77 protein-coding genes and 9 pseudogenes are annotated in these 89,926 nt (G+C 69.9%); 33 read left to right on the forward strand and 53 right to left on the reverse strand.

The genetic code is table 11. From position 1 onward, the window contains the following. Positions 1-604: 604 nt before the first annotated feature. The 3 genes and pseudogenes from LE548_RS42260 to LE548_RS42270 all read left to right on the forward strand — a co-directional run. On the forward strand, positions 605-1,555 hold the full coding sequence (locus LE548_RS42260; protein WP_225102367.1) for an SRPBCC family protein: 951 nt from the start codon (positions 605-607) through the stop codon (positions 1,553-1,555). Positions 1,556-1,751: 196 nt separating this feature from the next. Further along, positions 1,752-3,128 (forward strand): condensation domain-containing protein, encoded by a 1,377-nt coding sequence (locus LE548_RS42265; protein WP_225102368.1) that lies wholly within the window; start codon positions 1,752-1,754, stop codon positions 3,126-3,128. A gap of 43 nt (positions 3,129-3,171) precedes the next feature. Beyond that, positions 3,172-3,936, forward strand: a pseudogene (locus LE548_RS42270) (transposase); the annotation flags it as partial. A gap of 73 nt (positions 3,937-4,009) precedes the next feature. On the opposite strand, the gene LE548_RS42275 reads toward LE548_RS42270, so the two are convergent. From LE548_RS42275 to LE548_RS42285, 3 genes are all read right to left on the reverse strand, one after another. Continuing rightward, complete coding sequence (locus LE548_RS42275) at positions 4,010-4,933, reverse strand: RNA polymerase sigma-70 factor (protein ID WP_225102369.1); 924 nt, start codon at positions 4,931-4,933, stop codon at positions 4,010-4,012. A 157-nt stretch (positions 4,934-5,090) separates the two neighbouring features. Beyond that, on the reverse strand, positions 5,091-5,564 hold the full coding sequence (locus tag LE548_RS42280) for a carboxymuconolactone decarboxylase family protein (RefSeq protein WP_225102370.1): 474 nt from the start codon (positions 5,562-5,564) through the stop codon (positions 5,091-5,093). 250 nt (positions 5,565-5,814) lie between these two features. Then, on the reverse strand, positions 5,815-6,015 hold the full coding sequence (locus LE548_RS42285; protein WP_225102371.1) for a hypothetical protein: 201 nt from the start codon (positions 6,013-6,015) through the stop codon (positions 5,815-5,817). 125 nt (positions 6,016-6,140) lie between these two features. Here LE548_RS42285 and LE548_RS42290 point away from each other — a divergent pair, with 125 nt between their 5' ends. Then, positions 6,141-6,962: an AfsR/SARP family transcriptional regulator gene (locus LE548_RS42290; protein ID WP_225102372.1), complete on the forward strand. Its 822-nt coding sequence runs from the start codon at positions 6,141-6,143 to the stop codon at positions 6,960-6,962. Between the two features lie 213 nt (positions 6,963-7,175). On the opposite strand, the gene LE548_RS42295 is transcribed toward LE548_RS42290, so the two are convergent. The 7 genes from LE548_RS42295 to LE548_RS42325 form a co-directional block, all read right to left on the reverse strand. Continuing rightward, positions 7,176-8,021, reverse strand: coding sequence for an AfsR/SARP family transcriptional regulator (locus tag LE548_RS42295; RefSeq protein ID WP_225102434.1), 846 nt, complete (start codon positions 8,019-8,021; stop codon positions 7,176-7,178). A gap of 423 nt (positions 8,022-8,444) precedes the next feature. After that, positions 8,445-9,197, reverse strand: a complete 753-nt coding sequence (locus LE548_RS42300; protein WP_225102373.1) for a thioesterase II family protein — start codon at positions 9,195-9,197, stop codon at positions 8,445-8,447. Positions 9,198-9,397: 200 nt separating this feature from the next. After that, positions 9,398-10,219, reverse strand: coding sequence for an AfsR/SARP family transcriptional regulator (locus LE548_RS42305; protein WP_225102374.1), 822 nt, complete (start codon positions 10,217-10,219; stop codon positions 9,398-9,400). A gap of 288 nt (positions 10,220-10,507) precedes the next feature. Further along, complete coding sequence (locus LE548_RS42310; protein ID WP_225102375.1) at positions 10,508-11,176, reverse strand: ScbR family autoregulator-binding transcription factor; 669 nt, start codon at positions 11,174-11,176, stop codon at positions 10,508-10,510. A gap of 432 nt (positions 11,177-11,608) precedes the next feature. Then, a complete protein-coding gene (locus LE548_RS42315) occupies positions 11,609-12,472 on the reverse strand; it encodes an AfsR/SARP family transcriptional regulator (protein ID WP_225102376.1) in 864 nt (287 codons plus the stop codon). 324 nt (positions 12,473-12,796) lie between these two features. Next, the gene (locus LE548_RS42320) at positions 12,797-14,389 is read right to left on the reverse strand and encodes an acyl-CoA carboxylase subunit beta (protein ID WP_374116256.1); all 1,593 of its coding nucleotides are present in this window, start codon (positions 14,387-14,389) and stop codon (positions 12,797-12,799) included. Positions 14,390-14,506: 117 nt separating this feature from the next. Next, positions 14,507-14,698, reverse strand: a complete 192-nt coding sequence (locus tag LE548_RS42325) for an acyl-CoA carboxylase subunit epsilon (protein WP_225102378.1) — start codon at positions 14,696-14,698, stop codon at positions 14,507-14,509. 363 nt (positions 14,699-15,061) lie between these two features. Between LE548_RS42325 and LE548_RS42330 the strand changes: the two genes are divergently transcribed. Further along, a complete protein-coding gene (locus tag LE548_RS42330; protein WP_225102379.1) occupies positions 15,062-16,057 on the forward strand; it encodes a ScbA/BarX family gamma-butyrolactone biosynthesis protein in 996 nt (331 codons plus the stop codon). Between the two features lie 48 nt (positions 16,058-16,105). Here LE548_RS42330 and LE548_RS42335 read toward each other — a convergent pair whose 3' ends face one another. Continuing rightward, the gene (locus LE548_RS42335) at positions 16,106-16,960 is read right to left on the reverse strand and encodes an SDR family oxidoreductase (RefSeq protein ID WP_225102435.1); all 855 of its coding nucleotides are present in this window, start codon (positions 16,958-16,960) and stop codon (positions 16,106-16,108) included. A gap of 133 nt (positions 16,961-17,093) precedes the next feature. Here LE548_RS42335 and LE548_RS42340 point away from each other — a divergent pair, with 133 nt between their 5' ends. Beyond that, positions 17,094-17,762: a ScbR family autoregulator-binding transcription factor gene (locus LE548_RS42340; RefSeq protein ID WP_225102380.1), complete on the forward strand. Its 669-nt coding sequence runs from the start codon at positions 17,094-17,096 to the stop codon at positions 17,760-17,762. Here the strand turns inward: LE548_RS42340 and LE548_RS42345 are convergent. The 8 genes and pseudogenes from LE548_RS42345 to LE548_RS42380 all read right to left on the reverse strand — a co-directional run bounded on the left by LE548_RS42345 (position 17,755) and on the right by LE548_RS42380 (position 27,267). Further along, positions 17,755-19,332, reverse strand: a complete 1,578-nt coding sequence (locus tag LE548_RS42345) for an FAD-dependent monooxygenase (protein ID WP_225102381.1) — start codon at positions 19,330-19,332, stop codon at positions 17,755-17,757. The genes LE548_RS42340 and LE548_RS42345 overlap by 8 nt on opposite strands. Positions 19,333-19,530: 198 nt before the next feature. Beyond that, positions 19,531-19,953, reverse strand: coding sequence for a DUF6009 family protein (locus LE548_RS42350; protein WP_225102382.1), 423 nt, complete (start codon positions 19,951-19,953; stop codon positions 19,531-19,533). Beyond that, a complete protein-coding gene (locus LE548_RS42355) occupies positions 19,950-21,461 on the reverse strand; it encodes a phage/plasmid primase, P4 family (RefSeq protein ID WP_225102383.1) in 1,512 nt (503 codons plus the stop codon). The genes LE548_RS42350 and LE548_RS42355 overlap by 4 nt, the downstream gene beginning before the upstream one ends. 692 nt (positions 21,462-22,153) lie before the next feature. After that, positions 22,154-22,342: pseudogene (locus LE548_RS46850) on the reverse strand (DUF6009 family protein); the annotation flags it as partial. Positions 22,343-22,697: 355 nt separating this feature from the next. After that, a pseudogene (locus tag LE548_RS42365) lies at positions 22,698-23,137 on the reverse strand (hypothetical protein); the annotation flags it as partial. Positions 23,138-23,419: 282 nt separating this feature from the next. Beyond that, a complete protein-coding gene (locus LE548_RS42370; protein WP_374116257.1) occupies positions 23,420-24,508 on the reverse strand; it encodes a bifunctional DNA primase/polymerase in 1,089 nt (362 codons plus the stop codon). A gap of 228 nt (positions 24,509-24,736) precedes the next feature. Next, positions 24,737-26,005, reverse strand: coding sequence for a ParB/RepB/Spo0J family partition protein (locus tag LE548_RS42375; RefSeq protein WP_225102384.1), 1,269 nt, complete (start codon positions 26,003-26,005; stop codon positions 24,737-24,739). Continuing rightward, the gene (locus LE548_RS42380; RefSeq protein ID WP_225102385.1) at positions 26,002-27,267 is read right to left on the reverse strand and encodes a ParA family protein; all 1,266 of its coding nucleotides are present in this window, start codon (positions 27,265-27,267) and stop codon (positions 26,002-26,004) included. Before LE548_RS42380 ends, LE548_RS42375 begins: the two co-directional genes overlap by 4 nt. Before the next feature lie 947 nt (positions 27,268-28,214). On the opposite strand from LE548_RS42380, the gene LE548_RS42385 reads away from it, so the two are divergent. From LE548_RS42385 to LE548_RS42395, 3 genes are all read left to right on the forward strand, one after another. Further along, entirely contained in the window at positions 28,215-28,667 is a 453-nt protein-coding gene (locus LE548_RS42385) for a MarR family transcriptional regulator (protein ID WP_225102386.1), read from the forward strand. Further along, complete coding sequence (locus LE548_RS42390; protein ID WP_071377413.1) at positions 28,667-28,981, forward strand: replication initiation protein, RepL2; 315 nt, start codon at positions 28,667-28,669, stop codon at positions 28,979-28,981. The genes LE548_RS42385 and LE548_RS42390 overlap by 1 nt, the downstream gene beginning before the upstream one ends. 325 nt (positions 28,982-29,306) lie before the next feature. Further along, on the forward strand, positions 29,307-30,131 hold the full coding sequence (locus LE548_RS42395; protein ID WP_225102387.1) for a hypothetical protein: 825 nt from the start codon (positions 29,307-29,309) through the stop codon (positions 30,129-30,131). A gap of 23 nt (positions 30,132-30,154) precedes the next feature. Here the strand turns inward: LE548_RS42395 and LE548_RS42400 are convergent, their stop codons facing one another. After that, a complete protein-coding gene (locus tag LE548_RS42400; protein ID WP_225102388.1) occupies positions 30,155-30,487 on the reverse strand; it encodes a helix-turn-helix transcriptional regulator in 333 nt (110 codons plus the stop codon). Positions 30,488-30,826: 339 nt separating this feature from the next. Here LE548_RS42400 and LE548_RS42405 point away from each other — a divergent pair, with 339 nt between their 5' ends. Next, complete coding sequence (locus tag LE548_RS42405; RefSeq protein WP_225102389.1) at positions 30,827-31,243, forward strand: hypothetical protein; 417 nt, start codon at positions 30,827-30,829, stop codon at positions 31,241-31,243. 382 nt (positions 31,244-31,625) lie between these two features. Here the strand turns inward: LE548_RS42405 and LE548_RS42410 are convergent, their stop codons facing one another. The 13 genes and pseudogenes from LE548_RS42410 to LE548_RS42475 form a co-directional block, all read right to left on the reverse strand. Then, a complete protein-coding gene (locus LE548_RS42410; RefSeq protein ID WP_225102390.1) occupies positions 31,626-32,495 on the reverse strand; it encodes a 4'-phosphopantetheinyl transferase superfamily protein in 870 nt (289 codons plus the stop codon). Further along, the gene (locus LE548_RS42415; RefSeq protein ID WP_225102391.1) at positions 32,492-32,683 is read right to left on the reverse strand and encodes a hypothetical protein; all 192 of its coding nucleotides are present in this window, start codon (positions 32,681-32,683) and stop codon (positions 32,492-32,494) included. The genes LE548_RS42410 and LE548_RS42415 overlap by 4 nt, the downstream gene beginning before the upstream one ends. After that, positions 32,680-33,081 carry a lipocalin-like domain-containing protein gene (locus tag LE548_RS42420; protein WP_225102392.1) on the reverse strand — a complete coding sequence of 134 codons (402 nt, stop codon included), beginning with the start codon at positions 33,079-33,081 and terminating at the stop codon, positions 32,680-32,682. The genes LE548_RS42415 and LE548_RS42420 overlap by 4 nt, the downstream gene beginning before the upstream one ends. A 103-nt stretch (positions 33,082-33,184) precedes the next feature. Then, positions 33,185-34,066 (reverse strand): alpha/beta hydrolase, encoded by an 882-nt coding sequence (locus LE548_RS42425; RefSeq protein WP_225102393.1) that lies wholly within the window; start codon positions 34,064-34,066, stop codon positions 33,185-33,187. Beyond that, positions 34,063-35,013 (reverse strand): aromatase/cyclase, encoded by a 951-nt coding sequence (locus LE548_RS42430; protein ID WP_225102394.1) that lies wholly within the window; start codon positions 35,011-35,013, stop codon positions 34,063-34,065. Before LE548_RS42430 ends, LE548_RS42425 begins: the two co-directional genes overlap by 4 nt. Before the next feature lie 27 nt (positions 35,014-35,040). Then, positions 35,041-35,826, reverse strand: coding sequence for a 3-oxoacyl-ACP reductase FabG (gene fabG / locus LE548_RS42435; protein ID WP_225102395.1), 786 nt, complete (start codon positions 35,824-35,826; stop codon positions 35,041-35,043). Positions 35,827-35,872: 46 nt separating this feature from the next. Beyond that, positions 35,873-36,136 (reverse strand): acyl carrier protein, encoded by a 264-nt coding sequence (locus LE548_RS42440; protein ID WP_225102396.1) that lies wholly within the window; start codon positions 36,134-36,136, stop codon positions 35,873-35,875. 67 nt (positions 36,137-36,203) lie between these two features. Continuing rightward, positions 36,204-37,397 carry a ketosynthase chain-length factor gene (locus tag LE548_RS42445; RefSeq protein WP_225102397.1) on the reverse strand — a complete coding sequence of 398 codons (1,194 nt, stop codon included), beginning with the start codon at positions 37,395-37,397 and terminating at the stop codon, positions 36,204-36,206. Next, positions 37,394-38,665: a beta-ketoacyl synthase gene (locus LE548_RS42450; RefSeq protein WP_225102398.1), complete on the reverse strand. Its 1,272-nt coding sequence runs from the start codon at positions 38,663-38,665 to the stop codon at positions 37,394-37,396. Before LE548_RS42450 ends, LE548_RS42445 begins: the two co-directional genes overlap by 4 nt. Next, positions 38,662-39,333: a TcmI family type II polyketide cyclase gene (locus LE548_RS46285; RefSeq protein WP_308031086.1), complete on the reverse strand. Its 672-nt coding sequence runs from the start codon at positions 39,331-39,333 to the stop codon at positions 38,662-38,664. Before LE548_RS46285 ends, LE548_RS42450 begins: the two co-directional genes overlap by 4 nt. 259 nt (positions 39,334-39,592) lie before the next feature. Beyond that, positions 39,593-40,384 (reverse strand): response regulator transcription factor, encoded by a 792-nt coding sequence (locus LE548_RS42465; protein ID WP_225102399.1) that lies wholly within the window; start codon positions 40,382-40,384, stop codon positions 39,593-39,595. A 317-nt stretch (positions 40,385-40,701) separates the two neighbouring features. Continuing rightward, a pseudogene (locus tag LE548_RS42470) lies at positions 40,702-40,827 on the reverse strand (IS5/IS1182 family transposase); the annotation flags it as partial. Positions 40,828-40,902: 75 nt separating this feature from the next. Continuing rightward, the gene (locus LE548_RS42475) at positions 40,903-42,366 is read right to left on the reverse strand and encodes an MFS transporter (protein ID WP_225102400.1); all 1,464 of its coding nucleotides are present in this window, start codon (positions 42,364-42,366) and stop codon (positions 40,903-40,905) included. Positions 42,367-42,592: 226 nt separating this feature from the next. Here LE548_RS42475 and LE548_RS42480 point away from each other — a divergent pair, with 226 nt between their 5' ends. From LE548_RS42480 to LE548_RS42510, 7 genes are all read left to right on the forward strand, one after another. Further along, on the forward strand, positions 42,593-43,297 hold the full coding sequence (locus tag LE548_RS42480) for a TetR/AcrR family transcriptional regulator (RefSeq protein ID WP_225102401.1): 705 nt from the start codon (positions 42,593-42,595) through the stop codon (positions 43,295-43,297). 182 nt (positions 43,298-43,479) lie between these two features. Then, a complete protein-coding gene (locus tag LE548_RS42485) occupies positions 43,480-44,706 on the forward strand; it encodes a cytochrome P450 (protein ID WP_225102402.1) in 1,227 nt (408 codons plus the stop codon). A gap of 12 nt (positions 44,707-44,718) precedes the next feature. Next, entirely contained in the window at positions 44,719-45,726 is a 1,008-nt protein-coding gene (locus LE548_RS42490; RefSeq protein WP_225102403.1) for an LLM class F420-dependent oxidoreductase, read from the forward strand. Next, positions 45,723-46,931: a hypothetical protein gene (locus LE548_RS42495; RefSeq protein ID WP_225102404.1), complete on the forward strand. Its 1,209-nt coding sequence runs from the start codon at positions 45,723-45,725 to the stop codon at positions 46,929-46,931. Before LE548_RS42490 ends, LE548_RS42495 begins: the two co-directional genes overlap by 4 nt. A gap of 312 nt (positions 46,932-47,243) precedes the next feature. Continuing rightward, positions 47,244-48,704 (forward strand): FAD-dependent oxidoreductase, encoded by a 1,461-nt coding sequence (locus LE548_RS42500; protein ID WP_225102405.1) that lies wholly within the window; start codon positions 47,244-47,246, stop codon positions 48,702-48,704. Between the two features lie 64 nt (positions 48,705-48,768). Further along, positions 48,769-49,467 carry an SDR family oxidoreductase gene (locus tag LE548_RS42505; protein WP_225102406.1) on the forward strand — a complete coding sequence of 233 codons (699 nt, stop codon included), beginning with the start codon at positions 48,769-48,771 and terminating at the stop codon, positions 49,465-49,467. Between the two features lie 53 nt (positions 49,468-49,520). Continuing rightward, entirely contained in the window at positions 49,521-51,029 is a 1,509-nt protein-coding gene (locus LE548_RS42510; protein WP_225102407.1) for a multicopper oxidase family protein, read from the forward strand. 103 nt (positions 51,030-51,132) lie between these two features. Here the strand turns inward: LE548_RS42510 and LE548_RS45805 are convergent, their stop codons facing one another. Continuing rightward, on the reverse strand, positions 51,133-51,255 hold the full coding sequence (locus tag LE548_RS45805) for a hypothetical protein (protein ID WP_263637221.1): 123 nt from the start codon (positions 51,253-51,255) through the stop codon (positions 51,133-51,135). A gap of 142 nt (positions 51,256-51,397) precedes the next feature. Between LE548_RS45805 and LE548_RS42515 the strand changes: the two genes are divergently transcribed. From LE548_RS42515 to LE548_RS42535, 5 genes are all read left to right on the forward strand, one after another. Further along, the gene (locus LE548_RS42515) at positions 51,398-51,580 is read left to right on the forward strand and encodes a hypothetical protein (RefSeq protein ID WP_225102408.1); all 183 of its coding nucleotides are present in this window, start codon (positions 51,398-51,400) and stop codon (positions 51,578-51,580) included. Positions 51,581-52,210: 630 nt separating this feature from the next. Further along, positions 52,211-53,155, forward strand: a complete 945-nt coding sequence (locus LE548_RS42520; RefSeq protein WP_225102409.1) for an ABC transporter ATP-binding protein — start codon at positions 52,211-52,213, stop codon at positions 53,153-53,155. Then, the gene (locus LE548_RS42525) at positions 53,152-53,991 is read left to right on the forward strand and encodes an ABC transporter permease (RefSeq protein WP_225102410.1); all 840 of its coding nucleotides are present in this window, start codon (positions 53,152-53,154) and stop codon (positions 53,989-53,991) included. Before LE548_RS42520 ends, LE548_RS42525 begins: the two co-directional genes overlap by 4 nt. A gap of 56 nt (positions 53,992-54,047) precedes the next feature. Beyond that, complete coding sequence (locus LE548_RS42530) at positions 54,048-55,241, forward strand: histidine kinase (RefSeq protein ID WP_308031093.1); 1,194 nt, start codon at positions 54,048-54,050, stop codon at positions 55,239-55,241. A 3-nt stretch (positions 55,242-55,244) separates the two neighbouring features. Next, positions 55,245-55,913 (forward strand): response regulator transcription factor, encoded by a 669-nt coding sequence (locus LE548_RS42535; protein WP_225102411.1) that lies wholly within the window; start codon positions 55,245-55,247, stop codon positions 55,911-55,913. 305 nt (positions 55,914-56,218) lie between these two features. Here LE548_RS42535 and LE548_RS42540 read toward each other — a convergent pair whose 3' ends face one another. Together LE548_RS42540 and LE548_RS42545 are read right to left on the reverse strand one after the other, a co-directional pair. Continuing rightward, complete coding sequence (locus LE548_RS42540; protein WP_225102412.1) at positions 56,219-56,614, reverse strand: DUF6009 family protein; 396 nt, start codon at positions 56,612-56,614, stop codon at positions 56,219-56,221. A 130-nt stretch (positions 56,615-56,744) separates the two neighbouring features. Beyond that, on the reverse strand, positions 56,745-58,298 hold the full coding sequence (locus LE548_RS42545) for a phage/plasmid primase, P4 family (RefSeq protein WP_225102413.1): 1,554 nt from the start codon (positions 58,296-58,298) through the stop codon (positions 56,745-56,747). Positions 58,299-59,698: 1,400 nt separating this feature from the next. Between LE548_RS42545 and LE548_RS42550 the strand changes: the two genes are divergently transcribed. From LE548_RS42550 to LE548_RS42560, 3 genes and pseudogenes are all read left to right on the forward strand, one after another. Beyond that, positions 59,699-60,049, forward strand: coding sequence for an NmrA family NAD(P)-binding protein (locus LE548_RS42550; protein WP_225102414.1), 351 nt, complete (start codon positions 59,699-59,701; stop codon positions 60,047-60,049). Between the two features lie 175 nt (positions 60,050-60,224). After that, a pseudogene (locus LE548_RS46855) lies at positions 60,225-60,560 on the forward strand (LLM class flavin-dependent oxidoreductase); the annotation flags it as partial. Positions 60,561-60,688: 128 nt separating this feature from the next. After that, entirely contained in the window at positions 60,689-60,838 is a 150-nt protein-coding gene (locus tag LE548_RS42560; RefSeq protein WP_225102440.1) for a hypothetical protein, read from the forward strand. 347 nt (positions 60,839-61,185) lie between these two features. Here the strand turns inward: LE548_RS42560 and rox are convergent, their stop codons facing one another. The 4 genes and pseudogenes from rox to LE548_RS42580 form a co-directional block, all read right to left on the reverse strand. Beyond that, positions 61,186-62,613 (reverse strand): rifampin monooxygenase, encoded by a 1,428-nt coding sequence (gene rox, locus LE548_RS42565; protein WP_225102439.1) that lies wholly within the window; start codon positions 62,611-62,613, stop codon positions 61,186-61,188. Between the two features lie 66 nt (positions 62,614-62,679). After that, positions 62,680-63,618, reverse strand: coding sequence for an RNA polymerase sigma-70 factor (locus LE548_RS42570; RefSeq protein ID WP_225102415.1), 939 nt, complete (start codon positions 63,616-63,618; stop codon positions 62,680-62,682). A 151-nt stretch (positions 63,619-63,769) separates the two neighbouring features. Further along, a pseudogene (locus LE548_RS42575) lies at positions 63,770-64,854 on the reverse strand (integrase core domain-containing protein). Positions 64,855-64,918: 64 nt separating this feature from the next. Continuing rightward, complete coding sequence (locus LE548_RS42580) at positions 64,919-65,131, reverse strand: helix-turn-helix domain-containing protein (protein WP_225102416.1); 213 nt, start codon at positions 65,129-65,131, stop codon at positions 64,919-64,921. On the opposite strand from LE548_RS42580, the pseudogene LE548_RS42585 reads away from it, so the two are divergent. After that, positions 65,130-66,155, forward strand: a pseudogene (locus tag LE548_RS42585) (carboxylesterase family protein); the annotation flags it as partial. The gene LE548_RS42580 and the pseudogene LE548_RS42585 sit on opposite strands and share 2 nt — an antisense overlap. A gap of 73 nt (positions 66,156-66,228) precedes the next feature. Then, entirely contained in the window at positions 66,229-66,672 is a 444-nt protein-coding gene (locus tag LE548_RS42590; RefSeq protein ID WP_225102417.1) for a carboxylesterase family protein, read from the forward strand. Between the two features lie 133 nt (positions 66,673-66,805). Here LE548_RS42590 and LE548_RS42595 read toward each other — a convergent pair whose 3' ends face one another. Continuing rightward, entirely contained in the window at positions 66,806-68,497 is a 1,692-nt protein-coding gene (locus LE548_RS42595) for a rhamnogalacturonan lyase B N-terminal domain-containing protein (protein WP_225102418.1), read from the reverse strand. A gap of 254 nt (positions 68,498-68,751) precedes the next feature. Further along, a complete protein-coding gene (locus LE548_RS46290) occupies positions 68,752-68,949 on the reverse strand; it encodes a hypothetical protein (RefSeq protein ID WP_308031097.1) in 198 nt (65 codons plus the stop codon). A 641-nt stretch (positions 68,950-69,590) separates the two neighbouring features. On the opposite strand from LE548_RS46290, the pseudogene LE548_RS42605 reads away from it, so the two are divergent. Beyond that, positions 69,591-70,106, forward strand: a pseudogene (locus LE548_RS42605) (coagulation factor 5/8 type domain-containing protein); the annotation flags it as partial. Between the two features lie 602 nt (positions 70,107-70,708). Beyond that, positions 70,709-71,503, forward strand: coding sequence for an SDR family oxidoreductase (locus LE548_RS42610; protein ID WP_225102419.1), 795 nt, complete (start codon positions 70,709-70,711; stop codon positions 71,501-71,503). A gap of 849 nt (positions 71,504-72,352) precedes the next feature. Here LE548_RS42610 and LE548_RS42615 read toward each other — a convergent pair. Further along, positions 72,353-73,159: an MFS transporter gene (locus LE548_RS42615; protein WP_308031100.1), complete on the reverse strand. Its 807-nt coding sequence runs from the start codon at positions 73,157-73,159 to the stop codon at positions 72,353-72,355. A 509-nt stretch (positions 73,160-73,668) separates the two neighbouring features. On the opposite strand from LE548_RS42615, the gene LE548_RS42620 reads away from it, so the two are divergent. Then, positions 73,669-73,923, forward strand: coding sequence for a hypothetical protein (locus LE548_RS42620; RefSeq protein WP_225102421.1), 255 nt, complete (start codon positions 73,669-73,671; stop codon positions 73,921-73,923). Positions 73,924-74,271: 348 nt separating this feature from the next. Here LE548_RS42620 and LE548_RS42625 read toward each other — a convergent pair whose 3' ends face one another. From LE548_RS42625 to LE548_RS42635, 3 genes are all read right to left on the reverse strand, one after another. Next, a complete protein-coding gene (locus LE548_RS42625) occupies positions 74,272-75,780 on the reverse strand; it encodes a pyridoxal-dependent decarboxylase (RefSeq protein WP_225102422.1) in 1,509 nt (502 codons plus the stop codon). Beyond that, entirely contained in the window at positions 75,777-77,138 is a 1,362-nt protein-coding gene (locus tag LE548_RS42630; RefSeq protein ID WP_225102423.1) for an ATP-grasp domain-containing protein, read from the reverse strand. The genes LE548_RS42625 and LE548_RS42630 overlap by 4 nt, the downstream gene beginning before the upstream one ends. A gap of 110 nt (positions 77,139-77,248) precedes the next feature. Next, a complete protein-coding gene (locus tag LE548_RS42635) occupies positions 77,249-78,157 on the reverse strand; it encodes a hypothetical protein (RefSeq protein WP_225102424.1) in 909 nt (302 codons plus the stop codon). A gap of 48 nt (positions 78,158-78,205) precedes the next feature. On the opposite strand from LE548_RS42635, the gene LE548_RS42640 reads away from it, so the two are divergent. Next, positions 78,206-79,618, forward strand: a complete 1,413-nt coding sequence (locus LE548_RS42640; RefSeq protein ID WP_225102425.1) for a pyridoxal-dependent decarboxylase — start codon at positions 78,206-78,208, stop codon at positions 79,616-79,618. A 527-nt stretch (positions 79,619-80,145) separates the two neighbouring features. Here LE548_RS42640 and LE548_RS42645 read toward each other — a convergent pair. Next, the gene (locus LE548_RS42645) at positions 80,146-81,267 is read right to left on the reverse strand and encodes an IS630 family transposase (protein WP_308031103.1); all 1,122 of its coding nucleotides are present in this window, start codon (positions 81,265-81,267) and stop codon (positions 80,146-80,148) included. Positions 81,268-81,531: 264 nt separating this feature from the next. Here LE548_RS42645 and LE548_RS42650 point away from each other — a divergent pair, with 264 nt between their 5' ends. Next, positions 81,532-82,335 carry a hypothetical protein gene (locus tag LE548_RS42650; RefSeq protein WP_225102427.1) on the forward strand — a complete coding sequence of 268 codons (804 nt, stop codon included), beginning with the start codon at positions 81,532-81,534 and terminating at the stop codon, positions 82,333-82,335. A 2,174-nt stretch (positions 82,336-84,509) separates the two neighbouring features. On the opposite strand, the gene LE548_RS42655 is transcribed toward LE548_RS42650, so the two are convergent. The 5 genes and pseudogenes from LE548_RS42655 to LE548_RS42680 all read right to left on the reverse strand — a co-directional run bounded on the left by LE548_RS42655 (position 84,510) and on the right by LE548_RS42680 (position 87,433). Further along, positions 84,510-84,632: a ribosomal protein bL36 gene (locus LE548_RS42655; RefSeq protein ID WP_225102428.1), complete on the reverse strand. Its 123-nt coding sequence runs from the start codon at positions 84,630-84,632 to the stop codon at positions 84,510-84,512. A gap of 53 nt (positions 84,633-84,685) precedes the next feature. Next, positions 84,686-84,946, reverse strand: a complete 261-nt coding sequence (locus LE548_RS42660; RefSeq protein ID WP_225102429.1) for a type B 50S ribosomal protein L31 — start codon at positions 84,944-84,946, stop codon at positions 84,686-84,688. 58 nt (positions 84,947-85,004) lie between these two features. Continuing rightward, positions 85,005-85,169 carry a 50S ribosomal protein L33 gene (rpmG, locus tag LE548_RS42665; protein ID WP_225102430.1) on the reverse strand — a complete coding sequence of 55 codons (165 nt, stop codon included), beginning with the start codon at positions 85,167-85,169 and terminating at the stop codon, positions 85,005-85,007. A 101-nt stretch (positions 85,170-85,270) separates the two neighbouring features. Beyond that, positions 85,271-85,649, reverse strand: a pseudogene (locus LE548_RS42670) (DsbA family protein); the annotation flags it as partial. Positions 85,650-86,149: 500 nt separating this feature from the next. Then, a complete protein-coding gene (locus LE548_RS42680) occupies positions 86,150-87,433 on the reverse strand; it encodes an MFS transporter (protein ID WP_225102431.1) in 1,284 nt (427 codons plus the stop codon). Positions 87,434-87,509: 76 nt separating this feature from the next. Between LE548_RS42680 and LE548_RS42685 the strand changes: the two genes are divergently transcribed. Next, positions 87,510-88,076, forward strand: a complete 567-nt coding sequence (locus LE548_RS42685; RefSeq protein WP_225102432.1) for a TetR-like C-terminal domain-containing protein — start codon at positions 87,510-87,512, stop codon at positions 88,074-88,076. A 124-nt stretch (positions 88,077-88,200) separates the two neighbouring features. Here the strand turns inward: LE548_RS42685 and LE548_RS42690 are convergent, their stop codons facing one another. After that, positions 88,201-88,413, reverse strand: a complete 213-nt coding sequence (locus LE548_RS42690; protein ID WP_225102433.1) for a hypothetical protein — start codon at positions 88,411-88,413, stop codon at positions 88,201-88,203. Between the last annotated feature and the right edge of the window lie 1,513 nt (positions 88,414-89,926).

An 89,926-nucleotide genomic window follows, 5' to 3' on the forward strand; every position in this document is an offset into this window, starting at 1 on the left:
CGCCCTCTGCGCGAACTCCAGGGTCTCTTCCACCGTGATGACATACTCCGGCGCACTCATCGCCGGCTTGCACAGCCTCGGCATATCTGGAATCCACTTCTGTCGGGGTCTCGACGGCATGGGCACGTGGAACACGCAAAACAGCAGGTGGGACACGTGGGACGTAGAGCCGATGGCGGCACGACGGTGAGGTGACACGCAGCCCGGACGGCACCGGGCAAGCGGTGAACGCGGCCGGCTGCCGTGGATCACAGGGGGGGGCTCGGTCTCGCTCGTACGAACTCGTACGGCCTTGCGGGGACCGGCACACACGACGCTCGATCCACTGCCGTGCAACTGCTTTCGGGCAGGGAAGGCGTGCTGGAATCGTGCCACCTGCGCCGTCCCGGCGCCAGGACATCACCGGGTGACCCGACCCGGAGTCCAGCGGCCTTCCAGCCGGCGTCGACCTGCAGCGCCGCACTAGTGAGGCTTGTGCCGCGCGCGAGCGGTTCCGGACAGTATCGGTGGTACGACCACGGGGGCGACGGACATCGGTCGGGCACTGCCGTAGTGCGTGCATCGGTGCGGCGCGGGCTGCCGCCGACCCAAGGGGAGCGTGAGGATGCCGGTCGCACTGGTGCACCGCGTGGTCTCGGAGGCAATCGCATCGGCCCCGGCCGGAGTGCTGTACGGGCTGATCGCCGACGCCACCCAATGGCCGCTGTTCTTCCCGCACTACGTGCACGTGGAGCGGCTGGGCTTCGACGGCGCCCACGAGCGGCTGCGCTCATGGGTCATCTCGGAGGGCCGCATCCACTCCTGGGTGGCCAGCCGCGAGCTGGACGTGGCCCGTCGGCGTGTGACGTTCAGCCACGAGATGACGGACGCTCCCATCGAATCGATGAGCGGCGAGCTGACGGTGCATTCGCTGGGCGATCGCTCCCGGATGGAGCTGGGCCTCAACTTCACCGTCACCGGAGACGCGCCCGCGGACCTGGCCTGGGCGGAGCGGGTCGCCCACGCCACCGGCCGTGCCCAGCTGGACCGGCTGGCCTGGCTCGCCGAGCACTGGCTCAAGCTGGACGACCTCCTGCTGTACTTCGAGGACACCGTGCGTTTCGAGGGCTCCTCCGACGCGGTCATCGACTTCCTCTACCGGGCCGAGAACTGGCCCGCCGAGCTGCGGCACATGCGCAGCGTGCACCTGGTGGAGAAGATCCCGGGCGTCCAGGTCATGTCGGTCGACAGCCTCGCGGACGGCGACGCGCAGCACACCGAGTCGGTGCGCCTCTGCTTCCCCGGCGCGGGGCGGCTCGTCCACAAGGAGACGGTCACCTCGGCCCTGGTGTCCGCGTACACCTGCGAGTGGTCCGTCGAGCCGGACGAGTCGGGCCTCGTCCTCACCGCCCGGCACCACGTGCTGCTCCAGGAGGACGCCATCGCCGGCGTACTGGGCGAGCACGCGACCGTGGCGGACGCGGGGCAGTACGTGCGCGCGGAACTGAGCCGGCAGGGACGCCTCGTCCTGCACCAGGCGAGGCGGCACGCCGCGAGCGGCGTACCGGTCCGGTGACCACCGGCGGCGCACCGGTCGCCGGGACCGCGGCGGCCCCGGCCTCCTGACACCGGGGCCGCCGCCCCCGGCCGGGCCCGCCGCCCAGGTGTCCCCAGGGCTTCGAGAGCGGATTTCGAGCCCTGTCGACACGCCGTCAGGTCATTTCGGGGGAAACTCCTGAAGGATGTGCCAGCGACTGCGAGGAGGACGAGACATGGCGAGGTCGAGCCGCCGGCGCCGTGTACGGATCCGTACCGGCCGCCGTCCAGCCGTACTCGGCGACATCGTGCGCCCGGCCGTGCAGATGCCCTGGCAGCGGTGCGAGGCGCTGCTCGACTCCACCATGGACCGCTCCACGGGACGGCATGTGGAGCAGGTCTGGTGGTGTTGGTACGGGCCGCTGGACATGGCGCGGTTCGTCGCCGCCTGGCAGTCCGTCGTGCAAAGAGAAACCATTCTGCGGACATCCTTCGCGCAACACCCGGCCCCGCACCTCGTCTGCCACCCCCAGGCACGCGCCGAGGTGACACGGCATCCCGCGGGCACCGTCGACTGGGACCGGCTGCTGGAGCGGGACCGGCTGCGCGGCATCGACGTGACCCGGCCCGGCCCACTGCGCATCACCCTCGTCGACACCGGCGAACCGAACACCACCCGGGTGCTGCTCACCTTCCACCGCGGGCTGCTGGACGGCGGCAGCGTGGACCTCCTGCAGAACGAGTTCACCCGCGCCTACCTCGCGGACGGATCTCTGCCCGGCGGCGAACGCCGGCCCGACATCCGCGACTGGATGTGCTGGCTGGAGCGTCAGGACACCACCGCGGCACGGGACTTCTTCAGCCGGGACCTCTCCGCCGGAACCCCCGCCTTCCTGCCCGTGCCGTCCGGCCCGCGCACCCACCGGCACGGGCACGGCCGGGCGGGGTCCCGGCTGGCCACCGCCGAGGTGAGCCGGCTGCGCCGGTGGGCGGCCCTGCGGGGCCTGCCGGACTCCAGCCTGCTGCACGCCGCGTGGGCGCTCCTGCTCAGCCGCGCGGCGGGTACGACCGAGCCGGTCCCGGTGAGCTTCGGCATCACCGTCTCCGGGCGCGGTATCGCCCTGGACGGCGCCGAGCGGCTGGTGGGACCGCTGCGCGGCTGCCTGCCGATGACCGCCCTGGTCGACCCCGCCCGCCCCATCGGCGCTCTGCTGGCGGACCTGCGCGACCGGGCGCTGGACATGGCGGCGTACGAGTGGGTCTGCCTCGGGCAGATCCAGGAGTGGACCGGCCGCTCCGCCCGGCCGCTGGAGAGCCTGGTCTCGGTCGAGCCCGCCCCGCGCACCCTGCCCGACCTGCAGGACGAGCTCGACGACGCGGGCATCGGCTACGGCCGCCGGCACACCGGCGGCGCGCACTCCCTGCTGCCCGTCACCCTGCTCGTACGGGACGGCGCCGACGGCTCACGGGACCTCACCGTCCTGCACGACCGGGCCCGCCTGTCCGACACCGAAGCGGGCCTGCTGGCCGACCGGTGCGCCCGGCTGCTGTGCCACCTGCCCGCTCTCGACGACACCGAGACCGTCGCCGAGGTGCTGGCCGTACTCACCTAAGGGCTGACCCGTAAGCGATCTTGATGTGGGATGGTCTTGGGCCGTGGCTGGTGTGATCACGGCGTCGGAGCCGTCTTGGACAGCCCCCTTCACCGGGCTGAGTCCGCGCATCTTCGGCAAGCTGGTGAATCAGTTGCGCCGCGAGGGCGCCGGGGCGCCGGGCCGTGGTCGGCCCTGGAGGCTTCCGCTTTCGGACCGGGTGCTGCTGGTGATCGCGTACTGGCGGACCAACCTGACGCTGCGGCAACTGGCACCGCTGTTCGGGGTGTCGAAGTCCGCCGCGGACCGGGTCATCGGCCACCTCGGACCGAAACTCGCGCTCTCACCGTGGCGTCGCTTCCGCAAGGATGCCGTGCTGATCGTGGACGGCACCCTCGTACCGACGCGCGATCACTCCGTGGCCGAGCAGTCGAAGAACGATCGGTATTCGACGAACCATCAGGTAGTCATCGACGCCGACAGCCGACTGGCGGTCGTGGTCGGCCGCCCACTGCCGGGCAACCGTAACGACTGCCGGGCCTGGGCTGAGTCCGGCGCGAAGGGCGCCGTCGGCAAGACCGTGACGATCGCCGACGGCGGCTACCGCGGAACGGGACTGGTCATCCCCCACCGCCGTAGCACGGTCGAGGAACTCCCCGCCTGGAAGCAGGCGCACAACAAGAGCCACAAACAAGTCCGGGCCCGCGTCGAGCACGTCTTCGCCCCCATGAAGACCTGGAAGATCTTGCGCGACTGCAGGCTCCGCGGTGACGGCGTCCACCACGCGATGCGCGGCATCGCCCGCCTGCACAACCTCAACCTCGCCGGACAAGCGAATCGGCCGCCCCGTGGCCGCAGCCACGAGCTGCCGATGAACGAGTCGGCCCACGCCGGTCCCGAGGTCACTTCATCTGCCTGCGGGCCTGCTTCACTTCGCGGTCAACGGCCCAGGCGTCGGCGACCGGCCCGAGGTGGCCGAGCTTGTCGGGATTGATCACTGAGCGAATGGTCTGGATCTGCCCGTCGAGCACCTCGATAGCCAGGATGTGGAGCACCTTGCCGTCCCGGTCGCGAAAGATCGCGCCGGGCTGCCCGTTGATCTCGTGCGCCTCGAACATGACGTCGATCCGGGCCATCAGGGGGAAGACGGAGGCGAGCAGCCGGGCCACGTTCTCGGTGCCGCTGACGGCCTTGGCGAGCTGCGGGGCCTTGCCGCCGCCGTCCCCGACCAGCTGGACATCGGCGGCCAGCAGATTCCGCAGCCCGCCCACGTCACCATCTTTCAGCGCGTCGAGGAACCGCGTCGCCAGCTCCTGCCGCTCCTGACGGTCCGCTTCGAAACGTGGCCGCCCGGCCTGCATGTGCCGCCGTGCCCGTACCAGCAGCTGTCGGCACGCCGCCTCCGACCGCCCCACCGCCGCGGCGACCTCGTCGAACCCGAAGCCGAACACCTCACGCAGGACGAACACCGACCGCTCCAGCGGGCTGAGCCGCTCCAGGAGCAGCAGCGCCGCCATCGACACCGAGTCGGCCAGCTCCGCCGAACGCGCCGGATCCTGATACGGATCGCTGAGCAGCGGCTCGGGGAACCACGGGCCCACGTACTCCTCCCGCCTCACCCGCGCAGAGCGCAGCACGTCGATCGAGATCCGCGTCACCGTGGCCGACAGAAACGCCTTGGCCGACGCGACCTGGGTCGCCGAGCCGTCGAAGCGCAGCCACGTCTCCTGCACCGCGTCCTCGGCCTCACCCACGCTGCCCAGAATCCGGTAGGCGATCGAGAACAGCAGCGGGCGCAGCTCCTCGAACTCCTCGACCTTGTTCACGACGAAACCCCTCCCCGTGCGTCTTCCCACCCGACCGCACTCGCCGGCGCAGACATCTTCTGTGATCACCCGGACCACCGGTAGTCACGCTAACGCCGCCGAGCCCGGGCCCGGGCCCGGAGCCCGCAGCCGGACCCGAGCCAGTCGCTGATGCCGTTCAGTGGAACTGTCCGGGCTCGTAGTCGCCGGCCGGCTGCTGGGTGATGATGTTCAGCCGGTTCACCGCATTCATGAAGGAGACCAGGACCACCAGGGCGGTGAGCTGTTCCTCGTCGTAGTGCTTGGCGGCGTACGCCCACACCTCGTCACTGACGCCCCTGGCCGCATCCCCGACCCGGGTCCCTTCCTCCGCCAGTTCCAGCGCGGCACGCTCGGCCTCGGTGAAGACCGTGGCCTCCCGCCACGCCGCGACCAGGTTCAGCCGCACCGAGGTCTCGCCGGCGGCGGCGGCCTCCTTGGTGTGCATGTCGATGCAGGCGGCGCAGCCGTTGATCTGGCTCACGCGCAACGCCACCAGCTCCTGCGTCGCGGCCGGCAGCGGCGAGTCCTTGAGCGCCTTGCCCGCCGACATGAAGTACTTCAGGGCCTTGCCGGCGGTCGGGCTGGCGAAGTAGTTCAGTCGCGCGTCCATGCGGTGCTCCTCTGTGGTCGTCAGTGGCTACACCTCCTGAGACGAGGTGGCCCGACCCCCTGTGACACGGACGAATGTGACCCGCGTCTCCCCGCCGTCGGCGCCCGTCAGGTGGCGAAGGTCCCGCCGTCCACGGAGCTTCCAGGGCACGACCACGGCCGACGCGCAGACATCCGAACGGTGCAGCTGAGCCCTTGGGTTGTGGCTGAAGTGGGCACATCGAGATTACTTACGGGACATCACTTAGATTTCAGGTCCGCTCGGCGACCGGTTCGGGGAAACCCACGAGCATCGGGCGCCGGTGATATCGGCTCAGCAGGGAGAGCAGCGTCTCCGCGGGGAGGTCCGGCAGGAAGTCACAGCTGTCCGTCGGGGCCAGACGGGCCAGCAGTCCCAGGATGAGGGGATCCCCGTCGCGATAGACGGTCGATCTTTTCGATTCCGTCGCCATGACTGAAAGGTAACAGCGCACCTCTTCATGGAGACTTCGATTCCTCTCGAATTCCTCTCGCGAACGACCCGAGAAAATCACAGAAGAATCAGCGATGAATCCATCTTGAAGCCATGGTGTAAAGCATGAAGATAAAGGTGCTAGGTGCGCTGAACGCCGAAGTGAACGGAATCTCGATCGTCCCGAGCGCGGCCAAGCCCCGCCAGATCCTGGCGCTGCTCGCGCTCCACCCCGGCCGGGTGGTGCCGGTGCCCACCCTCATGGAGGAGGTCTGGGGCACCGACCTGCCGCAGAGTTCGCTGGCCACGCTCCAGACGTACATTCTCCAGCTGCGCCGCATGCTGGGCATCGCCATGGGCCCGGACGTACCGGGCTCGGCCAAGGGCGTGCTCGCCACCCGCTACGGGGGCTATCTGCTGCAGATCCCCGCCGAAGCGGTGGACGTCTACCGCTACGAGCGGCTGGTCGCCGAAGGCCGGCAGGCCTTCGAGAGCGGCGAGGACGCCGGCGCGGCCGCCCTGCTGCGCGAGGCGCTGGCCCTGTGGGAGGGGCAGGCCCTGGTCGACGTCCGGGTCGGGCCGGTCCTGGAGATCGAGGTGATGCGGATGGAGCAGAGCCGCCTGGTCGCCCAGGAACGCCGGATCGACGCCGAGCTGCGGCTGGGACGGCACGTCGAACTGCTCGCCGAGCTGAGCGACCTGATCGCCCGTCACCCGCAGCACGAGGGGCTGCACTCGCAGGCGATGGTGGCCCTGTACCGCTCGGGCCGGCAGGCTGCCGCGCTCGATGTCTACCAGCGGCTGCGCCGGCGCCTCGTCGGCGAACTCGGCGTGGAGCCCTCGCCGCAGCTCCAGCGCCTGCACCAGGCGATGCTCGCGTTCGACCCCCGCCTGGACATCGCCGCCGGCCCCCGCCGCACCTCCACGTTCGACCTGTACGCCGCCTGACGCCGACCACGCCCGCACTGCCGGCCTGCGCGCGGCGGGGGCGTGCGGTACGCCGACGGGCCTGATCCGGCATGCCCCGAACCGGTCATGGGGCGGGCGGCGTTCGGACGGTGCCGTCGTCGCCCGGCTCGGGCCGTGACGGGGGCGGGCCGGCATCGCCCCCGCACGGCCGTGGGCCGACGGCTCGGGTCAGGTGACCGTCCCCGGCGGACGTCAGACCGTACGGGTGGTCACACGACCCCTCGTGGCGTTCGGGGGCGTTGCCGCCGGGGCATCGGAGCGGGCCACATCGGAGCGGGCCATGAGGATCGCGCGCTGGAGGCGGCCCAGCGCGGCGGACGGCTCCAGGCCCAGCTCGGAGACGAGCGTGTTGCGCAGTCGCTGATAGACGTCGAGCGCCTCGCCGCGCCGGCCCGAGCGGTGCAGAGCCAGCATCAGCTGGCCGTACAGGCTCTCGTGCATCCGGTACTGGTTCACCAGCACCGTCAGCTCCGGCAGCAGCTCGCGGTGGCGGCCCAGCTTGAGGTCGGCCTCGATGCGCTGGTCGAGTACGGACAGCCGCGCCTCCTCCAGCCGTCTGGCCTCCATGTCGATCAGGATGCCGGCCTGGACGTCGGTGAGCGCGGGCCCGGTCCACAGCGAGAGCGCGTCGGCCAGCCGACGGGCCGCGCCGCTGTAGTCCTCGGCGTCCATGGCCCGGTAACCGGCGCCGGCGCGGCACTCGAACTCCCGGAAGTCGACGGTTCCCTCCCGCGTCACCAGGCGGTAGCCGCCGGGGACGGTGGCAAGGATGTCCTTGGGGGTGCACCGTTCGTCCTCGCCATGGGTGAGCGCCTCGCCGATCAGCTCGCGCAGCTGCAGCACGTACGTCTGCAGTGTGGTGCGCGCGCTACGCGGCGGCTCGCTCCCCCACAGCTCCTCCACCAGCGCGGTCACGGGGACCACCTGGTCGGCGTGGAGCGCGAGCAGGGCCAGGACCTGTCTCGACTTGGGTGCCGTCGGCACGATCGACACACCGTTCTCGCGCACTGACAACACGCCCAGCACTTCGATGTCCACGTTCTCCCCCATGAGCCAGTGCTCCGCTTGGCAGGACACCTTCGATAAAGAAACAGCGCAGTCGGTTTGTCAAATACCAGACAGCCGGCGCCCGGCGAACCGGCGACATTCGGCCATTGATGCGTCGAACCGATGTTCGCTCAACCGCCCGCGCAGCCAGGAGGAGGAGCAGGCTGAGCCCGGCGTTCCGCTTCCGCAACGCATGGAACAGCGAAAACAAAGAGCCAACGGAAGACCGAAATGCGTCGACTCGAATCGTATGGATTTATGCAACCCCCCACCCCACCGGGCGGCTCGAAACGGGAGCCGCCAAGACCGGGGGCGCTCCCGGGGGTCACCTTGCCCTTTACGACTCCTTTGCTCAGCCATGGAGGGAGGAAAAACCATACACCTGGTATGTTTGTCGGGTCGCAGGTTCAGCGTTCAGCCGACGGGCGCGGGTTCCGGGACGATCCGGCGGGCGACGCGACAGGCCCGGCCCAGGAGCCGGGGCAGCTGACGGCCGCCGCGTACGAAGAAGTGGCGCCCGGGTACGGTCCGCGACCATACGGGGCCCTCGGTTCGCCGGTGCCAGCCCTCGGCCGTGGAGTGCGCGGCAAGCGGGTTGTCCTGCGAAGCGACGACGAGCACCGGGGTGGTGAGCGGGCCGGCCGGAGAGGGCCTGTCGACCGCCTCGTGCAGGTCCTGGGCCAGCTCCAGATCGGCGCGGAGCACCGGCAGCATGGCCTGCAGCAGGATCCCCTCGTCGCTGCCGAGCGGCACGGCGCCCCTGTCGCTCAGCTCGTGCAGCAGCTCGGCGTCCGTCGCCCGGTGGGCGGCCGGCAGCCCGGCGGGCAGGGGCGACGGCGACCAGCCGCCGACGGCGAGGAACGCCGGGCCCGGCAGGCCCGCCTCGTGCAGGGCACGCGCCACGGCGAGCGCCATCATCGCACCGAGGCCGTGCCCGTACAGGGCGTACGGGCCGGAGAAGGAGTCGGTGAGCTGCGGCAGCACATCGGCCAGCAGCGCCTCGTGCGTGGTCACCCGGGGTTCGGTCCGCCGCTGTGCGCAGCCCGGCAGGAGGACCGGGACCGGCTCCACACCGGGTCCTGTGCTCGCCGCCCACTTGTCGAAGACGGAGATGCCCTCGGCGGAGTGTGCGAAGCAGTGCAGCCGCACCGGTTGTTCGGCCGACATGGCGTCCTCCTCTGGGTCCGCTCCCGGTACGACCACGTCCGCACCCGGGACGACGGGGCTGGGTCCGAGAATTCCCGGAGTGCCTCGAACCGCACTTGAGACCTGGCCGAAACCGCGGTTCGGAGCACCAGCCGGAAGCCTGGCCCTGCTGCCCCTCCCGTCCGGAAGACGACGGCCCTCACGGCCGCAGGACGGGCCCCTCAGGCCGCGTACCGGTCGAAGGTGGAGCCTCGGCGCGGCCCGGCCACCACGTCGAGTTCCGGGTCGACCGCGAGCATGGCCTGGTGCAGGCGCTGCAACTGCGGCGAGGGCTCCACCCCCAGCTCGTTCTTCAGTCCCTCGCGCAGCTTCCGGTACACGTTCAGGGCGGAGGCCTGCCGTCCGGACCGGTACAGCGCCAGCATCGCCTGCGCGTGCAGGCCCTCGTGCTGGGGGTGACGGGCGATCAGGTCGGTGAGCTCGGCGATCAGTTCCACGTGCCGGCCGAGCCGCAGATCCGCGTCGATCCGCCGTTCCGTGGTCACCAGCCGGGACTCCTCAAGCCGTGTGACCTCGATCGCCAGGACCGGGCCGAGTCCCACGTCCACCAGCGCGGGCCCGTGCCACAGGGCGAGGGCCTCCCCGAAGCAGCGGGCGGCCCGCTCGTCCTCCCCCTCGTCGAAGGCCTCCTGGCCCTCGGCGACGAGGCGCTCATAGGTGTGCACGTCCACGGACTCCGGCGGTATCTGCAGCAGATAACCACCGTGCCGGGTGGCCAGGACGTTCTTCGCGGCACCGGGCGCGTCCGGCCCCATCGCGGTACCGAGGTAGCGGCGCAACTGCATGATGTACGTCTGCAGCGTGGTCATCGCGCTCTGCGGCAGCTCCGTACCCCATATCTCCTCCATCAGCGTCGGCACCGGTACGACGCGGCCGGGATAGAGCGCGAGCAAGGCGAGAACCTGGCGGGGTTTCCCGGCCGTCGGGACGATCGAGTCCCCGTTCACGGCGGCACACAGCGGACCCAAAACCTGAATCTCCATGGTTCCCTCCGTTCGTCGTCGGGCACACCCGATGGCGGAAATTCGTCGGCGAACTTGCACGCTAGCCGCACCCGCACCGGAGGCATCGGTTCCTTCAGCAGCATTTGAGCAATCCTCAAAGAGGAAACGAAGGCAATACGCACCGAGGGAAACACAGGAGAAAGCACCGACAACGGGTCCGGAAATAATTCACCGAGGATCCGGAAAGTCCGGCCGCCGGCGCGGCGAGGCACGGGAGACCTGCCGAGCCCCGCCGGACACCGAGCGAACCCGCTGCCGCCCCGCCCGCTACCGCTCGGGCTGCGCCAGCCCCGGCTGCACCCTCGGGGACACGACCGCCGACGAGCGGGAGCCGGAGGACACCAGGGCCTCCGGCTCCCGCCGGTCGGTCAGCAGCGGCAGCAGCAACTCCCAGATACGGGTGACGTTCTGCCGGGACAGCCAGGAGGCGTCCTCGCCGCCGAGCACCTCCAGACCCACGGTCACCGCGACGACGACGCGGGCGGCATCCTTCCAGGACACCCCCGCGGCGAGCGCACCGGCGTCCTCGGCCCGGCGCAGGCTCTCCTCCACCCAGCGCTGCCACTCCTGGCGCAGCGGAGAATGGGCACGGCGGGCGATGTCACCGGCGAGTTCGAAGCCGGCACGGACCACAACGTCCCTGGCCAAAGAGCCGATCAGCTCGTGCATGGCGTCCACCACGGCCTGCAGTGAGTCGCCGTGCCGGGCCCGCGCCGTCTCGGCGAGCTGCCGTACCGCCTCGGTGGCCTCCGCCTCGACGGCCTCGGCGAGCATGCTCTTGTTGGCGAAGTGAAAATGCAGCGCCCCGTTGCTGACACCGGCGCGCGTGCTGATGGTGCCCAGCGACGCGGGGACGAAGCCCACTTCTGCGAACACCTCGGCCGCCGCATGGATCAGCGAACGCCGCGTACGTGCGGCCCGCTCCTGCTTGACCATGTGCTGCCTCCTGCGTACCGGGACATCGAAAGGCCGAAGCCAGTCCCAGACTAACAAACCGCGTACGCGGTTTCATATAGGGGAAGGTGAACATGGCTGGTCAATGGCTGAGAGGCCCCCTTGAGCACCCCTCAGTCGTCCCTCACCGGCGTCATCGTGCCGAGGAACTCGACGTAGACGTTGTACGGCGACCAGTCGCCGATGACCGGCAGGATCCAGTCGGCCTGGAAGAGCCGGGCCGATGGCGTCGACGAGCGTCAGCAGCAGCGTGTGGAAGCCGATCGCCACGAGTTGGCGGCCCGCAGACCCTTGGGGACGGGCTGGCCATCCTCAGGAAATGGTAGATCTGCAGCAGGGACGGCCGAACAGCGGTGATCTGCGTCGCCGTGGCGGGACCGGCCTAAGTCCCGCCCGCTGCACGGCAGTTCACGCTTACCGGGAGCCGCTGCCCACGCGGGCGGTGGCAAGCGGTGCCGTGGCGAGCGGCTGGGACTCGGCCCCCAGCAGGTTCTCCGCCCCTGCGACGAGGATCGACTGCTGAAGCCGGCGCAGCCTCGCCGAGGGCTCCAGGCCCAGGTCCCGCACGAGGGTGCCGCGCAGCTGGTGGTAGACCTCAAGGGCCTCGCCGCGCCGGCCGGAGCGGTGCAGCGCCACCATGAACTGGGCATGCAGGTTTTCGTGGGTGCGGTAACGGCTGGTCAGCACGGTCAGTTCGGCGAGCAGTTCGCGGTGCCGGCCGAGCCGTAGGTCCGCCTCGATGCGCTGGTCGAGGGCGCACAGCCGGCTCTCCTCAAGCCGCTTTGCCTCCATCTCCAGGCGCGCACCGGTCCGGATGTCGGCGAAGGCCGGGCCGACCCAAAGGCCGAGCGCCTCACGCAGCAGGCGCGACGCCTGCTTGAAGTCGCCCGCGTCGATCGCGCGGTAACCCATGCCCGCGAGCCGCTCGAACTCGCGGACGTCACTGTCTCCGCCGTCGGAGACCAGCATGTATCCGCCGGGCGCGGTGACCAGGACGTCCTTGGCGCTGCGCCGCGGGGCCCCGGGCTCGGTGGCGGCCTCCTGCTCCAGCGCGGCCGTGATGAGGTCGCGCAGCTGGAGGATGTAGGTCTGCAGAGTGGTGCGCGCGCTGCGCGGTGGCCGGCCGGCCCACAGCTCGTCGGTCAGAGCGAAGACCGGCACCACCTGGTCGGCATGCAGCGCGAGAAGCGCGAGCACCTGCCGCGGCTTCGGCGCGGTCGGGGCGATGAGCACCCCGTTCACCCTGACGTCCAAAATGCCCAGTACGCCGATCTTCATGCCGTTTCCCCCAGATGAGTGCGCTCTCCAAGCTGGCCCTCATCGAGTAGAAAACAGGCCGGACGGTTTGTCAATACCAAACCAAGTATGCTGTTTTGATGGACTGCGCACCGACTGAGGCACGACACCCTCAAGTCGCGTCCGACGTGCAGATTTAGCCAACTCTACGCCACCGTACCGCCGAAGCACCGCAGCTCTCCATCGAGCTTCGCCACATTTCACCCCACCAAACGAACGGCCAAACTGGGGACTACAGGCCCACCCGACCGGGATAACAAACCATTCATGCCGTTCTCTTCTCCTGCCGCCGAGGCGTTTGCCCGTTCACTGCGGCGGGTTGCCGTGCTTACGCGAGGGCAGGTCGGCGTGCTTGCTGTGCAGCATGGCCAGCGAGCGGATCAGCACCTCGCGGGTCTCGGCGGGGTCGATCACGTCGTCCACCAGGCCGCGCTCGGCGGCGTAGTACGGGTGCATCAGCTCGGACTTGTACTCCCTGACCATCCGCGCGCGCATCGCCTCGGGGTCCTCGGCCTCGGCGATCTGCCGGCGGAAGATGACGTTGGCGGCGCCCTCGGCGCCCATCACCGCGATCTCGTTGGTGGGCCAGGCGTAGGTCAGGTCGGCACCGATGGACCGGGAGTCCATGACGATGTAGGCACCTCCGTACGCCTTGCGCAGGATGAGCGAAATCCTCGGCACGGTCGCGTTGCAGTAGGCGTACAGCAGCTTCGCGCCGTGACGGATGATTCCGCCGTGCTCCTGGTCCACACCGGGGAGGAACCCCGGCACGTCCAGGAAGGTGACGATCGGGACATTGAAAGCGTCACACATCTGCACGAAGCGAGCGGCCTTCTCGGACGCCTCGATGTCCAGGACGCCGGCCAGGGATTGCGGCTGGTTGGCGACGATCCCGACCACCCGGCCGTCCATCCGGGCCAGCGCGCAGATGATGTTGCGGGCCCAGCGCTCGTGGACCTCCAGGTACTCGCCGTCGTCGACGATCTCCTCGATGACCTTGGTCATGTCGTACGGCCGGTTGCCGTCCGCCGGGACCAGGTCCAGCAGCACGTCACTGCACCGGTCGACCGGGTCCGCGCTCTGCACCCGCGGGGGGTTCTCCCGGTTGTTCTGCGGGAGCAGCGAGATGAGGTAGCGGACCTCGGCGAGGCAGGTCTCCTCGTCGTCGTACGCGAAGTGGCACACGCCGGACGTCTCGGCGTGCACGTCGGCGCCGCCGAGGCCGTTCTGGGTGATCTCCTCACCCGTCACCGCCTTGACCACGTCCGGGCCGGTGATGAACATCTGCGAGGTCTCACGGACCATGAAGACGAAGTCCGTCAGGGCCGGCGAGTAGGCCGCGCCGCCCGCACACGGGCCCAGCATCACGCTGATCTGCGGGATGACACCGCTCGCCTTGGTGTTGCGCTGGAAGATGCCGCCGTACCCTGCGAGCGCACTGACACCCTCCTGAATACGGGCGCCCGCACCGTCGTTGAGCGACACCAGGGGCGCGCCGGCCGCGATGGCCATGTCCATGATCTTGTGGATCTTGGTGGCGTGGGCCTCGCCCAGCGCGCCGCCGAAGATCCGGAAGTCGTGCGCGTACACGAAGACCGTACGGCCCTCGACCGTGCCCCAGCCGGTGATCACACCGTCGGTGTACGGCTTCTTCGCCTCCAGACCGAAGCCGCTCGCCCGGTGCCGGCGCAGCTGCTCGACCTCCTGGAAGGACCCCGGGTCCAGGAGCAGCTCGATCCGCTCCCGGGCCGTCAGCTTGCCCCTGGCGTGCTGCGCCGCCGTCGCCTTCTCACTCGGGCCGGCCGCCGCCTGGGCCCGTATCGCGTGCAGCTCCGCCACATGACCGCGTATGTCGGCCGAGGCTGTCCCGGTCGGCACGGGGGCAGTCGTCATCGCCATCTCTGGTCCTTTTCTGGGACAAGGCTGGCGAGCCTGCCCCGGTTCCATCGCCAAAGTAAAACCGCATGTGCGGTTACATTTTCTTGCAGGTGGACGGCACCTCGGACGGCGGGCGGCTCACCGCCAGCTGCCGGGCGGCGCGTAGTCGTGCGGCCGCTTCCACCAGTTCCAGCCAGGCGACGGCGGCTGCGTCTCGGGCTCCTCCTGGCCGCGCGCCCGCAGGGCGAGCAGCACCGTCGCGACGGCGGCCAGCTCTTCCGCACCGGCCTGACCGCGTTCCACGCGAAGCACGGTTTCCACGTTGTCCATACGGCGTTTTCCCCTCCTCGCAGCCCTGGCCCATGGTCGATCAGGGCACTCGAACAGTGCTCTGAAAAGGCTTGAGAGCCCCCCTCGGCAGGCGGCCCCGAGGGGCCGCTGGGGAGCAGGCCGGCGCACCCCGCACAGGGGCGGTCGTCGGCCATGGGCGTCATCCGAGGTCCCAGCGGACAGGGCCCCCTGGGACCGTCCCGACGGGTCCTCGGAAAACCGGACCGGCGCCCCGATATGGAACCGGATCCTCCACAAATCGCAAGGGCGGAGTGCCTGCTACCGCTAGAAATTAAACCGGTTAGTTTGTATCTTCGGTGTCCTGACACACCCACATGTGACGCCGCTCAGGGGGACCCAGACATGTCTGCGAGCACGTTCCGTGGCAACGGCACGATATCCGCCAGCCAGCAAGGGAAGAGCGACACCACCACCGGGCACGCCAACCTCGCACCGCACCACACCTCGTGGACCACCACGGTCCCGAGGGAGTTCGTCCACCGCGCCAGCATCGCCGAGGTGATGCTGACCGACTGGAGGCGCGTGGACGACAACCACTTCAGCCTCGCCGCCCAGTGGCCCCGCGGCCACAGCTTCTTCGCCAACGTGGACGGCTGCCACGATCCGCTGATCGCGGCCGAAACCATCCGGCAGGCCGGGATCCTGCTGGCCCACGCCGAGTTCGGCGTTCCGCTCGACCATCACCTTCTGATGTCGGACCTCAGCGTGGCCGTACGGCCCGAGCACGTCCGCGTCGGCTGGGCGCCCGCCTCGCTGGAACTCGACGTCACGTGCACGAACGTGACGTGGCGGCGCGGCGGCTTCACCGGCTGCACCATCGAGGTGAATATCCTCCGCGACGGCTTCGTCGCCGCGACCGGGGGCGGCACGGTCAGCTGCATCGGCCCCAAGGTCTACGGACGGCTGCGCGCCGCCAAGCTGCTCGACGGCGGACAGCCCCGGGTCATGCCGCTGACCGCCCCGGAAGCCCCGCAGACCGTCGGGCGCATGTCGCCCATGGACGTCGTCCTGTCGCCCGTCGGGGAAGCCGGCCGCTGGCAGTTGCGGCTGGACACCCGGCACCCCGTGCTCTTCGACCACCCGGTCGACCACGTGCCCGGCATGGTGCTGCTGGAGGCCGCCCGCCAGGCCACGGCCGCGACGCTGGGACATGCCTCGCTGCCGCTGGCCATCACCAGCGAGTTCGTGCGCTACGTCGAGATGGACGCGCCCTGCGCCATAGAGGCGCTGCGGATCCCGACGTCGGAGCCCGACCGGGAGGCTGTGCTCGTCTCCGTCCTGCAGGACGGACAGCTCGCGTTCCGGGCCACCGTGGCCATGACGGCAGGCCAGGGATGAACCGTCGGGGGCGGGGGGCNGGGGGGCCCCGGCACCGTCGTACCAGGGCTACACCGTGACCGGGGCGAACGCCTCCAGATGGTCCTCGGCCCACTGCCGGAACGATCGCGCCGGGCAGCCCGTCACCGTGCGGACGGTGTCCTCCACCCCGGCCTTGGCGCCCGCCCGCTGCCGCCGGGCGCTCGCCAGCAGCGCCTCGACGACCGGCTCCGGACAGCGCCTGCTCAGCCCGGCGCGCGCCGCGTCCGGGGTCAGCTCCTCGAAGCGCAGCGGAATCCCGAGCAGCCGGCCGAGCAGGTCCGTCTGCCCGGCCGCGGTGACCGCCTCCGGTCCGGTCAGCGTGTAGGCACGTCCGGCATGGCCCTGACCGGTCAGAGCCCGCACGGCGACGGCCGCGACGTCCCGGGGATCCACACAGGCGTTGGCGGACGTCCCGTACAGCGCGCGGACGGTGCGCTCGGACCGTATGGAGGCCGCCCATGACAGGGAGTTGGACATGAACGCGCGCGGACGCAGCAGGGTCCACTCCAGGCCGGAGGCGCGCAGCAGTTCCTCACTGGCCCGCTGCCATCGGGTGATGAGGTCGTCGGCCTCGGGGTCGAGGACGGCCGCTGCGGAGAGTTTCACCACCCGCCGCACTCCGGCCGTCCGTGCGGCGCCGACGAACCGGGCGTCATGCTCGCCCGATGGATCGGTGGTGACGAGAAACGCCGTCCGCACTCCCGCCAGCGCCCGCGCCAGCGACCGCGGATCCGCGAAGTCCCCGGCGACCGTCTCCGCCGCCGACGGCACCCCGGGAGCCTTCGCGGGGTCCCTGACCATGATGCGAACGGGCACGTCGGCGGGCAGCAATCTGACCAGTTCCCGCCCAACCGTTCCGGTGGCCCCGGTCACCAGGATCACCGGCTCGTTCCCGTCTCGTTGCGTACGCGTGGACAATTCACTGCTCTCGCACCCTCCCGATCAACCAAAACGATGTAAGATACAAACTGGGCGGTTTTTAATTGCTCTGTCTCACAGACGAAGGGGGCCGACAGTGGTGACGCAGGACCGGGCGATCCGCACACGGCGGACGATCCTCACGGCGGCGGCCAAGGTCTTCGAGGAGCGGGGCTACCAGGCCGCGACGATCAGCGAGATCCTGACCACCGCAGGTGTGACCAAGGGGGCTCTCTACTTCCACTTCGCCTCGAAGGAGGACCTGGCGGAGGGGGTGATCAGCGAGCAGGACCAGCAGCTGCCCATTCCCGGACGGGCCTGCAAGGTCCAGCAGCTGGTGGACACGGTGGCCGTGCACGCCTATCACCTGCAGACCGACCCCCTGGTGCGGGCAGGTGTCCGGCTCTCCCTCGACCAGCAGGCCCAGGGGCTCAACCGCAGCGCCCCCTTCCTGCGCTGGGGCGAGATCGGCGTCGAGCTCCTGACGACGGCGCAGGCCCAGGGCGAGCTGCTGCCCCATGTGGTGCCGGCCGAGACGGCCGACGTCCTGGTGGGAGCCTTCGCCGGCGTCCAGGCCATGTCCCAGGCCACGTCCAACTACCAGGACCTGCCGCGCCGGGTGACCTCCCTGCTGCGGCACATACTGCCGAGCGTCGTGATGCCCTCGGTGCTCGCCGCGGTGGACGTCACCGAGGGCCGGGGAGCAGCGGTCCACAACGAGCTCCAGCAGACGCGCTCCCTGCAGCCCGCGGCGGCTCTCACCTGACAACGCCCGACAGCGCACCGCTCGCCTCCGTCCGGAGTCCATCGGCCTGCACTCCCCCGCCGGCACCGAAGTACGCCCTGAGCGCGAGGGAGAGCGGCCCGCCCCCGGCCGCCCAGCCGACATACCCGTCGGGCCGTACCAGCACGGCCTCATACGGCAGTTCGGGCACCGGCTCGCACCTCACCACCCTGAGCAGCCCGGCCCAGGGCCGCGCCTCGGCCTCGTGGCCTCCGCTGTCGTAGCCACCGCTGCCGTAGCCGCCGCTGTCCTGCCCGCCGGAGAGCAGGAGCAGCGGCCGTCCCTCGCCCAGCAGGCCGATCACATCGGTGTGCCCGTCCCGGGTGGTCAGCGCGATGTTCTGCAGAAACCTTCCCTCCCAGGGTGAGGAATCGGCACCGCGCGCGGGCAGCACCGTGTCCTGGGCGCTGAGCATGGACGCCAGCACCCCGCTCTGGGGTTCCGAGGCGAGCAGCTCGCCGAACAGGGCGCGCAGCGGTTCCAGTTCGGCGCCCGGCCGCATGATGGCGAGCTGGGCGAGCGTGTTGTCGATGACCCGCCGCGCCGCGGGCCGGCGCTCCTGGTCGTAGGTGTCGAGCAGCCCGTCGGCCGCCGTGCCGCGCACCGTGAACGCCAGCTTCCAGCCGAGGTTGAGGGCGTCCAGCACGCCGGTGCTCAGCCCCTGGCCGGCGATCGGGAAGTGCAGGTGTGCCGCGTCCCCCGCCAGCAGGATCCGCCCCTTGCGATAGCACCCGACGAGCCGGGAGAAGTCGCTGAACCTGGTCAGCCACTGCGGTTCGCGCATCGCGATGTCCCGCCCCGCGATCCAGGAGACCTCCCGCCGTAACTCCTCCAGGGTGAGCGGCAGATGACGTGCCGGATGCGTGCTCACACAGTTGAGGGTTCGCAGGTGCGTCCTGCCGTGCGGGGCGTCCTTGGCGACGATCCAGCCCCTGGCGGTGCGGTGCCAGCCCGGCCGCAGGGCGTCCGCGTTCTCCAGCCGGACATCGCCCGCCATCGCCGAGACCGTGGCCGGGCGCGTCCAGGACTCGAAGCCCGCCTGTTCGCGTACGGTGCTGCGCGCGCCGTCCGCTCCCACCAGGTACGCGGCGGCGCAGCTGATCCCGCCGCGCGGCCCCTGCGCCATGACCCGGACCCCGTCCGGACCCTGCTGCACCCCGGTCACCCGGTGCCCTCGCAGGATCACCGCACCGGCGGCCCGGGCCCGTTGCTCGAAATGCCTCTCCAGTTCCTCCTGCGGGCACTTGAGGATCGGCGTCGGTTCCATCGCCGGGGCGGAGATGGTGAGCCCGGGGATCCCCGCGAAGTGGAACGGCCGGCTCACCGGATCCGGGCCGGTCCCCTCCCCGGCGAGGTCGCCGAGATGTCCGCGCCGGGCCAGCGACTGCACGGCCCGGGCGTGCAGCGTGGTCGCCTTGGGCCGGCCGGACACAGCGGTCTCGGCCTCGACGACCACGGTACGGACCCCGTGTCCCGCCAGTTCGCCGGCGATCAACAGACCGACCGGTCCGCCACCCACGACCACCACATCTGCCTGTATGTCATTTGTCATCCCGGAATGCCCCCTGTTCCCGGATCGCGGTGCCAGTACACCAAATCAGGCAGGATTCCTGCCGAATCGGCCGATTCTCTCCATCGCGCGAGGCAAAAATATACCGGGGGGACGGTTCTCTGCAATGCTCCGCGACGCGTGTCTGGTGAACCTTTTTTCGGAACATTCCGTCAGAAACGCTACATAAACTCAGAAAAGCTAAAGGGGCAAGGTGAGACCCAGCTGCTCCACTGCCGACGGCCGCTCCGACACCGCCGGAGCGGCCGGTCCGCCCCCAGAGCGCTCCGTCTTGCGGCCCTTGGTGCCCGGGGCGAGGGTGCGCGGGTCCACGGCCTCCGCGGGCGCCCCGGTGGCGTACAGCCCGTCGGGCTCGGTGTCGCGGTCGTGCGGAAGCAGCCAGAAGACGCGACGGCGGAACGTGCCCGAGGAACGGGAGGGTTTGGCCTCGGGGCCGAGCAGCGCGTAGCCCACCATCCGGCCGTCGCGGTGGTAAGGGGGCCGGCTGCGGCGCGTCGGCAGCCGGTCGAGGCTCTGGCGCACGTAGTCCAGCTTGCTGATGTCCTCCAGCCAGACGAAGTCGACCTCGTGGACGATCTCGTCCTCTGCGATGAGGGCACTCATGCTGTCTCCTCGTCGGCGACCAGTCCGATGCCCGGGTAGTACTTGCGCTGGTTGGACAGGACCATCTCCTTGGGCGACGCGAGCCCCACCATCTCACGGACCCGTGCCGCGAACGCCCGGGACGACATCGCCTGGGCACCCTCATTCTGACACCATGTCTTGTAAGCCGCGTAGAGCCTGGCTTGTTCCGCTCGCATCGCGGGCTCGATCCGGCAGCTCTCGCTCAGAAAGCGACCCGTGTAGTCCTCGGTCTCGGCATACGCGGTCGTCGCGATCCGTACCCGCTCCGGCCCGCTGAGCTGCCTCTCCCCCGCCAGATAGCGACGCGCGCCCGTGACGAGCCAGTTGAGGATGCCCGGCCCTTCCTCGCTGACGAGGATGTCCGCCAGGTTGTCGATCTTACGGTCGTCGGACACGACGCGTTCGAACGGAATCAGCCGCATCCGCCGCCAGAACGCGAAGCCTCCGGTCCCCACCTCGGGCCGGTGGTTGCCCAGCAGCCAGAGCTTGTGGGTGGGCTGGAAGCTGAAGAAGTCCTGCCGCATCCGGCGGGCCTTGATCCGGTCACCGCCGGTCAGCAGCTTGACCCGGGCCTCGTCGAAGCGGTCCCCCGGCTTGACCTCGTTGCACACGATGACCCGGCGGCCGTGCAGCTCGGCCAGGTCGGTGGGGTGGCCCTCGAAGGGGCGGGCCATCAGGAACCCGGGCGGCGCCGCGTCCGCGTAGTCGCCGATCAGCTTCATCACCACGTCCAGCAGTACCGACTTGCCGTTCTTGCCGGAGCCGAACAGAAACGGCAGGACCTGGGCTCCGACGTCACCGGTGATGGAGTATCCCAGCAGCAGATGGAGGAAGTCGGTCATCTCCCGGCCCTCGGCGTCCTCCCCGAAGGTGTCCGCGAGGAACCGGTCCCAGCGGGGCGTCGGCATCGCCTGCGGGGCCACGGTGGTCGAGCGGGAGTGGAAGTCCCGGTTCGGGGCGGGCCGGTGCAGCCGTCCGGTACGCAGGTCGACGACCCCGGCCGGGGTGCACAGCGCGTACGGGTCGGCGTCCAGCTGCGAGGCGTTGAGCACCATGCCCGGCGCCGACTTCGCCTGCATGAGCAGCGCGTTGATGCCGCTGGTGCTCAGCGCACGGCGCCGGTGCTGCTGCAGCGCGCCGGTGCTGTGCACGCCGCGCGGGTCGGTGGTGGCGATGGACTCCGCCAGATCACCAGCCGCCCACAGCACGGTCTCGTCCTCGTCGATCTGCCAGCGGGTGCCGTCCCACCGGAACCAGCCGAGCCCGGGCACATGCCGGTAGTCGTTGGCGTAGACCTTCACGAACAGCTTGGCGTTGCCACGGTCGCTGAGCGTGTCCGGCAACAGGCCGTCGGCCGTGACGTCGGCCGTGACCGCGGTGCTGTCGCGGACCTCCCGAGGCGCGGGCAGGGCGACGGGCTGGGCAAGGATCTGCGCAGCGGCGGTCTGGGCGTCGAAGTGGAACAGGGCCTGCTCGTCGGAGGTCATCGCCGGCCCCCCGGAGACGGCAGCCGTACCCGGCCGGCGCCCACGGCACAGCCGACGCCGGGCAGCTGTCCGCGCCCGCGGGCAAGGCCGAATAACCCCCGCAGCTCAGAGGCCATGCGCACCCCCCGTCAGCGACCGAAGCGACTGAGCGACCGACACAGACTAGCGAAGCCTGCGCGCACCAAAGTGGCACGTGGGAAACAATTTTCGAGGCGCGGCCCGGGCCAGCGACTGAACCGCACACGGACCAGCGACCGAAGCCGCTTCGCAGTCGGGCTCAGTAGCTCGACAAAAGTGCAGGTCAAACCACACACAAAGACCAAAACAGCGACTGAAGCGACTCAAGCTCTCTATCTATGACGCGCACACGCACGTACGTTGCACGTCATATACCCGACCCTTGAGTCGCTTCAGTCGCTGTCTGTCTCTAAAAGCAGCCCTGACCTGCGCATTCTCTCCAGCGACTGACAGCGACCGAAGCCGAATCGAGTCGCTTCGCCTCAGTCGCTGCCTCGCGAGCCGCCCACCCCCCAGCGACTGAAGAAGCGACCGAGGAGCGACTGAAGGGGAGGAAGGACAGGGAGAGCTGAAGAGGGACACTGCCCGACAGGTCCCCAGAAAGCCTTGAGCGGCCCTGCACCGCCCCTCCAGCCGGGTGCACAGCCGGGAAGCCTCAGGGGTCCCAGGAGGGCCTAGCAGGCGGCCTGAGCGCCCGTCACGGCGCCCGCTGCGGGCCCCTGCTGGGAGCGGGGTGTCTTCTCCCCGACCTTCCTGACCTCGATCGTGCGCGGATCCACGGCCTCTTCCGGCGCGCCCTCCTGATAGAGCCCCTCGGGCTGGGCATCCCGGTCATGGGGCAGCAGGAAGAAGACCCGGCGGCGGGGGTCTTGTCGAGCGCCTGTCGGACGATCGTGAGCCGGATGGGGAAGCTGGTAGGGGCGCTCGGGCGGCCCGCGGGTTCCGGCGGCCGCGGGAGGCGAGGGTGACGACGGCAGCGGCGGGCTCGGACGGCCCGGACGGCCCGGACGGCTCGGACGGCTCGTGGGTGATTACGGCGTAATCACCTCGGCAGGCCTGGGGAGGCAGCCCAGCCCGGGATGACGTGCTGACCGTGGATTCCTGAGTGCGTGTCCAACAGGGCGAGGCGGGGGTAGTACGTGCCCTTCCCCGCGCTGCACCAGGCGACGTACGCCGTGCAGAGCAGGCCCTGTTCGACGCACAGGTCCGGCTGGGCCTCCGGCGGGCCTTGAACTTGTCGCTGCCGTCAGCAACCGTACCCGGGCCTCGCCGAACTTGTCGTCCGGCTTGAGTTCGCTGCACACGATGAGCCGGCGCCCGTGCAGTTCGGTGAGTTCGGTGGAGTGCTCGGAGAACGACCCGCGATCCATGAGGAATCTTGGGATCGGCTTTGCGCAGCAGCCCGGTGTGGAGGTCGACCACGCCGGCCGGGGTGCACAGCGCGTACGGGTCGCCGTCGAGGAGGTCGGGGTCCACCGAAAGATCCCCTCGGCCATCTCCCCCGCAGCCCACAGAGCGGCCTTCTCTCCTCCGGCCCGCTTCCACCGGTATCCGTCCCAGGCGAACCAGCCCAGGCCTTCGACATGGCGGAACCGGTCGCGGTAGAGCAGGACGAACAGCTTGGCGTTGGCCCGGTCAGTGAGGCTACTGGGCAGCGGACCTGGACCCCCAGGGTGATTACGGCGTAATCACCCAGGGAGTCCAGGTCCGCCTCAACCTCCGCACGTCAGGTGATTACGGCGTAATCACCTGACGTGCGGCCGACCCGCGCCCCCTCCGCCCGTGCCGGAGTGATGACGCCGTAATCACCGGGCGACTGAGAGCCCCCGGCGAGGACTGGGACTGCGCAGGCAGTACCGACGGGCGGGCGGCCGCCTGCTCAAGGTCCAGCATCTGCTGAGCGGCGGCGCCGGCGTCGAAGCGCGGGGTCTCGGCGCTGCTCATGAACGTCCTTTGAGGTGAAGCGGGCGTGCGGCCCCCGCGGCGAGGCCGGCGCCGATGATGCGGGCATGACGAGCGCTCTGCCTGGGCCGCGCGGTCTCGGCGGCCTCCCGCAGTAGAGCCCGAGCCGCGCCCTCGTCCAGGTGACCGGCGGCGGCGAGCCCCCCGGCGGTGTAGGCGGCCTTGTTGAGCTTCTCGGTGAAGGCCGCCCCCTCGGGCGTACCGGCGCACGCGGCGACCTCGGCCAGCAACGGCTCCAGCACCCGCTGCCCGCCCGCGCCCCGGCCCCCAGGCCGGGAAGTGATTACGCCGTAATCACCCTGGGGCCCGGCAGACCCGGTGACCCCGGCAGACCCGGACGGCACAGTCACTCGCTGCGGCTCGATGACATGCCCGGTGCGTACGAGTTCCTCGCCGAGCCACTCGGGCAGCGGGGCGGGCAGCCGCGCCGGTCCCTCGGGCCGGTACGTGCCCTGCGCGGTACGGGTCGTCGGGGCCACGATGTAGCCGCCGTCCGCCCGTACGTCGACCTGCCAGGCCAGCGCCACCTTGGTGCTGGACCCGGTCGAGCAACGCAACCGGGTGGCCGGGCGCGGATTGCGGTACCAGATGTGCAGGCCCCCGGACGGGGTGCGTACACGCAGGGTGCCGGTGTCCTCGGCGGGGCTGGGCTGCCCGCGCAGCGCGGCGAGGAGGGCGAGGGTGTCGAAGCCGGACGCGAGCCCCCGCAGGTTCACGGAGGCGTGGATCGGGATGCCCGGCAGCAGCAGGTTCCGGTCTGGGACCGATGCGCTGTGCGCGTCGACGTCGATGACGACCAGGTCCGCTCCCCCGCAGGCGATCCCGACTCCCCGGGCCGGGGTGTGCGACCACCAGCTGTCGATGCGCTCCGGGTCGGTGGTGGCGGCGTGGAACCCGTGGCACGGTCGGCCGGCGGGCAGACAGGCGCAGTCGGCGGGCAGATGACCTCGGTCCCTGCACGAGGGGCAGTTCGCGACCGGGGTCTTCCGGCCCGGCGCGAGGGGGTGCACCGGCCAGCCCTGCCCCGCGCACCAGCGGGCCACGGCATGCGGGGATGCGGGCCGCACGGGAGCTGCGGACTCTCTCGTCACAGCGCGGTCGGGCAAACGTCCGTCCTTCTGCCAGGGACTGTAAGGACTGTATTTCGGAACACTTTAGGACCCGGGATCTCCACAGAAGAGACAGCTTTCCCGCGTGGCGGGCCGTCAGTCCCTCGCTGGGCCTGCCAGGGACTGAAGGGCAGGGACCGAACCGCTCCGGGCACTGTGGCTCGGTCCCTCCTGGTGGCTACGGGTTCACTCGACCCGGGTACCGGCCTGATCGACGAGGGACTGAGCCAGTTCGACGAGCCGCCCCGCATCCCGCTCCAGACCCTTCGCCCCGAGGAAGCGAAGCAGATCGAAGAAGACCTCGTCCGAGGCGATCTTCGCGTCCAGCAGCATGGCGAGGGACCCGGGCTCGTCGTACGGCACCTTCCGCGGCCGCTGCTCCTGCTGCCCGTCGGCCTCTGCCGAGGAGACATGCCCCCGAGGCTCCGGAATCACCTCCGCCCCGCCCCCGGCCTCCGACTCCCCCGCCTCGGCAAGCTCCTCAGGGGGACGGGTGATTACGCCGTAATCACCCGAGCCACTCTCCCCGGGAGCGCCGCCCCGGTCGGACAGGTCGGACGGCCCGGTGATTACGCCGTAATCACTCCCGGACTCCTCCCCCGCCTCCGCAGGCCCGGTGATTACGCCGTAATCACCGCCGGACTCCCCGTCCCTCTCTCCCCGAGGCGTGCTGACGGCCGGAGGAGTGATTACGCCGTAATCACCCGGACCCCGCAGGGACTCCCCCGCCCGACCCCGGTCCTCCGCTTCCTTGCGGGCCCGCTCGGCCTTCAGCTCCTCCAGCGCGGCTTCCTGTTGCTCGGCAGGCTTGTTGCCGACGGCCCGCAGCAGGTCGATGGGTTCCTCACCGATCCGTGCCTGCAGTTCGGGCGTCAGGTTGAGCAGGGCCAGCCGCTGCGACACCCAGCCCTGGGAGCGATGCAGCCGCTTGGCCAGGGCCCGCTGGCTGCCGTGGATGGCCAGCAGCCGCTGCAACGCCCGGGCTTCGTCGATCTCCTCCAGGGCCTGCCGGTGGATGTTGGCGACGAGCGCGGACTCAAGCAGCTCCTCGGAGGTGGCGCCCTGGTCGTCACTGACCATGACCTTCACGGTGGCCAGCCCGGCCTCCCGGGCGGCCGCGAGACGGCTGCTCCCGTCCACCACGACGTACAGGGTGTCCGGTTCGAGGGCGCTCTCCTGGCCCGGGTTGGCCTTGAGGTAGGCGTCCCGGTTCATCACCGTGATCGCCTGCTTCTGCCCGTGGGTCTTCAGGCTCCCGGCCAGGTCGGTCAGGTCACCCAGAGTGGACCGCGGGTTGTCGGGATTCGGGCTGATGCGGTGGACGGGAAGCTCCGAGGGAGCCGCGACCCCTTCGGTGGGCACCCCGGTCGCGGCGGCCACGGCTTGGCGGCGTGCGCTGACCGGGCGTACCGCTCCACCGAAGCGCCCGGCTCCCAGCTGATCGGCCTTGCTCACAACACCTCCCTGGCCAGCGCCCGCATCCCCACGGCCTGCTGCGACTTCGGCGCGTACGACAGCAGCGCCCGCTTCACCCGCACCGCCTCCTTCTGCTCCTTGAGGTCCCCGATGAGCCCGACGACCCGCGGATCCTTTATGTCGACCCACCCCTGAAGCGACGAGGTTGCGATGTATCCCCGCCGGGAGTCGTACAGATTCACGACGATGCCGAGGTAGTCGATGTCGATCTGCAGGTCCCCGCGCAGGTCGTCGATCTGCGTCGTCAGCAGCTCGTAGGCGTCCGCCGAACTGTCCTCGGCCTGTACGACGATGAGCGCCCCGGACTGCCCCGCCCGCTCCGCGTCACGCCGGCGCCCGTAGTACGCCGCGGCGTCCATGCTCAGGCCCAGGCTCGGCGGGCAGTCCACGATGATTACGTCGTAATCACTCTCCAGTGGAGCCAGCGCCCGCTCCAGCGCGGCTTCCCGGGCCCGCACCGCGGACAGCCGTACGTCCAGCAGGAAGGCGTCGTTGCAGGCGGGCAGCAGATGCAGCCGGCCACCGAACACGTCCTCGTCCACGGACACGATGAGGTCCCGCAGATCCCCCTTGGGCTCGCCCGCCATGTGGTTGGTCAGGCTGTCGCCGTTCATCGGCAGGGGAGTGGCGCCCAGCTGGTTGGTCAGGTGGCACTGCGGGTCGAAGTCGACCAGCAGCACCTTCAGCCCCGGTCCGGGCAGGTTCTCGATGTCCAGGGGATCATCCACCGGCTCGGTGTCGTCGCCCTGGGCCTCACTCGCGCGCAGGGCCTGGGCGAGCGCCTTGGCCACGCGCACGGGATACAGCGCGTTGGAATCCTCGGCCAGCGCTTCCCCGAGGCCTGCGGTGATGGCGGTCTTGCCGACACCACCCTTCTGGTTGCACACGATGATGCGGCGGGTGATCTCGGGCCGCGCCACGTCCGGGGCGGGATTGGCGTCCAGCCACAGCTGGACGGACTGGGCGAGCCCCTGGATGAGTGACACCCGCCGGTCGGCGGCGATCTGCCGGAACTCCTCCCACTGCCCCGGAGGCAGCAGCGTGGCAAAGGAGTCGGCGCCGGAGGTGTCGACGCTCTGCACGGTGGAGGCCAGGTCGCACCAGTCCCTGATGCCCTGTTCCACCGCGGCCTGGATGTCGATGCCGTACTGGGCGGCCCTGACTCTGAGGTTCTGCCGGAGCCATCCCGGCAGTTTGGAGACGACCTTCTCGCGGTCGCTGAAGGAGGCTGGAGAACTCATGACGTCACCATACTAACGTTTCTGACCTTTCTTGAGCCCCGACACGTTAGTTTGCTAACGCTCTTGAGCGGTCATCACGGTCCGGGGGTGATTACGCCGTAATCACCCACCCACGCACCCACGCACCCACCCACCTACACACCCGTCCCTCCTGCCCGCTCCAGCCCCGCGCGCAGACCTCTTCTGCCGGTGCGGATCGGCCCTCGGGTGCGGGTTCCAACCCCCCTCCCGCACAGGCCCACAGGCCGGTGCCGGGTGTGCACCCGCGTGGTCGCTCCCGGACCTGGCTGGGCAGCGTGGTACCAGGGGCCTTCGCCGGCCCCTGGACCCCGCTGCCCCTCCACTTCCCAGCGCGTACCCGTTTCGTCGTGGCCCGGACCGTGCGCGCCGGAAAGCGGAGGGTACGTGTGCCGGGCCGAGGCAGGTCCCCGGCGAACTCCTCGTGACACGGCACTCATGTTCAGCCGCGGGCAGTGTGGGGGACACCCGTCATAGGGCAGAGGCAGTCATGGTCGAGGCCGAGTCGAAGCCGCAGCGCATCACGGGTCCTTGGGAGCGGGAGCGACGGCGGGGCTGTTTACAAGGGAAGAGAGCGCAGCCGCCAAATGCCCTCTGACCTGCACAAACGCCCTGACCGACCAAGACCGTAGGAACTGCCAGGCAGTTCCTGAGAACTGCCAGGCAGTTCCTAGGAACTGAGTACCCAGTCCCTACGACAGCAGTAGATTGACGTGACGTACATGTCTCCGGCGCCGCAGACCCCGGAATCAAGGCGGAATCAGGGCGGAATCGAGGGCCCCGGACCCTGAGCACGACAACAGCCGACACGGCCGACAGGCGGACCTAATTGACTTCCTGCTCATGTACGTTAGGTTCATCTGGTCGGCCTGAGAGCCGTCCTTCATGAACCCCTGAACCACCAAGCACCCCCCTTGACGGAGGGCCCGTTGGGAGCAGTACGCAGACTGGTCGACGCCGACACGGGCGAGCCGATCCCTTATGCGCCGTACGCCTTTTCCGGCAGGCACACACAGGTCGACAAGGCGCGCGTGGAGGCGATCACCGAGTCCAGGGCGTTCACGCCCAGTCAGAAGTTCCTCGTCCTGTGGTGGATCGGGGTCTCGCCCGAGGGCATGGAGCCGCTGCGAGCCACCGGCGCCGACATCGCCAAACGAGTGGGGATGTCCTCCGACGCCGTCGGAAAGATCAATAGGAAGCTGGTCAAACACCGCATCCTGATCGTCCGGGGACGGATCGGCAACTACAACCTCTATCGGATCAGCCCGTACATCGCCTTTCACGGCACAGGGATCGAGCAGCGTGAGGCCGTGAAGACGTGCAACCCGCCGGACATCCCCGGATTCGACGACAATGTTCCTGCACGGTGGGAGGTCCAGTGATGAGCAGCGACGACAAGCAGAAGAACCTCGAACTGCTGGAGAAGACGGCAGGGATGAGCGCCAACCAGCGTCTCGTCGTCATGCTGTACGCCCTGCATCCGACCGACAGGTCCGGCGCCGTCCTGGAGACGGCCGCCAACCTGGCCAAACTGGTCGGCATGGCACCGCCCGTCTTCTCCCGCACCCGCAAGCAGGTCATCGAGGCCGGCTGGCTGGAGGAGACCGAGCGGATCGGGCACATCAAGTACTACCGCCTCGACCCCAAGCGCATGGGGGAGAGGGTCGTCGTCCCTCTTCGCCGCGCCGCGACCTGACGTCCTGGGGAGCGGACCTCATTGACGTGACGTACATGAGGGACGCTCCGCGGAACCGTTCCGCTTCACCCCGAGGCAAGAAGGGCGACCCGCCCAAACCCCACGCGTCCCATCCTCCACTTATGGCGGATAATGGTTGCTCAAAGTAACGGCGTGTTGCCGCGTCGGCTGACATCATCAGCTCTACTCGCGGCAGCTCTCGACGAAAGGTGCGCCGGCGAGAGGACCGGACGCCGGCGCGACCTGCCGAGGGCGAGCCCCGCGCGGCTTTCGCACGCTGACGACGGTCCGGCCTGTCCGTGAGACGCCTTGGGGGACGCCGTCGATGAGCAGCTGGTATCAGCACGCCTGGTGGGTCGATTACGCGTTACCGGCCGCCGTGAGCGCGGCCATCGCGTGGGTCGGGCTGGCCCGCGAGTTCGCCGGCAAGGGACGGCTGCTGGGCAGCTGGGCGTCCGCCGCCCTGATGCTGTTCGTACTGGCGTTGATGGGGGCGGTGGCGGCCGGCGCAGTGGTCCTCCTCCCGCACGCGGCACAGATCCCCCCGGTGCTCGCGGGCGCCGCGACGGGCGCCACCGCGCTGCCCCGGCGGAGACAGGACGAGACGGCGCAGCCGTACGTCAAGTTCATGACCCTGGGCATCGCCCTGGTCCGGGAGCGTCTGGTGCAGCGGGTGCACCTCGACGCCTGCACCTGGTCGGACCGCTTCCTCGACGGCATCGAAACGTCCACCCAGCTCAGGGTGTTCGTCCACGATCTCAAGCTGTACCTGCTGGAACGGCACCCGCTCACCGCCGACACCAAAACGATCAACGCCATCTATGCGGACGTCGAGAAAGCGATCGACGCGGCACTGGACGTACAGACCCGTATCGACGAGGCGTGCCGCGACGGCGACCTCACCTGGCAACGTGATCCCACCGCTGACGAACTCATCGCCCGGCGCCAGGCGTTCGGCACCGCCCTCGCCCAGTGCGGCCACCTGCTGCACTTCGCATACGCCCACGGCCGCCGCAGCGAGATGGAAGAACTCCGGGCCCTGCGCGCGAAGTCGATGTCGAACGACGCCTTCCACAGCCCGGCACTGCCACCGCAGCGCCGCTGGTACGACCGCTGGCTGGCCCGAGGACGACCGACGGGACGACTTTGAGCCACCGGCCCTGGCACCGCCACTCACTTGTGGGCCGGGAACCCCACGCTTCCGATGACGGCGGCGCTGGATTCCGTGCCACTGCGGCAGGCTGCCGCCTCCGACCGGGGCCGGAAGCTGATCTGAACGTCGGCGTCCAGCGCCTCCGCCACAGCGGCGAGCGTCCGAACCGTCAGATTCGCATCCCCCGACAAGATCTGGCTGACCCGCCCCGGACTGACACCCATCGCCTTCGCCAGATCGGACCGGCTCTTGCCCAGTCCCGCCAACAGCCCGGCCAGAGAGGCCGTGGCCTGCCGCGCCACCTGCGAGGCCGCCCATTCGGTCCGGTCGTCGTCACGGGCGAAGATGCCCATGTCTCACCCCCAACTCACGCCGCGACAACGCTCGTTGCCACACCACCAGGATGCCACCTTTAGCTATAACTAAAAACTCGGTTGCCGAAAATCCCATCCCCATCGCCGATCCCCAGCGCTCCTGACCTGCAGCGACATCCATCCGGAAACTCGGTCCGAAGTCACCCTGTCGGGCCAGCGGCCGCCCGCCCCATCTCCGGTCGGCGCGGGGTGGATGTGGGACTGCGCAAGCGCCGGGGCGCAGCGGAAGTCTCAGCAGAGCACAGTGATCTTTCCCGCCAGGCCGCTACTGTCTTCTCAGAACCTCGTTCATTCTCGTAAGTCGTAACGGGAGGCTCTATGCGGATCACCGTCACTGTGGACCAACCCACGCCCGAGTTCCAGACCAAGCTCCTCGCCCTCCTCTCCGAACACGCCCAGGACGTCGAAGCCGACTCCACGTGGACCGAGGAACGCGCCACTCAGTACTATCGGATGCTCCCTGCCCGAGCTCGACGCATTGTGAAGGAAGCCGTCCAGCGCGGTGGCCACGTACCGGCGGACGCCCTCCGTGACAAGCCGGACGACAGCTTGCGCGGCCACAGCGCACCGCTCAGCCGGATTCTCCAGCGCGGCAAAATGCTCAGGTGCTGGCCCGAGGCGATGGAGCAGCCCGTGACAGGTGTGGGCCCCGGATTCGGCAAGGTCGAGGGCTACGGGATCAACCCCGACCTGATCCCCGTCTTCGAGACCGCCATCAGCAACGTAGAGAAGTGAGGGACGCCGCCCGCCGCGCTGAACCCGAACATGCCGAGCAGGTGCGGAGCTCGGAACGTCACCGACCTGGCTACGGCTGAGATCAGCTGGATGAGCCGCCGGACGATGTTCCACGGCCCAGTCGGCGAAGGCCGCCGGCGCTCGGCCGGTGATCCGGGCGACCGTGTCCGTCACNCTCGTACGTCGCGCCCTCGTGGCCGTCAGACAGCAGGGCCTGGACGGCGACCGCCGCGATGTCGCGCTCGTGGATCGGCTTCGAACCCCGCACCGGTTCCCTCGCGCACGACAGCGGCCGCTTCTTCTCGGCAGAGGCCCTGCGGGGGAGGGCCGACGAGCCGATCGGCAGCTGCGAGCAGCCCATCCTGGTCCAGCTGCACCATAGTCAGTTGACGCTGCGCCAGATGTGCTGCTCCGCCTCCTCGTTGTCGTCGTCCCGGCCCTCGTCGCTGCGGGGCGCCCGCTCGGGTTCCGCGAGGTGGTCGTCGGTCCTGCCGAGGCTGTTCTGCTGCACGGGATCATTCATGAAAGCGGTCCGTCCTTCCTGTCTCCAGGGCTGTCTCACGAACGGGGGTGTGACGAACACCGGCTCCCGGGGCGGTCTGCCCGCGGACAAGCCCACCGCGGCGACGTATCCGCCAGGGAGCCGGAAGGCGCTGAACTCCGCCGCGACGTAGGGGGTGCGCGCGGTGAGCGGGAAGCGGGCGCCCGGGCACTCGAACCCGATGCTCCGCAGGCCGGCGCGCAGGCCCTGGCCGGTCAGTTTGGCCGCCGCCTCCTTCAGCACCCACAGGGCCGCCCGGCATTCGGCGTCCTGCGACATGGCGTGCAAGGCCGCCCTCTCGCCGGGGCCGAGGAAGACGTCGTCGGGCAGCCGGGTCACCCGCGCCACCTGCTCGGTGTCGACTCCGACCCGCGCCCCGAGGGCCACGGCCGCCAGTGCGTACCGGCCGCTGTGCGCGATGCTCAGCGACAACTGCGGCCTGGCCACCACGTACGGCTGCCCGCCGGGGTGCTGCCCGGTGCCCAGGGTTGTCCATGGGGTGCCGACGATCCATGCGGCCGCCCGGCGGGCCAGCCACCGCCCGATCAGCGAGCGGGTCCGGTCCGCGGTCACCCGCTTGCGCAGGATCCGCTCGCGCTCGGCCGGCTGCAGCACCTCGAACACCGTGCGCGCGAGCTCCTCGGTGCCCGGGGAGCGCAGATCGTGCGCGAGGAGCAGCACGCGCGGCGAGGCGACGGCGACCGGCGTCACGCGCCCCCCAGGCCCAGCCGTCCGAGGTGCGCGGCCACCGCCGCGGCGCTCCGACCCTCCGCCGGCTCCTCCTGCGGACCGGTGGCCGCGGTGCGTACCGCTCCGGGCGCGAAGATGCTCAGGGCCACCAGCAGCGGGTGGTCGGCGTCCTCGGCCATCCCGACGACGGTGTCCACCAGGGCGCTCATCGTGCACCCCCGGGCCGCCCGGCCCTGCGCCACACGAGGACGCGCCGCTGCGGACGCGCGTCCACCTCCCGGGTGGCGCGGACGGTGAGGACGTCTCCGTCGAGTTCGGCGTCCCGGGACTGCTCGATGCCGATCCAGTCGGGGCGCGACGAGATCCGGATGCGGTGCACGACCTTCCCGTCCTGCACCCGCCACTCGCCCGCGTATCCCATGTACGAGGGGCCCGGTGCGGTGGCCGGCGCGGTGGGCATCATGCTCACCGAGACGTGGCCGTCGGGCGTGTAGATCAGCATGCCCGACGGGGACGGCCCCAGCGGGCCCTCTCCCACGGGCCGCCCGGCCTCGTCCACGTCGTGGAAGGCATCCAGGTGCCACACACCGACGATGTCCTGAGTCATGTCCGGTCCTGCTTTCCTAGCGTGGGTCTGATCGGGTCGCTCGTGCGATCGGGGGCGGCGGTCCGGGGAACCCGCCGGCGGTGTCACGTGCTGACGGGGGACATCAGCGTGTTCCGGCTCCCGCTACCCGCAGGCACTCCTCCGCGAAGCCGAGGGCCCTGAGGTGGTAGGCGCGGGCCGTCCAGCCGAGGCTGATGTTGTGGCCGGCGTCGGGCTGATGGTCCGTCACCACTCGGGGCGCCGAGCTCAGCCGTGACCGCAGCCGGGCGACCGCCTGCTGGTCGTGCTGCCACCAGGCCTCGTGCTCGGCGAAGGTGAACCGGACCGGCACCCGGATCCGCCCGGCGAACTCGGCGAACTCCTCCGGCCAGCGGACCGCGTCCGCGAGCTCGCGCGGCGGAACCGAGGCGACCATGGTGCCGCTGGCCCGGAACGTCCCCGGCGGATACAGCCGCAGCGGCCCCCAGTTGAGCCGCCAGCTCCGTCGCCCGTGCGTGTCGCGGGCACCGAAGGGCACCGCGTACTCGCCGCCGCAGCCGGAGATGTCGAGGCCGAGCAGCTCCGGCACCGTGCCGTCCGCGGCGATCCGCAGCGCGGGCTTGCCGCCGAAGGAGTGGGCGAGGAGGAAGACGCCGCTGCCCGTGTCGAACCGAGCCGTCAGGAAGCGCAGGGCCGCGCTGAGCGTCGCCGCCTGGTCCGCGATGCCCTGCCCCTGCGGCAGTTGCCGGGCCGACAGGCCGTAGCCCGGGCGGTCCACGGCCACCGCCGCGAACCCGAGGCTCGTGGCAAGGTCGAGGAACGACGTGTCGGGGTGGGTTGATCCGTGGAAGTACGAGGAGCTCATCCCGGCCCCGTGCAGGGCGACGACCATCGCCCTGCACGGAGCCTGTTCCGGGAGGGCGAGCAACGCGGACAGGGTGATGCCGTCCGCGTCGAGGGTGATGCCGCGCGCCCTACCCGTGGTGGCCGGCTGTGCCACCGTCATGGCCGGTCGCCCCCGGCGCGCTCCTCGGCGAACGCCCTGGCAAGGCCGAGGGTCGCCATGCTGTTGGTGCTGAGCGCCGTGCGGACGTAGTCGATCGCGTCCTGCACGGTCGCGTCCGCTCCCAGGATCTTCCCGATGTTCTCGGTGTTGACCGTGAACGTGTGCTGCGAGGAGGCCGTGACACCGTCCTCGGTCGGCGTGATGGTCCAGCGGCCGGTGTGCAGCGTGATGAGGGCCGGCAGGGTGACCTGCTTGTAGGCGATCCGGTGGTGCGGCAGGCACACGCGGTACGACTTCGTGGTGTGCGAGGTGCCGTCCTTGGACAGGGTGTCCATTTCGAGCGTCTGCAGCCCCGGCGCCGGTTCCTCCAGCCGCACCGCGAGGACGTGCGGCAGACGATCGGTCCACAGGTCCGCCCGGTCGATGAAGTCGTACACGTCCCGGGCGGTGCCCCTGATCGTGACCGTGTCCTCGAAGGAGCAGGTCAGCGCGTCGGTGGTGTCCTCGGATTCGGCTATCGCCTTCAGTGACTCCAGCTCGGAGCGGGAGTTGCGGTCCACGACCTCGTCGAGCCAGGTGAGGCTCTCCTCGTCGACCGCCTGATAGTCGTGGTCGAGGCGCACCAGCGTGTCGCCGGAGGGGAGCGCCTCGATGTGCCACGCTCCGCCCATCGCGGCCACCGGGGGCGTGCTGACCTCCTGCCGGAACCGGATGCGGAGGTTCTCCGGGTCGAGGGTCCGGTGGGACGTCCAGTTCTTCACGGTGTCGCCGGCCGTGGCCCAGATGCGGATGCGCTCCTCGCGTTCGCCGCGCTCCACATGGTCGACGTAGATGTTCGGAGGGAAGAGCCGGGGCCATTCCTCGGCATGCGCGAGCATGCGGTAGACGGTTTCGGCGGGGGCGGAGATCTTGATCTCGTGACGGGACTCGTGCAGCTCTGACGGCATGGTGGACTCCTTCGCGCTCGGTGGATGTCAGAAGTTGCCGAGGCCGCCGCAGACGTTCAGGGCCTGGGCGGTGATGGACGCCGCCGTGTCGGTCGTCAAGTAGCCGACCAGGCCCGCCACTTCCTCGGCGGTGGAGTAGCGGCCCAGCGGGATCTTGGCCTGGAACTTCTCCAGGATCGCCGCCTCCGGGGCACCGGACAGGCGGGAGTAGTTCTGCCGTACCCGCTCGGCCATCGGGGTCTCGACATAGCCCGGGCAGACCGCGTTGACCGTGATGCCGGTGGGAGCCAGTTCGTTGCCCAGCGCCTTGGTGAAGCCGACGACGCCGTGCTTGGAGGCGGAGTACGGGGCACCCAGGACGACACCCTGCTTGCCGGCGGTGGAGGCGATGTTGATGATGCGCCCCCACTTCTTGTGCCGCAGTCCGCCCGTGGTCAGCACCTCGCGGGTCAGGCGGAACACGCTGTTGAGGTTGGTGTCGATGATGTCGTCCCACAGTTCGTCGGGGATGTCGGCCGTGACTCCGCCGCCGGGGATCCCCGCGTTGTTGACGAGCACGTCGACCGTGCCGAACCGCTCGACGGCCGCCTGGACGAACCCGCGGATCGAGTCCCTGGACCGCACGTCCAGGACGACGCCGTCCACGTCGAGCTGCTCCTCCTGGAGCTGCTTGACGGTCGTGACGACCTTGTCCTCGGTGCGGGACCCGATGAACACCCGGTGCCCCTGCCCGGCCAGCAGCCGGGTGATGGCCAGACCGATGCCGCTGGTGGCACCCGTCACCAGGACGACCCGGCTCTTCTGCTCTGTCATTTCGCCTCTTTCCCTGCGGTTTTCCTGTGGTGTCGGGCTGCGGTGGTCAGGCGGCCTGGGCGACCATGTGAGAGGCGATGGCGTCGAGGAGGGCGCGGGGGGTGGTTGCGTCGCCCACGACGGTCTCGTCCAACTCGATGCCGTACTCGCGCTCGACGCGGCTGGCGGTCTCCAGCAGGGCGAGCGAGTCGTAGCCGATGTCGGCGAAGTCGGTGTCGAGGATGTCCCCATCGAGGCCGGTGCCGTCGGGGGCGCCGGAGCCTTCGAGGAGGATCCGCTTGAGGTCGTCGAGCGTGAAGGTGCGGGACATGGGAAAGCCTTCCTGCTTGTTACTGGTTACAGCTGGAGCTGGAGCTGGAGTTGGGGTGCGGCGGCGCTCAGGAGCGCACGACCATGGCCGAGTTGAAGCCGCCGTGGCCCCGGGCAAGGACGAGCGCGGTGCGCAGGCGGGCGGCACGGGGCTGGGAGACGACGAGGTCGAGGCCGTAGTGTTCGGCCGGCTCGGTGTGGACCGTCGGCGGGATCGTGTCCTCGTTCAGGGCGAGGAAGGCCGTGGCGAGGTCGAGTGCCGCGCCCCCGGCGTACAGCCGTCCCGTCATCGTCTTCGGCGCGGTGACCGGTACGCCGTGCGGCCCGAAGACCTCGACGATCGCCTCGGCCTCGACGCGGTCGAGCTCCGGTTCGGCCGCCGCGTCGGCGAACACCACGTCCACGTCGGCGGGGGTCACGCCCGCGTCGGCGAGGGCGAGTTCCACGGCCTTGCGCAGGCCGGGTTCGCGTCCGTCGAAGGTGGCGGCGTACCCGGCGATCTCGCCGTACGCCCTGGCGCCGCGGGCCCTCGCGGAGTCGGCCGACTCCATGATGAGCAGGGCGCCGCCCTCACCGGCCACGTGGCCGGCGGCCCGGTCGTCGAAGGGCAGGTAGGCGTGGGTCGGCTCCTCGGCCGTGCTGAGGCGACCGCTGGTGTGCAGTCCCACCCAGCCCCAGGAGCACAGCAGCGCGTCCACGGCGCCGGCGACGACGAGCGAGGTGCCCTTGCGGATCTGGCGCCGGGCCTGGGCCACCGCGTCCAGACCGCCCGCCTGGTCCGTGACGACCACTCCGCTGGGGCCCTTCATGCCGTTGCGGATGGAGATCTGGCCGGTGTTGACCGCGTAGAACCAGGCGAACGACTGGTACGCGCTGACGTACTGGCTGCCCTTGCTCCACAGGTTCTTCAGCTCGTGCTGGCTGAACGCGAACCCGCCCGCCGAGCTGGCGGTGCTCACGCCCATGCTGAACTCGGGCAGTTCGGCCGGCCGCACCCCGGCGTCGGCGAGCGCCCAGTCTGCCGCGACGAGCGAGAGCCGGGTGACCCGGTCGGTCTGGGGCATCAGCCTGCTGGGCAGATACTCCTCGGCCGTGAAGCCGCTGATCTCGCCGGCGAGCCGTGCCGGGTACCCGGAGGCGTCGAACTGGGTGAGCGGGCCGATGCCGCTCTTGCCGGCGAGGGTCGCGTTCCAGAAGTCCTGGCCACCGAGCCCGTTGGGCGCAGCCACGCCCAGGCCGGTCACCACCACTGAGGCTGTCACGCCGCGCTCCTTTCAGGCTGGGCCAGCACCATGGCGCTCTGGAACCCGCCGAAGCCGCTGCCGACCGTGAGGACGGCGTCGACGAGCTGGTCGCGGGCGGTGAGCGGAACGTAGTCCAGGTCGCACTCGGGGTCGGGGGTGTGCAGGTTCGCCGTGGGCGGCACGACGTTGTGCCGGATCGCGAGGATCGATGCGGCGATCTCGATGGATCCGATCGCGCCCAGCGAGTGCCCCACCATGGACTTGATGGAGCTCACAGGTGTGCGGTACGCGTGGTCGCCCAGGGTCCGCTTGAACGCGGCGGTCTCGTGGCGGTCGTTCTGCTTGGTCCCCGAGCCGTGCGCGTTGATGTAGTCGATGTCCGTGGGGTTCATCCGGGCCTCGTCCAGGGCGACGGTGATCGCCTCCGCCATCTCCGCGCCGTCGGCGCGCAGGCCCGTCATGTGGTAGGCGTTGCTCCGGGTCGCGTATCCCGCGATCTCCGCGTAGATACGGGCGCCCCGGCGCTGCGCGCTCTCAAGTTCCTCAAGGACGAACACCGCGGCGCCCTCGCCGAGCACGAACCCGTTGCGGGTGCCGTCGAAGGGCCGGGAGGCGTGCTCCGGTTCGTCGTTGCGGGGCGTGGTCGCCTTGATCGCGTCGAAGCAGGCCAGGGTGATCGGAGAGATCGGCGCGTCCGTGGCACCGGCGACCACGACGTCGGCAGTGCCCTCGCGGATCAGCTCGGTGGCGTAGCCGACGGAGTCGAGTCCGGAGGTGCAGCCCGCCGACACCACGCTGCTCGGACCCTGTGCGCCGACGGTGCGGGCGACCTCGGCCGCGAAGGAGCTCGGCACGAAGTAGTTGTAGAAGTGCGGGTCGGCGTAGGTGTGGTCGACCAGGTCGAGGCGGCCGTCGTCGCTGACGATCCGGTAGTCCTCGTCGAGGCTCATGGTGGAACCGACGGCGGTACCGACGGTGACGCCGATGCGGTAGGGATCAAGCGTGCCGAGGTCCAGGCCGCTGTCGGCGACGGCGCCGCGCGCGGCGACCACCGCGAACTGGGCGGCCCGGTCCATCCGCCGTACCTCCTGCGGGGTCAGGCCGTGCGTGTACGGGTCGAAGTCGACCTCGGCGGCCACGCGGGAGCGGAACGGAGAGGGGTCGAAGAAGGTGATACCCCGGGTCGCGGTGCGTCCCTCGGTCAGCAGGTCCCAGAACTTCCGGGTGCCGACCCCGCCGGGAGCGATGACCTCGACGCCGGTGATGACGACTCGTCGCGCAGTCACGCCGACGCCTCCCAGAGGTAGAAGCGGGTGGCGATCTGGTCGGCCGTGGAGCGCCAGCGCTCCGGGGCGTACTTCTTCACCAGCGGGTCGAGGTCGGCGCAGATCTTCACGAAGCGCGGGTCGGCCTCCTTCCACGCCTGGTCGATCACGGCCGTGCCGTTCTCGCTCAGGAAGTCCTGGATGTGGAAGTACACGCCGTGGTACGAGAACAGCTGCCGGCGCCGGGTGCCCATCCGGTACGGGAAGTCGGTGGCGTCGAGTTCACCGAAGAGCCGGCTGACCTCGGGGATGACCTCGTCGGCCACCCGGTTCACGATGACCGTGCTGTGCAGGCCGGTCTCCTTGTCCACCGGCGGGTCGCCCTCCCAGTGGTAGAAGACGGCGGCACGGTCGTCGGCGATGGTCGGGTCATAGGCCGTGACCAGGGGTGCCAGCCGCTCGCGGAGCTCGGCCACCCGGGAATCCTTCGCCGCCTCCTCGGCCTTCTCGCCGGCGTTCTCTCCGGTGAAGTCCTGAATGTGAACGAAGACGTCGTAGTAGGTGTACAGCTGCCGGCGTTTCAGGCCGGATATCCCGGGCGCGGTGCCCGCGTCGAATTCAGCGAAGATCTCGGATATCTCCTTGCTGTACTCCCCGTTCAGCCTGCCCACGCTCACCACAGTGAACATGCCCTGCCCTCCCGTTCTGTTCCGACGCATCGGATTACGCATTCACTATTCACCAGGACTCGTCGCACTCTCAACACGATCCACTTCATAAGTTCTACATTTCCATGAAGGGAAGAGTCAGGTTTTCCCAGGCGCAACTCAGCGACAGGTCAGGGGAATATCAGACGGGCAGCTCAGGGCATGATGAAGCCGCCGCCGAAGCTCGGAAGAGCTGCGGCGGCGGCCGGCAAAAGCGTTCTCTTCAGTTACGACATCACAGCTACGCCCGACCGATGCGGAAGCCGACGCCCCGCACCGTGAGAATCCAGGACTTCTCTCCGAGCTTGTTGCGAATACTGCTGACGTGCGTGTCGACCGTGCGGCGCGACCAGGAGTTGTTCCAGACCTGGCGCATGATGCGCTCGCGCGAGACGACACTGTCGGGATGTGCCGCGAGCAGTTGGAGCAGGTCGAACTCCTTGCGGCTCATCGGGATCATCCGGTTGTGCAGCTGCACTTCGCGGGTGAGTGCGTCGATCCGCAAGGGGCCGTGCTCGATGACGCGTTCGTCCTGTCGGCGCGGAGTCGCGCGCCGCATCACCGCGTCCATCCGGGCCATGAGTTCCCGGAATCCGTAGGGCTTGACCACATAGTCGTCGGCCCCGGCCTGGAGGGCCAGCACGCAGTCCAGCTCGGAGGAGCGGTCGGTGATCACGATGATCGGGATGTTGCAGGTGGTCCGGATGGCCCGGCACACCTCCAGCCCGTCGATGTCGGGCAGGTCGGGGCCCAGCAGCACCACATCCGCCTGGTCATAGACGTCGAGTGCCTCGGCGCCGGTGTCGACGCAGCTCACCTGGTGCCCTTGGCGACCCAGCGCCTGGCTCAGCGGCTCCCGCTGCTGCTGCTCGCTCTCCACGAGGAGTACCTGCCAGGTGTCGGACGCGGGGAACGAGACGGGCAGAGGCCGCGGCGGCAGCACGGCGACGCTGCTGCGGTACCGCTGCCGATCGACCTCGCCGGCAGTATCCGCGACCATGTTGATTTCCGATATCTCGGCACGCTGTTCCATCCATCTACCCCCATGTTTGTGGATGTGTAACAGAAGACAGCCCGGTCTTGTTCTCGTAAGAGGTTGTATTTACTTCCATGAAAATCGATCGGAATTTTCCGGTCGGGCCTCACAGGTGGCTTCATTGCCGACCGTGGCGAGCCAGGCGCGCACTCCGAGGTCTTGGTGTGAACTTTTTATCCGGAGGGTCGGAACGGATCGTTCCTGCCGGAGGGCTGTCGATGACGATACGTCAATGGTCACAGAGAGGCCCGCTCGACGGCTGAATTCATTGAGCCTCCTTCAATCTCAGCTTGAGCTGTTGATGTGGAGGATGCGGCCTGCCGGCCGGCGGGCCGCCGACGCCACCGGCTGCCGCGCTGAAGGCGGCGGGCCCGCAGTGGGCCGGACAGGAAACGGGGGGCCGAGTCGGGCGGATCGATCCCCGATGGGCAGACAAGCACGCGAAGCTCCGGGCGGACAGGTCGCTCTCGGTCGACAACCCATCTGCCAGGAGCTTCGCCTGGGGGACGACGCGGTCACACCTCCACGTGCCGCACCGCGCGCTCGGGCAGCCACAAGGTGCACAGCGCGGCGCCCGCGACGAGCGCGAGGGCCACCAGGAGCCCCGTCGAGGTCGCCGCCGTGAAGGCCGACGCCCCGTGCCCGCGCCGCCCGTTCAGGACGGAGAAGAAGACCGTGCCGAGCACGGAGGCACCGAGCGCGTTGCCCACCTGCTGGGCGGAGCTCAGGGTGCCCGAGGCGGAGCCGGTCTCCTCCTCGTCGACGCCCGAGAGCACGATGTCGAAGAACGGCGCGATGGCGAGCCCGGAACCGATGCCTACCACCGCGAGCGCGGGCGAGAGCCACCAGGCGTTCACCGGATCGTCCTGCACGGCGATCGTGCCCAGCGCGGCCAGCAGGCCGGCGGCGACGGTGGCGAACCCGATGAACATGGTCCGTCGCGCCATCCCGAGCGCCTGGGAGAACCCGAACCCGAGCAGCATGCCGCCGGCCTGCGCGATCGTGGCGAGTCCCGACTTCAGCGGGCTCATACCGAGACCGAGCTGGAAGAAGAGGCTGAACAGCAGCGCGCCGCCCATCATCACGCTGAAGAAGAGGATGCCGATGGACAGCCCGGAGACGAACGCCTTCTTCCCGAACAGCGAGGGGACGACGAGTGTGGGCAGGCCCTTGCCCGCCCGGTGGTACTGGTAGCGGACGAAGCCGGCGAGGGTGCCGACGCCGGCGGCCAGGAGCACGAACACCCACCAGGGCCAGCCCAGCTCACGGCCCTGCACGAGCGAGAAGACCACGGCGGCCATCCCGGCCGCGGCGATCAGGGCCCCCACCACGTCGATCCTGAGGTCCTTCTGCCGCGGCGACCGGGGCAGCACGGCGAGTCCGGCCAGCAGAGCGAGGCCACCGACGGGGACGTTGACGGCGAAGATCATCCGCCAGCCCCAGCCGAAGTAGTCCGCGTCGACCAGCCAGCCCGCCACGATCGGCCCGGCCACGCCGGACAGCGCCATCGCCGGCCCGGTCACGCCGAAGGCCATGGCGACCTTGTCGGGTGGGAAGACGCCCCTGATGATGCCGAGCGCCTGCGGCACCATCAGCGCGCCCAGCAGACCCTGCAGGATCCGGGCGGTGATCAGGGTCTCCGGGTTGGTCGCCAGCGCCGAGACCAGCGAGGTCACGGTGAAGCCGGCCAGGCCGACCAGGAAGAGGTTCTTGCGCCCGAACTTGTCGCCGAGCCGCCCGCCGATGAGCAGTCCGGCGGCCATGGCGATGGTGTATCCGGCCGCGAGCCACTGGATGAACTCCTGCGAGCCGCCCATGTCGCGCGTGATCGTCGGTCCGGCAATGGTCGTGACCAGCGAATCAAGCAGATCCATGATCTCGCCGACGAGGATGATGCCGACGGCCGCCCATGCCCGCCTGGCAGAGACCGCGGGGCCCTCCGGCGGGGCCACGGACTGCGGCATTTCGGTAGTGGACATGCCGACCTCCTGGGTCGAGACAGCTGACGTGCCGCCAACAGCGTTCGATGACGCGCGATGAACGGCGTACGACACGAGAACGCAGTTGCCTGGCACCGAACACTTACTCACTAACGAACACTGTTCTACGCTAGAATGGCGTTCGGCGTCAACCGAGCCAGAATCCACCCTTCCCCCGAGCCACCCCCGCGCCCTTGGGCGTCTCCTCACCGGTAAGGTCTCCGAGATGCGTCAGAAGTCGAACTCCGTCGAGGTGCCCCTCCCACCATGGGAGGTGCGCCGGAAAACCGAGGCTCCCGCGCGCGCTCCGCTCACCGTGGAGCGGATCGTCGACGCCGCGCTCGCGGTCGTCGACGCGGAGGGCAGCGCCGCGGTCACGATGCGCCGGATCGCCGGCGATCTGGGCGTGGTCGCCTCCAGCCTGTACGCGCACGTACGCAACCGTGAGGAGCTGCTGCTCCTGGTGGTCGAGCGCGTGATGAAGGAGGTCGGCGTCCCGAAGGTCACCGGGCAGTGGGACAAGGACCTCAAGGCGCACTACACGAAGATGCAGCGCGTGCTGTCGGCCCACGGCGACATCGCCCTCTACAACTTCGCCGCCTTCCCTCCCACCGCCATCGGCGTGGCCATCACCGAGCGGCTGCTGTCGGTCCTGCTGAACGTGGGCGTCCCCGCGAAGACCGCGGCCTGGGCCCTGCACCGGCTCACTCTCTACACGACGGCCGACGTCTACGAGGGCTGGCGTCTGGCGCACAAGAACCTGGACGACTGGCTCGATCCCGTCCGCGACTACTTCGCCTCCCTGCCCGCGGACCGGTTCCCGTCCATCGCCGACAACGTGGACGTCATGCTGGACACCGACAGCGACGGCAGGTTCGAGCTGGGCCTGGACATGCTGATCTCCGGGCTGGCGACTTTCGTCAAGGACTGACCGCCCGCCTTGTCTCCGGCCGCCGCAGCCGCAATCCCGGGACCGGTAATTTTCCGTCACGGATTCCCCTGCAGTTTCCAGGTCCGAGAATTGACAAAGAGCTGACTCTGGTCTGACCCTCAGGGAAAAATAGCCGCGCTAACGTTCATGCCGCCCCCCTCGGCTTACCCAAGGGAATTGCCATGAACGAGATCGCAGCCGACGCTGCTCCGGAATTTCCCATACTCCGCACCTGCCCGTTCAGCGTTCCGGAGACGTACCGGAAATTGGATGAGGCGGGCGGCCGGGTGCACCAGGTCCGTATGTCCGACGGGCGCCCCGCCTGGCTCATCACCAAGAACGAGGACGCCCGGGCGGTTCTTTCCGATGCCCGATTCAGTTCCGAGAAACTTCGGCCCGGGTTTCCCGAACTGTCTCCGGGTGGACTCAAGGCGCTGACCTATTTCTCGCCATTCCTCGTGAACATGGACGGCCCGGAGCACTCCCAGGCCCGCCGCGCGGTCCTCGGTGAGTTCTCCGTGCGCAAGGTCGGCGCCATGAAGCCGCGCATCCAGGACATCGTCGACACGGCGATCGACCGGATGCTGGAGCAGCCGGACCGGCCGGTCGACTTCGTCGCGCACCTCGCGAACCCCGTGCCCACGCTGGTGCTTGAGGCGTTTCTGGGCGTTCCGGCGAACGACCTCGACACCATCGAGCGCAACACCGAGAAGATGCTGCGCGAGGCCCGGACGGAGGACGAGCAGCGGGCCGCCGCCGAGGGCCTGCACGCCCACCTCGACAGCGTCATCGCGGCCAAGGAGGAGAATCCGGCCGACGACTTCCTCAGCCGTCAGATCGAGCGGTCCCGCCGGGAGCGCGGCGGAGCCGCCGACCGGTTCGAACTCGCCAGCCTGGTGCAGTTGCTGCAGATCGCCGGACACGCTTCCAGCGCTGCGATGATCTCGCTGTCGGTGCTCACCCTGCTCGCCGACCCGGAGCAGCTGAAGCAGCTCATCGCCGACCCGGACAGGACGCCGGCCGCGGTCGAGGAGCTCCTGCGCTTTCTGTCGATCACCGACACCGGGCCGCTCAGGATGGCCCTTGAGGACGTGGAGATCGGCGGCGTCCGCATCCGCGCGGGAGACGGAGTCATCATCCCCACCCTGCCGGCGAACCGGGACGCCGACGCCTTCCCCGACCCGGACCGCTTCGACATCGGGCGCACCCCCGACACCCGGCACGTCGCGTTCGGCTACGGGGCGCACCAGTGCCTCGGCCAGAACCTCGTGCGCGCCGAGCTCCAGATCATCCTCGACCGGCTCTTCCATCGCGTCCCGGACCTGCGGCTCGCCGTGGACCCCAGCGCCCTGCACTTCAAGTACTTCGGCCAGTTCTTCGGCCCCGGCGAACTTCCCGTCACCTGGTAGGAGGACCCGCACGTGAGCATACGTCTCGGCTACCACATCCCGTACTTCCATCACACGGAGACGGTCACCGACCTCTTCCCGGCACTGGTCGCCCAGGTGCGAGCCGCGGAGGACTCCGGTTTCGACCTGGTCACCACGATGGACCACTTCTACCAGCCGCCACTGATCGGCCCGCCCGACGGCCCGATGCTGGAGGCGTACACCCTGCTCGGGGCGCTGGCAGCGGCCACCAGCCGGGTGCAGCTGTCGACCATGGTGACCGGCATCGGCTACCGCAACCCCGCCCTGCTGGCCAAGATGGTCACCACGCTCGACGTGATCAGCCAGGGGCGCGCGGTGCTCGGCGTCGGCGCCGGCTGGCACGAGCAGGAACACCGCGAGTACGGCTACGAGTTCGGTACCGTCGCCGAGCGTTTCGGCCGCTTCGAGGAGGCGCTCGCCGTCATCGTCCCCATGCTGCGCGGGGCGCGGCCGCGGGTCGAGGGGCGCTGGTTCCGGGCCGAGGGCGCTATCAACGAGCCCCGGCTCCGGGAGGACCTGCCGCTGCTGATCGGAGGTGGGGGCGAGAAGAAGACGTTCGCGTTCGCCGCCCGGCACGCCGATCACCTCAACATCATCTGCACCGCGTCGGAGCTGCCGCAGAAGATGGCCGCGGTGCGGGCGCGGTGCGCCGAGGCCGGCCGGGATCCGGCGACGCTGGAGACCAGCTTCGCCATGCCGTTGATCATCGACGAGGACGGCGACCGGGCCCGCAAGCTGCTGGACGAGGCGCTGCTCAGGTCGGGCGTGAACGTGGCGGAGCTGACCGACTCCGAGCGGGCCGCGGCGACCGACCGGTTCTTCGTCGGCACCCCGGCCGAGGTCACCGAGCAGATCCGGGAGCGGGTGCTGTGCCACGGCGTCGGCGGGCTCATGGCCAACATGCTGGCCAACGCGCACGATCCGGACGTCATCGCGCTGGCCGGGCGCACGCTGGCCCCCCTGGTCGGGCTCGCGCCGAAGGCGGGGACGACGACATGACCACGGGCGGAACGCAGCGCTTCACCGGAGGCGATGTACTGATGCAACAGCTGAGGGTCGATCCACCGGTGCAGCTGCTCTGGCGGGTTCAGGGCCGGACGGCTCCCGAAGTGTTGCGGAAGATCCACAGCAATCTGGCCCAGGGCCCGTTGAACCGCCGGATGCGGGCGCCCCGGGTGCCGCTGGCCCGCCCGGTCTGGGAGCGGCACACCGACTGTCGGCCCCTTCGCGTCTCGTCTCGGACGGTCGCCCCGGAGGAGGTGATGGACTGGGCCGACGCAGCCTGCCGGGTCGAGCTCGACGCCCATGGAGGCTACGGCTGGGAACTGAGCGCGGCGCACGTCGCTGACGGCACCTCCGTGGTGTCCCTGGTGGGTTCGCACGCGCTGACCGACGGCCAGGGGCTGATCGGCGCCGCCACGCTCGCCGCCCGGGAGAGCGCCCGGCAGTGGTGCTCCGGGCAGCACTCGCTCGTCGACGACCTCACCGACGCGGTGACGGAAGGCCTGTGGACGTACTCCCGGCTGGCGCTGGCGCGGCTGTACGACAAGGTCGCCGAGGTACCCGCCACCGCCACCCGGATGCTGTTCGGGCGGTCGCCGCAGGGCGGCGGCGCGGCGCCCGTCCGCTCCCGGCTCGCCTTCACCGTGTCGGCCGCGGAGGCCGAGCGGGTGGCGGACAGCGGCGGGGGCAGCGTGACCGGGCTGATGCTCGCCATGACCGCGAACATACTGCGTGCGGCGCGGGGCACCACCGAGGCGGGCCGGCCGTTCACGGTCGGGCTGCCCGTGAGCTTCCGGCGGCCCGACGACCTGGAATCGTCCAACATGGTCGGGATCGCCACGCTGCGGCTGGACGGTCGGCGCGGGCGCTACACCGACCTCGCGGACATCCGCCGGCTGAGCAAGGCGGCGTACGCCGAGGCGGTCGGCCGGCACCTCACCGGCTACCCGCAGACGGACGCCGCGCTGTCCAACGCCGGCGAGATGCTGCCGGAGGCCCGGGACGTCTTCGGACCGGCCCTGGGCATCCTCTTCCGCACCGTCTCGGGCGCCGGAGGGCCGCCCGGCCGGATGAACTGCTTCGTCCTCAGGGCCGGCAAGACCGTGTCCGTCGGCTTCCAGTCCGCCGGTGTGGCGGTCGGTCACGGGTTGGTCGAGAGGGAGCTGGAGGCGTGGGGCATCACCCCGACGCACGCCTGGTGAGCCACCCGCCACGAGCGGCGGAACAGCGCGGCGCGCGCTAAGCAAGCCGGGCAAAGTCGACTGCGGTTCGGTCGCGCCCCAAAGGGGCGCGGGGAACTGCGCGACCAGCCACGATGGAGCCGCAGACGACCGACCACACATCGCGGCACTTCCAGCGGAGCGCTTAGTCGCGGCACACGCCCCTCAGTGTCCTCACGGCCCTCGGGAGGTCGGGAACGGCTCCTCACGGGCGCGGGAGAACGACGTACTTGCAAAAAAACACTGTTCGCTGATAGAACGATGTTCTGAACCGGAAGGCAGAGAGGAACCGTGATGGACGCTGACGTGATCGTGGTGGGCGCCGGACCCACCGGTCTGACGCTGGCCCATGAACTGGCCCTCGCCGGCGCACGCGTGGCCCTGCTCGACAAGAGCCCCGGCCGGACCGGCGAGAGCCGCGCCCTGAATCTCCACCCCCGCACCGCGGAGATGCTGGCCCTGCGCGGCATGCTCGACGGCGCGGAGGAGCAGGCCAGGACCCGGCTGGAGACCACCCACTTCGCGCACATGCCCGTCCCGCTGACGCTGGACGGCTGGAACTCCCGCTACCCGTACCAGGTCGCCATTCCGCAGGCCGAGGTCGAGAAGGTGCTGGAGGAGCACCTCGCCGCCCTCGGGGTGCGGGTCCAATGGGACTCGGAGGTCACCGGCATCGAGCAGGACGAGGAACGGGTCCGCGTCCAGGCCGGAGGCAAGTGGATCGAGGCGCGCTATCTGGCGGGCTGCGACGGCGGACGCAGCTACGTCCGCAAGGAACTCGGGGTCGAGTTCCCCGGGCTGGACGCGCGGTGGTTCGGCACCGTCTCCGACGTCGTGCTGGGCGCCACCGGCGAGGGGATCGCGACGACCTGGGACACCAAGGGCTCGCCCCGGATGCGTCCGGACGGCTCGTTCGCGAACATCTTCCCGATCGGCAAGGAGTCGGACAACGTCTACCGGATCTTCTACAGCGTCGCCGACCAGGTGATCGAGGACCAGCGCGCGAAGGTGCCGGAGGACGAGGTCATCGCGGTGATCCAGGAGTTCTACGGCTCGGACACCGAGGTCAAGGAGGTGCGCTGGGGCTCCCGGTTCAGCGACGCCTCACGCCTCGCGGAGCACTACCGCGTCGGACGGGCCTTCCTCGCGGGCGACGCCGCTCACGTCCACCTGCCGCTCGGCGGACAGGGACTCAACACCGGCGTGCAGGACGCGATGAACCTGGGCTGGAAGCTCGCCGCCGAGATCGCCGGCCGGGCCCCCGAAGGACTGCTCGACACCTATCACGGCGAACGCCACCCGGTGGGCGCCGCCGTCCTCACGAACACCCGCGCCCAGGTCGCTCTCGGCCAGAAGGGCATCGAGCACGAGGCGCTGCGGGAGATCTTCGCCCAGCTGATCAAGCTGCCGGAGGCCAACCGCCTGCTCGGCGGCGCGATCTCCGGGCTCTCCATCCGCTACGACCTCGGGGGCGACGAACCCGTCGGCTCCCGGCTCGCCGACTTCTCCCTGCCGGACGGCCGCTGGGCCAGCGAACTGTTCCACCAGGGGCACGGCGTTCTGCTGACCACGCGGACGGAACTCGTCGCCGAGGCGGCGCCGTGGACCGGCCGGGTGGACGCCGTGGAGGTACCGGAACTCCCCGGCCTCACCGTCGAGGCGGTCCTCGTGCGCCCCGACGGCTACATCTGCTGGGCGCCCGGCACGCCGCTCACGGAAGCGCTCCACCGGTGGTTCGGCACGCCCCGGATGTGACACACGGCCGGCCTTCGCGCCGGCCGTTGCGCACTCTCTTCCCCCCACACAGGAGATCCACCTCATGACCATTCTGGTGACTGGCGCGACCGGCAACGTCGGCCGCAAGGTCGTCGAATTGCTGCTCGCGGCCGGTGCCCCGGTGCGGGCCACCTCCCGGAACCCGCAGACCGCCGAACTGCCCGCGGGCGTCGACCTGCGCGCCGGGGACCTGGACGACCCCGGTTCGTTCGGGGACGCGCTGTCCGGCGTGAAGAAGCTCTTCCTGTTCCCCAACCCGTCCGGCGTCGCCGGATTCCTGGACCTCGCCAGGGCATCCGGGGTCCAGCACGTGGTGCTGCTGTCGTCCGCCGCGGTGATCGAGCCACAGGGGACCCCCAACCCGATCGGGCTCATGCACCTGTCGGTCGAACAGGCGGTGGAGCACAGCGGTATCGCCCGGACGGTGCTGCGGCCCGGTTCGTTCGCGAGCAACGCGCTGCAGTGGGCTCCCGCGATCCGCGAGAGCGGCGAGGTCCACGTCCCGTACGCCGAGAGCACGGTCTCCCCGATCCACGAGCGCGACATCGCGGCGGTCGCCGTCCAGGCCCTGCTGTCCGACGGCCACGAGGGCGCGACGTACGAGNGTGACGGACACGGTCGCCCGGATCACCGGCCGAGCGCCGGCGGCCTTCGCCGACTGGGCCGTGGAACATCGTCCGGCGTTCACCGCCGCCTGACGGCCCGACCTCCGACACGAAGGAGCCGCATCCAGGACGGGTGAGGCTCCTTCTCTCGCAGTCTTCCATCACACGCGACACTCCACGGGGAGAAGACATGATCCACCGCAGAACCGTCCTCAAGACGGGGGCGGCGCTGACCGGCGCCCTCGGTGGTGCGGGCCTGCTGGTGCCCGCCGCGGCCGGCCCCGCGCAGGCCGCCGACCTGGACCCGACGACCGTCCCGCAGTTCGAGCAGGCGATGCCGGTGCCCGAGGTGCTGCAGCCGGTGTGCGACCTGGGCCTGACCAGCTACTACGACATGACCCTGCAGGAAGCGGACGCGGAGATCCTGCCCGGCAGGCTGACCCGGGTCCGTACCTTCAACGGCAGCTTCCCCGGTCCTGTCATCCAGGCCGTCTCCGGCCGGCGGGTCGTGGTCCGGCAGACCAACCAGCTGAGCGTGCCCACCTCGATCCACCTGCACGGCGGCCACGTGCCGCAGAGCAGCGACGGCTCTCCCATGGACCTCATCGCGCCGGGCGGCGGGTCGAAGATCTACACGTACCCGAACCACCAGCCGCACGCGAACCTGTGGTTCCACGACCACGCCCACCACCAGGAGTCGGAGACCGTCTACCGCGGACTGACCGGCCTCTATCTGCTCACCGACCACGTGGAGCAGAACCTGAATCTGCCCTCGGGCGCGTACGACGTGCCGATCGCGCTGCGGGACGCCCGCTTCGACGACAGCGGCCAGCTCGTGTACGAGATGGGCGACTTCAGGAAGCGCCAGGTGCTGCTCGCCAACGGCAAGGCCTGGCCGTACTTCGAGGTCGCCGCCCGCAAGTACCGCTTCCGGCTGTTCAACACGTCCAACATGCGGTTCTACCTGCTGCAGCTGTCCGACGGCTCGGCCTTCCAGCAGATCGGCTCCGACGGCGGGCTGCTGGAGAAGCCGCTCGATGTGACGTCGGTGTTTCTCGCCCCCGGTGAGCGTGCCGACATCGTCATCGACTTCTCCCGGTACGCCGCCGGCACCAGGCTGATCCTCAGCAACGCCGGCGGGCTGCTGCCCGGCGACCCCGCCGACCAGGTCGGCAGGGTGCTGCAGTTCCGCGTCACCGGTCCCGCCGAGGACACTAGCAGCGTGCCCTCGACCCTGCGCACGCTGCCCGCGCTGGGCAGCGCCACGGTCAACCGAGACTTCGTGCTGAGCATGGACGAGACCGGCAAGACCATGGACGCGTTCATCAACGGCAAGACGTACGACATGAACCGGATCGACACCGAGATCGAGTACGGGGCCACGGAGATCTGGACCGTGCGCAACGCCAACGTCTACACGCCGCACAACTTCCATATCCACCTTGTGCAGTTCCGCGTGCTGGAGCGCGACGGCAAGCCTGTCACCTCCGGACCGGAGAGCGGGCTGAAGGACACCGTGACCCTCAAGCCCGGGGAGACGGTCAAACTGCAGGCGACCTTCACGGGCTACGAGGGCACATACGTGTACCACTGCCACATGATCGACCATGCGGCGATGGGCATGATGGCGAACTTCCGTGTCAGCAAGACCGCCACCACAGGCCGGGGCCCCGGCCGGCACCGTTCCCCCCGCCGGTGAGCCGTGCCGCCCGGCCGTCCCTCGGACGACCGGGCGGCACCGGCCGGCTGAACTACGGCGACATGGACCGCAGCCTGGGGCTGTGGTCGACCCTGGTCAAGGCCTACCAGGCCAGGCCAAGGGCGAGCTGGGTGAGCTGCTCGTCAAGGAGGTCTCCCAGGGCCGCGTCCGGTCCGCCGCCGCGGGCGCACATGCCCACCGGCCGGTGCCGGCCGGTGGTACGCACCTGCCCTGCAGGAGGCTTCCTGGGCGCAGTCGAGCACGGCCCGGACCGAGCGGCGGACGGACATGTGGGCGGCCGTGGTGGTTCGACACGGCCTTCCCGAAGATCGCGTCCTCCAGGAAGCGCAAGACGGCGGAGCCCCCCTGTGGACGACTCCGTCGGCGACGAGAGCGAGAAGCGTGAGGAGATCGGTGCGCCGGCCGTGGAGCTCGACGAGGAGGAGCTCCCGGAGCGGCATCGCCCAGCTGCTGGACGGGGCCCCTGGCGGGGCGAGATCCGGCGGTGCGCATACTGGCCCGCCACGCTCTCGAACTGCCCGACCTCGTAGGCACCGACGAGGATGCCCGCACCTCTCTGGACACCGCCTTCGCTCACCTGCGCCGAGGCCGGCCAGACCGGTAGGTCGTACGTCGGCCGCCTCTCGTCCCGCGCCCGCGCTGCGAGGCGGTCCGCCATGCCCACGGCTGCCTGTGCCGGGTCGGTGCCGCACAGGCAGCCGTGCTCCAACGGCCCCAGGAGCCGGTCCTCGGCCGCTCACCCTGCTCGCGCTCGACAAGGCTGGCGCGGTCGAGGGGGACCGGGTCGAATACGACGCCGATGTCCATGCCTTCGACCGGCCCTCCCGCTACGGCCGCCGCAGCCTGGCCGAGTGGGGTGCCCCGCTCGCCGCCAGACCCGACGCGCCGTACGGCGTCCACGCCCGCGGGCCCTTGTGCGGGCCGCCGCACGCACGCCGGTCGGCTGTCGGCGCTCGGGAGATCAGGGGCTGACCGCGGCCATGGGCAACGTACAACGACGGATGTACGTCGCTCAGCCCGTGGATGCAGACACGGCTCCCGGAACGTCGCTCCAGGGTCTGTCGAATCGGATGGGGCGCGCTTCTAGGCTGATGCAGGTCCGGTCGCGAACGGCCCCCCATCTCACGATTTCCCTCTATTTCCGAAGAGGACACCCCTTCATGATCGAGGCCCACTCCCTCACCAAACGCTACGGTGAGCGCACCGCCGTGGAAGATCTCAGCTTCACCGTGCGGCCCGGCGCCGTCACCGGCTTCCTCGGACCGAACGGGGCCGGCAAGTCCACCACGATGCGGATGCTCCTGGGCCTGGACGCGCCCACCTCGGGCCGTGCCGTGGTCAACGGCAAGAGCTACGCCGACCACCGGGCGCCCCTGCACGAGGTGGGGGCCATGCTGGAGGCCCGTGCCATCCACACCGGGCGCAGTGCCCGCAACCATCTGCTGGCACTCGCCGCCACCCACGGGATCTCGGTGCGTCGCGTGGACGAGGTGATCGACCTCGTCGGGCTGCACGCGGTGGCGAAGAAGCGCGTCGGCGGCTTCTCGCTGGGCATGGGACAGCGGCTCGGCATCGCCAGCGCACTCCTCGGCGACCCGGCCACGGTGATCCTCGACGAGCCGGTCAACGGCCTGGACCCCGAGGGCATCCTGTGGATCCGCAACCTGCTGAAGGGACTGGCCGCCGAGGGGCGCACGGTCCTGGTCTCCTCGCACCTCATGTCGGAGATGGCTCTGACCGCCGAGCACCTGATCGTCATCGGGCGCGGGCGGCTGATCGCGGACACGTCGGTCGCGGAGTTCACCGCGCGGGCCGCCGGGGACCTGGTGCGGGTACGGACCAACGAGGCGGAGAAGCTGCGCGAGCTGCTCGCGGGCCCGGACGTCACCGTCTCCTCCCAGGAGCCGGGTGTGCTGCTGGTGACCGGCATCACCAGCGAGTTGATCGGGCGGGTTGCGGCCGAGGAGGGCATCGCCCTGGCCGAACTGACGCCGCAGCAGGCGTCGTTGGAGGAGGCGTTCATGGAGCTGACCCGGGACGCCGTGGAGTATCAGGCACCCGCGGCGCAGGGCGTCGGCGCGGGCACGGAAGGGCGTGCGGCATGACGACGGCGACGGCAACGACGACGGCGACGGCAACGGCGATCCCCGAGGCGGAGCGCGGCGAGGTCAGCCAGCTGAAGGTGATCCACTCCGAGTGGATCAAGCTGCGGTCGCTGCGGTCGACGCTGTTCACGCTGCTGGCCGCGGTGGTCGCGATGATCGGCCTGGGTTACCTGTTCAGTTACTTCACCGCCGACCGCTGGTCCCATCTGCCGGCCGACGAGCGGCTGAACTTCGATCCGACGCTGACGAGTCTGCGTGGCTTCTTCCTGGCCCAGCTCGCCGTCGGCGTCCTGGGCGTCCTGGTGGTCAGCGGCGAGTACGCCACCGGGATGATCCGGGCCTCGCTGTCCGCGGTGCCGCGCCGACTGCCCGTGCTGTGGGCCAAGGCCCTGGTGTTCGGCGCCGTGACGTGGGTGCTGATGACGATCGCCGCGCTGATCGCCTTCCTCATCGGGCAGGCAGTGCTGTCCGGCCACCATCTCGGGACGTCCCTCGGCTCGCCGGGCGTACTGCGCGCGGTGCTCGGCGCCGGTCTGTATCTGACGGTCCTGGGCCTGATCGGGGTGGCACTGGGCGCGCTGATCCGCAACACCGCGGGCGGCATCGCCACCCTGTTCGGTGTGCTGCTGGTGCTTCCGGTGCTCGCCGAGGCGCTGCCGTCCTCCTGGTTCAACGCGATCAACAAGTACCTGCCGAGCACGGCGGGGCAGGGCCTCATCCGCGTCCACCAAGCGGCACATACGCTGTCACCATGGTCCGGGTTCGCAGTGTTCTGCCTCTACGCGGTCATCACGCTGGCTGGAGCGGCGGTGGCGCTGAAGCGGCGGGACGCCTGATGGCAGCCGATGAGTTCGGGGCGCGTCGATGACATACGCCCTGCCCCGAGCCGTGCGTGTCCGGGCCCAGTCGTGGCGCGCCCTCGCNCGCAGGGCGCGCCCGGCTGCGCCTGGGCGCACGGCTGTCGCCGCAGACCGTGGACGCGCTGTTCGCGGCGGCGGTCTTCGTGGCGCTGGCGGGGGCGATGCACCGCGCAATGCAGCCCTTCCTGGGACACCTTCTGCTGTTCAACTCGCTGCTGGCACTGCCGCTCGTGTGGCGGCGCCGGGCACCCCTCGTGGCGTTCCTGGCGATGTCTGCGGTGGCCTTTGTCCAGTGGTGCCTCGATGTGCGCACCCCGGCGGACATGACACTGCTGATCGCGTTGTACACGGTGGCCGCGTACGCGCCGAAGCGGCACACCCGGCTCGCCATCGGCGTACTGGAGACCGGTGCGCTGCTCGCGTCGGCCCGCTGGTCGGCTCAGGAGCGGTGCGTCGAGTCGTTCGTCGCGCTGTCCGCGATGGCGGTGGCCGCGGCCGTGATCGGCATGAACATGCACAACAGGCGCGCCCATCTGGCCTTCCTGGAGGAGCGGGCCGTACGACTGGAGCGGGAACGCGACCAGCAGGCCCAGCTGGCGGTGGCCGGTGAACGCTCCCGTATCGCCCGGGAGATGCACGACATCGTCACGCACAACCTGTCGGTGATGGTGGCCCTCGCCGACGGGGCCGTCTTCGCCCAGGAGCTTCACCCGGAGCGGGCCACCGCGGCGATGCGGCAGGTCTCCACGACCGGTCGGCAGGCGATCACCGACATGCGACGCTTCCTCGGCGTTCTGCGCGCCGACGAGCCTGACGCGCTGCGCCATCCGATGCCGGGCATCGCCCAGCTGGAGCCGCTCGCCGACCAGGTCCGAGCGGCCGGGCTGCCGACCCGCCTCGACGTCTCCGGCGACCCCGCGGCCGTACCCGTCCCGGCGCAGCTGACCGTCTACCGGCTGGTCCAGGAGGCGCTCACGAACACTCTGAAGCACACCCCGCCGGGCACCCGGGCCGATGTCCGGGTGCGCTGCGGGGCGCAACACGTCACCGTGCGGATCACCGACGACGGCCCGGCGGTGGAAACCCCGGCCGAGTCCAACGGCCAGGGGCTGCACGGGATGCGCGAGCGGGCCGCGGTGTACGGCGGCGAGTTCGAGGCGGGGCCGCGCCCCGACGGTGGCTGGCAGGTGCGGGCCGTGCTGGCCCTGTCCGGAAACGAAGCGTGAGGCATGACGATCAGAGTTCTCCTCGTCGACGACGAACCGCTGTTGCGCATGGCGTTCTCCATGGTGCTGGAGGCGCAGGCCGACATGGCGGCCGTCGGCGAGGCCGGCGACGGTGCCGAGGCCGTGCGCCTGACCCGTGAACTGCGTCCCGACGTGGTCCTGATGGACGTGCGGATGCCGGGGGTGGACGGCATCGAGGCCACCGGGCGGATCGTGACGCAGTGCCCCGAGGCGAAGGTACTGATCCTGACCACCTTCGACCTCGACGAGTACGCCTTCGCCGGACTGCGCGCCGGAGCCTCCGGCTTCCTGCTGAAGAACGCGCTGCCCGAGGAACTCCTGGCCGCGATCCGCTGTGTGGCCGCCGGCGACGCGGTCGTCGCGCCCCGTATCACCCGGCTCCTGCTGGAGAACTTCGCCCACCAGCTCCCCACCCAGTCCGGCGGGGGCGTCCGCCAGGACGACCGACTGGACCGCATCACCGCTCGTGAACGCGAGGTCCTCACCCAGGTGGGCCTGGGCCTGTCCAACTCGGAGATCGCCGAGGCGCTCCAACTGGCTGAGGCGACGGTCAAGACGCACGTCAGCCGCATTCTGCTCAAGCTGGAGCTGCGGGACCGCGTCCAGGCAGTGGTCTTCGCCTACGAGACCCGGCTCGTCCAGCCCGGATGATTCGCCCTCACGACCCTCATTCCGCAGACAGCAGCCGTGGACGAGCGTGATGTCGCTGCTGCGGCTGTGGCGGTCATGCTCGGGCACCATGAGGGATTCCAGCGCGACACACTTGTTGACCAGACCCGACCGACCTGCTTGCTGCCGCCGACAACGAGAAGTGGGCAGGTCAGCCCGCCATCCAAGCCATCACGGGACTGACGGGACTGAAAGATCAGCATGCAGCCCCACCGGAGCCGGAATGCTTCTTCGGACGGCTCGCGGCCATCTTGACGGGTCGGTCCCGTCAGTCCCGTGTCGCGCGGTCACGCCGACGTCGCTTGCCTGCCGGCTGCTGCTATCTCCGCAGTCTTCTGCGAGCGTGGCGTCTTGGCGCCGACCTTGCCCGGCTCGATGGTACGGGGGTCGACGGCTTCGCCCGGGGCGCCTACCGAGTAAGGCCCGTCAGGCTGCTTGTCGCGGTCGTGGGGCAGGAGGAAGAACGCACGGCGAGCGAAGAGACCGGAGTCGGGGTCGCTGGCAGCGCCCGGCTGGAGGTTGGTGTAGCCGATGAGGCGGCCGTCGCGCGAATAGCGGGGCTTGCCTCTGCGGGTGGGCACCTTGTCGAGGGCCTGCCGGACGTAGTCGAGGTTCTCCGGGTCCTCGATCCAGACCACTTCGGATTCGTCGGTGAGCTGGCTGTCTTGCAGCATCGAGCTCATGGCCGCAGACCCTCCTGTCCCGTGGGCCGGCCCCTGGCCGGATCGTGCGGCACGCTCACCGCTGGTCGTCTGGTTCTGGCAATTATCGCAAGAGTCCTGAACAGGCGGTTGTCGGACTCTGACCGGGGCGTCATCCGTCGGGCTCTGCCGCAGCATCGGCCAGAAGGGCCAGGCCAGGGTAGAGCTTGCGGTCGTTGTTCTTGATCATTTCAGCTGGGGAGGCCAGGCCGAGTTCCTGACGGATACGGCTGGCGAAAGCACGGCTCGTGGCCGGACGGATCCCTTCGTCCGAGCACCAGCGGCCATAGGACTCATAGAGAAGCTTCTGCTCGACCCTCAGCTCGGGATTGGGCTGCCCACCCGCCCCCTTGGTGCACCGCTCGGCGATGAACCGGCCGATGTGGTCCTCGGTCTTCTCATAGGCTTCGGTGGCCAGCCGTACGCTGGCCGGTCCGTGGAGCGGGTCCCTGGTGGCGAGGTACTTCTGGGCGCCCTGGACGAGCCAGTGCAGGATGCCGGGGCCTTCGTCACGGACGAGTTCCTGAGCAAGATTGTCGATCTTGAGTTCGTCGGGAACCTTCCGCTCGAAGGGGATGATCCGCATGCGGCGCCAGAACGCGTAGCCACCGGTGCCCACTTCGGGCCGGTGGTTCCCCAGAAGCCACAGCTTGTGCGTGGGCCGGAAGGTGAAGAAGTCCTGACGCATGCGGCGCGCGGTGATGGTGTCGCCGCCCGTGAGCAGCTTGACCCGGGCCTCGTTGAACTTGTCGTTCGGCTTCAGTTCGGAGCACACCACGATGCGCCGGCCGTGCAGCTCGGTCAGCTCGGTGCTGTGCTCGGTGAACTTCCCCTTCTCCATCAGGAAGCCGGGCGGGGCAGCGTTGGCATAGTCCCCGAGAATCTGCATCATCACCTCAAGCAGCACGGACTTGCCGTTGGCTCCGGATCCGTAGAGGAACGGCAGGATCTGGGCGCCCACGTCCCCGGTGACCGAGTAGCCGAGCAGCAGGTGCAGGAAACCGATCGTTTCCTGGCCCTTGGCGTCGTCGCCGAACGTGTCGCGCAGGAAGCTGCGCCACCGGGGCAGAGGCATGTCTTCCGGGCCGACGGTGGTAGCACGTGAGTGCATGTCCGCCAGCGGGTCGGGCTTGCGCAGTTCACCGGTGCGCAGGTCGACGACGCCGCCCGGAGTGCACAGGGCGTACATGTCCCCGTCCATGGAGTCCGGGTCGAGACTGAGTCCCGGGGCAGCCTGTGCCTGCTGAAGCAAGGCTTTCACGCCTGAGGTGGATTGGGTGCGACGGCGGTGCGCGGCCACCTCGCGGTCGCTGAAAGCTCCGCGCGGGTCGGTGCGCGGCATCTGCTCGGCCATGTCGCCGGCCGCCCACATCGCGCCCTTCTCCCCACCGGTGCGTTTCCACCGGTACTCGTCCCACGAGTACCAGCCCAGGCCCTCGACGTGCCGGAAGCGGTCGCCGTACAGGCGCGCGAACAGCTTGGCGTTACCCCGGTCTGTCAGCTCGTCCGGCAACAGGCCTGCCGGAGCAACTGGTCGGGCCCCGTCACCTCCTGCCTGCGCGGGCAGAATCGCCTGATCTGCACGCAGGCCGAGGTCGAAGGTCGTCTGGCGGATCTGTCCGGCGACGGCCGCGGCGTCGAAGTGCGCCGACTCGGGGCTGCTCATGTGCGTCCCTCGTCAAAGCGCGGGTGGAAAAGGCCAGTCACGGAAGCGCATCTGGTACGACTGCGGCACTCGCCCACATTTCGACCGCAGCGGACGCCTTGGGGGCCTGACGAGCCTGCCGCAAACTGGCCGGGCACTGGAGAGTCCTTGTCCTCACTGATCTTCTTCACCTGGGGGTCAACCCCCACGGAACTGTGTCCGTTGGACCGCGACCCGCCACAAGGACGGACCCAACGGGACTGACGGGACTGAAGCTTCCGTTTGCGATCAGAGGCTAGCGCACACCTCGCCGAGGCAGCACACGCAGCGTGGCGTGTCGAACATTCAGTCCCGTCAGCCCCGTCCGAACCCTGCCCAACGGAAAGCGAGACGACCTGCCGGGACTGGCCCTCCCTTTGGTCCCGCTTCAGTCCCGCTGGCAAAAGAGCAGGTCAGAGCATGCAATCTGTGGATCACGGGACTGACGGGACTCAAGGTCCTATATATAAGCTGCACAGCATAGGTAGTACTACAGAAGTACGTACGCGCGCATACGCGCGCGCCTGATCGGCATAACTAGCAAGCTGAGTCCCGTCAGTCCCGTACAGGAACCCGTTAGGCCTCTGACCAGGCATTTTCTCTGCGGGACTGAAGCGGGACTCAACGGCTCGGTCAGTCCCGCAACCGTCTCGCGCGCTCCAACGGCACAGAGGGATGGCGTCGTACAGGTGGTGCTGAGGCCGTCACCCGCAACACCGGCGTTCAGTCACCCTGCCGTACCCCCGCCGGGCGGACACCTCGACCACGACCCCGGTGCTCGCCGACGCGCACGGATCCGCACCACGACGATGCAGGTTCGCGTCGGCGAGTGCCGGGGCAGCGGGGGTCTGGGGGCCGGCGAAGGCCCCCAGCACCCACGCGCCCCGGCCACGGCTTTTTGAACAGTCCGCCCCACCGTCACCGCAGCCGTACCCCTTCGGGAGAGTCTTGCTGGTGAGCAGACGAGTCAGCCGCTGGTGCCGCCCGAGATGAAAACCTCCGCTCGTTCCGTTAGTGCCGGTGGTCCCACTACCTGTCGTGGCGGTGATACCGGATGTACGGTGCCGGCCCGGACCCGTGGGGGTGGCTGACGTGCTGCGGCAGTAGTCATGTTCCATCGTCGCCCTGTCGCCCCGTCGCTCGTGGAGTCGGTAGGCACGATGTGCACGACAGCTATCGCGCCGGTGCGCTCGCGACGCAGACAGAGCTAGCTTCCTGCCGGGACGTGGCTGAAGAGCACGCTTGTCAGGCCCAGGGTGGAGGGGTGCCTTGGCTTTGGCGGTGCGCTGGTCGGGAGTGACAGTGTGCTGCCCGGCTACGTACACGTCCGTGCGGTCGGTTTGCGAGAGGTCAGCGAGGCTGAAGTCGGGCGCCCCGTTCCGGTGAACCTGGTCGGCAAGTGGCGGATCGAGCAGCACATCGCCGCGCTCAGCCTGCCCGCGACGATCCTCAGGCCGGTGTCCTTCATGGAGAACTCCACCGGCGGATACGCGCTGCGGAACGGAAATCTGTCCACCGGGCTTGCGCCGGAGGTCCCGCATCAGATCATGGCCGTCGACGATGCCGGCGCCGTCGCCGCGCTGGCGTTCTCCCGGCCGAAGAAGTGGATCGGCCGGGAGGTCTCCCTGGCCGGGGACGAGCTCACACCGGTTCAGATCGCCGCGGCATCGGGAAGGCCCTCGGCATACCGCTGCCCTACTTCCAGATCCCGATCGACGCGATCCGGGCCCTGAACGAGGACTTCGCCTACGCCAACGAGTGGCTCAACGCATTCGGCTACCGCGCGGACATTCCCGCCACCCGGAAAATCCACCCCGCCGCGATGGAGTTCGGCACCTGGCTGGAGCGCACCGGCGCGTGCCAGATCGCCGCTTTTCTCGACTCCACGCGCATCGCAGGGCAGGACGTGTGAGCGCCCGCACCCACGGCCTCGGACGCATCGGGATCCGGGCGGGGGACTTCGACCACCTTCCCGCATCCGAGCTCTGTAAGGCCGCCGCCGCGATCGAGGACCTCGGCTACGGCACCCTGTGGTTCCCCGAGACCACGGGACGGGAGACCATGGCGCAGGCCGCGATCCTCCTGTCGGCCACCCGGCACATGACCGTGGCCGCCGGCATGACCGACATCTACGCCCGCGACTCGGTCACGGCCGCCGCCGCGCAGCGCACCCTGGACGAGGCATTCCCCGGACGGTTCCTGCTCGGCCTGTGGGACAGCCACCCCAGCCTCGCCGAGGACATCCGCGGCCATCACTTCGGTCCCCCCTGGCCACCACGCGCTCCTACCTCGACGCGCTGGACACCGCCCCGTTCGGGCCACCCGGCACTGCCGCATCACCGCGCCGCGTACTCGCGGCCCTGCGTTCCGACATGCTCATCCTTGCCGCCGAACGCGCCCGGGGCGCAACGGTGCTGGGCATGCCCATCGAGTACACCCGCACCGCCAGGACCGTCCTCGGAAACGATGCCCTGTTGGCCATCACCCAGCCGGAGCCAACCACGTCGGCCTCCGCCTCCTGACCCCCACACCGGGCATCGCCCCCATCCGCCAGTGGGAACAATGGCCACCCACCTGCTGCCCTGACCGGATCCGTCCACGTGGGAGCCGCAGTAAGACCGCGGCTCCACGCTGCAGCATGCCTGAGCGGTGTCCGACCTGGTCGAGGAACCGCTTCATGCCCTGTGCCGCGCAGGCACAGCCCGGGTGCCGCTGTTCCTGCCATCGTGCCCATGCCGGAGGGCCCATGCCCGCCAGCCGTCATCCCTGCTTGAGCCGCTCCGGCTTGTTTCGCACGTGGATTTGGTCGACTGAGCCCCGTCGGCGACGGGCCTGGGCTTTCGGGAGGCTTCGGGCCTGGTGCGCGTGCTCATCTGACGGGAGTTCCGAACCATTGGGGCAGGCGGCTGAGCAGGTCCTGCTGGTCTTCGCCGACCCATGCCGCGTGGCCGTCCGGCCGCAGCAGCACGGCGGGTACGTCGAGTTCCTCGCTGCCGTCGGCGACATGGTCGACCCGGTCTGCCCAGCCCGCTACCGAGAGGCGGCCGGTCTGGTCGAGCAGCAGCCCACGGCCGCCGTGCATCAGCTCGTAGAGGCGGCCCTGCTTCAACTGCACGTCGCGCAGCCTGCGGCCGAGCAGTGGGTGGCCGTCGCCGAAGTCGTAGCGGACGCCGATCGCGGTGATCTTCTCGATCAGGTAGCGGTTCACTTCCTCGAAGTCCATCAGTTCCGACACCAGCTGACGCACGGCCTGGGGGCCCGGCTCGGGGGAGAGCAGTTCGCTCTGGGCGCGGGTGTTGTCGAGCACGGCGGCGGCTACCGGGTGCCGTTCGGCGTGGTAGCTGTCCAACAGTCCTTCGGGTGCCCAGCCGTCCACTTCGGCGGCCAGTTTCCAGCCGAGGTTGAATGCCTCCTGGATGCCGAGGTTGAGGCCCTGCCCGCCCAGCGGTGGGTGGATGTGCGCCGCGTCGCCGGCCAGCAGGACCCGGCCGACCCGGTAGCGCTCGGCCAGCCGGGTGGCGTCGCCGAAGCGGGACAGGAAGCGGGGTGAGTGCACGCCGAAGTCGGTTGCGGCGATCTCCCGTAGCCGCCCGGTGAACTCATCGAGGGTCGGCGGGACGCGGCGGTCCTCGGCCGCGTTCTCGGCGCGCACGACGAACCGGTACACCCCTTCCTCGTGGGGGGCGGGGCCGAACCGCAGGTCCGCCGTGCCGAGTTCGGCCGCAACGGCAGTCAGCGTCTCCTGCGGGGCGGCCACCTCCACTTCGCCCAGCAGCCACTCGGCTTCGGCAGGCTCACCGGGGAAGCCGACCCCGAGCAGCTTGCGCACGGTGCTGCGGCCGCCGTCGCAGCCGACGAGGTAACGCGAGCGCAGTCGGGTGCCGTCGGCCAGCTCGGCGGTCACCCCGTGGTCGTCCTGGCTCAACCCGACCAGTTCGCAGCCGCGCCGGATCTCGGTACCGAGCTCGGTGGCGTGCTCGGTCAGCAGGCGCTCGGTGGCGGTCTGCGGGATGCCGAGGATGTAGGGGTGTGCGGTGTCCAGCCGTTGCGGTGCCGGCTTTCGGATGCCGGCGAACGAACCACCGATCGGGTACTGCTTGCCGAGGGCGAGGAACCGGTCCAGCAGACCGCGCTGGTCCATCACCTCGATGCTGCGCACGTGCAGACCGAGCGCACGGACCTGCCTGGTCGGCTCCGCGTCCTTCTCCAGCACGAGCACATGCACGCCGTGCAGCCGCAACTCGGCGGCCAGCATCAAGCCGGTCGGTCCGGCGCCGGCAACGATCACGCCGATCATCAAGTCCCTCACTTTCCACAAGGTGTACTTCGGGCAGCGGGGCTCCTCACCGCTTGAGGTGTGAGTTCAGCGGCGCAGCGCGGTCTCCTGCTCCAGGCGCGACAGCTTCTCGGGATTGCGCACGAAATACAGTCCGGTGATCAGTCCGCCCTCGGTCCGCATCGCCAGGACGCCCTCGACCTGCCCGCCGATCCGCATGATCAGTGCCGGGTGGCCGTTGATCTGCGCCGACTTCACCGACGCGGTGCCCGCGATCCTGCCCAGCCCCGCCGTCAACAAGGCAGCGACCGGGTCGGCCCCCACGATCGGCTCCAGCGCGGCCTGGACGGCTCCGCCGCCGTCGCTCAAGAACACCACGTCCGGGGCGAGCTGATCGAGAAGACTCTGCAGGTCACCTGTTTCGACCGCTCGTTGGAAGGCCAGCAGCGCCGCGCGGTTCTGGGCCTGGGACACGGCAGCACGCGGTCGCCGAGCCGCGACATGGTTCCGGGCCCGGTGCGCGATCTGCCGGACGGTGACCGTGTTCTTGTCCACGGCCTCGGCGATCTCGTCGTAGTCCAGACCGAACACCTCCCGCAGCACGAACACCGCACGCTCGGTCGGATGGAGCGTCTCCATCACCAGTAGCATCGCCATCGAGACGCCCTCGGCCAGCTCGACGTCCTCGGCCACGTCCGGCGCGGTCAACAGCGGCTCGGGCAGCCAGGGACCGACGTAGGACTCCTTGCGCCGGCGGAGCGTACGCAACCGCGTCAGCGCCTGGCGGGTGGTGACCCGGACCAGATACGCGCGCGGTTCCTGCACGGCGTCCTGGTCGACCTTCACCCACCGCATCCAGGTCTCCTGCAGGACGTCCTCGGCGTCGGCGGCCGAGCCGAGCATCTCGTAGGCGACGGTGAACAACAGGTTCCGGTTGGCGATGAACGACTCGGTGGCCTGATCGGCACGCCCGCCTTCCAACTGCGGCTCGTCGCCGTCCAGGGTTCGGTCGCTGCGCTCGCTCATCACCGGCTCCATCCGTTCCGGATCTTCGTATTGCCATACACGAGACGCCGACCCCGCAGGTCGCGTGACACCCGTCGACAGTGACGTGAGTCACATGGCTGCGCTGTCACGCCGCTTGGGCCTGTGGGGCTCGCAAAGTCATCGCTGCAGCTCAAGCTGTGTATCGGTACTCGTTGATGACCCCGCTGAGGACGCGGGTGCGCAGGGGCCTGCGGGGCACACGATCGCGCAATACCGCTGGCTGTTCCCGGGGTTCGGGTGGTCGTTGGTCTCGTGATCGGTGTGGCCGATGCGTGTTGTAGTGCTCCTGGTACTCGGCGAGGACCTGGTGGGCGTGGGCTTCGTTCGTGATCAGGATGTGGTCGAGGACCTCGCGCCGGATCGTGCCGATCACTCGCTCGCAGTGGGCGTTCATGCGCGGCGCCTGTGGCGCGTTGAACAGCACGTCCATGTCTTCGGCCTCGAAGACGGCGTCGAAGGAGTTGGTGTACTTGCTGTCGCGGTCGCGAAGAACGAAGCGGAGCGACTCGACGCGTGCGCCGAGGTCGGCGATCAGATTGCGGGCCTGCTGGGCCGCCCACTGCGCAGTGGGGTGAGCAGTGACGCCGGTGATGTGGAGCCGACGGGTGCTGTGTTCGAGGAACGCCAGCGCGTACAGCCGCCTGCCGGTGATCGTGTCCACGTGGAAAAAGTCCGCTCCGCGATGATCCCCTCGGCCTGGGCGGTGAGGAATTCGCTCCAGCTCGGGCCGATACGGCGAGGGGCCGGGCCAATGCCGGCCGCGTGCAGAATTTCCCACACCGTGGACGGTGCGATCGGATGCCCCAGCCTGGCCAGCTCACCCTGGCTCCGCCGGTGGCCCCACCGCGGGTTCTCCTCTGCCAGACGCACAACCAGCTTCCGGAGCGCAGCGGCCGTGGGAGGGCGGCCGGTGCGGCGTCGGCCGGCGTAGTCCCACTTCTTGGCGATCAGCCCGCGGTGCCAGGCCAGCAGCGTCCCCGGCCTGACCGGGAAGACACAGCTCCAGCGCCGACGCGGTATCAGCGACGACAACGCGGCCAGCCAGAACCGGTCCGCGGGCTCGTAGCGGACCGGACCGGCGAGTTGCCGTCGCAGCACCGCGTTCTCGTGCCGCAGCACCAGCAGTTCGGCGTCCTTGGCCGTGTCCCGGCGCAGCAGGACCGCAGGCACGGACAGCATCGCCCGGGTGGCCCGGTACAGCAGCGAGACGATCACTGATACAGCATCCCAGCCACCGCCAAGGGGTCCCACACGCGACCTCCCACCTGCAGCGATGACTTTACGAGCCCCACACCTTGGAGCGCAGGGCGTCCGTGCCGCCTCTTTGCCAGGCGGCGTGCCAGGCATACGCGGACTTCCGCGACACCCGTAACGCCCGCGCGACCTGCGGCGGCTTCAGGCCAGCCCTGAACATCTCGGCAGCCTGGAACCGCACCCGCTCCCGCCGGGCCCGCTCCATCGCGGTCAGGCCACCCCCATCGGGATACCTCATGCCACCGGAATACACCCGCCCGCTGAAGCCGCGTCACCCCGAAGCGCAAACCTCAGAACCGAGACGAGAGAGAGCAGGTGAGCGCGATGACCGGTATCGAGCACGCGGTCGTGGACACCGACCGCGGCAAGGTAGGGGCATCGCGGAGGGCGAGGCGAGCTCCTTCCGAGGCATTCCCTACGCCGCGTCGCCGGTCGGCGAGCTGCGGTTCGCGCCGCCGCAGCCGCACCCGGGCTGGACGGACGTACGGGATGCGGCACAGGCCGGCCCGTCCGTGCCGCAGGCGGCCTCCCGGCTGGAGCGGGTACAGGGGCTGCGCGTGCCGGACTGGAACGAGGACGGCAGCCTGACCGTCAACGTCTTCACCCCGCGCCGGGCGCTCAAGGACGGCGCGGTCCGCCCGGTTCTGGTCTGGTGGCACGGCGGCGGCTTCACCAGCGGCTCCGGCGGCTGGGACTGGTACGGCGGCAGCCGTCTTGCCGCCCTGGGCGACATCGTGGTCGTCACCGCCAACTATCGTGTGGGGCCGCTGGGTTACCTGCACCTTCCGCAGATCGGGGCGGCCAACCTCGGCCCCCAGGACCAGGCTGCCGTACTGCGCTGGGTCCAGGACAACATCGCCTCCTTCGGCGGCGATCCGCGCGCCGTCACCGTCGGCGGGCAGTCCGCCGGGGCCTACTCCGCCCTGATGCTCGCCCTCGACCCCGCAACGAACGGATCCATTACCCGGGTGCTGCTGCAGAGCGGCCCCTTCGGTCTGAACCCGCAGGACCCGCACCAGGCCGCCGAGAACGCCGACGCCTATCTGCGCCTGCTGGGCATCCCGGACGGCGCGGACACCGTGAAGGCCCTCCGCGCCCTGCCGGCCGAGCAGCTGCTGGACGCCTACGGCCGCCTCTCCGTCCAGCTCGCCGTCCCCGGCAACACGGCCCCGCTGATGTACCCGGTCCTCGGTGCCCCGGGCATGCCCCGCCCCCGGCAACAGGCGCTCGCGGACGGCGCCCTGGAGGGCAAGCAGCTGCTGATCGGCACCACCCGCGACGAGGCGACGGCCTTCTTCGCCTTCGACCCCCGCATCCAGAAGCTCACCACCGCCGGTGCCCTGGACGTGCTCACCGCCCACCTCGGCCAGCAGGCCGCCCCAGGACGTCTACCAGCAGCACTCCGCCCGTCTCCCGCAGGCGACACCGGCGCAGATCTTCACCGCGGTGCAGACCGACGGCCTCTTCCGCGACGGCTCGCTTCAGATCGCCGACCACCATGCGGCCGGCGGCAACACCACCTACGTCTACCAGTTCGACTACGCCCCCGCCGAGGACCTGTACGCCCTGGGCGCCACCCATTGCGCCGAACTGCCTTTCCTCTTCGACACCTTTGACGCCTACCCCGACAGCCCCGTCCTTGCCGGGGCCGGTGACGCCCAGCGCGTCCTGGGCCGCGAATTCGCGACCGTCGTCGCCGAGTTCGTCACCGCCGGAAAGATCCGCGACTGGCTGCCCTACGTCCCCGCGACCGCCGCCCGCATCCGTCGCTTCGGCTGAGAGACGGGACGGTCGTGAAGCACGTCTTCCGCAAGCCGACCATCCCTCACTGGGCCGGGTTACTGCCGGTCGACCGCTCACGGGCCGCCGCCACGGTCATCACAGGGCCTGACGAGGGGGCGGGTGTCGACCGTCAGGGCAGGAGTTCGACCACGTCGTACGACACTCCGGGGCTGAGGTAGGCGCTGCCGCCGGAGCCGCTGACGATGTGGATCGTCAACTCCTGGTATGTGTCGGCTGATTTGATCCAGGCGGACGCCGGGACGGTGTAGCTGTAGGTGTGGTTGGTGCCCCGGTACGAGCCGACGGTGAGGGAACGGGTCGTGGGTTCCTTGGCGGGTGCGGGGAGGGCGGATGCCCAGTCGTTGACGGTGATGCGCGGCCTGCCGTTCGCGAACGCCGTGGTGATGCCGATGTTCAGTGTGTGCCCGGAGGCCAACTGCTGTGCTGTCAGCTTGAACCGGATCTTCAGGCCGTCGTTGATGTCCGCCCACTGATAGCAGGGGAAGTCCGTGACGTGGGAGCTTCCCACGGTGTGGATGCCGCCGGTCCAGGGCCTGGCCCGGGCGTCGGAGGGGTGCATGGTGGTCATCAGGGAGGCGTTCTTGAAGCCGCGCGGTGTGCCGCTCCAGTCGCCGATCCGCCAGATCGTGGCCTTGGCGCTGGGGTCGTCGGTGATCGCCATGGTGTGCAGGGAGGTCGTCTTCCCGGCGGTGACGGTGACACTGGCGGTGTGTACCGCCAGTTCCTCCTTGTAGACGGTGAGCGTGTAGGTGCCCGGCAGCATGTACGGAGACAGGAAGCGGCCGGTGGCCGGATCGGCGCTCGCCCAGTAGTGGGCGGCGGAGTTGGCGAAGCCGACGGTGTAGGCGTAGGCGCTGTCACGGCCGGTGATGCCGACGCCGGTGATCCGTCCCCGTCCGCTGCGGCCGACCCAGCCGGCCAGGCCGAGGCTGTCGACCCAGGAGGTGTCGACGCGGTCGTGGTGCAGTGCGGGGGAGGGGGCGCCGCCGTCGGTGAAGGAGAGGATGTACGGGCCCTGGAGGCCGAAGCGCATCGGCTCGGTCTGGTTCTCGCCGTAGTAGAGGATCTCGTAGAGGCCGGCGCCGTCCTCGTAGTGGTGGCGCATGAGGGAGCGGTAGAAGGGGCCGCCGGACGCCTTCTCGTGGTTGCTGCGCACCATCCACATGCCCACCTTGCCGTCGCTCCAGCCGACGTGGGTGTAGTCGATGACGCGCTGGTTGGAGTAGTGCTTGGAGCGGGTGGTGCCGTTGGGCTTGCGGCGGATGTCGTGTGCCTCGATGAGGGTGTCGGTGCGGGCGTCCCAGGAGTCCGGGTTGTCGTTGGGGAACAGGCCGGGCCGCACGCGCACGATGTAACGGGTGGCGGTGATGGAGGCGTCCGCCTTGTTCGTCCACATGTAGACGTTGTTCTCGCCGCGGCGGACGGCGTAGTAGTGGTGCATCGTGCCGTGGACGACGGTGACGAGGATGGTGTCGCCGGTGGTGCGGATGCTCACCGAGGAGGCGCCGAGGCCCGTCTCGACCTGGGAGTTCTGGCCGTTGTAGCCCTGGTACTCGGTGCCCTTGTAGACCAGGCTGGTCAGGTCGCCGTTGCGGTGGTCGACTTTGAGGACGAGGTCGGCGCCGGTGGTGATCACATAGGCGCGGCCGTCGTCATGGTAGCCGAAGGTGCTGGGCGCCGCGTCGGCGTGCGCGAGGAGAGGCCCCGCGACCGCGGCGCCCGCGCCGGCGACGAGTCCTCCGGCGGCGGTTCTGAGCAGGACGTCACGGCGGGTGAGGGGTCGGCGAGCGTGCTGGGGCATGACTGCTTCCATTCGTAACGTTGCTGAGGGATGAGGCTGGAGCGGCTGTCAGGCGCGGAGTTTCCTCAGTTGGGGCACCGCCGTCGGCGTCGTGGTGCGAGGTGATCGCCATACGGCGCTCGACCAGCGTGGACAGCCCCTTGGGGGGCCTTGTCCCAGGCTCCGGCCGGGAGCAGTCCGGCTGCGGCGGCATTTTGAGCACCGCCCATGACCGAGCGATCCCCGGCTGAGAGTTCGCGAGTTTCCGGCGTGCTTCACCGGACGACCGTCGGCCAGCCGCTGGACGTCCACGGCAGGTGGTTGAGTCCGAGCTGAGCGGTTCCGTTGAGGTTGGCGTCGTAGTAGTGGTAGACGAGCATGTCGCCGTCGGAGTCGTGCATGACGGTCTGCCCGCCGGGGCCGATCACGTAGCCGTGCGTGCCCAGGAATTGGGTGCCGCCGCCGGAGGTCATGGCAACGCCGTGCGCGTTGGGGTAGGGGCCGGTGGGGCTGGTGGCGCGGCACGACCATGATCCGGTAGGTGCTGGAGGTGCCGCTGCAGCAGCGGTCGAAGGAAACGAACAGGTAGTGGTAGCCGCCGTACGGATAGATGTAGCTTGCCTCGATCGCATCGGGACGCGGCCGCTGGGCGATGCTGTAGAGGGTGGCGTGGCCGGCGAGTTGCGGCGATGATGGCGCCGAGCGCCAACGTCGTACGACGGGCGGTACGAGGGCGCCGGTGGGACTGAAGGGACACCAGGATGTTCCTTCCGGGAAGGACGAGTGACATCCACCAGTGACCGGGACAGCCGCAAAGGTTGCCGCCTTGAACAACCCTTTGCCTCTTTCCCTGACCGGCAGGCGAGTACGGCCATGCCGCGGCACCGATGAAATGGCTCGGCCGATCGGGCAGTCGTCACGAGCGGCCGGTCCAGTGCCTTTGTGTGCCTGTTCGAGGCTGCTGTCGTCTGCTCGGTATCGCGGCGCTGCAGTTCGGGCGGTAGTGGGGCGTCCGGCATGTACGCGCGTCACCCGGCTGGGGTCAGACCGATGCCTCCTGCCCTGGCACAGACCACGATCGCCACCCACCGGGAACCGGCCACATACCGGTGGCAACAGCTGTCACACCATCATCGACCACACCTGGCTCTGGCGCGCCGACCACGGTGACGGCGTGGGCTGGGAGACCAACCGGGCCGACTACGGCCTCGTCGTCAACGGCGACGACGTCCTCGCCACCGGCCTGTTCGTCGAGCACTTCAACAAGTACGACGTGCAATGGAACGGACAACGCGGCCGCACCATTTTCTTCCAGAACGAGAAGGCGTACGACGCCCCGAACCAGGCAGCCATCCAGAACGGCTCCATCAACGGCTACGCGGCCTACAAAGTGGCCGACGCGGTGACCACACACGAGGCATGGGGCCTCGGCAGCTACTGCAACTACAACGTCGACCCGACCATCGTCCAGCACAACGGCTTCGCCGCCCCCACCACACCAGGCGTGAAATTCCACGACCTCCTGGTCATCACACTCGGCGGCGGCCAGTACGAGCACGTCATCAACGACACCGGCACCCCGACATCAGGCACATCGACCATCCCCTCCACCGTGGTCTGCTATCCCTGAGCTCCCCGCTCATCGGCAAAGACTCGCTGGCCACCCCGGCAGCAGAGCAGGATCAGGCAGGGGGTGGCCAGCATCGGCTCCGGCAGCGTTCACTTCACGCACGATGCCTTCCACTCGGGCCATCGACTGCCCGGGTGATCGCCACGGCCGGACCGGTCTTCGTTGGGCCCGTGGTCGGGGCGAGGGTGCCCCGACCACGCTCCCGCTGATGGCGTCCATGGGAGTGAAGGAGAAGGCACGGGCGGGATAGGCGGCGCGGCCGGGGATCAGGGCGCGTGCTCAGTTGGTTACGCGTCGGCGGGGCCGCCGCGCCCGTGCCGCCGTCAGCGCGGCGGCGACGCCAAGCGGGGGACGTCGGCGGGGGAGAAGCCGGGGCGCCCGGTGCAGGCGTGCGGGGTGGTGCCACCGGCCGGAGGCGTCGCGGGTGACGGCGACGCCGACCTGGGCACGCCGGAGCCGCAGCCACAGTCGCGGGGCCGCCCGGCGGGACGGCTCCCGAAGTCGCCTCGCCACCCGGCGGCATGACGAGGGCCAAGCTGCGCTATGCAGGGGGTTGATATGCAATTGTGGCGAAAGTCGGGAGTGGGCCATGATCCCGTCTCATGCCGGACATCACGCCCTCCAGTCCCCGACCCGTCGCCCTCGTCACCGGTGCGGGCGGACGCACCGTCAACATCGGCTCCGCCGTGGCCCGCCGCCTCGCCGAGACCGGCTGGGACGTCGCTTTCACCTACTGGCGCCCCTACGACGAAGTGAAGCCCTGGAAGCCCGAGCCCGATGCGCCCACCGTGCTCGGTCGCCAGTTGGGCAGCCTGGGTGCCCGGCACAGCGCTGTGGAAGCAGACCTCGGAGACCCGGCCGTCCCAGCGGCCGTCTTCGACTCCGCCGAGAAGGACCTCGGGCCCGTCAGAGCTCTGGTGATGTGCCACTGCGAACAGCGCGACCTGAACCTCCTGACCACGACCGTGGACAGCTTCGACCGGCACTTCGCGGTCAACGCCCGAGCCGTATGGCTGCTCATTCGCGAGTTCGGGCGGCGCTTTCAAGGGACGACCGACGATGCCGACCCCGGGCGCATCATCGCCTTCACCAGCGACCACGTCGTCGGCAACCTTCCCTACGGCGCCAGCAAGGGCGCCCTGGACCGCATCACCCTCGCCGCCGCCCACGAGTTCGCCCATCTTGGTGTCCGCGCCAATATCGTCAACCCCGGCCCCATCGACACCGGGTGGATGACGGACGAGGTCCGCGCTTCCGGCAGCAGGCAGACGCCGGCGGGGCGGATCGCGGGCCCCGAGGAGCCCGCCAATCTCGTTGCTTTCCTCTGCTCCCCGCAAGGCCAGTGGATCAACGGCCAGCACCTCTTCAGCAACGGCGGCTTCCGCACCGCTCTCTGAAAGAGAGCCGGTCGAGCAAGTATCGGCCTCGAACCACTGAGCGACATCACTTCTCACTGGCGCGGATTTGAGCTGGATCTGGTCGCCTTCGGGCAGGGCGTCGGGGTGGGTGAGGATCCAGCGTGTGACGCTCGGGCTGATGGCGGCCGGGGGCCAACCGATTGGGGCTTGCCGCGAAGAGTCCTGCTGACGTAGTCACGGACGCTGGCGTAGCCCCGGGGATAGCCCTCGCGGTGGTGTGCGTCGCCGTGCGGCGGGCCTTGCGAGGTGAGTGTCTATGAGCTGTTCGGGGAGCCGGTGGTGCGGTGCTGGCGCGCCGTGACCGGTCAGCTTGCGCCAAGGCCGCAGGATGACGAGACGGGCGGGCGGACCGGCCGGCCCCAGTCCCCGGCGCCTGTGCAGCCCGCGGGGCCTGTGCAGTCCGCGGGACCGCCCGCCCGGCTGGGCCGGACTCCCAGCGGTGCAGCCGCGCGGTGCCGGTGCGTCGCGTGCGCAGACGGGAAACCGCTCGGGACGTGAAGGCGGCTTCCGCCGCCCGGGCCTCGGGCCCGCCGTGTATCCGGGTGGGGACATGCCCGCAGGTCTGGGGTTCTCCTGGACCGACGATGGTGCCGACTGTGCCGGAAAAGCCACTGGTCAGGAGAAGGGTGCTGGCCGCGGTGGTGCTGAGCCCGGTATGTTGGGTCAGGAGCGCGACGAAGTAGGTGGATGCCGTGTAGTGCCCTGCGGTGACAGTGGCATTGATGGCAAAAGTGAGCAGCAGACGGGCGTTGGCCAACGCCTTGAGCTGGGCCGACAGGCCGAACACAGGCTCCGGCGTGGGCTCCGGCACCAGGCGGACGGCCGCCATCAGGACACCCATGTCAGGGCGGCCAACGCGCCGTGGACGGCACGCCAGCCGAACACGTCTCCCAGCAGAGTGCTCGCGGGAACGCCGACGACGGCGGAAACGGTGATCCCTCCGAAGACGATGGCGACAGCACGTCCTCGCCGCTCAGGGCCGGTCATCGTCGTGGCCAGGGTCAAGGCCGTCACCGCACACATCGCGGCGGCGGTCCCTGCGAGCATCCTGGCCACCAAGAGGACCGGGAAGTACGTGGCAAGAGCGGTGACGCCGTTCCCGGCAGCGAGCGCAACCGATGCCCCACAAGGACTTGTCGACGGGACAGATGACTCGTCATCGTGGTGATCCCGGGGCCCAGCAGCGCGACGGCCACGGCGTACGCGGAGACGAGGGTGCCTGCGGCGCCGGTGGAAACCTGCAAGTCGGCGCTGATGGCCGGCAGTAGTCCCGCGATGGCGAGTTCGCTCGTGCCCAGGACGAAAGCACCCAGTGCCAAGACAGCCAGAGCTGGCATGGTGCTGGCTGGTGAGTCCCAACCGTGGGGGAACACGTTCGCATGACACCTCTTGAACTTGAAGGGGGACTGTACGGGTTGTGCAGCGCTGATGACCGGCACGGGCATGTGAAGAGGGCCCGGTGAGAGCTGTGCGAGGGGTCCGCAACAATGACCAGATCCGAACGACGCGCCGCCCGTGCGGCCGGGCCGGGGCCGCACAGCGGGCGTGCGTCGCCCGCATCGCGGGTACCGGCCGGTTCCGGGTGAAAGGGGCGAAGAGGCGCACGGAGGAGTTCGGGGAGTCCCACGAGGGCATCGCAGGAGCGGTCCTCGCCGCGCCGTCGAGAGCTTCGACCACAGGCCGAGAGCTTCGACCACAGGCCGGACCGTCACCTCGACGGGCCACTTCCCCCCTAAAAGGGAAGGAAATTTAACCAGTCCTGCTGAAGATGCTGCCGTCATGGTGGTGCCGTGGAGCAGAGCGCATGCACAGTCCTCCCCTGTTGTTGGTGACCGATTTCGGTCTGTCGAGGAGGACAAGTCATGCGTAGGCGGCGCTCATGGAGCAGATCCTTGGGGTACGCGGCCACGGTCGGCGCGTTGCTGGTCGTAGGGGGGCCTGGGGTGCTTCCCGCGTCGGCCCATACGGCGGATGCGGTCGTCAGCTGTGCGGGGAGCAACACGATCGAGTTCTCACCGGGGTTGGGGTTGCGGCCGCGGCACACGTGGATCAGCGGAAGTGGTCAGTACACCTGTCTCTCCACGGATCCAGCGGTAAAATCGGGCAAGTCCGCCATCCTGGGGAGCGGTGAGAACAGCTGCCTGGTGTCCGGTTCGGTCACCGAGGAGCGCATCACGTGGAACACCGGAGAGCAGAGCACGGTGATGTACGACCTGGGGGTCGTGCCGCAGCCTGTCGGTGAGGCCGTGGTGCTGGCCGGGGGAAGAGTGGTGTCCGGCAAGTTCAAGGGCAGGACGGTGCTCTCTCCGGGCGCCCAGATCACGATCAATCCGCTGCAGTGCGCCACGGCCAAGGGGGTGGAACTGATCACGGGGCCGTCGACCCTGGAGATCCTGTGACCGGAGGGCTCCGAGCCGCCGAGGGGACTCTCGCCTTTCGGTCCTTACAGATCCGCGCGTGACGGTCGCTCGTTCATCATGAGGACGAGCGATCTGCCAAAGCGGCGCGCGGAGCCTCCAACGATCGGCCGTCACGAGGACGGCGACAGCCTCCAAGGCCTCGGGAAGGCGGGTCGTGTGAATGGCGGTCAGCACCTGGCCCTGGTCCACCTGAACGATGAACTGCAGCACCTGGACGCGGATGACCGCAGCGGCGGCACGGGCTCCGCACCGCCGGCCGTAAACGCCCTGGGGTCCTGCCGAAGGGCCTGTCCACAGCGCCGAGCAGGCGTCGCCTGCGGAACGACGTCACGTCGAGAGCATGGATTGTCCGTCGCCGTCGGGGGCGTGGGCACGTCCGGCCTGGACGACGAGGTCGAGCGTGGCATCGATGTCGGCCCGGGTGGTGGCGGGGTTGATGGTGCACATACGCAGAGCGGTGCGTCCCCGCACGCGCGTGGTCAGCAGCATGGCCTGGCCCGTGGCGCCGACGGCGCGGCTGACGGCGTGCTGGAACTCGTCCAGCATGTCGGGGTCGGTGGTGGCTTCGGCGGGCAGGTAGCGGAAGGTGAGGATGCCGAGGCTGGGCCCGGTGACCAGGTCGAGTTCCCGGTGGACGCTGATGCGTGCGGCAGCGTGGTCGGCGAGTTGGAGGCCGTGGTCGACAGCACGGCGGAACGCGGCGGCGCCGAAGGTCTTCAGCGACAGCCACAGTTTGAGGGCGCGCAGGCCGCGGGACTGCTGGGGACCGTAGTCGTCGAGGTTGATCTCGTCGCCGTGCGCCTCGGCTGGGTGGAGATAGCCGGTGTCGAGGTGGTGGCGTGCCATGCGGAAGGTGTTCTTGAGAAGTTGAGGGTCGCGGACCAGCACGCACCCGGCTTCGTAGGGCTGGAAGAGCCATTTGTGGGGGTCGATGGTGAGGGAGTCGGCCTGGCCCAGCGCGGTGCGCAAGTGGCGGCCCCGGGAAGTGAGGGCGACGGCGGCGCCGTGGGCGCCGTCGATGTGCAACCACAGCCGGTAGCGGCGGCAGAGGGTGGCGAGCTCGGCGAGGGGGTCGATGGCTCCGGTGCTGGTGGTGCCGAGGGTGGCGACGACGGCGAAGGGCCGCAGCCCGGCGGCGAGATCGGCATCGAGGCGTGCGCTGAGAGCATGGGGATCGAGACGCTGGGCGTGGTCTGGTTCCAGGGCGATGAGCCGGCTGCGGTCGAGGCCGAGCAGATGGGCGGCGCGCGCGATGGAGGGGTGTGCCTGGGTCGAGCAGTATAGGCGGGCTTTGGTGAGGTCACCGGCGAGGTGGTGGTCCCGGGCGGCGGCCAGGGCGGTGAGGTTGGCGAGGGAGCCGCCGCTGACGAACAGTCCGCCGAAGTCGTCTGGCAGGCCGAGCAGTTCACGCAGCCAGGCGATGGTGGTCAGTTCGATGCGGGTGGGTCCGGAGCCCACCAGCCAGGCCCCCGGCACGCTCAGGAAGGCCGCGGACAGCAGGTCGGCCAGGGCCGCGGGGTAGTTGCCGGTCGTGGGCACGAACGCGAAGCAGCGGGGGTGGTCGAAGCGGATGCCGAGCGGGAGCACGTCCTGGGCGAGCCGCTCCAGCAGGGCCGTGAGGTCACTGCCTTGCTCGGGGAGGGGTTCGTGCAGCCATGCTTCGAGGTCGGCAGGTCCGGCGGCGGCGTGCGGCGGGTGGTGGGCGACGTGCTGCAGCCGTTCGACGACCAGGTCGATGGCTCGGTGGCCCGCCTGCCGCATCCAGGCCACCGGCAGGGCGAGTTCGCCGGGGCGGTAGGGGGCGTCGTGAGGCTCGTGGGGCCGGGGAGGGGTCATGCCGGGTCACCCACCAGGGTGCGGATCTGCTCGGTCCATGCCTGCGCCCGGGGACCGAGACCGGGGCGCGCCGTGAGGGGGCACAGTCGCTGTCGGGTCTGTACCAGCACCAGTTCGTCACCTGCCCGGACCGGGCCGGGCGCGGCGTGCGGCCACAGGACGGCGGCATCGTCGGCGAGATGGGACAGGGCGGTGTCCGGGCAGGGCCCGTGGAGGGCGCCGTCCTCGGTCAGTTGGTAACGGCCCGCGCGAGGCAGAGCGCCGAGCCGGCCGGGCCGGGGCGCGTGCACGACGATCTGGCTGAGGGGCGGGACCGGGTGAGCGTCGTACTGGGCAGAGGGAAAAGCGGGCAGCAGACAGGCGAGGATGTGCAGCCCCAGGGAGGGCAGCAGCCCGGCTGCGGCTTCGGCGGCCTGAACCAGCGAGACGACGGTCTGGAAGCGGGGGTTGATCTCCACGACCAGCGGCCGTTCTCCGTCGACGAGCAGGTCCAGGCCGAAAACTCCGCGAAATCCGTGGCGGCGCAGCACCTCGCCCACCTTGCGGGCGGTCTCCCGGACGCTCGTGTACAGCGGCGCGGGCAGGTCGGCGGGGTCGAGGAGCTGGTTGCCGCAGTGGGTACCCCATCCCGGGGTCAGGGCGGGCAGCCCGACCAGTTGGTGGGAGACGGCGGAGACCACTGTGCGGTCCGCGCCGACGCACGCGCTGACGGTGAGCGACGGGCCCGCGACCAGTCGGCTGAGCTTGAGCTCGTGCCCCTCCCAGCGGGCCAGGGCGGCGGCCAGCCGGCCGGGACCGGGAATTAGGACGGTGCCCTGGCCGATGAGGTTGTTCTCCCGGCGCTGCAGCACCGCCTGCTCCCAGCCGCCGGGCCAGTACGCCGAGGCCGGCCGGCGGTCCGACGCCGGGATGAGGACGTGGTCGGGCACCGCCACGCCCGCCTCGGCGAGCAGTGGCAGAGAGTCGATCTTGTCCGCGGCCCGTTCCGTGATCGCGGCGGGGGCGGCCAGGAGCCGGCGGCCGTGCTGCCGCGCCCACACGTGGGCGTGGTCGCCGTGTTCGGGTGCGAACGCCACGGACAGGTGCCGTTCCGTACGGGCCGCGGAGGGTTCCCGGGGCGCCGTAGGCCGAGTGGTCAGCAGGGGTGAGACCGGCACATGGCGCAGCCAGTCGACGACGGGCAGGAAGGAGGCGGGCAGGAACGCGGACCGGTCCAGGAACACCACCTCGTCCACCAGGTCGCCGAGCAGGGCCAGCCCCTGGTCGGCGGCCACGCCTTCCAAGGCGGTCACGGCAGCGACGGGTGCGCCTTCCAGGGCGGGGGCGGCGGTGGGGGCGGCAGGGTCGGGGGAGGGCACGGGAAGGCTCCTTCGCAGGGAGGCTCGGCTGTCGCCAGAAGGCATGAGGGGTATACGGGGCCGGCGCCTGAGGCGGTCCGGCCGCCTCGGACACCGCGGTCGTCGGCCGGTCAGCTCCCGTCGGGAACCGCGCTGCGACGCGCCTGGCGCGCGGTCGCCTCGGGTCCGGTTGCCGCATCGGCGTACGGGTGCAGCAGGCGGCGCCGCGCGCCGGCCAGGCGGGTGAGGGTGGCCGGAGCATCGTCGTGGCCGCCCACCAGGGAGGGACGGCGGCCGACGAAACGGACGCAGACGCCGTGATGGGCGGTGTGGACCTCATCCAGAGCGGCGCTCAGCTCCCGGTGCGGCGTACAGCCCCCGCAACGAGCGCCCGCGTGCACCGAACCCCAGGTCCGCAGTTGCTGCACCAGGGTGCGGTGGTCGGCGGACCACAAGCCGGAAAAGCCGTCCATCGTGTGCGCGGGCGGCTCCATAGAGGGGCGTACGACCGCTGCGTAGGCGTGAGGGGTGAACGAGGCGGTCAGACGCATCGCGGCGGCGCAGGCGCGCAGCAGGACCGCGGCGGTATGGGTACCGGCTGGCGCGGGGTGGCGCCGCGTGCCGTGGGCGGTGCCGTCGCGCAGAGCGACTACGGTCGCCTGGGTGAGGGCGAGGAACAACCGGTGCCCTGCCTTCCACCGGGTCAGCGGCGCGTCGCCTCCACGCCCGGGCGGCGTGGATTCGGGTAGACCGCATGCTGCCAGTGCCGCTCGCAGCGCCGGTTCGGCAAGCGGTGATGCCCAGGCACGCACCTCGGCGACGGCCGAGCCCAGGGCCTGGACGAGCGTGTGCGCCGGTGCGTAAGGGGTGCGGGCGATGCCGAAGTATGCGTCGTAGTCGGCCTCCCGAGCATTGGGCAGGGGCCGGGCGGGTCCGTGATGTGTGGGTGCCGGACGCGCGGCCGCGTCGCTCAGTGCGGTGAGGTGGGCGGGCAGCAGTTCGGGTGGGGACAGCCACAGGGGGCTCGTACGAGTGGTCATGGCTCCAGGGAGGGCAGACGGACGGGACCGCGCCCATAGCGTCGGCGTATGAACAGTGATGCTTTCCCGGCGCTCGCTGCCGAGGCGGCCGAGCGGCTGGCCGTGCACTGGCGGGCCCTGGCCGCAGCCGAACTCCCCGTGGTTCCGTCCGGCGCGCCGGGTACGACGCTCAAGGCGCTGCCGGAGACGGCCCCCGAGCAGGCCGAGGAACTGACCGAGATCCTCGACGACACGTGGCGGACGATCGTGCCGCAGCTCGTGCACTGGCAACATCCGGGCTTCCTGGGCTACTACCCCACCAGCAATTCCCCCGCCTCGGTACTGGCCGAGTTCGTCACCGCCGGGCTGGGCGTACAGGGCATGATGTGGGCGACCTCGCCGGCCGCCACCGAGTTGGAGCAGCGGGTGTGCGACTGGCTCGCCCGGGCCCTGGCCCTCCCCGAGCACTTCACGCACGCCTTCGGCCGCGGTGGCGGAGTGATCCAGGACTCCGCGTCCTCGGCGGTCCTGGTGGCCCTGGTCGCCGCGCTGCACCGGGCCTCGCGAGGCCGCTGGCGCGAGCACGGCACCGAGAGCCGCTACCGCGTCTACTGCACCGACCAGGCCAACTCCTGCGTGCCCAAAGCCGCCCGGATCGCTGGGATCGGCGAACCGGTCCTGGTCCCGACCCTGCCTGGCACGCGCACCATGGACCCGGCAGCCCTCGCCCGGCGCCTCGACGCCGACCGGGCTGCCGGCCTGGTACCGGCGGCCGTCGTCGTGACTGTCGGCACCACCCTCACCTGTGCCGCCGATCCGATCCCCGAGATCGGCCCGGTTTGCCGGGAGCGCGGCACCTGGCTGCACGTGGACGCCGCCTACGCCGGCACCGCCGCCCTGTGCCCCGAACTCCGCCGCGTCAACGAGGGACTGGAATACGCCGATTCCCACGCCGTCAACGCCCACAAATGGATGCGTACCGGCACGCCCTGCGACGTCCTGTGGGTTGCCGACCGCCGCGCCCTCACCAACGCGATGAGCACCGACCCCTCCTACCTGCGCAATCCCGCCACCGACTCCGGCACGGTCGTCGACTTCAGGGACTGGCAGATTCCGCTCGGCCGCCCGATGCGTGCCCTGAAACTCTGGTACGTGCTGCGCGCCCACGGTCTCGAAGGGCTGCGCACGGCCATCCGCCACGACATCCGCCTGGCCACCCGGCTGGCACGACTGGTCGAGGACGAACCCGGCTTCCACCTCGTCGCCCACGCCCTGGGCCTGGTCGTCTTTCGCCGCGACACTGACGAACAGACCCGCGCTCTGGCCGCACGCATGGCCGACGACCCCACTGTGCTGTGCACGCCCGCCACCGTGGACGGGCAGCCCGTACTGCGCGCCGCCGTGGGATCCCCATACGCCGACGAGGCCGGCATCCTGCGGGCATGGACTACCATCCGCGCCCACGCCCGTACGGCCCGCTGACTCGTCAACACCGACCCAGCCCATCGACGCCTGGTGGTTGCCGTCCGCCGTCGTGGTGAGGTCGGACGGCAACCACCCGGACGGGCGGACACCGATGCCATCGATCAACTCGCCACTCACGCCGACCTGCTCCACCCAAGGACCCGGCAGCCGTCGCCGACCCAGGGCTCGTCGATATCGGTGTCGGCTTTCGCCCACGCCCATCAACTCCCCCTGTCCCCACCGAGCCCGGGCTCGCTCCCGCGAACATCAACGGAACCACCGATCAGAGGACACGGCGATCTGCACGGCAGGCCGCGACACTCGATGGCCTGGAGTGCCGAAGAGCGTGTCTGAAAGATCGTGCAAGTCCGTGATGTGACAGGCTGGCCGGGGCGTCTGACCTGGGCCTTCGGCCAGCCGGGACGGGGTGATGGCTAGTGCTCTGACCGCATAGGTTCGCCGGGTCGTTCAGGCCGCGGCGGCGAGGGGGCGTCCGCCCCAGCGGATGCCNCTAGTGCTCTGACCGCATAGGTTCGCCGGGTCGTTCAGGCCGCGGCGGCGAGGGGGCGTCCGCCCCAGCGGATGCCCTTCTCGCTTCGGATGCGGGCACGTTCCTTGCGTTCGGCAGCCAGGACGTCGCGGTGGCGGGCGTTGGCGTTGCGCCAGCGCAGGTAGGCGTGCAGGGCCCGGGTCTGCACGGTGTGGTTGGGGTGGTTGGAGTTGGCGATGGTGAACTGCCTCAGCGGCCCGAAGTGGGCCTCGATGGGGTTGGCCCACGAGGCGTAGGTCGGGGTGAAGCACAGTTCGACCTTGTTCTTCTTCGCCCAGCGGCGGATGTCGGTGCCCTTGTGTGCGGACAGGTTGTCCAGGATCACGTAGATGGGGGCGCCGTCGGGCCGGGCGGCGCGGATCGACTTCAGCGCGGCCAGCGTGTTCCCGGCGCCCTTGCGACGCCGGTTGACGCCCCACAGGGTGTCGTCGCCGACCGAGTAACAGCCGTGGAAGTACCGCACGCCGTGGGTGCGGTGGTAGGTGGCGGGCAGCCGGTCGGGGCGTTTGCGTTCTGCCCAGCCGGAGCCGGCGGTGGGTCGGATCCCGAGCGGGCCGAACTCGTCGAACGCGAAGACCCGGTCAGGGAAGCGGTCCAGGACCTCCTCGATCCGGTCCAGCTTCGTCTCGCGGTCGGGGTCTGGCGACTCCTTCCACGTCTTGGTTCGCTGGAAGGTGATGCCGCGGCGGGCGAGCAGGCAGCGTAACGCCTCGCGGCCGATGAGGATCACCCGACCGTGCACTTTCCGCAGGTAGGCGACGAGCTTGCGCAGGGACCAGCGGGTGAAGGGCTGGCCGAGCTTGGTGGGGCGGGTGGTGGCCGTCTGGATGACGAAGTCTTCCTCGTCAGGGCTGAGTCGGCGGGGACGGCCTCCCGCCCAGCGAGGGTCCAGGCAGGCCAGGCCGATCTCGTTGAACCGATGGATCACATCGCGCACGGTGTCCTCGTCGGCCTGGACCAGCTGGGCGATCACCGGCACCCGGTTCCCGCCGGCCGACGCCAGCAGCATCATCGCTCGCCGGTAGCGCACCGAGCTGGTGCTGCCACGGCGCACGATCTGCTGCAGCCTCTGCCCCTCCTGGTCGGTCAGTCTGCGAACACGGACAGGCTCGGCCACCGCACCTCCAGCAGTCGGATCAGACGTCACCACACATCCAACCGCCATGACCACCGACCCGGCGAACCTATGCGGTCACAGCACTAGNCAGTCGGATCAGACGTCACCACACATCCAACCGCCATGACCACCGACCCGGCGAACCTATGCGGTCACAGCACTAGACAAGGCGATGCCCCTGAGAGCCGGGTCCGGTGTCACCGACCGGCGCTACCCTGAAGGGAGTTGGCGAGGGGTCAGTTGGTGGGATCGGGGGAGGCCGGGATGACGGATGACGCAGACGGTGACGTCCTGTCGGCGCCCGGTGTGTCTTCCGCACTGGAGGGCATGGCCTCGGACGAAAGGGCTCGGGCCATACGCGCGCTGACCTCGGCGTCGACCGGTAACAAGAGGTTGCTCAGGTTGGCGACTACCCCGGACCAGATCCGGGGGATCATCCAAGCCCTCATGGCGGTAGACATCGGACGACAATACGAGGATGCCCGGCAGCAGTTGGTGCAGACTGCGGGCGAGGTTCACAACGTCTTCATCGGGGGTTACGAACCCACGGTTACCCCGGCGCCCCAATCCGCTGTGGACAAACCAAGCCTTGCCGAGCAGCGGCAGAACTTCCACTTCGAGTTCCTGAACCACTCGCTGAAGCAGGCCGAGTGGACGTTCCGGCTGAGCGTGTGGTTCATGACGGGCGGGGCGGCGGTCATCCTCATCGGGGCCGTCCTGGCGCTGCTGCACGCGGGCAGTCCGAGCCACGGTTACGTGCCCCTGGTGACGAGCCTGACGGGTGCGCTGATCACGGTCGGCGGCGGTGCGCTCGCGGTTCACGCTCGGCGTGCCAGGGCTCACGTAACCGAGCAGGCCCAGCGCATCGAGGACAAGATCGACGCTGACCACCAGCTTGAAACCGCGACGACCTTCATCGACCGCGTGAGTGACCCGGAAGCCAAGGACCGGCTCAACGCGGCTGCCGCGATGAAGGCATTGAACATGCAAGCGAATCAGACGATGGTGAACCGCTTGCTCCCCGGCGAGCAGCCCAAGGAAATCGAGCCCGGCGACACCGCCGAGTGAGCCTCGGACGCAAGCCGGACATCACTTCCCGTGGCTGCGCTCAACACCTCGCGTGACAGGCAGGACACCCGGGAATCTGAGACCAAGCGACATCGGCGCAGCCCAGCAGCGCGGGGTGGTCGCATTCAGCTTGCTCCATCTGCGGATACTCGCGGAAGAACCGAGCGACGGCAGCCTTCCTGGCCGCCGCATCCCTTACGCACATTCCTCTGCCCCTGCCTCTGCTCACACGAGATTGCCCCGAGGGCGTCCGCTGGATGAAACTCTTCCCGGGGCGGGCGTCGAACGCAAGCGCCAAGGTCGACAGCTGACACCCCCCGGCTCCGGAGTTTGTGAGGCGTGACAGCCTGGCACCGAATTCCGGGACAGCCCTTAGGTTCTCGCGCAGTGCGGCGGACGCTTTGTCCGGCACAGTCTCGTTCATCGGTGCCTCCACGGCAGCGACCGTACCCCGGCAGTGCACCATGGTGTGTGCCCAAGAGGGCGCGGACACCGGAACCGGCCGAGACCGAACGCTTTGGTGCACAACACGATCGGGTCCTGCCCCTGGCTGCACTGCGGCCTGGAGGGTGTGTTGCCGCCTGAGCGGAGTGCCCTTGCGCACCCGTGGCTTGGCCCTGCGTTCGTGGGTCCGCTGTCCCGCTGTCCGGGCGGTTCCTCTGGATGGCCATTGGGACTTTCGGCCCGGTCACTAGAAACTAGACAGCTTCTCGTCAGAATGACGTAAAGTGGGGGTCGGGGGCAGGCCGACGCGACCGACGCTCCGTCACTCTGAGTTGTCTGGAGGCCTGCTGTGGAACCTCACTCCGCGAGTGAACTGATCGCCGCATTCGATTCCGACTCCGAGGCCAGCATCCAGGCCAAGAATGCATTGATTTCTGGAGCGCCTTTCGAGATCTGGCTCGAGCCCCTTCCGGCGTCGAGGCTTCGAGGCATCCTTCGCGGGAGGGTGAGAAGCCTGCAGCGGCGTGGTAAGCCGATTGTCGGGGTTGCTGAATGCCTTGCGAGTCTTGCCGAAAAGGGCGAGCAGGGACTTCTTGTGGCCTACGTGGACGATCGCGAACGAGCCGGATACCTATTTCCCCTATACCTCGATCCACAACCGCTCAAAGTGGTCGGATGCCTAGGGTTTGGCTCCTCCCCCGAAGGTGACCCCAACGCCGGTCCCGAGTAACACCCCAGGGAGGGGAAGCCTCACAGTATCCCACCGGGATCTGTTTCCGGTGGGGCCGCCGTAGTGCCTGACGGCAGTAGTTGACGGCAACGTCAGCGGACCGGGGCTGCACAAAGTGGCGGATCGTCGCTGTCGTCGGGCTCGGCGGCGGTCTCGGAGAGGTTGCCGAGGGCGTGGCCGAGGAGGCCCATGCACGATGCGGGGCCACTTCCGCCCAGCGCGTGGGCGGCTGGACGGAAGCGATGCGGTCCCCTTCGTCCATATTCGGCTGTGCTGGAGCCCGGCGACGACGCGGTTCACACCCACACCGCCCTGGCAGCCCACCATCCGCCATCCGGCCGGATCACCCTGCACCCCGGCCCGGGCACCACCAGCGACACCGGCCTGGCTCACGACCTTCTCGCAGCCTGGGCAAACCGCCCCTGCTCCCGGGCCGCTTCCTCGCCGGCCGTCAGCCCGCCTGGGAAGCGGCCACCGCCTGGACCACCGCCCTGCCCGTCGCCCGGCTGACCGTCCTGCGCGCCCACCGCCTCACCGTCCGCCGCACCGAACGCCTCCTGTACCTGCGCGCCTCACCGGCATCCGCCTGACCCTGGTCTGCCACCGCCCCCACCTTCCTGCCGCCGTGCACCAGGTGCTGCAGACGACCGACCACACCATCACCACCGACTTCCAGGCCGCTTGCCGCCACTACTACGGCACCACCGCCGCCGAACCCCCACCCGCCAGTGCGTCCGCCCGGCCCGCCAACCGGTGGCTCACCCTGCCCGCCGTGGACCGTCTCGTCTCTTACGACAGCCCCGCCCCCTGCGCTGCCCCGTGCACGCCGCCGCCGATGGTTCCCGGACCGGGGGTCAGTCCGTCCGCCGGCGCGGCGCGGGGGAGCCACGGCAGCCGGGCGCCGGGCGGCGGGACCGGTCCGACCGGTGTCGCGCCCACCGGACGCGGAGCGGCCCGGCACCGTGTTGCCGGTGCCGGGCCGCCGGTGTGTGTCGGTGTTTCAGCCCTGGCGGGCCTTGAAGCGCGGGTCCTTCTTGTTGAGCACGTGTGTCACGCCGTGCCGGCGGACCACCTGGGCGCCGGGCTTGTTCTTGAGCGAGCGCAACGACTTGCGTACCTTCATGGCCGTCTCCTTTCCGTGCGGTGGAACCGGGGACGTCGTCGACGGCACTGCCGTCAACGGCCGGCCCGAGTGGTGCTTCCGTAGCGCCGCTCGAACCGCTGGATTCGTCCCGCTGTGTCGACGACGCGGGAGGTGCCGGTGTAGAAGGGGTGGCTCGCCGACGAGACCTCGACGTCGACGACGGGATAGGTGTTGCCGTCCTTCCACTGGACCGTGTGCTGCGCGGCGGCGGTGGACGGGACGAGCAGTTCGAAGCCGGCCGCGCGGTCGCGGAAGAGGACGGGGCGGGAAACGGGGTGGATGCCATGCCTCATGACGGTGTCCTTCCTGGGTGCCCCTGTCGCCCGGGGCGCCGGGCGTCTGGGGCGGGGGTCAGCGTTCTTCGCGGAAGAGGACGTGGGCGCCGGCCTTCGGGTCGTACTTGCGCAGGACCAGCCGGTCGGGGTCGTTCTGGCGGTTCTTGCGGGTCACGTAGGTGACGCCGGTGCCGGCAGTCGACCTCAGCTTCACGACGGGCCGCGTGGTGCTGCGTGCCATGAGGTGCCCCTTTCACGTGCACCCGAGCCGGTTGACCCGGGCATGTCAGGCAAGACGTACAACGGTATCCGCCGGCCCCGCATTCCCGGCGCCGGCGGACCTCAGCGCGTGACGAGCGCCGCCCTGGTCCGGGCGGCCCGCACCGCCGCCGAAAGGCTTGCGATGCCGTAGGCACCGTGATGCCTGCGCCCGTTCACGAAGAAGGTGGGCGTCCCCGCCACCTGGCTGAGGTCTGCGGACTCCACGTCCTCGGCGATGCGCGCCAGGACCCTGGAATGCCGCAGGTCCCGCTCGAAGCGCTCCACATTCAGGCCGATGTCCCCGGCGGACCCGCGCAGGTGATCGAGACGCAGCGCGCCCTGGCGGCTCAGCAGCCGGCCGTGCATGTCCCAGTAGCGTCCCTGCGCGCACGGCCGCGGCGCCCTGTGCCGCCAGCTGCGCGTGCAGGTGGATGTCCGTGAGCGGCAGATGCCGCCACACGGGGAAGACCACCGGAGCCGTCCCACGATCCGCCACCGGTCCAGGTCACTCCCGGCGTCGCCGCCCGCGACCTGGTGCAGCCGGCGCGGCCAGACCTTCTCCCGCTCCCAGTACAGAGCCTGGTCCCACCACCGGCACACCACCGCATACGCCAGGCCGAACACCCGCTCCGCCTCCACCCCAGCCCGCCCCGCACCCCGCGTCACCCCTGCCCGCCGCCGACGCGCGGCCACGACCTCCGGCAGGCCCCGCAGATCCAGTCCCTCCAGCGGCTGGTCGGCGTCCGCGTCCAGTTGCCACCGGGCATGCCGCGCGCAAACCCGGTCCCACCGCTGCGCGTAGCGCACGACCCGCGCCCCGGCCCCGCAGCGCCGTGCCGCGCACAACCGGCAACCGAACGCACCGGCCCTGGGGACCGGGCGGACGGCAGCCGAACGTCCGACGCACCGCGGTCGCCGCGGCATCGAGCGGGCCGCGGCGACCGGTTCCCGGGCGGTTCCTCACACCTGGGGTACGCCTCCGGTGGCGGGGGTGCGGGTCGCCCGCAGGTGCTGGGCGAGCAGGGCGAGGGCGCAGAGGGCGGCGACCGTCGCCGCGTAGGTGACGAACGTGTCCTGCAGGCCGGCGTGCGTGGCGGCGATGCCGGCGATCACGGCCGGGATGCTGAAGGCCAGGTAGGAGATGACGAAGGCGACGGAGAGCAGCTCGCTGCGTTCGGCGGGGCGGGCTATCCGGGCCAGGGTGCCGAAGCTGGCGAGGGCGGAGCCGCCGAAGCCGACGCCCGCGATCGCGGTTCCGAGGGCGGCCGCGGTCAGGGAGTGCTCCTCCACACCGGTCAGGGCGACGGCCGTGCCGACGAGGAGCAGGGTCGCGCTGACGGCGAGGGTCCGTCCGACGGGCCAGCCGCGCAGGGCGAGGGCGGTGAGGAAGGCCGGGCCGGTGAGCAGGGTGACCACGAGTCCGCCGACGACGTGGCTGGAGAGACCGAACAGGCCGACGGCGACGGACGGGCCGAGCGAGAGGTAGAGGCCGCCGAGCGCCCAGCTCGCGATGAGGATCGGGACCAGGCTCAGCAGGTCGGCCCGCAGGTGGGAGGCGACCCGCAGGCGGGGCTGGAGCGAGCGGGCGGCGCCCGGGCGGCGCAGCGAGGTCTCGGGCAGGGCCGACAGGAGGGCGCCGGCCACCACGAGGGCGAGGAGCAGCAGCACGTAGACGAGACGGGTGGGGTGCGGCCCGTACTCGATGAGGAGCCCGCATCCGAGCGAGCCCAGTCCGAGTCCCAAGGTGGGCGCGGTGCCCGTGACGAGGCCAGCCCAGTGCGGGGCGTGCGCGGGGTTGAGGTCGGACAGGGCGGCGCCGAGCGTGGTCATAGCGGCCCCGGTGGCGATGCCCTGGATGAAGCGTGCCGTCAGCAGCAGGCCGACGTTGCCCGCGGTGAGGAACAGGACCATCGAGACCGCTTCGAGGGCGATCGCGGAGAGCAGGACCGGACGGCGGCCGAGGTGGTCGGAGAGGGCGCCGAGGATGAGCAGCGCCCCGATCATGCCGAGCACGTAGACGGCGAAGACCGTGGTAAGAGTGGTGGCGGAGAAGTGCCATTCCTGCTGGTAGACGACATAGAGCGGGGAGGGCGCGCTGGAGGCGGCCATGAACAGCACGAAGACGACCGCGAGGGAGGCGAAGGCGACGGGACGGCTCAGCCGTCGTCGCCTCTCCTCCGGTGGCGCCACCCGGTCGGTGGGCGGCAGGGAGGGCTGGAGCTGGGACGGGGCGGGACCGGACACGACGCGACTCCAAAAGCAGTGATCGATGCGTTTAGGACGCTACCACTAACGCAACGATCGGTGCGATAATTTCCCCATGGCTGACTTGTCGACCCAGGTACGTCCCGGCGGCCGCTCCGCGAAGGTGCGGGCGGCCGTCCATCGCGCCGTCGCAGAACTCCTCGCCGAGGAGGAAGCGGAGACACTGACCCTGCCCGCCGTGGCCGCGCGCGCCGGCGTGCACCCCACCACCCTGTACCGGCGCTGGGGGTCCACCGCCCAGCTACTCAACGACGTCGCCACCAGCCGCTTCACCGACGACCTGGTCGTCCCCGACTCCGGCTCCCTCGCCGGCGACCTCCAGCGCTGGCTCGCCGACGTGGCCACCGACGTCGCCGACCCGGACACGCTTGCCCTCATGCGGGCGACGATCGGCTCCGGCCCGGCAGGCGGCTGCGCCTGCGTCGAGGACCGCCACCGCCAGCTCGGCGCGATCATCCGGCGCGAACAGGACCGCGGGGGGACGGCACTCGACGTGGAGACCGCGGCGGACTTCCTCCTCGGCCCGCTCTACTATCGCGCCATTTTCACCCCCGAGCCCGCCTCCGCCGACTGGGCCCGCACACTGGTGTCCACCTATCTGGCGACGCTCCGGACGCCCTGAGCCGCATACGGATCGCGGGGGCGCGGCGTGGCACACGCACATGCGTCTCGCCTGGGCGGCCCCTTCGGCATGAGGCGCAGCACCCCCTGGACAGTGAGCCTCCGTCTTGATCGTCTGGCTCCGGTCATGTGATCGCCGCCGCGGTGATGTTGTTCCATCGGCGGTGGGCCTCAGTGGCCTGGTGCCGGTGGTGACGGCGCCAGGCGGACCAGTGCTGCAGGCGGTGCGGCCCGTCGTGCCCGAGCGCCTCGGCGAGGGTCCAGCAGTTGCGCCGCTCCAGCTCCATCAGCATGCCCTGCGTCATTGCCGGGCCCAGCATCCGCGAGTCCCCGGTCACCGCGTTGTCCGATGTCGCGGCGCCGGCGCACGATCGCTCCCCACCACCTGCCAAGGACGCTGCTGCCGAGGACAGCACCGACGTGGGCGAGCCAGGGGCGCCCGAGCCTGCGTCCCAGTTCCCGGCCGAACTCCCCGCCGGGAGGAAAGGGCCGGATGCGCTCGGCGCCGCTGTCGCGCCACACCATCTCCACCACGACCGGGTCGAGCAGGACCTCGGCCGGAGCGACGGCCTCGGGGAAGACCGCCGGCTCGCGGGCCACCGCCCGCCACCAGCACAACCGCAAACCGGCATCCCTGCCCGCCAGTTGATGCAGCCGCGCGGGCCGGACCCGCTCTTCCTCCCATTCCAGGGCCATGTCCCACCACTGGCACACCACCGCCTGGGCGGCCGCGAACACCGCCCCCGGCGCCACCCCTGCAGCGGCGGCCCGGCGAGCCACCGCCGGGCCGCCGTTGCTGCGCCGAGGTGATGGCCGGGCTGCCGGCCAGGCCCAGGTGTTCCAGGCCGTGCCCGTCGCCTGCACCCAAAGCCCGGCGCCGGTGGCGCGGGCACACCCGCTGCCATCCGTCGCGGTACCGCATGACCACCACCTGCTGCCCAGTGCGCCGGGCCGTGCACAGCCGGCAGGCGAAGACGACGGGGGCGGTGCGCCATGACTCCCAGCTGCCAGCAAGCTTGGGGCCGCCCGCCCCCGGAGGATTCGGTGAACGTCGCCCCTCCGGTGGTCCAGGCAGGCAGGGCGCGTTCCAGACCGTGCGGGTCGGTACGGCACATGGCTTCCAGGAGGTCCTGAACCGGCGCAGTCGAGCAGGACTTCGGCATCGGGCCGCACGCCACCGGTGCCGGGAGAGTGAGGGGCATGGTTTCTCCACGCCATGACGCCCGCAGATCGGCGACCGGCATTCCCTACCGGGCGGCGACGCGGCCCATCAGCGACCAGGTGGTCTGCGCCGGGAGCGGAGCGATTCGTAGAGCACCGGCCTGCGGCACGGTCCTGCCCCTCGCCCTCGGATGCCGTGCCGCTGTCCAAGATCACTGCTCATCGCAGGGCGCGGCGCCGGACCGCCTGACACGCTGCCATCCGCACCGACTTGCCGAAGCTGTCGTGCGGCCACCTTCCGCCCCGCACGATCACACCCGCGTCCTTCAACGACACGACCGCGCTCGGGGGAACGCCGCAGGCCGTCACCACCACGGACTTCCCCCGGGGCTGTCGACATGGCGCGCCGCACCCTGGCCGCGCCAGCTGGTGACGCAACGAAACATCGCGGCGCAGTTGCATGACCGTCCGCGTGGCAGCCGGGGCGCCGCAGGGTCTACGGCTGCGTCGGCCCCTGCGGCGGACACGCCCGACCACGTTCGCGAGATCACCGAAGCCCTGGCTCCGGGTGCTAAGGAGTCGTCGATGCGCGATTCGGATCCGCTATGTCCAGGACGGATTCAACTGATCGTCGCAACACCTTGATCGGGAGGTGGAGCGATGGGCTCTGTGGAGCGGCACAAGCAGGTT

It is taken from the genome of Streptomyces sp. CoH27 (genome assembly GCF_020181035.1).
In the GTDB taxonomy this organism is placed as follows: Bacteria; Actinomycetota; Actinomycetes; order Streptomycetales; family Streptomycetaceae; genus Streptomyces; species Streptomyces camelliae.

Excerpts from the sequence above, each read along its gene's own strand:
- LE548_RS42545 (WP_225102413.1), bottom strand. The coding sequence starts at position 58,298 with ATGAGCAGCCCCGAGTCGGCGCACTTCGACGCCGCGGCCGTCGCCGGA.
- LE548_RS42510 (WP_225102407.1), top strand. The coding sequence starts at position 49,521 with ATGATCCACCGCAGAACCGTCCTCAAGACGGGGGCGGCGCTGACCGGC.
- LE548_RS42475 (WP_225102400.1), bottom strand. The coding sequence starts at position 42,366 with ATGTCCACTACCGAAATGCCGCAGTCCGTGGCCCCGCCGGAGGGCCCC.
- LE548_RS42390 (WP_071377413.1), top strand. The coding sequence starts at position 28,667 with ATGAGCAGCGACGACAAGCAGAAGAACCTCGAACTGCTGGAGAAGACG.
- LE548_RS42465 (WP_225102399.1), bottom strand. The coding sequence starts at position 40,384 with ATGGAACAGCGTGCCGAGATATCGGAAATCAACATGGTCGCGGATACT.
- LE548_RS42635 (WP_225102424.1), bottom strand. The coding sequence starts at position 78,157 with ATGACCACTCGTACGAGCCCCCTGTGGCTGTCCCCACCCGAACTGCTG.
- LE548_RS42400 (WP_225102388.1), bottom strand. The coding sequence starts at position 30,487 with ATGGGCATCTTCGCCCGTGACGACGACCGGACCGAATGGGCGGCCTCG.
- LE548_RS42320 (WP_374116256.1), bottom strand. The coding sequence starts at position 14,389 with ATGGCGATGACGACTGCCCCCGTGCCGACCGGGACAGCCTCGGCCGAC.
- LE548_RS46290 (WP_308031097.1), bottom strand. The coding sequence starts at position 68,949 with ATGACCTCCGGCGGCGGCACCCAATTCCTGGGCACGCACGGCTACGTG.
- LE548_RS42395 (WP_225102387.1), top strand. The coding sequence starts at position 29,307 with ATGAGCAGCTGGTATCAGCACGCCTGGTGGGTCGATTACGCGTTACCG.
- LE548_RS42405 (WP_225102389.1), top strand. The coding sequence starts at position 30,827 with ATGCGGATCACCGTCACTGTGGACCAACCCACGCCCGAGTTCCAGACC.
- LE548_RS42415 (WP_225102391.1), bottom strand. The coding sequence starts at position 32,683 with ATGAGCGCCCTGGTGGACACCGTCGTCGGGATGGCCGAGGACGCCGAC.
- LE548_RS42430 (WP_225102394.1), bottom strand. The coding sequence starts at position 35,013 with ATGCCGTCAGAGCTGCACGAGTCCCGTCACGAGATCAAGATCTCCGCC.
- LE548_RS42485 (WP_225102402.1), top strand. The coding sequence starts at position 43,480 with ATGAACGAGATCGCAGCCGACGCTGCTCCGGAATTTCCCATACTCCGC.
- LE548_RS42425 (WP_225102393.1), bottom strand. The coding sequence starts at position 34,066 with ATGACGGTGGCACAGCCGGCCACCACGGGTAGGGCGCGCGGCATCACC.
- LE548_RS42440 (WP_225102396.1), bottom strand. The coding sequence starts at position 36,136 with ATGTCCCGCACCTTCACGCTCGACGACCTCAAGCGGATCCTCCTCGAA.
- LE548_RS42330 (WP_225102379.1), top strand. The coding sequence starts at position 15,062 with ATGTCTGCGAGCACGTTCCGTGGCAACGGCACGATATCCGCCAGCCAG.
- LE548_RS42305 (WP_225102374.1), bottom strand. The coding sequence starts at position 10,219 with ATGGAGATTCAGGTTTTGGGTCCGCTGTGTGCCGCCGTGAACGGGGAC.
- LE548_RS42350 (WP_225102382.1), bottom strand. The coding sequence starts at position 19,953 with ATGAGTGCCCTCATCGCAGAGGACGAGATCGTCCACGAGGTCGACTTC.
- LE548_RS42520 (WP_225102409.1), top strand. The coding sequence starts at position 52,211 with ATGATCGAGGCCCACTCCCTCACCAAACGCTACGGTGAGCGCACCGCC.
- LE548_RS42580 (WP_225102416.1), bottom strand. The coding sequence starts at position 65,131 with ATGAGGTATCCCGATGGGGGTGGCCTGACCGCGATGGAGCGGGCCCGG.
- LE548_RS42610 (WP_225102419.1), top strand. The coding sequence starts at position 70,709 with ATGCCGGACATCACGCCCTCCAGTCCCCGACCCGTCGCCCTCGTCACC.
- LE548_RS42570 (WP_225102415.1), bottom strand. The coding sequence starts at position 63,618 with ATGAGCGAGCGCAGCGACCGAACCCTGGACGGCGACGAGCCGCAGTTG.
- LE548_RS42660 (WP_225102429.1), bottom strand. The coding sequence starts at position 84,946 with ATGAGGCATGGCATCCACCCCGTTTCCCGCCCCGTCCTCTTCCGCGAC.
- LE548_RS42625 (WP_225102422.1), bottom strand. The coding sequence starts at position 75,780 with ATGACCCCTCCCCGGCCCCACGAGCCTCACGACGCCCCCTACCGCCCC.
- LE548_RS42285 (WP_225102371.1), bottom strand. The coding sequence starts at position 6,015 with ATGGCGACGGAATCGAAAAGATCGACCGTCTATCGCGACGGGGATCCC.
- LE548_RS42525 (WP_225102410.1), top strand. The coding sequence starts at position 53,152 with ATGACGACGGCGACGGCAACGACGACGGCGACGGCAACGGCGATCCCC.
- LE548_RS42500 (WP_225102405.1), top strand. The coding sequence starts at position 47,244 with ATGGACGCTGACGTGATCGTGGTGGGCGCCGGACCCACCGGTCTGACG.
- LE548_RS42420 (WP_225102392.1), bottom strand. The coding sequence starts at position 33,081 with ATGACTCAGGACATCGTCGGTGTGTGGCACCTGGATGCCTTCCACGAC.
- rox (WP_225102439.1), bottom strand. The coding sequence starts at position 62,613 with ATGATCGGCGTGATCGTTGCCGGCGCCGGACCGACCGGCTTGATGCTG.
- LE548_RS42325 (WP_225102378.1), bottom strand. The coding sequence starts at position 14,698 with ATGGACAACGTGGAAACCGTGCTTCGCGTGGAACGCGGTCAGGCCGGT.
- LE548_RS42280 (WP_225102370.1), bottom strand. The coding sequence starts at position 5,564 with ATGGACGCGCGACTGAACTACTTCGCCAGCCCGACCGCCGGCAAGGCC.
- LE548_RS42260 (WP_225102367.1), top strand. The coding sequence starts at position 605 with ATGCCGGTCGCACTGGTGCACCGCGTGGTCTCGGAGGCAATCGCATCG.
- LE548_RS42265 (WP_225102368.1), top strand. The coding sequence starts at position 1,752 with ATGGCGAGGTCGAGCCGCCGGCGCCGTGTACGGATCCGTACCGGCCGC.
- LE548_RS42615 (WP_308031100.1), bottom strand. The coding sequence starts at position 73,159 with ATGCCCTCGTGGGACTCCCCGAACTCCTCCGTGCGCCTCTTCGCCCCT.
- LE548_RS42290 (WP_225102372.1), top strand. The coding sequence starts at position 6,141 with ATGAAGATAAAGGTGCTAGGTGCGCTGAACGCCGAAGTGAACGGAATC.
- LE548_RS42480 (WP_225102401.1), top strand. The coding sequence starts at position 42,593 with ATGCGTCAGAAGTCGAACTCCGTCGAGGTGCCCCTCCCACCATGGGAG.
- LE548_RS42535 (WP_225102411.1), top strand. The coding sequence starts at position 55,245 with ATGACGATCAGAGTTCTCCTCGTCGACGACGAACCGCTGTTGCGCATG.
- fabG (WP_225102395.1), bottom strand. The coding sequence starts at position 35,826 with ATGACAGAGCAGAAGAGCCGGGTCGTCCTGGTGACGGGTGCCACCAGC.
- LE548_RS42380 (WP_225102385.1), bottom strand. The coding sequence starts at position 27,267 with ATGAGTTCTCCAGCCTCCTTCAGCGACCGCGAGAAGGTCGTCTCCAAA.
- LE548_RS42495 (WP_225102404.1), top strand. The coding sequence starts at position 45,723 with ATGACCACGGGCGGAACGCAGCGCTTCACCGGAGGCGATGTACTGATG.
- LE548_RS42310 (WP_225102375.1), bottom strand. The coding sequence starts at position 11,176 with ATGGTCAAGCAGGAGCGGGCCGCACGTACGCGGCGTTCGCTGATCCAT.
- rpmG (WP_225102430.1), bottom strand. The coding sequence starts at position 85,169 with ATGGCACGCAGCACCACGCGGCCCGTCGTGAAGCTGAGGTCGACTGCC.
- LE548_RS42540 (WP_225102412.1), bottom strand. The coding sequence starts at position 56,614 with ATGAGCTCGATGCTGCAAGACAGCCAGCTCACCGACGAATCCGAAGTG.
- LE548_RS42655 (WP_225102428.1), bottom strand. The coding sequence starts at position 84,632 with ATGAAGGTACGCAAGTCGTTGCGCTCGCTCAAGAACAAGCCCGGCGCC.
- LE548_RS42300 (WP_225102373.1), bottom strand. The coding sequence starts at position 9,197 with ATGTCGGCCGAACAACCGGTGCGGCTGCACTGCTTCGCACACTCCGCC.
- LE548_RS42685 (WP_225102432.1), top strand. The coding sequence starts at position 87,510 with ATGGCTGACTTGTCGACCCAGGTACGTCCCGGCGGCCGCTCCGCGAAG.
- LE548_RS42355 (WP_225102383.1), bottom strand. The coding sequence starts at position 21,461 with ATGACCTCCGACGAGCAGGCCCTGTTCCACTTCGACGCCCAGACCGCC.
- LE548_RS42595 (WP_225102418.1), bottom strand. The coding sequence starts at position 68,497 with ATGCCCCAGCACGCTCGCCGACCCCTCACCCGCCGTGACGTCCTGCTC.
- LE548_RS42315 (WP_225102376.1), bottom strand. The coding sequence starts at position 12,472 with ATGAAGATCGGCGTACTGGGCATTTTGGACGTCAGGGTGAACGGGGTG.
- LE548_RS42560 (WP_225102440.1), top strand. The coding sequence starts at position 60,689 with ATGCTCATCCTTGCCGCCGAACGCGCCCGGGGCGCAACGGTGCTGGGC.
- LE548_RS42650 (WP_225102427.1), top strand. The coding sequence starts at position 81,532 with ATGACGGATGACGCAGACGGTGACGTCCTGTCGGCGCCCGGTGTGTCT.
- LE548_RS42345 (WP_225102381.1), bottom strand. The coding sequence starts at position 19,332 with ATGACAAATGACATACAGGCAGATGTGGTGGTCGTGGGTGGCGGACCG.
- LE548_RS46285 (WP_308031086.1), bottom strand. The coding sequence starts at position 39,333 with ATGTTCACTGTGGTGAGCGTGGGCAGGCTGAACGGGGAGTACAGCAAG.
- LE548_RS42640 (WP_225102425.1), top strand. The coding sequence starts at position 78,206 with ATGAACAGTGATGCTTTCCCGGCGCTCGCTGCCGAGGCGGCCGAGCGG.